We start from the raw sequence: 113,964 nt of genomic DNA, 5'->3' as shown, positions 1-113,964 counted from the left end.
ACCGTCACCTGCGCGTTCGCCCGGGCATAGGCGGGAGCGGACGTGAAGGCGGCGGTGGTGCCGAGGGCGATCAGCGTGACCGCCCCGGCCGCGACCGCACGTCGGGGACTCAGGATGCGCATCGGTTCTCCTCCAGCAGATCTCCGTGAATGCGTACGCCCGGTCCTTCGTTTCGCCCCCGCCCGGTGGATGCAGCGAAATCCGGACGCATCCAACCACCCCCTCGGCTCCGAACACCTCCTGAACCCCTGCGCGGAAGGAGGTCGATGAACTCCGACGACGAGCTCGCCGAGCGGTTACGCGACGGCGACGAGAAAGCTTTACGGACGGCGTACGAACGGCACGGTGCCGCGGTGCTCTATCTGGCGCAGCGCCTGCTCGGCAACCGGGCCGACGCCGAGGACGTCACCCAGGTGACGTTCGTCGCCGCGTGGACCGGGCGCGACGGTTTCGACCCGCAGCGCGGCACGATGCTGGGCTGGCTGCTCGGGATCGCCCGGCGCAAGGCCGTCGACCGCCTGCGCTCGGCCGCCCGCGACACCCGGGTGACCGAGTCCGTACGGGCCCAGCTCGCCCCGCCCGACGGGCTCGAGACCCCGGAACGGGTCGTCGACCGGCTGGTCGTGGCCGACGAGCTGGGCCGGCTGCCCGAGGAGCAACGGCGCACCCTCGAACTGGCATTCTTCGACGACCTGACCCACCACCAGATAGCGACCGTGACCGGCTTGCCCCTGGGCACGGTCAAGAGCCATATCCGGCGTGGAATGGCGAACCTGCGACGTCGATGGGAGGTGGACGGTGCGGCATCTGGATCCCGATCGGCTGGTCCTACTCGCGCTCTCTGACGAACCGCGGGACCCGGGGGAGTCGGAGCACCTCGCGGGCTGCGCCGACTGCCGGCACGAGCTCGACGCGTTCCGCGGCGTCGCCGGCCTCGGCAGCGAGGCCCAGGATCTGCGCGACCTGCCTCCGCCGCCGGAGCACGTGTGGCGGGCCATCGAGGCCGGCATCGTCTCTCCGGTCCGCGCCCGCACCCGTCGGCGCCGTCCCCGCTGGGTCACCACGGCGGTCATCGCCGCGGCGGCGGCGGTGGTCGCGGTCGCGGGCACGGTCGTCGTGGAACGGGTCGTCGACCGGTCCGCGGCCGAGCAGGTCACGGCCCGGGCCACCCTGAAGCCCCTGGCCACGGTTCCGGCCGACGCCGGGGGCAGCGTCCGGGTGCTGGCCGATGGGAAGATGAGCATCGACGTGCGCAACCTGCCGCTGACCACCGGCTTCCACGAGGTGTGGCTCATCGACCCGGACGACCTCAGCCGGATGGTGGCCCTGGGCAGCCTCACCGACCGGCCCGACGCGGTGCTGCCGGTGCCACCCGGCACCGACCTCAACCGCTACCGGCTGGTGGACATCAGCGACGAGCCGCACGACGGCGACGCCGCGCATTCGGGCCGCAGCCTGCTGCGCGGAACCCTGACGTCCTGAGTGCATCCACGGCATCGACGACGGGCGAAGGACGGGGTGATGGCAGTGCCGCCATCACCCCGTACGGGAAAGGAATTCAGACCATGAGGATCACCCGAGCCGCCGCCGTCGTCAGTGCCGCCCTGGTCGCCTGCACCCTGAGCGCCTCGCCGGCCGCCGCCCACGGCAAACCCAAGCCGCTGGGCACGAAGTCGCTGGCCGCGGTGCTGACCGCCGACAAGAGCGGCTTCGACCGCAACGGCAACGACTACGACATCCTGACCGCCGCGGTTCTCGCCGTGCTCAAGGCCAAGCCGTCCAGCCCGGTCAAGGTGCTGACCGACGGCAAGGTCGCGCTGACCGCGTTCGTGCCGAACGACCGCGCCTTCCAGATCCTGGTGGCCGACCTGCAGCGGAGCAAGCGGCTGCCGGGCGAGAAGGCCGCGTTCACCGCCGTCGCCGGGCTCGGCATCGGCACGGTCGAGGGCATTCTGCTGTACCACGTGGTGCCGGGCGCCACGATCGACCGGAAGGCGGCGCTGAAGTCGGACGGCGCTCGCCTGAAGACGGCTGCGGGCGCCGCCGTGAAGGTGGACGTCTCCGGCGTGTGCTGGAAGCGGGTCAAGCTGATCGACGCCGACCGCAACGACCGCGACCCGCGCGTGGTCCGTTTCGATCTGAACAAGGGCAACCGTCAGATCGCGCATGGCATCGACCGGGTGCTGCGGCCGGCCGACCTGCCCTGAGCAGCCCGTTTTCCCCTCCCGGCCGGTCCCGCTCTTGACCGTCCGGGAGGGCGGGGGCACGATGGTGGCAATCGATTGCCACGACGTACGGAGGGCGCCATGCCCCGGATCAGTTATGTCGACCCCGCCTCGATCACCGACCCCGAGCTGGCCGGCTATCTGGAGGACTCCCGGCGCTACGGCACGCCGCGGCTGGAGAGCCAGGCCATCCGCGCGCACGTCCCGGCCGTGTTGCGCACCTTCAACCGCTCGTGGCAGGAGGTGTTCCGCGAGGGCGTGCTCGACCACAACATCAAGGAACTGGCCCGGGTGTTCGTCGCCAAGTCGCTGGACTGCGGATACTGCGCGGGGCAGCGGTCACACCTCACCGACCTGACCGAGCGCGAGTTCGACGACGTGATCGAGTTCCGCCGGTCCGAGCGCTTCTCCGGCCGCGAGAAGGCAGCGCTGCTGCTGGCCGAGGCGATCGCCTGGGAACCGTCGATGGCCGACGACGCCGTCTGGGAACAGCTGCACGAACACTTCACCGAGCCCGAGATCGTCGAGCTCGGCTATTTCATCGGTCTCACGATGGGGCAGCAGAAGTTCCTCAAGACCCTGGGGATCCGCCACGGCGAGCTCGGCCGGGACAACACCGCCGGGCTGGCCCCGGAGGTCGCCGAGTCGATGACGGCGTCATGAGGGCGACCACCGACGCCGGGTTCGCGACCGAGGTTCTGGCCGGCGGCACCGTGCTGGTCGACTTCCGGGCCGACTGGTGCGGCCCGTGTCGGCAGCTCGCCCCGGTCCTCGAAGCGCTGGAGGCCGAGTTGGCGAGCCGCCTCACCGTCCTCGCGGTCGACGTGGACGACAACCCGGCGACGGCCCGCCGCTACGAGGTGTCCGGCCTGCCGGCGCTGATCCTGTTCGTCGACGGCGAGCCGGTGCACCGCATGCTCGGGGTCAGGCCGAAGAGCGTGCTGCGGGCCGAGCTGGAGCCGTGGATTCCCTGACCACCAGCTCGGTGGTGACCGAGACGTGCTCGACGGCGGCCGCGGGGTCGGCGATGCGGTCCACGATCAGCCGGGCCGCCTGCCGGCCCAGTTCCGCCTGGTCGATGGCGACCGTCGTCAACGCCGGCCGCAGCCACTCGGCCAGCGGCATGTCGTTGATGCCGACCAGCGACACGTCCTGCGGGCAGCGCAGGCCGCGCTCGGCGATCGCGGCGTAGCAGCCGACCGCGATCAGGTCGTTGCCCGCCAGCACCGCCGTCACCTCGCCCCGGTCCAGCAGCTTGTGGCAGGCGAGCCGGCCGGCGGCCGCGGTGTACTGCCCGGCGCGCACGACCCACGACCGCCGCGGCGTGATCCCGGCGCCGCGCAGGGCCGCCCGGTAGGCCTGCTCCCGCACCGCGGTGACCGAGACGGCGGTCGGCCCGGCCAGGTGCCCGATCGCGGTGTGCCCGAGCCCGCGCAGATGGTCCACGGCCTGGCCGATCCCGCGGGCGTCGTCGCTGGTCACGCTGGGCGCGGTGGCCTCGGTCAGCCGGTTCACCAGCACCACCGGCACGCCCTCGCCGACCAGCGCCGCGACCGGGGCGTCCGGTCGTCCGGCCGAGGCGATCACATAGCCGTCGCACCGCCGGGCGCGGAAGACCTCGAGCAGATCAGATTCCCGCCGTACGTCGTTGTCCGTGCTGGCCAGCAGGGCCTCGAGACCGTGGTCGCGAAGCACGTCCTGCACGCCCCGCACGACCGGCGGATAGAACGGGTTGAGCAGGTCGGGCACCAGCACGCCGACGGTGCCCGAGCGGCGGCTGCGCAGCGACCGGCCGACCGGGTCGACCACATAGCCGAGTTCGGTCGCCGCCTGTACGACGCGTGCCGTCGTCTCCGCGCTGATCCGGCCGGGCAGCAGCGGGTTGAGCGCCCGCGAGGCCGTCGCCGGATGCACCCCGGCCGCCCGCGCCACGTCCTTGATGGTGAGCCGGTCCACGCCGCCCACCCTAGGCCCCCGGCCCCCTAGGTTCCCGGCCTCCTGGGCTTCCGGCCCCTCGGCTCCCGGCCTCTTGGGCTTCCGGCCCCTCGGCTCCCGGCCTCCTGGGCTTCCGGCCCCCAAGTCCTTACGGACCGGTGACGTGACCGCCGCGCGTCGATCGGCCGGGCCCTCGGTCGCCGTACCCGACTTCGCCAGCCGGCGCCGCGACGGGCCGGGCATCGCGAACGAGGAGAAACCATGAGGACGCTGAGGACACGCCGGTGGCGGCCGCCGTCATCGAAGGCGAGGACCGTACGGCTGGCGCTGGCCGCGGCCGTGCTGGCGGCGACCGGGGCGTTGACCGTCACCTTCGTCTCCAGCGGCGGCAAGGGCACGGCGGACGCCGCGACCCGGCTGTCGGACTACGTCCCGATCCAGGACGTCCGGCCCAACGTCGCGGCGCCGAAACCCGGCCCCGGCGCCGCCACCGGCCGGTTCACCGTGGACTGCGGGGTCAACCGGAACGGCAAGTTCAGCCCCGACAACCCGGTCGCCCAGCCGGGGATCCGCAACGGCGCCGAGCACCTGCACGACTTCGTCGGCAACCTCGCCATCACCGCCGACTCCTCCGACGCCGACCTGGCCGCGGCCGGCACCACCTGCCGCAACGGCGACCGGTCGTCCTACTTCTGGCCGGTGGTGCGCATCGACCGCTCGGTGCGGGGCGAAGGTGACGTCCAGCGGGCCCTCGCCGCCACCTCGGGCTCGGTGGTCTGCCCGTCGGTCCGCTCGAAGCTGCCCGCCGTGCCGGCCTCGGTGAAGACCGCCGTCGACGCGCGGCTGGCCGACCTCGACCGCGCCGAGGTCGCGGCCAACCGGCGGGTGCTGACCGTCCGGGGCGTGAACCCGGCGGTGAACCGTGAGGTGCTGCAAGGACTGAGCGCCGGTCGTACGGCCGCCCTGGCCGACATCAGCGAGATGATCCGGTCCGCCGGTGGACGGCGCCCGGCCGGCCTGGTCTCGCTGACCGACTGCGACGTCAGCTACGACGCCATCCACGCGAGCCTGCACGGTGGCCGGGGCGACGCCGGGCGGGCCAACCCGATCGTGCGGTGCCCGAACGTCCGGGACCGGCTCCCCGGCGTGCCGCGCCGGGCGTTGGCCGATGTCGACCGGGCGCTGGCCGACCTCGACCGGCAGGTCTCGCGGGCCAACCAGCAGCTGATCACCGGCCGCGGCGACGTTCTGGGGCCGCTGCGGGCGGAACGGGCCGCCGCGCTCAACCGGATCGCCGCTGCCATCGGACGCTATGCCGCCCGGCCGGACGGGCTCGGCACGCTCGCCGGCTGCTCGCTCGACCAACGCGGCGGCCACCAGGGCACGCCCGCGCCTGGTGGCAGCGCGAACCCGCCCGGTGGCGCCAGCCCGTCGGCCCCGCCTGCTGGTGGTGCTAACCCGCCTGCTGGTGGCGCGACCTCGCTGCCCGACCCCCAGGGCCCGAACCGTGAGCTGCCCGGCAACACCGGCACGATCGTGCGGCCGGCTTCGGTGCTCATCGAGTACCGCGGCAACCCGACCGGACAGGTCGTCGCGATGCCCCGGTTCCTGCGCGCGCTGACCGGCGACGCCAAGCCCTCCAGCCGGGGCCCGGCCAACGCCCGCGCCACCTGGACGTGTTCCGGATTCGCGGACCGGCTGTCCGACCGCTATCCGGTCTGCCCGGCCGGGAGCCAGGTTCAGCGGCTGCAGGACTTCCCGGGCTGCTGGGACGGCCGCAACACCGACAGCGCCAACCACCGGGACCACGTCGCGTTCGCCGACCGCACCACCGGGGCCTGCCCGGAGGGCTTCGTGGCCGTGCCCCAGCTGCGGATCACCATCTCGTACGACATTCCCCAGGACGTGCAGACCAAGGGCCAGTACGCCCTCGACTCGTTCCCGGAGGAGGACCACAACCCGTTCTCCGACCACAACGACTTCGTCAACGTGAACTCGTCCCGCACCATGAACCGCATCGTGGCCTGCCTCAACCGCGGCGCCACCTGCCGCTGACCGGCCGTTCCCACCCCCGAGCCGCACCCGGAGTTCCCGCGTTCCGGTTCGGGGGTGCCGCCCCGGGTCTCGATCGCCGACGACGGCGTGGCGGAGGGGCCGTAGCTCACGGCCCTTCCGCCCGGCGCGGACGGTCAGGGTGTCTTCCACCGCCGCCACCACTCGGTGTCGGGCAGTTCGCCGGTGAGTTCCACGAGCGCGTTGAGGGTCGCGGCCAGACCGAGCGGCCGGGTCAGCGACAACTCGGTGATCATCTCGGCCAGGGCCGTGCGCCGGCGCCGCATCACCTCACCCACCAGCTCGCGGCCGCCGTCGGTGAGCACGATCCAGGCCGCGCGCCGGTCGTCGGGGCGTTCCTGCCGGGCGACCAGTTCCTTGCGGGCGAGGCGGTTGCACATGCGGGTCGCCGTGGACGACGTGACACCCAGCTCGTGGGCCAGATCGACGATGCGCTGCGGTCCGTGTGAGACGAGGAAGACCAGCGTGCGGTACTGCGGGAGGGTGACCTCCTCGTCGAGGTCGGCCAGTGACCGGGCAGCCAGGCCGACGAAGGCCCGGCTGAGCGCCAGCAGGGCACCGACCACCTCTTCCTCGCCCGGCGAGAGCGTCGGCTCCTCGCCCGGGGAGAGCGTCGGCCCCTCACCGGGGGAAAGCGTCGGCTCCTCGCCCGGGGAGAGCGTCGGCTCCTCGCCTGGGGAGAGCGTCGGCTGCGAAGTCACCCGGACACTGTGGCACGTGCTGATCACCCGCGTGCGCGCACCATCCGCATCACGGTCACCCCGGCCACGCCCAGCATGACCACCAGCACACCCACCAGAACGGTGGTGCTGACCGGCGGGGTAAGACCGGCGTTGGCCTCGGCGATCGCGAGCGCGGAGAGGTCCTGGGCCGGCGGGAGGGCGGCCGGGGGCAGACGTTCGTACTGGACCAGGCCGGTGCTCTCCAGCATCTTCATGTGGTTCATCACGAAGATGTTGGCGTCGTCGGCCAGCTTGCGGACGATCGGGTCGCGAGTGGAGGCGCGGACCGCCCCGATCACCGGGAAGATCTTGCCGTGAGCGGCCCGCAGGCGGGTCACGAAGATCTGGTCGAACTGGCGGCCCTTGGCGTTCTGCATCTCGCCGAGCCAGCCCTGCTGCTCCGCGGTCGGAGTGGAGGGAATGCTCGCGCCGAGCTTGTTGGCGGCGTCGACGACCAGCTGATCGAGCTTCACGTGCTGCTCGGCGATCATCGTGCCGACCTGTCCCACTTTCGTGTTGCCGCGCTGGGCGGCCATCTGACCGGCCGGGATCTCCCACAGGCCGGCCTGCCGTACGCCGTTGAGCAGCAACATGTCGGCCGCGTTGAGCTGGGTCGGCAGTCCCGGGTCGGCGACGGCCGCGCCGGGTGTCGTCGCCAGCGCCGCCACGACGGCGGCCACGGCCACCGCAGCTCGGCGGGCAAGGTTCGGGCGAAGCATCGGTCTACCTCCACGGCGTCAGCGGTCGTCGCCAGGAAGTACGGCCATGGTCAGAGAAAGGTTCACTAATGCACGTGTTTTTGGACGGCCGACCCACAAACCGGTATCGACTGTGCTGCGCGACCGTCTCGCGCTCCGGCGCGCGGCGATGGCGCGGACGGGTCGGGTTACGCCTCGGCGTTCGGGCGCGGGCGACGGGGGCTCACGCCTGGGCGTTCAACGGCGGTGCTGACCTGTCTCCTCATGCCTCGCGTTCGGCGGCGGTGTGGACAGGCCAGTTCACGCTCGTTGTCCGGTGACGGACGGGCGCGCGGACTGCGTCCCGTGTTCCGGCGCGGTGCGGACGGGGTCGGCTCACGTCTCGGCGTCCCTGCATCTGGCGGCGCGGAGGGGGCTGTCGCGTGCCCGGCGTTCGGCGGTGGTGAGGACGGGCCGGGCTCACGTCCAGGCGGTTGTCGACGGGCGGACCTGCCTGCTCACGCCTCGGTGTCCGGCGGCGGGGTGGACAGGTCGGCGGTGGCGGCGACGCTGGGGTGCGTCGGGCCCGCCTCGCCGGGGCCGGCCGGGGCCTGGTGGGCGATGACCGCGCCGAGCAGGGTCACGGCCGCGGCCACGCACGCTGCCGCCAGCACCTGGGGCCGGGTCACCGGCTTGGGTCGACGCTGCGGGTAGCGCCCGGCGGCGAACTCGCGCAGCACCCGGGCCGCCTCGGTGGCAGTGGGGCGCCGGCTCGGCCGGGATGACAGAAGCAGCTGGTGGAGGTCGACGACGGCGGCCGGGAAGGCGTGCTGGTCGGGGAACGTGGGCATCGGACGGAGGTGGCGGTCGATGAGGATCTGTTCGGGGGTCGCCCCCTGCCACGGCGGTGCGCCAGTGAGGCATTCGTGCAGCAGGACACCCAACGCGTAGACGTCGGCGGGGGGATGGGACTGCTGGCCCTGCAACTGCTCCGGCGCGGAGTAGGCGGGTGTGCCCCAGACCCGTCCGCCGGCGTCGACCGGCTTCTCGCCGACCGGGGCCGCCACGCCGAAGTCGACCAGCTTGGCGCCGGTCGGACCGAGCATGACGTTCTTCGGTTTGATGTCACGATGCACGATTCCCCGGGCGTGGGCGGCGGCCAGGGCGGCGGCGACGTCGGCGGCGATCGCGGCCGCCTCGGCCGGTGGCATCGGGCCGTCCCCCTTCAGCCGGTCGGCCAGGGTGCCGCCGGGCACGTATTCCATGACCAGGAAGGGCGCACCCGTCACGGCTTCGCCGAAGTCGAGGACGCGAGCCACGTTGGGGTGGTTGAGCAGCGCGGCGGCGCGAGCCTCGTCCAGCGGTGTGGCCAGCCCGGACGCGGCCGACCCGTGGATCATCTTGATCGCCACCGGCCGTCGCAGTGAGCGGTCGAAGCCGCGGTGCACGGCGGATGTCCCGCCGTGACCGATCTGGGCCCCGACGCGGTAGCGGCCGGCTAGCAACGGCATGGATTCACCCTCCGGACGGCACGTCTCTTTTGCGTATCATGTCCGCCCGGCATGGAAGGGTTGCCGCAGGTCGATGACGGTTCCATGACTAATCCCGCCGAGCGGGGGTCACCGCCGGCGGACGGACACCGTCGCGGCGGTGCCGGCCAGCGCGATCAGCAGAGCGGGCAGGGCGGGAAGGTCGAAGACGACCGTGACCACCGGCAGGGCCAGCCAGAGCACGATCAGCGCGGCGAAGACGACCGGGCCGGCACCGGTTCGTCGGGCGGCGAGTGTCGATCCCGCGCGGGAACGCCGGTTCCGCCACCGTTCACGTGTCGAGGGGCGCAGACCGGCGACGATCTCGTCGAAGCCGTCACCCCGTGGCGCGGCCGCGCCGGGCGGCACCACGAGGGTGTTGCACACGTCCTGGGCACCCGGCAGCGAGCGGACCACCTCGGCGGCGGTGGTGCGGGCGCTCCAGGAACGGACGGCGCCGGCCAGGAGGACCACGTCGTTCTGCGCGCTGACCCGGATCGGCTCGTGCCGGGTCCGGTCGTCGCCGGCCAGTCCCAGGACGGCGGCCAGAACGAGCCGGGTCTCCCGCGACACGGTCACCGGATCCCGGCGGCGCTGCGCCGCGAGGAACTCGTCGTCCGGCAGCGGTTGCACGTCCGTCCTCCCTCCGCCGCGACCGGTGCCATGGTGGGCAGCCGAGTTGGCGGGCGTCCCTCGGAAACATGACAGTCCCGTGACTCCCGCCGGCCAACCGGCCCGGAGAGGAAGCGATCCCGGCTGCTGGCCGGGCCGTGGAGCGGGCTCGGGCGCTGGTCAGGTGGTGACGGTTGGGGTTGGCGCTGGTGGCTGCGCGTGCTGGGTGGGCGCGCCACAGGCTCAGCGTCGCGAACGGCGCTACCGCGACGGCCACGGGTGGTCAGGAGGCGGAACCGGCCCGGTGACGGGTGAGCGGTTGCGGGCGGCCGGGCAGGCGTACGACGAAGCGGCAACCGTCGCCGGTGTTGCCCACGCCGACCTGGCCGCCGTGTGCCTCGACCAAGCCGCGGACGATGGCCAGGCCCAGGCCGCCGCCGGCCGTGCCCGTGGGCTCGGGGCTGCGGGAACGCTCGCCGCGGAAGGCCACGTCGAAGACCCGGGGCAGGTCGGCCTCGGGGATGCCGCCGCACGTGTCGGTGACCGCCAGCCACGCGTCCTGGTCGTCGTGGCCGGCCTCGATGCGTACGGTGCCTTCCGGTGGGGTGTAACGCACGGAGTTGACCAGCAGGTTGGTCACCACCCGGCCCAGCTCGGGCTCGCTGCCGAGCACGACCGGCCAGCCGGACTCGGCGGCGACCAGCTGGATGCGGCGGTGGGCGGCCAGCGGCGCGGTGGCGGCGATGGCCTCGGAGACCACGTCGCCGAGCGGAACCTGGGCGACGGCCAGGTGCAGCGCGCCCGCGTTGATGCGGGACAGTTCGAACAGGTCGTCGACCAGGTGGGTCATCCGGTCGGTCTCGATGCGGATCCGGTGGTGGTATTCGGCGACCGCGGCCGGGTCGGCGACCACTCTGTCCTCCAGGGCCTCGGCCATGGCGCGCAGCCCGGCGAGGGGAGTGCGCAGGTCGTGCGAGACCCACGCGACCAGCTCGCGGCGCCCGGCCTCGAGGCGGCGTTCCTGGGCGCGGGCCTGCGCCGACCACATGGCGGCCGCGGCCAGCCGGCGGCCGAAGGTGAAGCCCACGGCCAGGCTGACCAGGGCCGCGGCCAGCACGGTGAGCAGCACCACCTGCAGGTCGTGGGCGGACAGGAACATGGCCTGGGCGACCGTGGCGACGCCGGCCACGACGGCGGTGACGGTGACGACCAGCAGCACGCCGATGTGCACGGCGATCGAGCGTCCGGTCAGCCGGCGCAGCACCAGCATCCCGCCCAGGCCCACGGCGGTGCCCGCGCCCAGCGCGTACAGGGCGATGAGCAGCAGGTCAGTCATGGGTGGGCTCGTAGCGGTAGCCGACGCCCCAGGCGGTCACGATGCGGCGGGGCGACGCCGGATCCTGTTCGATCTTCTCGCGCAGTCGTCGCACGTGCACGGTGACCGTCGACTGGTCACCGAACTGCCAGCCCCACACCTGATCGAGCAGTTCGGCCCGCGACCAGGCCCGGGCCGGGTGGCGCAGCAGGAAGACGAGCAGGTCGAACTCGCGGACGGTCAGCGCCAGCGGCCGGTCGCCGAGCCGGGCGATGCGGCGGCCGGTGTCGGCGGTCAGTTCGCCGTCGCGGAGCAGGGCCGTGCCGGTCGCGGGCGGGCTGCGGCGCAGCACCGAGCGCACCCGCAGCACGAGTTCGCGCGGCGAGAACGGCTTGGTGACGTAGTCGTCGGCGCCGACCTCGAGGCCGGCCACGCGGTCGGCCTCGTCGCCGAGCGCGGTCAGCATCACCACCGGCAGCTCGGGCCGGCGGTGCCGCAGCCGCCGGCACACCTCGAGCCCGTCCAGGCCGGGCATCATCAGGTCGAGGACGACCAGGTCGGGCTGCTCGGCCTCGACCGCGCTGAGGGCGGCCAGGCCGTCGGGGGCCAGGCGTACGCGGCAGCCGTCCTGTTCGAGGTAACGGCGGACCACGTCGCTGACGGTCGGATCGTCGTCGACGACGAGCACGTGGGGCACGACCTCACGCTACCCAGCCCGCCGCCGATCGGGGACCGGCGAGTTCTTTCGAGGTTCTTACGTCGGCCGGCGGCGAGGCCCGGTCACCAGGTCGTCAGCAGCAGGTGGTTGACCAGCAGCGCGACCGTGGCCCGGACGGCGAGCCAGAACCGGCGGCCGGGCGCGGGGATGAGGGCAGCGCCGGCCATCAGCCAGACCGCGAACGGCAGCCAGATCCGCTCCACCTCGGCCTTGCTGTAGCCGGACACGTCGGCGGCCAGCACGGCCAGCAGCGCCCCGACCGGCAGCAGCACCACAGGATGAAGCCGGCTCAGGGCGACGACCGCCGGGTGCGGCCGGGCCAGGGCGACGACCGCCCGGCGCAGGATCACCGCGGCGGCCGGTCCGGCGCAGACGGCCAGCAGGGCGAGATCGGCCCAGACCCAGTACGCGTACGGCCGCACGCTGGCGATGCCCTGGTAATACCGGATGCCGACCAGGTGATAGCCGTCCAGCCACCAGAACCCGGCGAACGTGAACACCGCCACCACCGCGGCCGCCGCCCCGAGCGCCACGCCCAGATGCAGCGCGGGCTGGGGCCGTACGCGGGAAGCGAGAAACACCACGACGAGCGCGGGCAGGGCCAGGAGCACCAGCCCGTACGACAGATAGAGGCACCCGCCGAGCAGCAGTCCCGCCCCGGCCGCGGCCACCACGTTCCGCCCGGTCAGCGCGACGGCCAGCAACGCCAGCCCGCTCGCGGCGACCCCGGCGAACAGCCCGTCGGCCGACGCCCCGATCCACACCGCCCCCGGGAACAGCACCAGGAAGGGAACCGTGGCCCGGGCCGCGCCCTCGTCGCCCAGCGCCCGCACCGTGACCGGCACGGCCACCGCGCACAGGGCTCCGCCCGCGACACAGGCCAGCGCGGCCCAGCCGCCGCCACCGAGGCCGATCCGGTCGAGACCGACGAAGACCAGCAGCGCGCCCGGCGGATGACCGGAGACGTGGGTGCTCCACGAGTCCGGCTGGAAGTCGACGATGCGGGCGGCGAATCCGCGCAGCATGGCGGCCACATCGGTGACGCCGCCGACCTCGCTGAGATATTCGTGGCGGGTGGTGAGCCGGCCCGCGAGGCCGCGCTGCCAGCCGTCCACCAGCGCCAGGGACAGGATCCAGGCCACGGCCGCGAGGTAGGCGACCGCGAGCAGCCGCCGCCAGGGCAGGGCCGCCGCCATCCGCGGCCCATGAACCGCGACCAGCGCGGCCGTCGCGAGCGCGAGCGGAGTGCCCGGTCCGAGGTGCGGCCACCAGCGACCGGTGAACGGGGCCGACGTGGCGTGCACCGGATGACCGGCCGCATAGAGGACCGCGGCGGCGGCCCCGGCCAGCACGACGAGCAGCAGGGCGCCACCAGCCGCGACCAGGTCGGCGCGTTCCCACCGGCGATCGGTCAGCGCAGGGCGGCGTGTGCGAATTCGGCCACCCCCGTACGCAGGCCGGTCGTGGCCGTGAAGCCCAGTTCGGCCGTGGCCCGGGCCGGCGATGCCACGATGTGCCGCACGTCGCCCAGGCGGAACTCCCCGGTCACCACCGGGCCGGGGCCGCCGACCGCATCGGCCAGTGCCTCGGCCATCTCGCCGACCGTGGCCGGAGCGCCGGAGGCGACGTTGAACGGCCGGAAGCCGGTCAGGTCGGCCGCCGTCGCGTCGAGGGCGGCCAGGTTGGCCCGGGCCACATCGGACACATGCACGAAGTCGCGCCGCTGGCCCCCGTCCTCGAACACCCGGGGGGCGCGACCGGCCTCCAGCGCCGAGCGAAAGATGGCCGCGACCCCGCTGTACGGCGTGTCCCGGGGCATGCCCGGGCCGTACACGTTGTGGTAGCGCAGCGCCGCCACCGATCCGCCGGTCTGCCGGGCCCAGGCCGCGCTCAGGTGTTCCTGCGCCAGCTTGGTAGCGGCGTAGACGCTGCGCGGGTCGAGTACGGCGTCCTCGTCGACCAGTTCCGGCCGCAGCTCCCGCCCGCAGGCCGGGCAGACCGGTTCGAAGCGTTCCGCGGCCAGGGCGGCGACCTCGCGGGCGGCGGGCCGGACGGGGCCGTCGGCCGGGCAGCGGTAGGCGCCCTCGCCGTAGACGACCATGGAACTGGCCAGCACCAGCCGGTGCACGCCGAGCCGGGCCATCTCGGCCAGCAGCACGGCCGTCCCGAGGTCGTTGGCGCCGACGTAGTCGGGCAGATCGTCCAGGTCGACGCCCATCCCGACCATCGCGGCCTGATGCACGACCACGTCGATGCCCGGCAGCACACCGGCCACAGTGGAGCGGTCGCGGACGTCGCCGCGTACCAGCGGGGCGCCGTGGATGTCGCGGGGGAGCGGGCCGCGGTGGGCGGCCGGATGGGCGGAGTCGAGCACCCGCACCTCGTGCCCGGCCTCGAGCAGGGCCGCGGTCACGTGGGTGCCGATGAAACCGGCGCCGCCGGTCACGAGAACATGGGTCACGGGAGACGACCGTAGACCCCGTCGCGGCCGGGCGCAGGGCCTCTGAGCAGCACGTCAGCGGTTCGTAAGAACTGCCGGGGACGTAAGGAAGCGGTAAGGCGGATCCGGCGTCGCGGCCCCTTCGGCGGGGCTAACTTCGGCGTCCATGACCGACGTAGTTCTGCCCTGTCTCAACGAGGCCCCCGCGCTGCCCCGGCTGCTGAGCCGGCTGCCCGGCGGCTACCGGGCGATCGTGGCCGACAACGGTTCGACCGACGGCACCGCCGATGTGGCGCGGGCCTTCGGCGCCACCGTCGTCACCGTTCCCGAGCCCGGCTACGGCGCGGCCGTGCACGCCGGGATCCTCGCCGCCGCACCGGCCGACGGCGTGGTCTGCGTGATGGACGCCGACGGCTCCTTCGACCCGGCCGAGCTGCCGTTGGTGGCCGACCCGGTGCGGGCCGGCCGGGCCCGGCTCGTGGTCGCCCGGCGCCGTCCGGTCACGCGCCGGGCATGGCCGCCGCACGCCCGGATCGGCAACGCCGTGCTGGCCCACCGGGTGCGCCGGAGCACCGGCCTCGACGTGCACGACATCGGCCCGATGCGGGCGGCCCGGCGTGACGACCTGCTCGCGCTCGACCTGCGCGACCGGCGCTTCGGCTACCCGCTCGAGCTTCTCGTGGCGGCCGGCCGGGCCGGGTGGACGGTCACCGAGGTCGACGTCGCCTACCATCCCCGCGCCGCCGGAACCCGATCGAAGGTCACCGGCACGGTCCGCGGCACGGTGCGCGCTATCCGGGACATGAGCGCGGTGCTGGCCCGATGAGCGCGCAGATCCTGGTGATGGCCAAGACCCCGGTTCCGGGCCGGGTCAAGACGCGGCTGTGCCCGCCCTGCACGCCGGCCCGGGCGGCCCGGATCGCCGCCGCCGCGCTCGCCGACACCGTCGACGCTGTCACGGCCACCCGCGCCGACGCCCGGATCCTGGTCGTGGACGGCGACCAGCCGGCCCCGGCGGGCTGGGGCCGTGCGGCCCAGCGTGGCGACGACCTCGGCGAGCGGCTGGCCCACGCCTACACCGACACCGCCGGACCCGGCCGGGCCGCCCTGCTGATCGGCATGGACACCCCACAGGCGGATCCGTGGTTGCTCGCCGGCGCCCTGGCCACGCTGCTGACCGACGGCGTCGACGCGGTGCTGGGCCCGGCCTCCGACGGCGGCTGGTGGGCGCTCGGCCTGCGCGATCCGGCCCACGCCCAGGTTCTGCGTGACATACCCACGTCGACCGCGACCACCGGCGCGCTCACCCTGGCCGCGCTCACCGGTCGCGGGCTGCGGGTCGCGGCCCTGCCCACGCTCACCGACGTCGACACGATGGACGACGCGTACGCGGTCGCCGCGCTGTGTCGCCCGCAGAGCCGCTTCGCCATGGAGGTGGCCGCATGACCGCGACCTCGACCCGGCTGCTCCCCGCCCTGACCGTCTTCGACGCCGCCCTGTCGCGGGCCGGCGCCGGTGCGACGAGTGTCCTCACCGTCCGCAACAACCGTGGGGCCGAGCAGCAGGTCGACGCCACGTCCTGGCGCCGCCCGTGGCTGCCCGGCGACGACCGTCTGCTCGACCGTTGCGGCGGCCCGGTGCTCGACATCGGCTGCGGTCCCGGCCGCCTCACCTACGCCCTCAGCCGGCGCGGGCACGCCGCGCTGGGAGTCGACGTCAGCGCCGCCGCCGTCCAGCTGGCCCGCGCCCGCGGGGCGATCGCGCTGCGCCGCGACGTCTTCGGCGCCCTGCCCGGCGAGGGCCGGTGGCGGCACCTGCTGCTCGCCGACGGCAACATCGGCATCGGCGGCGACCCGGCCCGGCTGCTGCGCCGCGGCCGGGAACTGCTGGCTCCGGACGGCCGCTTACACGTCGAACTGGCCCCGCCCGGCACCCCCAGCTGGGCCGGTGAGGCCCGGATCAGCGCCGGGGGCGGCCCGGCGAGCGAACCGTTCCGGTGGGCCGTGCTGGCCGCCGGGGACCTGCCGGAGCCGGCCGTGGCGAGCGGCCTGAGGATCCTGGCCACCTGGACGGAGGCGGGCCGATGGTTCGCGACCCTGAGCCCCGCGTGAAGACCTCCCTGCGGGCCTGGCTCTTCCAGCCGCTCCCGCCACCACCGGCCGCCCTGCGCCGCGGGCCGCTGCGCCCCGGCGCGTTCGACTCCCGGTCGCGGTCGGCCCGGCTCACCAGCCTGCTCGGCATCGCCCTCGCGGTCGCCTTCACGGTCTGCTTCGTGACCGGCCTGATCAGCCACTTCATCCAGCACCCGCCGTGGTGGTTCGGCTGGCCGTCCCGGCCGGTCGGCCTCTATCGGGTCACCCAGGGCGTGCACGTGGCGACCGGCCTGGCCTCGGTCCCGCTGCTCGGCGCGAAACTGTGGTCGGTCTACCCGCGACTGTTCGCCTGGCCTCCCGTACGCGACCCGGTCCACGCGATCGAGCGGGCCGGGATCGCCGCGCTCGTCGCCGCCGCCCTCTTCCAGCTGATCAGCGGCATCCTGAACATCGCGCACTGGTACGAGCCGATGCCGTTCTTCTTCACCGCCGGTCACTACTGGTCGGCCTGGCTGGCGATCGGCGCGCTGCTGGCCCACATCGGCGTCAAGCTCCCGATCGTCCGGTCGGCCCTGCGCCACCGTACGCCGGAGCGCGCCCCCGCCGGGTCGATCAGCCGCCGTGGATTGCTCGGCACGGTCGGCGCCGCGGCCGGAATCATCACCCTGGCCACCGCCGGGCAGACCGTGGCCCCGCTGGCCCCGATCGCCGTCCTCGCCCCGCGCCGGCCCGGCACCGGCCCGCAACACCTTCCGGTCAACAAGACCGCGGGCGGCGCCGGGGTCCGCGACGCCATCTTCGCCCCCGGCTACCGGCTGACACTGACCGGCCCCGGCCGTACGCGGAACCTCGCCCTGGCCGACCTCGCCGCGCTGCCCCAGCACACCGTCGTGCTGCCGATCAGCTGCGTCGAGGGGTGGAGCTCGACCGGCACCTGGACCGGGGTCCGGCTGCGCGACCTAGTCGAGCTGGCCGGAGTGGACCCGGAGGACGCCGAGGCCTTCGTCGAGTCGCTGGAGACCCGCGGGCGCTACCGGGCCACCACCGTGCCGCCGCCGCACGTGCGCGACCCCTTCACGCTGATCGCGCTGCGGCTCGGCGGCGAACCGCTGCACCCCGACCACGGCTATCCGGCCCGGCTGATCGCTCCCAACCGCCCCGGCGTGCTCCAGACCAAATGGGTCGGGCGAATCACCGTACGGGGAATGCAATGAGAACCGCACGGTGGGCACTCATCGGCGCCGGCGGTCTCGTGATGGTGTACGCGATCGCCGGCGCGCTCACCGACCCCGACGTGAAGGGCGGCGCCCTGCTTTTCCTGATCGGCGTGCTGGTCGCGCACGACGGCGTGTTGCTGCCGCTCACGATCGGCGCCGGCGCGCTCGCCGGCCGGCTCGTCCCGATGCCGGTCCGCACCCTGGTCCGCGCGGCCCTGCTCGTCAGCCTGGCCGTGACGGTCGTGGCGCTGCCGCTGGTGCTGGGCCGGGGCCGGGCCGTCGACAACCCGTCATTGCTTCCCCTTCCGTACGGGCGGGGCCAGCTCGAGACATACGCGGTCATCTGGGCGGCGACCGGCGTGGCCGCACTCGTGGCCGCCCGGCGCCGGCGATCCGCGGGGCCGGCGGACGACTCCCGTGCGGGCCGCCGGTCCCGTCAGCCGCGCTCGCACAAACCGCCGTCCCCGAACGGATAGGACTCCGCCGTCGGTCAGCCGTGCTCGCGCAGTCCGTGCCCGCGCAGTCCGTGCCCGCGCAGTCCGTGCCCGCGCAGTCCGTGCCCGCGCAGTCCGCGCCCGCGCAGACCGTGCCTGCGCAGACCGTGTCAGGTGCGCTCGTGCAGACCGTCGCGGTCGAGCAGATAGGACTCCGCGAGAGCCGTTCCGGGAGTGGCGGCCAGGACGACGATGTGGGCGCCGACCGTGGCCGGGTCCGGGGCCGCGCTGACCCGGGCCCGGAACTCGTCCTCGGTGATCCCGGCGGCTTGCGCGTACGACCGGATCGCCGTTTCTCCCACTCCCGTGCCGGGCGTGATGCCGGGCAGCACGGTCGTCATGGCGATGCCGAGATCGCGCGCCGGCGCCGCCGCATAACCCGTGATCAGCCGTACGGTGGCCTTGGCACCCGCATAGCCGCCACTGAGCGGGGAACCCCGCAGCTCGGCCGCGCTGCCGAACACGACCACGCGTGAACCGGGGCTGAGCGGCAGCCGCAACGCCGCCCGCAACCAGACGAAGGCGATCCGTACGTCGGCGTGCCAGTTGGCCGAGAAGCTCTCCCAGGTCTGCTCGGTGAGCGGCCGCATCGGCGGAGCGGTTCCGGCCGTGACCACCAGCAGGCCGGGCCGGATCGCGGCCAGCACCTTGTCGGCGAACGCCTCGTCGGTGGCGTCACCGGCCTCACCGTCGAGGCCTGCGGCGCCGGCGAGCAAGGCGTTGATGCTCGGGGCGTCGGCGAGCGAGGCGCCAGTGCTCGGCGCATCGGCCATCTGGTCGCCGGTGGCGGGGGAGTCATTGATCCGGGAATCGGTAAGCGGGGAATCGGTGATGGGGAAGAGGTCGCGGGCCACCACCGTCACCCGGGCCCCGGCGTCACGGACGGCCCGGGCCACCCCGAGTCCCAGGCCGCGGCTGCCGCCGACGACCACTGCTGACTGCCCTGCCATCGCTGTCACGTGTCCTCCTGGAGTGTTCGTGTCAGCTGTTCCGATCCCGGCCGCCGGGCAGAATCACCGGCCCGCCGAAAGCCGGGAGCAGTTCAGGCTGCAGAAAGATGTGGATGTGCCGGACCCCGTCCGCTCAGCCGTTCCGATCCCGGCTGCCGGGCAGAGTCACCGGCCCGCCGAAAGCCGGCAGCAGATCCGGCTGCAGAAAGATGTGGATGTGCCGGACCCTGTCCGCGGCGACGTCGAGGATCTGCAGGGCGTGCGCGGTGAACCCGCCGTCCGGCTCGCGGGCGTACATCGCGTACGTGGGCTGGCCGTTGGCCGTCATCGGCGACGCGAGCATGGCGAAGCGGCCGGGTTCGCGCAGCACGTGGGTGCCGAGGAAGCCGAGCACGGCGGCGCGGCCGGCGAACCAGGTGGCGTGCGGCGGCATCTCGAGGGTGACGTCCTCGCGCAGCAGCGCAGCCAGCGCACCGACATCGGCCTCCTCGAAGGCCCCGACGTAGCGGCGCAACCGGGTGCGCAGTTCACCGTCGCCGGGTTCGCTCATCGTCTCGGGGTCGGGCGCGGTGCGGGCAAGCCGGTCCCGGGCCCGCCGTAACGCGCTGTTGACCGCGATCGTCGTCGTGCCGAGCGCCACCGCGACCTCGTCGGCCGGCAGGTCCGCGACGTCGCGCAGCAGCAGAACGGCCCGCTGCGAGGCCGGCAGGTGCTGAAGCGCCGCGACGAACGCCAGCCGCACCTGCTGCCGGGCACCGGCCGCCTCGGCCGGATCGACGGGCAGGGGAGCCAGCCACGCGGTCCGTTCCGGCGCCGCCCGGGCCGGCCGGTGCCAGTCCTCCTCCGGACCGCCCAGATCGGACGGGAGGGCTCGCCGGGCCCGCTGTTCCAGCTGACGCAGGCAGACGTTGGTGGCGATCCGGTGCAGCCACGTGCGGGCCGAGGCCCGTCCCTCGAACCCTTCGAAACCGCGCCAGGCCCGCAGGAACGTCTCCTGCACCGCGTCTTCGGCGTCGGCCGCCGAACCGAGCATCCGGTAGCAGTGCCCGAGAATTTCCCGCCTGAGCGGCCCGGTCACCTCGGTGAACCTCGCCTCGTCGGCCACGATCCCGACCTTACGCACCACGGGCGCACCTCCTTCACCCGTACGGATCCGGGCCGGCGCCGGAATTCACCGGGCCGGGGCCGCCGGGTTTCGTGGTGCTAGTCCCCGGGCAACCATCATCGCGTCGGTCGTCGCCACCATGAGGAGAGACACTGTGAAGATCGTCAAGCTGGCCGCCGGGCTCGCCATCGGTTACGTGCTGGGCAGCCGGGCCGGCCGGGAGACGTACGAGAAGATCGCGACCAACGCGCGGCAGCTGCGTGACCATCCGACCGTGCGCCAGACGCAGGAGAAGGCCACCGCGATGCTTTCCAACGGCACCGACGCGGCGACGGCCAAGCTGCACGACAAGGCCACCAGCATCGAAGCGTCGACCACGAAGCCGCAGGTGAAGGCCGTCACCGAGGCGTCGACCACGAAGCCGCAGGTGAAGCCGACGACCGACGCAGCGACGACCAAGCCGCAGGTGAAGGCCACCGAGGCGTCGATGTCCACGCCGCACGAGAAGGCAGCCGCCGCCCCGCGTACCCCGGCCGCCGTCAAGCCGCGACCGACGCCGAAGCCGGTGGAGCCGGTCAACGGTCAGCCTCTGCTCTGACAAGTACGAAGGCGCGGGTCGGTGGCACAGGCCACGACCCGCGCGTTCGCGTGTCCGGAGGCGGGAGGTCCGATAATGACGGACGTGACGCCGATCGGACGACTGCATCACCTGATCTTCGACTGCCCCGACCCGATCACCTCGGCCGAGTTCTGGAGTGCCGTGCTCGGGTGGCCGGTCACGTTCGACGACGGCGACTTCGTGGTGGTCTCCGTCGACTCCACCACCTCGGGACTCGCGTTCCAGCGAGCGCCCGGGAACCCGCCGTCCACATGGCCCGATCCGGCCGTTCCACAGCAGTTGCACCATGACGTCATGGTCGACGACCTGGCTGCCGCGACCGATCAGGTGCTGGCCCTCGGCGCCACCCGGCGTCCTGGCGACCACGTCTTCGCCGACCCGGCCGGGCACCCGTTCTGCCTCATCCCGAGGCCCGGGTGGGCCGAGCCGGTAGCCGGCCGGACCTGACCCCCGGGCGGCCCCGGACGACCTGGCCCCGGCCGGCCGGACTCCGGGCGGCTTGGCCGCGGGCCGACCGGGCCGCGGGCGGTCAGTGGGTGAACGGCTCCAGGCAGCCGAACTCGGCCGCCGCGCCCGTCACCTCGACCAGGACACGCTCCGGGCGGACGTCGCCGATCACGCAACCGGCCTCGGGGAACGTCACCGCGAAGACCGTGCCCGGTGGCGTCCGCATCTCGTTGACCTGGACGTCTTCCGTGGCCAGACCCAGCGCCAGCAACACCCGCCGGGTCGACGCGGGCGCGAAGTCGCCGGAAGCGCGCAGTCCGGTGAGCGCGGGCCGGATGCGAGCAGCGAGCGCGTCCCCGGCCCGCTGCTCCTCGGCGGTCAGTTCGTGCCGTTGCTTCCACCCGTTGTTCTCGGCCTGGTGGGGCGCGCCGTCACCGGGCGGCGGGGCCTGATCTCCCGCACCGTCCGTCGGCACCGAAGCCGGCGGCACTGAAGATGGCTGCGACACGGTCGACGGAAGCGTCGCCGCGTCGCCGTCCCCCGCTCCCGGCCGGGCGCACCCGAGCGCCACCAGCCCGAGCGCCACCGCCGTCACCGTCCGGCCCGCATTCCACTTCGGCATCGCCGCCGCCCCCGTTCGCCGCGGCCCGCATCGTAGCCAGGGCCCGCCACCGGCGAAGACGGTCTTTCTGCCGACTGTTTACCGTCGAAATTGATCTCATTAGCGTCGATTTTCGGCGGGTGCCCACCGCCCGCCGGAAAGGGACGTGACCGATGACGTTGTCCATGAACCGCCGGACGTTGCTGGCCGGCGCGGCCGGAACCTTGGCCGCGACCGCCGTTCCGGCCGCAGCCGAAGCCGCGGCCAAATCCGGGACCGCCGCAGCCAAAGCCGAAGCCGGAGTCGCGCGCAAACCGCGCAACTGGCCCGACCCCGAGCCGTACGGAATGGCCGACGCCCGCCCCGAGCTGTGGCCCCGCGACGACAACTCGTTCGTCCTGCCGCTCGAGCTGCGACCCCGCGACGAGGCACTGGGCCGGGTGTGGATGCGCGACACCTACGTCAACTGCTTCACCGTCGGCGGCCGGCCGCTCTACGTGGCGACCGGAACCAGCCGGGTTCCGGGGCTCGAGGCCGCCTCACCCTGGAACGACGGGCTCTTCGTGTGGACGTCGCGCTCGATGCGCGGGCCGTGGCGGCTGGCTGACACCACCCGCTTCCGGCCGGACGCCGAACGGGGCAAGGTCTGGTCACCCGAGTTCGTCGGGGAGAACCGGCCCGGCCGTACGGTGGTGGCGCCGTGGCAGGAGTACTGGACCGACACCCAGTTCGGCAAGCGGGGTCAGGTGTGGGCGCCCGAGGTGCACTACTTCCGCGGGAAGTGGTACATCGTCGCCTGCATGGGGGACCACTCGCAGAAGGTCGGCTCGTTCCTGCTCGTCAGCGACGGCGGCGTCGAGGGCCCGTACCGCCTGGCCGAGGGCAACGCGACCAAACCGTTCGGCGACCCGTTGCCCACCGGGCCCGCGGTCGTGCGGCCGGGCGCCTACCACCACATCGACGGCAGCATGTACACCGAGGGCAGCAATGCCTGGCTGGTGCTGCACAACAACCTATACGCACGGTTCCGCGACGACATGGAGGACATCGTCCCGGCGACCGCCCTGCCCGCGTTCCAGCAGATGCCGTACAGCCCCGAGCCGTACCTGGAGGGCGCCTACGTCTTCAAGCACAAGGGCAAGTACTTCCTGCTGCACGCGGCCTGGGACCGCACCTCGATCAACGCCGACGGCACGACCCGGTACGCGTACGACACCCCGGCCGCCGGACGGGTGCAGTTCCAGTACGACGCGATCGTGGCCGTCTCCGACCACTTCGAGGGTCCCTACTCCGAGCGCTGGACCGCGGGCGTCGGCGCCGGGCACAACAACTTCTTCGCCGACCACACCGGGCAGTTGTGGGCGACGTTCTTCCGCAACCCGAATTTCGGCTACTGGTCGAATCCGGCGCGCCTCGCCGACTCGGCCGTTGCCGGCGTGGTCCGCCTGGAATGGACCGGAGAACGCCTGTACGTCGAGCGCTAATTGCAGGAATTCATTCCTCGAAACGATTGCTCGATCGCGCCGTAAATGCTTTTCAAGGCTTGACATGCCATTGACGGATACGCATCATTCTCGGCATGACGGCGCCGGAAAACGCACATTCATTCCCTAAAAGAATGAAAGCGTGGGCACTGGCGGAGGTCCTCCGGAAGGAGATCGCCGGCGGTGTGTGGCCGGTCGGCGGGCGACTGCCGACCGAGCCCGACCTCGCCCGCCGCCACGACATCGCCATCAACACGGTGCGCCGGGCGGTCGGGCTGCTCGTGGACGAGGGTCTGGTCGACCGGCGTCAGGGCTCCGGCACCTACGTGCGGGTCCGGCCCGACCAGACCCCGGGCGAGGCGGCCCGGGTTGTCGGCGTGTTGGTGCCGTCGACGTCGTACTTCTATCCCCGCATCATCACCGGCATCGAGCGGGTCCTCAGCGCCAACGGCGTCAACGTGATGCTGGCCAGCTCCGACTACCGGCCCGACCGGGAAGCGGCCCACCTGCGCCGCTTCCTCGACTCCGCGGTCGACGGTCTCATCCTGGTGCCCAACCTGCACCTGATGACGGACCCCCAGGCGTACGTGGAAAGCCTGCGATCGCTGCCCGTCCCGTACGTCCTGACCGAACGCCGCCCGCCTGCCCCGGCCCCGGACGACCCGACCAACTATGTCGTGACCGACCACGCCGCCGGCGTCCACACGGCGATCAACCACCTGGTGAAGCTGGGGCACCGCCGCATCGGCTGTCTGGGCCGGGTCCGCACCGGCAGCTCGGCGGCGGTCTCGGAGGGCTTCCGCCAGACCTGCGCCCGGCTCGACCTGCCCGTGGTGCCCGAGGCCGTCGTCTGTCACGAGGTGTGGACCACCGAGCAGATCGCGGACTTCGCCCGGCGCTGCCGGGACCACGAGGTCACCGCGGTCTTCTGCCACGGCGACCGGGACGCCGCTTCGCTGCTGGCCCGCGCGCAGGCGCTCGGGCTCCGGGTGCCGCACGACCTCGCCCTGGTCACCTACGACGACGAGGTGGCCGACATCGGCAACCCGCCGCTGACCGCCGTCGCCCCGCCCAAGCAGGCGGTCGGGGCCGCCTCGGCCGAACTTCTCCTCAAACTCATGGCCGACGAGGCCGCACCCGTGCACCGGATGGAGCTGCAGCCGCAGCTGGTCCTGCGCGACTCCTGCGGCGCACGCGAGCCGGCGGTCGCCGCCTCGCCCTGAATCCCCCCGAACCGAGAGGGCGAGGCAGCGCACGCGGGCCAGCGTCAGCCGCCTCGCTCTGAATACCCCGAACTGAGAGGGTGCCGCGCTTCCGCGGTCGCCCTGACCCCGCATGCCCAGAGCAGGTACGGCAAGGAGTAACAGTGCCCACCACCGGAAAGCCATTGAGGATCGGACTGATCGGCGCCGGCGCCGTCGGGATCCGGCACGTGCAGGCCGCCCGCGACAACCCGGAGGTCTCGCTGCGGGCCGTCTGCGACCTCGACCCCCGGACCGCGTCCGCCGCCGCTCGTCAGGTCGGCGCCGACATCTACACCGACTACCGGGACATGCTGGCCGGCGCCGACCTGGACGCGGTCATCATCACCTCACCGCACTCCCTGCACGCCGACATGACCGTGGCCGCGGCCGCCACCGGCGCGCACGTGCTTGTCGAGAAGCCGATGGCGACCTCCCTCGAGGACTGCGACCGCATGATCGACGCCTGCGCCCGGGCCGGCGTGGTGCTCGCGGTCGGGCACGTGTCCCGCTTCGACCCGTCCATCGCCGAGGCCGGCCGCATCCTCGGGGCCGGCACGCTGGGCCCGGTCCGCGGCATCACCCACCGGCGCTCGGCGCACTACCAGCCAGGCAGCCGCCCGGGCTGGTTCTTCGATCCGGTGCTGGCCGGTGGCGGCATCGTCATCAACGTCGGCACCCACGGTCTGGACCGCATCCAGATGCTCGGCGGCGGCATGGCGACCCGGGTGACCGCGCAGACCCTGCACCGCGACGGCCTGGAGATCGAGACCGACTGCTTCGGCCTGCTCGAACTCGACAGCGGCGTCAAGGCCGGCTTCGTGTTCACCAGCGCCGCCCTGTCCTACGTGGACGAGACGCTCATTCTGTGTCAGGACGGTTCGCTGCGGTGGTCGGCCACCGACGGACTCTGGATGTCGCGCACCGGACGGCCCGAGGAGCGCACCGGCCGGCCCGAGGAGCGCACCGGCCGGCCCGAGGAGCGCACCGGCCGGCCCGAGGAGCGGGTCGGTGCCCCCAGCAGCAGCCCCCGCGAGGCCTTCGCGGCGCAGCTGGCCGACTTCGTGACGGCCTGCCGCACCGGGGGCCGCCCCTTCATCGACGGCCCGTACGGGCGGGCCGTGCTCGCCACCGTCCTGGCCGTCTATGAGTCGTCGGCCACCGGCGAGCCCGCGCTCGTCCGGTCCGCGCAGGTGCAGAGGCTCGCATGACGACGCCGGCCTTCAGCTTCCTGGGCTGCCACTGGCCGGCCTCGGCTATCGCGGCTGGCTGTCGCTGGAGTGGGAGGCCGCCTGGTATCCCGACGCGTCGCCTACCGACCCCTGATGCGGAGCCCCGTTGAAATCTCTGGCTGAACTGGAAGAGGACCTGTCCCGCCCGGGCCCGGAAGTGGTGGCGTCCCTGGCCGCCGGCGACGGTGACATCATGCTGCTCGGCGTCGCCGGCAAGGTGGGCCCCGATCTCGCCGTGATGGCCCGCCGCGCGCTCGACGAGGCGGGCCGCCCGGCCACCGTCTACGGGGTCGCCCGGAACCCCGACGAGCCGACCCGCGAGCGGCTGGAGAAGGCCGGTGTCCGGCTGCTTCGGGCCGACCTGCTCGACGACGCCGCCCTGCGCGGGCTGCCCGACTGCCCGCGCATCGTCTATCTGGCCGGCCGCAAGTTCGGCACCAGCGGCGACGCCGGCACCACCTGGGCCCTCAACACCTATCTGCCCGGCAAGGTCTTCGAACGCTTCCCGAGCTCGCGGATCGTGGCCTTCTCGACCGGCAACGTCTATCCGCTCACGCCGGTCACGAGCGGCGGCGCCGACGAGGACACCGAGCCGGGACCGGTCGGGGAGTATGCGCAGTCCTGCCTCGGCCGGGAGCGGGTCATCGAGCACTTCTCCCGCGTCAACGGCACCGAGGCCGCGATCGTGCGGCTCAACTACGCGGTCGAGATGCGCTACGGCGTGATCCTCGAGCTGGCCCGGGCCGTCGCCGAGGGGAGGCCGGTCGACCTTGCCACCGGCAACGTCAACGTGATCTGGCAGGGCGACGTCAACGCGGTCACCCTGCGGCTGTTCGAGCACTGCGCCACCCCGCCGTACGTGCTCAACCTGACCGGCCCCGAGACCGCGTCGGTGCGCTGGCTGTGCGAGCAGCTGGGCCGGCGCCTCGGTGCCGAGCCGGTCTTCACCGGCACCGAGGAACCGACGTCGCTGCTGTCCAACTCGGCCAAGCAGGTCGCCACGTTCGGCTATCCCCGGGTGCCGCTGGGCCGGGTGCTCGACCTGACCGCCGCATGGGTGCGCTCCGGCGGTGCCGTGCACGGCAAGGCCACCCACTTCCAGCAGCGGGAGGGCCGGTTCTGATGCGCGCCGAAGCCGAGCGCACCCTGATGCGCGGCACCGTCATCCCGGCCCACCCGCTGGTCATCACGCCCGACGGCTCGCTCGACGAGCGCCGGCAGACCGCGCTGACCCGCTACTACCTCGACGCCGGAGCCGGTGGACTGGCCGTCGGGGTGCACACGACCCAGTTCGCCGTACGGGAGGCCGGGTTGCTCCCCGCCGTGCTGGCGCTCGCCGCCGACACCGCCCGGGAACGCAAGCCCTTGATGGTGGCCGGGGTTGCCGGCTCCACAAGAGACGCCGTCGACGAAGCCGAGTTGGCCGAGCTGCTCGGTTACGACATGGCGCTGGTCATCCTGCGCGGGCTCGACAACTGGGACGAGACCCGGCTGCTCGAACACTGCCGGGCGATCGGCGAGGTGCTGCCGCTGTGCGGTTTCTACCTGCAACCGGCCGTCGGCGGGCGGGCCCTGAGCGTGGACTTCTGGCGCTCGCTGGCCGAGCTCCCGGCACTGCGGGCGGTCAAGATCGCGCCGTTCGACCGCTATCGGACCCTCGACGTCGTACGGGGAATCTGTCAGTCGGGCCGGGAATCCGAGGTGGCCCTCTACACCGGCAACGACGACAACATCGTGGCCGACCTGCTCACCACGTTCGAGGTCGACGTCGGCGGCGCCAAGGTGCGCAAGCGGATCGTGGGCGGGCTCCTCGGGCAGACCGCGGTCTGGACCCGTACGGCGGTAGCCCTCCACGACCGCATCCGGCAGGCCCTCGAGACCGGCCGGATCGACGCCGAGCTGCTGACCCTCGGCGCCCAGCTGACCGACGCCAACGCGGCCGTCTTCGACGTCGCCGGCCACTTCGCCGGCTCGGTCGCCGGGATCCACGAGGTCCTGCGCCGCCAGGGTCTGCTCGACGAGGTCCGGCTGCTCGACCCGCTCGAAACCCTGTCGCCGGGCCAGTCCGGCGAGCTCGACCGGGTCATGGCCGCCTATCCCCACCTGACCGACGACGCCTTCGTCGCCGAGCACCGGGCCCGCTGGCTGCGCGGCCGCCCGGTGGAAGGAGCGCACCTGTGACCCGCCTGACCGCCCTTCTCTCCCCCCTGCTGAGCTCGGTCGTCGTCTTCGCGCCGGCCGCTCCCGCAACCGCCGCGGACGGGGTCAACCTGGTGCCCAACCCGGGTTTCGAGGTGGCCTCGCCGCCCGCCGAGAACTGCCTGATCCCCAGCTGGTGCACGCCGTATCAGAGCGAGACCTACGCCGTGGACACCGAGACGAAGGCGAGCGGTGCCCGCTCGATGCGCATCGACGGCTCGGCCACCAGGAAGATCGGCGGCTTCGTCACCGTGCCCCTCGCGCAGGCCACGCTGCCGGTGGTGCGCATCTCGGCCAAGGTGAAACTCGACCGGGTCACGCTGGCCGACTACACCGATTTCCCGGGCGGGGCGCGGGTCTCCCTGAGCTTCTCGTACGTCAACGCGGGGCAGACGGTCTACACGGGTTCCGGTGTGCTCGGCGGCATCATGACCGGAACCCGGGACTGGACAACGGTTTCCGGCACGTTCCGGGTGCCGCCGCTCACCACCCGGGTGCAGATCATCAACTCGGTGCAGACCTCGACCGGCACGATGTGGGTGGACGACGTGGAGGTGGTCGGCGCGTCGAACTGGGTCACCCCGGACGACATGACCAAGACTGTGGCCGCGGGCGGATCGGCGACCTATCTGCTCGCCGTGACCAACCGCCGTACCGTGGCCGATTCCCTTGCCCTGACGGCAGACGGGGACACCACCGTCGAGCCGGCCACGACACCGGTGCTCCAGCCAGGCGCGTCGGCCACGGTCAAGGTGACCGTACGGGCCCAGGACGCCGCCACCGTGACCAACGTGCGCATCACCCCGACCGGCGACGCGGCCCTGACCCAGGTGGCCCGGCTGACCACGAAGGTCGCCGAGCCCGCGGCCGGACCGCAGGAACCGCACGTCTACAACACCGTGGCGCAGCTGCAGGCCCTGCGTACGAGAATCGGCGGTCAGGCCTGGGCCCGCAACGCGTTCACCACCGTGGTCAAGGCGGAGGCCGACGCCTGGCTCGACCGGCCGCTCGACAAGACGGTGTTCCATGGCGGCTGGAGCGGCAACTTCAAGTGCCCCGGCACCAACACGATGCTCACCTTCGACTACAACAGCCCGGGCAGTCACGTCTGCCCGATCGACGGCAAGCGGTACAGCGGGGAGCCGTACGACAGCGCCTGGACTGAGATCTGGCACAACAACGCCGCCCAGGCCGCGTCCGACCTCGCGCTGACCTACCAGATGCTGCCAGCCTCCGACCCGGACCGGCCCAAGTATGCGGCCAAGGCGCGGGACATCCTGCGCTACTACGCCGTCTGGTATCTGTCGGTGCCGCTCAACGGGCTCTACGGCCGGGTCCACTACCAGTCTCTGGACGAGGCGGTGGCGGCGATCGGCCTGATCGACGCGTACGACCTGATCCGCTCGACCCTGACGGCGGCCGACCGGGTCGACATCGAGAACAACCTGCTGCGGGTGCTGGCCGAAACGGTCGCCGGCAACCCCATGGCGACCTCGAACTTCCAGGCCTGGCACGACGCCGCCATCTATGGCGTGGGTGCGGCCGTCGACGACAGCGGACTGCGCGCCGCCGCCCTCGACGACACCAACTGGCTGCTCGACCACGCCGTGCTGAAGGACGGCTGGTGGTGGGAGGGCGCGGCCAGCTATCACCTCTACGCCATGCAGGCGCTGACCCAGGTGGTGATCGCCGCCCGCAACCAGCCCGGCGGGCCCGACCTGACCGGGGATCCGCGGTTCAAGCGCATGCAGACCGCGATCCTGCCCTACCTCTACCCGGACACCACCGTTCCGGCGTCGGGTGACGGCGGCACCTGGGGGCGCAAGTTCGGCCCCAACTTCGCGCAGTTCGCCGAGTGGGCCTACGCCGAGTACCGCGACCCGCAGTTCGCGGTGGGACTGGCCTACTCGTACCAGAACCTCAAGAACCCGCGGGTCGACCGCTTCGCCCTGCGGTACGGGGCTGACACGATTCCAGCCTCGACGGGTGTCCGGCAGCCGAGCACCACGCTGCCCGGGCTGGGCGAGACCGTGCTGCGCTCGGGTGCGCCCGACAACCTGCTGCGCTACGGCAACGTCGCCGTGCTGCCTCGCGAAGGGGCGGCCACGCTGCGGCTGACCGCCATGGTCAAGGGAAGCGGCAAGCTCACGCTCACCTTCACCGACAACCACGGCCGTATGGTCGGCAGCAAGTCGGTTCCGGCCGGGCCGACCAGCGGGTGGGCCGCCAGCGACACCCGCGTCGACGTCCCCGCGACCGCGACCCGGGTTCGCCTGCGAGTGGACAGGACGCTGGAGGCCGACCAGCTCGATCTGTGGTCGGAGAATCTGCTCGACGACGGCGGTTTCGAAGGCCGCGCCGCGGGCTGGACCGCCGCCGGCCAGGCCGACCGGGTGCCTACGGCCTATCGGGGTGAGCGGGCCGCCCGCCTGCGTTCCGGCAGTTGGAGCCAGCTGGTGCCGGTGAACGGCACCACCGGCAGGCTCACGTTGCAGGCCCGCGTGCGGTCGCTGGGAGCGTCGGCCACAGCCCGATTCGAACTCGAGTTCCGCCAGGCCGACGGCTCGGCCATCGCCACCCGCGTGGTCAAGCTGGAGGTCCGGCCCGGATTCGTGCTGCGCAGCCTCGCGGCCGACGTGCCCAAGGACGCCGCCGCCGTGCAGGTCACGCTGGCCGCCGCCGATCTGGTCGGCAGCGCGGTGTTCGACGACGTGACGCTGACCGCGGACGCCGCCCTCGACCCGTTCCAGGTCGACGCGGTGCGCCTCGACCACGGCGTTCCCGGCGGCACCCACGGCCACGCCGACAAGCTGCACCTCGACGTCGTCGGCGGCGGGGGACTGCCCTCCACCGACCTGAGCCAGGTCTACGGCGCCGACAACGCCGACCTGACCGACAACTGGTACCGCGAGTCGGTCTCGCACAACACGGTGGTGGTCGACGGCCGCAGCCAGGACCGCAAGGCCCGCGGCCGGTTGCTGGCCTTCGGCGAGACGCCGGGACTGCGGGTGGCCGACGCCGACACCACCACCGCGTACGCCGATGTCAGCCTGCGCCGCTCGGTTCTCATGGCCGACGGGTACGCGCTCGACGTGGTCGACGCGTCGAGCCCGGCCCCGCACACGTATGACCAGTCGTGGCACGGCGATGGCGCGCTCGAGGTCGGCGGCGTCACCATGGGGGCGCCGGCGTGCGGGGAACCGGGGTGCGCGCTCGACCCGGAGAACCGGGACAACGGTTATCACCGGCTGGCGATGACGGCCCAGGGCAACGCGGCCGACGGGTTGTGGCGGGCGACGTGGAAGTCACCGACGACCGTGCTGGAGATGCGGGCGCTGCAACCGGGATCGACCACGCTGCTGCAGAGCCAGGCCCCGGGCGTGGCCACCACCGGGCAGCCGATCCCGTTCCTGCTGGCCCGGCGGGAGGCCGTACGGGACGCGCGGTTCACCACGCTGCTGGAGACCCGGTCGGTGACCGAGGGGCCGGTCGTGAAGCAGGCGACCCGGATCTCCGACGACCACGTGCGGGTCGACCGCACCGACGGCGGGCGTGACGACCTGCTGTTCCGCAGCCCGGCCGGCGGCGGTGGATACGCGCTGGTGCGGGACGGGCGGGACGTGTCGCTGGTCAGGAGCACCGGAGTGGCCCTCGACGGAACGACCCTGGTGACCGCTTCGCGGCGCCTCGACTCGGCCACGATCGAGCGGGCCGGCGGGGACCTGACGGTGACGGCCTCGGCGGCCGCCGGACCGGTGACGCTGCGCGTGTTCGCGCCCGGGGTGCGGACGGTGACGCTCAACGGCGAGCGGACCACCTTCCGGCGGGACGGCAACTACGCCGTCGTGACCCTCAACTGACCGCCCCTTTCCGGGAGCCTGACATGAGCGCCACGGTCCGACAGTTCCACCCGGTCGACATGGCCGGCGTCTACCGGGTTTGTGCCCGCGTCGACGGCGCCGGCCGGCCCGCGCCGCTCCCGCACGCCAACGACGACTTCCCGGGGCACCTTTACGCCGGCCCGTACGCCACGGCCGACCCCGGGCTGGCCTTCGTCCTGGTCGACGCGGACGGCGTCGGCGGCTACATCGTGGCGACGGCCGACGCCGCGGCGTTCCGGGTGTGGGCCGAGACGTTCTGGTGGCCGCCGCTGCGGTCGCAGTACCCGCCGGACGGGTCCGACCCCGTGGCCGTGTTCCACCGCGGGTTCTTTCCGGTCGGCCCGGAGTTGGCCCGGCACCCGGCTCAGCTGCACATGAAGATCGACCCTCGGTTCCAGGGCCGGGGGTGGGGGCGCGCGCTGATCGAGCGCTGCACCGCCGAACTGCGACGCCGTGACGTTCCCGGCGTGCACCTGATGGTGGCCGGGCAGAACCGGCACGCCATCGGCTTCTACCGACGTCTCGGATTCACCGAGGCCGTCCGCCACCCATCGGGGCGGACGTTCGTGCTCGACCTGTCACGGGGGTCTCCCTAACGATCGGAGCAACGCATGAAAAGGTTCCACGCCCTCTGGGTGGCGGTCCTGCTGATCCTGCTCACGCCGGGCCGCGCCTCCGCCGCCGTCACCTATCAGGGATTCGAGAACGGCGTCTCCCTGCAGCCCTATCCGCGCTCGGCCTGGGCCGCCGCCGGCTGGAACGCCGACTGGGATCTCGGGATGAGCAACCGCACCTGGGTCGACGGCGTCAATTTCCGTCACTCCGGAACGAAGGCGCTGCGCGTCTATTATCCGGCCGGTCAGATCGGACCGGAGAACTCCGGGGCCCAGGCTCGTTTCAAACTGGCCCCGAAACGCGAGTACCACCTCTCGTTCTGGGCCCGTTTCAGCAGCGATTTCAGCTGGGGCGGCACGCAGTTCGGCGGCAAACTCGGCCTCGGGCTCACCGGCAATGCGACACCGTGTTCCGGTGGCGTTCCCTGCACCGGTTACAACGGATTCAGTTCGCGGTTCGTCTGGGGCCGGGACGGCAAGGCGTCGGTCTACTACTACTCGATGGGCCACGAGGGCGTCTACGGCGACGCCCGGGTCCTGAAGTGGACCGACGGCAGCGACGTCTACTACCCGCGCGGGGAGTGGTTCCACGTCGCGATGAAGGTGCGGGCCAACACGGTGACCGGGGGACAGGCCAACGCCGACGGCGAGATCCGGGCCTGGTTCAACCGCCGGCCCGCCGCGACCGTCACCGGCCTGCGGTTCGTACGCAACGGCGACCTCGTCGACGCCGCGTACTTCTCGTCGTTCTTCGGCGGGGCCACCACGGACTTCGCGCCCACGCGCCCGTCCTACATCTGGTACGACACCGTGAAGGTGGCGACCAGCCAGGCCGAGATCTGCGAACTGAACAACGCCTGCTGACAATCAAAAGCCGGGTCCTTCCCGTACGGGGGTGAGGACCCGGCCCATTTCCGCCTTGTCTTCCGTCAATGGGTCGTCGGCATTTTCCGGTCGCCCACTCCGTTCCCGTCACCGGCCGATGACGCGTGGTGATAAACGAACACTGCTCGCATTCATTCGATTCGATCTTCCTTGACGATAATGTTGTCAAACGCGGCCCGTCCGCTGTGTACGGTGCAGATCACAGGCATGGACAACTCCCAGTGATAGGTGGCCGGCGAAGTGGCTGCGAGTCCTTTGCGTCCCGGTGATCCGCGGCGTCTCGGCCCCTATCGGATCGTCGCCCGGCTGGGCGAGGGCGGCATGGGCTCCGTCTACCTCGCCGAGTCGCCCACCGGCGCCCGGGTCGCGGTCAAGGTCGTACGCCCGGAACTGGCCTGTGACGACGCCTTCCGGGCCCGGTTCCGGGGCGAGGTCCGGCAGGTGCGGCGGGTCCCGCCGTTCTGCACGGCCGAAGTGCTCGACGCGGCGGCCGACCACGACCCGCCCTATCTGGTCGTCGAATACATCGACGGGCCGAGCCTGGCCGAGGTCATCCGCGAGAACGGGCCGCTGACCGGCAGCCGGCTGCACGGCCTGGCCATCGGCGTCACGACCGCCCTCGCCGCCATCCACGACGCCGGCATCGTGCACCGCGACCTCAAGCCGGGCAACGTGCTGCTCTCGCCCGTGGGCGGCCCCAAGGTCATCGACTTCGGCGTGGCCAAGTCGCTCGGCACGACCAGTCACCACACCTCGCCCGGCCAGTTCTTCGGCACCGTCGCCTACATGGGTCCCGAACGCTTCCGGCCCGACGCGCACCGCCACGTCGACACGTCGGCCGACATCTTCGCCTGGGGCGCGGTGGTCACCTACGCCGCGACGGGTCAGACGCCGTACGTGTCCGAAACCGTCGTCGCCGCGGCGGCCGGTGTGCCGCTTCCCGCGCCCGAGCTCTCCGCGCTGCCCGAGCTGCTGCGGGGTCTGGTTGCGCGGGCGCTGGAGGCCGATCCGGCCCACCGTCCGACCGCCCACCAGCTGCTCGAGGAGCTTCTGAGCGCCGGTGACGCCAGCGTCCGGACCAGCCTGCGGACACAGCCGGACGTCCGGCGAGCGGCGGCGGCCGTACGGCGTACGGAAGCTTTTGTCCCGGTGGCCGAGACCGGGCTCGCCACGCTCGAACAGCCGCTCCGGGCCGGCCGTCGCCGATTGCCGTCCCGGTCGGTGATGACAGTGGCCGCCGCGGCCCTCGCGGCCGGGTTCCTCGCCTATCCCGCCACCAGCCACGTGGTCGACCGCTCGGCCACCCCCGCGGCGTCGCCCACCGGAGTGCTGCCGGCGGTGATCGGCCGCGCTGCCGACGACAAGGCCAGCCGGGCCGAGCGCAAGGACCTGTGCGCGCTCGGCGGGCCGCTGGAGGCGACACCGCGCGATCCGCACGCGTACGAGTGCCCGGCCGTGGTCGCCGCCGGCGATCAGGTCATCAACGCCGAGTTCACCCTCGCCGCCACCCCGGCCTGCGCCGCTGTCTGGACACACGTGACCGGCACCGGCTCGCACCGGGTCGCCGCCTGCCCCGACCGGCTCACCATCGTGCAGGAGAGGGGCCGCCGGCTGCGGACCGTCGCCACCTGGCCGCTCGACCACCGGCTGCTTCCCGGTGACCCCCACCACCTGCTGATCGCCACCGTCGGAGCCCGCCTCACCGTCTCGCTCGACGACCGCTCCCTGCTCACCACCAGAATCCCGCCGCCCGAGGGCAGCCCGGGCGCGGTCGTCTTCGGCGCGGTCGGCGACACCGGTGGCGCCGTCACCTTCCGCGACGTGTCCGTGGCCAGGCCGTAGGCTCCCTCTTCGGGGGTGAGAATCTTGGACGGCCGCCGCACCTGGCAGCCGCCCCGGCCGGTGGGTCGAGGGCGCGCCGACCACACCGCGATCGTGGGCTGCGAGCTGATCGTGGACGGGGTCGCCGTCGAGCGCCCCGGACCGGCCGCCGACCTGGCCCGGCTCTATGCGCAGGCCCGGGAGCGCGAGGGTGCGTACGTGTGGCTCGGTCTGCACGAACCGACCGAGGCCGCGTTGAGCCGGGTCGCCGAGGTGTTCGGGCTGCACCCGCTGGCGGTCGAGGACATCCTTCACCGCGAGCAGCGGGTGAAGATCGAACGGTACGAGGAGGTCGTGTTCCTGGTCGTGCGGGCCGCCCAGTACGTCGAGCACGAGCGGGTCACCGCCACCAGCGAGATCGTGAGCACCGGTTTTGTCCGGCTGTTCGTGGGGCCGCACTTCGTCATCACCGTACGGCAGGGAACCGTCATGGAACTCAGCTCGCTGCGCGCCGACCTGAGCTCCGACGCGAAGACGCTGGCCCACGGCCCGTGGTCGGTGGTGCACGCGATCCTGGACCGCCTCGTGGACGTCTACGTCGACATCGCGGCCGCCATGCAGACCGACATCGAACTGACCGAGGCGGCCGTGTTCGCGCCCGGCACCCCGGTCACGGTCGAACAGGTCTACCAGCTCAAACGGCAGCTGATGAAGTTCAAGGCGGCCGTGCTGCCGCTGCAGCGCCCGCTGACCGCGCTGGCGGGCAAGCAGTTCCTCGAGCTGCCCAAGGAGGTCCGGCGCTACTTCAGCGACGTCGCCGACCACCACACCGCCGCGGTCGAGCAGGTGGTCGCGTTCGACGATGTGCTCAACGCGCTGCTGCAGGCCCGTCTGGCCCAGCTGACGGTGGAGCAGAACAACGACATGCGCAAGATCGCGTCATGGGCCGCGATCGCCGCGCTGCCGACCGCGATCGCCGGCATCTACGGCATGAACTTCGTCCACATGCCCGAGCTCACCACCCGGTACGGCTACCCGATCGTCATGCTGCTGCTCGTGGTCAGTGCTGCGGTGCTGCATCGGCTGCTGCGTCGCGCGGGCTGGCTGTGACGTCCTCGCCCAGGCGCACCGGCACCACGCACAGCACGGCCAGCCAGGCCGTGACCGCAACGACCGCCATCGCCGTGGTGAGCGTGGTGGCCTCGGCGATCAGGCCGATGACGGGCGGCCCGGCCAGCAACCCGGTCGTGCCCATGGTGGCGGCCATGGTGAGCGCGGTCGAACCCTCGCGGGCCGCCGCCACATAGAGGCACGGGCTCACTGCCGCCATGCCCAGCCCGACGCAGGCGAACCCGGCCAGCGCCGGAACCACCCCACCGGCCGCCAGTGCCAGCCCGAGCCCGGCCCCGGCCACGGCCCCGCCGATCAGAACGACCCGCTTGTCGCCCCAGCGGGCCCGCCAGCCGTCGGCGAACAGCCGCGCGGTCACCATCATGGCCGAGGTCACCGCGATGCCCAGCGGCAGCACCTGCGGGGCGGCGTGCGCGACCCGTTCCAGATAGAGGGCGGACCAGTCGGTCATCGCGCCCTCGGTGATCGTGGTCAGCGCCATGGCCGCGCCGAGCCACAGCCCCACCTTCGACGGCAGCGACCAGCGGCGGCCCTCGGCCTTGGGCGGGGCCGGCAGATCCTGCTCCAGCAGGGCCGGCCGGGCCACGAGGACGAGCAGCACCAGCAGCGCGCCGGCGATGCCGAAGTGCACGGCCAGCGAGCCGGTGAGGGCGGTGACCCCCGAGGCGAGCAGGGCCGCGGTGAAGATGCCGCCGCTGAACAACGCGTGCAGGCGGGCCATGGTGTTGCGTTCGTACGCCGCCTCGAGCGCCGCTCCCTGCGCGTTCATGGCCACGTTGAGGCAGCCGACCGCGACGCCGTCCACGAGCAGCACGGCCAGCGCCACCGGGTAGTTGGGGGCGGCGCCGATCCCGGCCAGGGCCGCGATCAGGGTGAGCCCGGCGGCGATCGACAGCCGCCGCGACCCGAGCACCGCCATCAGCTTCGCCACGATCGGGAACGACACGGCGGCGCCGACCCCGGCCGCCAGCAGCAGCACGCCGACCTCGGCCGCGGTCAGGTGCAGCCGGTCGGTGAGGGCCGGGATGCGGGCCGCCCACGTCGAGTACTGGAAGCCGAGCAGGCAGAACAGCGCGCCGACCGAGAGCTGGGCGCGGCGGAAGGCGCTCATGCGATCACCCGGGACATGTAGACGGCGCCGGGGCCGTAGCCGGGCGGCAGCGGGACTTCGGGATGCTCGTGGAAGCCGCGGGCCGCCCAGAAACCGGCCTTCCCGCCCACGGCGACCAGCGAGATCCGTTCGTACGGCGTCGTTTCCGTCAGGTGCCGCACCAGGCGCCGGGCCCAGCCGCGGCCGCGTAGGCCCTCGCCGACGACGATGTCGTGCAGGTGCAGGTTGGCCGAGCGGTGCCGGACGGTCTCGGCGCGGTGCGGGTCGGGAAACTCGTCCGGGGGATAGGGAAGGGCCAGCAGATAACCGCCGACGCCGTCCTCGGTCTCCAGCACGAACGAGGTGGCCGGCGAGATCCGGCCCCGGGATTCGAGCACCGCGCGCTCCTCGGAGATGCCGCTCGCGGCGTACGCCTCCTTCTCCAGCAGCGCGATCGCGTCCCAGTCGTGGTCGCCGATCGGGCGGATCCGCTCGGCGCGCACGGCCACGCAGCTCAGCGGGGCATAACCGTTGAAGCCCTGGGTGGTGTAGCTGGTCGCGTAGGCGCCGGCCGAACGGATCCACACCGGGTCGCCGGAAACCAGATCGGCCGGTACGGGGGCCGGGGCGCCGCCCAGGGTGTCGTCGCTGTCGCAGGTGGGGCCGGCGACGACGGCGGGCACGAGCGGGCCGCCTTCGCGGGTCGGGAACTCCAGGCGGTAGCGCAGCTGGTCGGCCTCGTACAGGCCGTTGAAGCGCCCGCAGCTCAGATAGAGCCACGGCTCGCGGCGCACGGTGAGCCGGGCGACGTGGGCGCGGATCGTGCCGTGGTCGGCGACCAGATAGCGCCCCGGTTCGACGACGAAGCGCAGGTCGTCGCCCAGCCGCCGCATGCCGGCCCGGATCGCGGCGAAGATCTCGGCGGTGGGCGGGGTCATCGGCCGCCCACCGGAGTCCAGGTATCCCTCGGCGGGCAGGCCGCCGCCCAGGTTGACGTGGTCGAGCCGGATACCGTGGGACTCCAGCGCTTCCCGGACCTCGCACAGGCGGTCGAAGGCGCGTTCCCACCCGCCGACGGTCATCTGCTGTGATCCGACGTGGACGGAGACGCCCGCGGGGACCAGTCCGAGCTCCTGGGCCTCCACGAGCACGGCCACCGCGTCGTCGGCCCCGCATTTGCCGGTGAGCCCCCACAGCGCGCCCTCGCCGGTGGTGGCGACCCGGCAGAAGACGCGCGCGCCGGGTGCGTTCACGGCGATGGCCCGTACGTCCTCAGCACAGTCGGTGGCGAACGTCGTGATACCCAGCCCGTGGGCGTCGGCGATGTCGGCATCGGACTTGACCGTGTTGCCGTAGTGCACGTCGAGCGGCGAGACGCCCGTGGCCAGCGCCTGCCGGATCTCGCCCGGGCTGGCCGCGTCGAAACCGGCCCCCCGATCGGCCAGCGACGTCAGCACCTCGGGCACCGGGCAGGCCTTCATGGCGAAGCGGACGAGCACCCCGGGCAGCTCGCGCCGCAGCGTGTCGTACTGCTCGTCGATGCCGGTGAGGTCATAGACGAGCAGGTCACGCTTGGCGCCGGCGAGGGCCGACCGTACGTGGGGCCGGTCCGTCATGAGGACAGACTCGTGGCGCGGGCGGCCTCGACCAGCGAACTCCACGCGTCGATGAGCAGCGCGAAGTCGTCCATGTCGCGGCGCGCCTCGACCAGCAGGCGTTGCCGGTCCTCCCGGATCCGGTCGGCGACATGCACGAACCGTCCGCCGAGCCGCCGGTAGGCGAGCTCCATGGCGTCGGCCTTGGCCTCGTTCGTCTCGCGGGGCTGCCAGGTGCTCATCCGTACGATGGCGGCGATCGTGGCCGGGTCGTCGCTGGTCATCCGCTCGTACACGAAGTGCAGGTACGCCATCGACAGAATGAACTTGGCGAACCGCATCTGATAGGCCAGGAAACCGGTGTCGGTCTTCCGTTCGGCCGTGTGGAAGTTGACGATGTGCCGGTTGTGCAGCACTCCCGGCAGGCCGGCCTTGTCGGCGACGTGAATGAGAAAATAGTCGCTGCCGATGGTGTCGGTGGCGGGCGGCAGCGGAATGCGTTCGTGCAGCCCGTGAAAGGCGATGTTGTGCATGTCCACGCGCATCGGGTCGACCACCGAAAGCGTCGACCGGTCGCCGTCGAAAGGCGCGCTGCCGGTGAACGAGTCGTCGACCAGCTCCCGCTTCTCGGCGTCGGTGGTGCCGTCGGCCGCCCAGAGGCTGACCAGGTCGTAATAGGCGTCGTGGTCGCGGACCTCACCCAGGTCGACCGACATCTCCCCGACGAACGACGCGCCCACCATCTCGACGGTCGCGTCCCGCAGCGCCGGATCGAGGCGGTCCTCGGTGGTCACGGCCTCCCGCGCCGGCTTCCCGAGCGACAACAGCTCGGCGTGGATCGGGAAGATCTTTTCGTTCCCGTACGTCTGGAAGAAGCTGTCGGAATCCCGCCGGTGCACCGATTCGCAGCCCAGGGCGGCCGCGATCAGGAAGGCCCGGTTGGTGCAGGCGCCGTAGGAGAGCCGGTCCGGCAGCATGAGGTCGAGCATCAGATCGGGCTTGCCGACCCCCGACCGCCCGATCACCCGCCGCAGGAAGTCGCGCTGGGCCGCCTCGTCCAGATGCGACACGTGCGCCGCGCCGCGCAGCACTTCGGCGTGCTCCGCGAAGTGTTCCGACGAGTCGAGCACGAGCAGATGCACCTCGACGTCGAAGTGCCCCGCCGCATACTCGGCTTCGGCCACCACCTCGGCCAGCGTGGCGGTGCACTCCCGATTGGTGGGCACGGTCAGGCAGACACGGCGCACGTATTCCTCCCGCAATGAATTCGCGCAGTCTCGGATTCAGGGCAGGACTTCGGCGCCGTTCCCCGCATTCACGGCGGCGAATTTAGCATGATCGGTCACCTTCCGGGCAAGCCGCAAAGCCCCGACCGCGCTTTCGCGACCGTCTAATCAGGCTGGTCAGAAGCGACTCTCGGGCGATCGCCGGACGTCGATGTGACATCGACCACCGTGATAATGGTAATTGCTATTTATGCAGGTCGCATGCGTGGTGGAGCGAAGGAGTCATGGCCCGGTAACGGCAAGTGTGGGCGCTATTCGCAGACGCAACGTCATCGCCCTCTGCGGGGCCGCGGATTCACCCGGGTGTCTGAGCGAGCAGGGAGCGGGCCTCGGCCAGCGCGGGGCCGTAGCGGCCCGGCCACTGCCCGATCAGGGCCTCGTAGTGGCGCACGGCCTCGTCCAGCATCGTCGACGAGTCGGCCGAGCCAGGCTCCAGGCGAGCTTGGTTGACCAGTGACGCGGCCAGGTCGGGAAGGAAAGCGTCCGGGAGTCCGGCTCGGAGCCGGCGCAGAATGCCGACAGCCTCCGCTGCGGTCTCGGATGCGCCGGCACGGTCACCGGCGCTGTCCAGGAGGACGGCGCGGTTGTTCAGGCAGGACGCCAGTTCGGGCTGAAAGGCGCCCTCGCCCGAAGCCGTGAGCCGGCGATAGATGCCGACCGCCTCGGTCGAAGACGCCAGCGCCCGCGCGACGTACCCCAGCACAGCGAGTCCGTTGGCGAGGTTGTTGAGGGTCCGGGCCAGGTCGTGCAGGTACGAATCGGGATTGGTGGCCGCGAGCTGACGGTAGATCTGTACCGCCTCGTCGACCGCCACCAGACTCTGCCCGTGCCGGCTCAGGGCGGCGAGATGGACGGCCAGGTTGGTCAGGGCAGCGGCTAGTTCGGAGCGGTGCCTGTCGTCCTGAGCCGCCAGCTCGCGCCAGATGCGTACCGACGCCCGCCCGGCTTCGAGCGCCTCCGAGGCCGCCCCCACGTCGGCCAGGCGTACCGAGAGGTTGCTGTAGGACCGGGCGAGCTGCGGCCGGCCGTCGGGATCGATATCTACCTCGGCCTGCAAGCCGAGGTAGATGTCGTGTGCCTCGCGGATGGCGGCCAGCGCGTCTGTGCGCCGGCCCAGGGCGCCCAACCAGACCGCGAGGTTGCTGAGCGAATCGGCGAGCTTCGACTGCTGATCGTCGATCAGGCCGTCGGCCATGGCCCGCCGGCCGTCGACGGCATCGCTCGCGGTGCGAACCGCCGCCTCGTACCGGCCGAGCCGACCGGACCAGACGGACAGGGTGTCGTACGCCGAAACCAGGCCGATCAGGGTGTCTACGTCGTCGGCCAACCGACCGGTGTAGTCGTCGACCACCCTCTGCGCCGCGTGGACGCCGACCTCAGCCAGTACGGTGCTGCCGACCGGGATGCGTTGGAGGACATCGACCTGCCCTTCGACGCCGGTCGAGTCCAAAATTCGGAACAGTGCGGCGATCAACGGGGCCGCCGCCTCGGTGAAGGGCGCTACGTCGATCATGGCTTGGGTCAGGTCGTCCCGGTGACGGATGCACATCTCGGTCAGCGTCTCACCGAGCGTGGCGTCAGCCGCCGGGTGAGCCACCGCCCGGGAGTAGACGGTGAGTAGCCGGGCCCGTTGCGTGTTGCCGGCGACCGGTATCAGGCCGGCGATCAGGGCGGCGTCGTTTGCCATTCGCCGTCCGACGAAGCGTTCAACCAGCCGGTCGGGCTGCATACTTCCCCATATCCGGTCGTCGGTGCCCGGATAGAGATGGCTGATCCAATCACGGAGCGCGGCCCGGCGGTCGTACGGATGCCCCTCCATCCGGTCGAGGCGCTCCAGCAGGGCGTCGGCCTGGCGACGATCGGCGGCGCCGAATGCCATCGCGGCGACCAGGGCATCCTCCATGGCCTGGTCGCCGATCGTGTCCAGCTCGCGGACGCCCCGGGCAGTACGTCGCCAGTAGCGTCGTTCGTGGTGGAGCAGGCGGTCCTCGACGGGCGCTGCTCCGGATACCGGAGATTCCAGCTCGCTCGTGGTCGCGGCGTCGAGCAGGTCGGCCAGCGCCGTCATGTGGATCGTGAGTGCGGTGTCGTCTCGCAGCGACGCGTTGCCCCGGGAACTCAGGCGGGTGGAGATCGTCAGCCAATCGGTGCCCGGCATGGCTTTGGCGAGCACGGTCGCGTAATCCTTGACGGCCGCGCCGTAGGCCGCGGACCGTCCGGCCGGATCCTTCTCCAGCTCGGAGAGGAATGTCGTCCGGGTGCCGTCGAGCATCGACTCCGCGTCGTCGCTCAGATCCTCCCACCAGGGGCCCATCGCCCGGGCGATCAGCAGTATCCGCAACGGTTCCCGCCCATTGTGCCGGGAGGCGGCCCGTAACAGGGCGACGACTTGGTCCTTACGCGACTCGGCGTAGTCCACGACGACGATCATTGGCACCGCGCTGTGCGCGACGGCGGCGAAGGAGTCGGCGGCTGCGTCGTTGCGGAGCCAGAGCGTCGCCCACCTCAGCGAGGTCAGGCGGCTGCACAGCTCCTGGGCGACCCTCGTCTTGCCCTGGCCGCCCGGGCCGTGCACCAGGTGTACCGGCCGACCCGGACGGACGCACCAGCCCCGCAGGCTCTCCATCAGTTCGTCGCGGCCGCGGAAGCGCACAACCTCGGCCCGCGCCCTGAGCAGGGATGCAGCCGAACCGGCCGGCAGTACCTCGATCTCGGCGGCCTCCTGAAGCTCGACCGGCTCCAGGATGGCTGTGCCCACGTGATGGGCGGCGAGCATGTCGAGGAAGCCAGGATCGCGGCAGAATGCGTACACCGGTACGGCTGCGAGGTGACCGTGCTGGGCCCCGGGCGGATCCCAGGCGATCACCCCGGTGAGCAGATCGCCGCAGAACAGGGCGGCTCCGGAGAGGCCGGCCCACGGCGATGAACCGTCGGCCGGTGACGCCGGGGGAACACCGGTCAACGTCAGGTAGTACCGGTCCCCGACGTGGCCGCTGCCGGGATTGAGGCGGCCCTCGGAATGCCAGAGCTCCCCACGTCCCTCGAACGTCCGGGCCCAGACGGGGAACCCGGCGGTCTCGCACGCGGTTCCCGGACGGCCGGTCGCTACCCGTCCCCATCGCGTCGGCACCGGATATTCCGGCCAATCGGCGTCGTCGATCTCCACAAGGGCCACGTCGTCGCGACCACCGGCAGAGCCCCGCCATCGCACAGATCCGGCATAGGTCGCCTCGTTGTCCGCCGTGATCACCTCGATCGGGGCGTCTACCACCGATGCCACGTGCGCCGAGGTCAGGACGAGGCGGGAGCCGATCAGGTAGCCCGAGCCGACCAGTTCCTCCGCGTGGATGCCGACGACCCGGTCGATGTGCACGCGGTGTCTCGAGCAGGCGTCAGCGACCGAGGCGGTCGGAGTGCTGGGCTGGACCGGAGGCCGGAGGTCGGCCCGCAACCAGCCAGCCGCCGCCGTCGGGACGCTGCGGGGTCAGCGTGACCTTGACTTTCTGGGTCGTGCCGCGGTTTACACCGGCGGCGACCTCGCCGGTGACCACCCAGGCCTTGAACCCCGCTTTGGCTCGCGCGTCGGCGCGCAGCTCCACGGCGAATTCGAGCTCGATGGGACCGACCACGAAGGAGACGTCCTGATCGATGCCGTTCTCAGCGGCGAGCAGGAGCTCCGACCGCAGCGCGGCGACCGCATCACCCAGTTCGATGTCCAAAGAGACTCCTGACGCTGGATGTCATTGATCTCGATCATCTGTCCGAAGTGCGTACGGTACTCAATCGCGGTCAGACGGTTCAAGCGCCGGAAGGCTGATTCATGTCCGTCCGCTTGACCTCGTCGCATGGCCGTTGTTCACTCCTCCTACGCCGTTGCCGAGGGGCCGGCTGCGGCCCGCGACCGCACAGATCACGACCGGAGTGCTGTTGGGTTTGCAGGACGAGTCGCGAAAGCGGCACGAGGAGCTGGCGGCCGCTCTGACCGGCGCTGTCGACATCGAACGAGGGATCGCCGGAGTCCGCGCGCTGCCCGGGGCGACCCCGGCGCTGAGCGTCATGGCTGCCGGCGTGGTCGCGGCTCTGCTCAGCCGCCCGCGCGGCGACCGGGCCCGGCCTGAACTGGCCGAACTCATCTCATTGGCCGACGTCGGCACCGATCATGCGGAGGGCTGGGAGCTGCTGCGCGCCGTCGCCGTCGGCAACCTCGACGAGGTCGAGCTGGACGGTCCCATGGCCGAGGCGGTGGAGACGTTGATCGACATGGCCGTCGACGCGGCGATGATGAACGCCTTGGCCGACGACTCCGACGGGCCTCCCGGCGGCAGCACACCCGTCCCACCGCTCCGGCTGCAGTACCTGACCTCTGACCGCCTTGCCACGAGCTCCGCTCAGGACCTTGCGAGCTTTGCCACGCGAGCCGGGCCGGCAAGTGCCGAACCCGAGGTGGTGACGCCCGCCGAAGTCCTCGATCAGGGCTTCGCCGGCCTCTACGACACCTATGACGCGGCTGTGGAGGCGGCACCGGACGACCGGGCGTCGACCGCTGTCCAGCTGATGGCGGCCACCTCGCGGCTGAACCAGGCCCATCAGCACGGCGGCGACCTCAGCGCGGAGCTCACCGAGGTGCGGCGGATCGTGGAGCGGCTGCCCGCCGATGATGAGCTGCGGACAACCGTGGAAAACCTGATCTCCATGACGGACCGCATGGCGGGTGAGGCCGAGTTCCCGATCTCGGATGAGGACCTGGATCAGATGGTGGCGCTGGCCGACCGCACCGAACGTCCCGACCTGCGGGCGATGGCGTACATGCAGGCGGGTATGACCGCGCTGGCACACGGACAGGAGCGGGACCTGGCCCGGGTCGACGCCGGGATCGACCTGCTTCGCCGAGCGGTCGAGGCGAGCGGACCCTCCGAACCCGACCACGTCTTCATGCTCGCAAGTCTTGCCCTCGGGTTGTTCCGGCGGAGCGAGCTCACCGGCCGGACCTCCGAGTGGGACGAGGCACGGTCTCTTCTCGCATCCGCCCGTGCCCTGGCTGGTGGGCCGCATCACCCGGTCTGGTCGATGATCCAGGACATGCTGGCCGCGCTACCCGCGACCCGCAGCGCAGGGGAGACGCAGGCCGCGTCGATGGCAGGCCTCCGGAAATATCTGGGTGAATTGCTGGTCCGGGCAGACCCCGCTGTCGTCGAAGCAGCGACACGCGACGCGACCGCCATCGCCCGGCAGTGTCTGCGGAGCAACGACCCCGCGGGGGCTATGGCGGCTCTCGACGCCGGACGCGGAATCGCGCTGTTCGCGGCGCTCGTGGCACCCGAGCCGGCCGATCGGCTCGCCTTGGCCGGCCGGCGTGACCTGTCCGAGGCATGGCGGGCCACCGACGCGGCTCGACCGACGCGGCAGCTGCGGCAGGAGACGTTGGATGCTTTGGCGGACGGCGACCCGATCGCGACGCTGCTCGACCCGCCGTCCTACAGCGAGATTCAGCGGACACTGAGGTCTGTCGATGCTGATGCCCTGGTCTATCTGGTTCCGGGAGACGACTCGGCGCCGGGCTATGCCATCGTCGCCCCGTCGGCGGGGCCTGCCACTTACCTGGCGCTGCCCGCTCTCCGTCCGGACGACAACCCGGAGATGTACCTCTACCTCGCCGACGCGACCAGCCGGGACTTGGGCCCCGCGACCGGGCGGACACTGCTGCAGACCGACGCCGATCCGAAGTTCGCCGGCAGCCTTGGTGCGCTGTGCGACTGGGCCTGGCGGTCCACCATCGGGCCGTTGATCGAGCGCTGCCTGCCCCGGCTCGAGCCGACAAGCTCTCGCGAGGTGCCCCGACTGGTGCTGGCGCCCGTGGGCGACCTCGCCCGGGTGCCGTGGCACGCCGCTCGCCGAAGTGACGGCGTGTACGCCGTCGAGCTGGTCTCGCTCTCGCAGACGGTCTCCGCCGGTCTGCTCGGCCGGTCCGCGGCAATTCCGCGGACGTCGGCCGGGCCCACGGGTCTGGTAGTGGGCGACCCGGACACAGGCGGCCTGAACGCGCCCATGCCGGGAGCGCGCATCGAGGCCTACGCGGTCCGACAGTCCTTCTATCGGGGCAGCCGTTACCTGGGCTTGCGCCCGAACGGATCGGTCAGCCCGTCCGGCGCCGCCACCGCCGCAGAGGTACGGTCCTGGCTGGCCGGGACCGGGCCGGCCCGTGGCTCGATGGTGCACCTGGCCTGCCGGGTGACGTCCTACTCGAAGCTGCGGGGTCGACCCTCGCACCTGCTCCTCGCGGGCGGCGAACAACTGACCGCCGGCGAGGTCGCTGTGCTCCTGGGCGCCGGCGATCCTGGTGTTGATCTCGTAGTGCTGTCCGGGGCAGGTGACGGCTTGCCCACCGGTGGCCACGACGAGGCCTACAGTCTTGGCTCGGCCTTCCTGGCCGGTGGCGCGAGATCGGTGCTGGCCACGCAGTGGGCCGTACCGGACGGGCCAACCGCGGTGCTGTTGTACATGGTGCACCACTACCGGCAGGTCGTCGGGCAGCCGGTCTGGGAGGCTCTGCGGTCGGCTCAGCTCTGGATGCTCGATCCGGGGCGGGTTTTTCCGGACGGAATGCCCGCGGACCTCCGTGACCAGTGCCAGACGGCCGTCCTCGATCAGGTGTTCTTGTGGGCCAACTGCACCCACTGGGGAGCGTGACCGGATGACCACGGCCGGATCCGGGTCTGCGGCCGACGAGAAAGCCGCAGCGCTGCGTACGCGGCTCACTCGTCTGAGCGGCCCTGCACGGACTCGTGCTCTCCTCGAGCTGGGTAGCCATCTGGCCGACCGTTACTGGCGTGAAAGACCTGGCAGTGCGTCCGGGCTCCCGTTCCTGAACGAAGCGGTGGATGTTGTTGAGGAGGCTCATGGCTACCTGTCACCCGGTGACACGCTGTGGAGCCAGGTCGGAAGCCAGCTCGGATGGTTGATCGGCACTCGGCACATGGCCCACGGCGGCACCGACATCGATCGCGACCGCGGTATCGACCTCCTCGAGGAATCACTTCCTGACACCGCGTTGCCGGCGACGCTCCGCAACTCCGGGCGCATCATGGTCGGCCAGCTGCTGCTGGGCCGGGCAACGCGGGGCCTCCAGGGCGATCCGTCTCTTCTCCGTCGCTCGGCGGCCGTCTTCCTCGCGGATGCCGACCGAGCCGTGGAATGCTTCAACGAGGTCGAGGCGACGGCCACCAATCCCGCGCTCGTCGACGCCGCGCGGACTTTGCTCAAGGTCGCCCAGGCCATGCGGACTTTCCTCGCTTCGTTCGGCGCCGGTGGCAGCGGGTTCGATTTCAACGCGCTCGTACAGATGACGACGGCGCTTCAGTCGGTGCAGGGAGAACACGCGGCGCATCGTGGTGCCATTGCCCAAATGTTGATCTACGAGGGATCCGGACATCGGTCCGGCCCGGGTGACCGGCGCAAGGACCAGGCGGCTCCACCGGCGGCGGAGACCCTGCGGGCCGCGTTCGGTGACCGGATCGGCGAAGGCGAACCGCTTCCCGCGTTGGCGCGACTGCTGGGACCGCCGTTCCGAGTGCCTGCCGTCGATGTCGTCGACGAACTGGTCGCACTCGCGGTCACCCTTGACGGTGAACAAGACGCCCGTCCCGTCGACCAGCTGCTGCTCGCGGCCGCGCTGTTCCTGCGGAGCCGGATCGACAGCGGCGGGTGGACCGTGGATGACGACGGAGGGGACGACCGCGCCGCAGCCTCCACCGCGTTGCTCGCCGCAGCGGAGGCGTTGCCCGAGGCCGGGACGGCCGCCGTGGTCGTCGCGCTCCGGCTGGCAGCACTCCTCGATCAGAAGAACCCGACCGAAGAGCTGAGCGCGAAAATCACCGCGACGATCCTCGACCGGCTCGAGGGCTGAAGCGCCCGTGTCCGTTCAGAGGTCGAGCACCACGGGCCCACGGGGCAGGGCCGAGCAGATCAGCACGTTGCCGTCGGCCGGTGGGTCGACGGGCTCGGTGGTGTAGGTGACCTCGCCCGCCAGCAGGCCGCTTTCGCAGGTGTGGCAGACACCGATCCGGCACGACCAGCGCACCGGCACGTCGCACGCCTCGGCCAGCGCGAGCAGGCTCTCGCCCTCGTCGGGCCACGGCACGGCCAGACCGCTGCGCGCGAACGACACCTCGGGGCCGCGCCCCGGTTCGCCGGTGGGAACGTGCGGGGGACGGGCCGGTGCCGCGGAGATGCCCGGGGTCAGCCCGGAGAGCGCGCCGAAAACCTCGGTATGGATGCGGTTCGCGGAGACGCCGGCCTCGACCAGCGCCGTGGTGACGTCCGTGAGGAAGCCGGCCGGGCCGCAGAGGTAGGCGTCGGCGTCCGGCGGGAGGCCAAGTGCCTCCAAGGCGGTCAGCCGGCCCGCACTGTCGTAGTCGCGGCCGGGCCGGTCGCCGGCGCCGGGGCGGCTGAACCAGATGTGCGAACGGGCGTGCGGCAGCTCGGCCAGCAGCGTGGCCGCCTCGGTCGCGAACGGACGGTCGGCGCCGTCGCGGGCGGCCTGCAGCCACCACACCTCGCGGTCGGACCGCTGCGTGGCGAGCGCGTGCAGCATCGACAGCACGGGGGTCGCCCCGACGCCGCCGCTGACCAGCAGGACCGGCGTCGGGGCGGGGCGCAGCACGAAGGTCCCCCGGGGCGCGGCCACGTCGAGCAGGTCGCCGGGGTGCAGGCCGGTGTGCAGAAAAGTGCTGGCCGCGCCGTGCGGTTCCTGCTTCACGCTGATGCGGTAACCGGTGCCGTCCGGCGGCCCGGACAGCGAGTAGCTGCGGACGAGACCGGGCCTCACCCGTACGGTCAGGAATTGGCCTGGAAGCGGCGCCGGCACGGGACCGGCCAACCGGATCGAGGTGATCGTGTTGCTCTCCGGCTCGACCGCGGTCACCCGCAGCGGGCGGAAACCGGACCACGCCGGTGGGGGAGCGGCCTCGACCAGACCCGCGTTGCCGTTGGCCGGACCGCTCACCATGGCCCGGAACGAACCCTGCCACCCCGGGCTGAGGGCGGGGATGCGCAGCGCCCGCTCGATCCGGTCGCGCGGATGACCGGGCAGGTAGAGCAGGCCGTCGACCTCGGCCACGGTCATCCGTTCCGGGCCGTCGGCGACCTTGACGATCTCGTCGCCGGCCTCGACCTCGCCTTCCTCGAGCACGCGGAAGTAGAAGCCGGGCCGGTGATGCTGCACGAGCAGCGCCGGCATCCGGGGCTCGGCTGTCCGGATGCCGACCCGGTAGCAGGTCACCCGCGGCTGAGTCACCTCGAACAGGGCCGTCCCGATCCGGTAGCGGTCGCCGACGCACACCTCGTCGTCGGGCAGGCCCTCGACCGTGAAGTTCTCGCCGAACTGCCCGTACGAGAAATCGTCGCGGCCCAGAAACCGCTGCCAATGCTCGTACGAGCCGAGCTGGTAGACGAACACCGCCCGCATCTCACCGCCGTGGCCGCCGAGGTCGCCCTGCCCGTCGCCGTCGAGGTTGAGGCGGCGGACCACGGCCGGGCCGTCGACCGGAAGTTTCCAGATGCCGGTGTGGACGGTGCGGCCCTGCCACCGCACATCCCTGGGCATCCCGACGTTGACCGACCGCAACACCGCCACCCCAGCATCCTCCGCCGATCAGGAAGCGGCGTCGAGGCTTTCCCGTACGGCCGTGTCGAGCTTGACGTCACGGGCGGCCATCACCTCGTCGAGGCGCTGCGGGGTGCTCGCGCCGACGATCGGGAACACCTCGGGGTCGCCGCCGAGCAGCCACGCCAGCACGACCTGGTTCTGGGTGACGCCGAGCGAACGGGCCGTCTCGACCAGCGTGGCCAGGCGGCGGGTGGTTCCCGGATGGTCGTACGCCGCCTCCAGCGGACGGTCGGGCCGCCCGTACGCGCCGTTGATGAGCGGCGAGTACGCCCACAGATCCAGGCCGCTCGTCGCCCGTACGTAATCCAGGGTCTCGGGAAACACCTGACGATGGGACCAGGACTCCAGCGCCGCGCCGGGGCGGGGTTGCGCGTACGAGTGCCGCAGCTGAAGCGCCGACCAGCCGGCGCCGAGACCGCGGGCCTGTTCGACCCGCCAGGCCGGTGTGTTCGAGGCCCCCGTACGCCGCGCGAGCCCCGCCGCGCGCACCTCCTCGAACACACCGGCCGTCTCGGCGAGCGGCACCGACCGGTCCTCGACGTGCGCCCAGTACATGTCCACGTGATCGACACCGAGCCGCTGCAGGCTGCCGGTCAGCGCTGCTCGGACCGTCTTCGCCGACAGCCCCTCCATCGCCGCGAGCCCGAGCCGCGGATCGGTCGGCTCGGCCCCCACCTTGGTGCTGATCAGCACCCGCTCACGCATGCCGGGCCGCGCCGCCAGCCACCGGCCGATCACCAGTTCGCTGTGCCCGCCGAGCCCCGACGGGTGCTCCCAGAACGCGTAGTTGTCGGCCGTGTCGATCCACCGCCCACCCAGTTCCACAAACCGATCGAGCAGCGCGAACGACTCCCGCTCGCCGATCCTGGTCCCGAACAGCATGGCCCCCAGCACGATTTCGCTCATGCCCCGCATGCTGGTCCTTCGAGTGCTCTCGAAGTCAACCTCGGTTCCCGTACGGCGTCAGGCCAGCTCCGCCTCCACGAACTCGCGCAGCTTCTTCTGCGTCCAGATGCGGTTGTAGTAGCTGGCGTACTCGCGCCCGCAGGCACCGACCGTGGCCTGGTAGACCCCGACCTGCACGGGCTGACCAGCGGCGTCGCGGGCGATCAGCGGACCGCCGCTGTCTCCCTTCGCCGGGTGCCCGGCCACACTCCGGACCTTGGCCGTGTTGCGGTAGACACCGACCGAAACCGCCGTGTCGACGATGCGCAGGTCGGCCGAGCGCAACTCCGCCGACGGGATCTGAGGCGATCCCGGGCACTGGTCGACGATGCTGCCCCAGCCCAGACCGGTCAGCGTCTTGCCGCCCGACCAGAGCCCGCTGTCGCCCGGCCCCGCCAGCCGCACCGGTGCGATCGTGGTGACCGGCCGGTCGAGCCGCATGACCAGGATCGACGCCCCCGGCGTCCAGGTGTCACCGAGGTCGCTGGTGCCGGTCACGGTGCGAACCTCACCGCCGTCGCGGTGGGCGTTGAGTTCGCCGAAGGTGACCGTGGATCCGGTCGCGCCCGCGCAGTGCGCCGCGGTCAAGGCCACGGTCGGCGCGACCAGCGAGGCCGTGCAGCCGATGCTCATCCGGCCGACGAAGCCGTACGGGTTGGTGGCCGGCACCGGGTCGCCCTGCCAGCCGCCGGGGACCACGTCACCGTCGACGATCGCGTGGGCCGGCGCGGCCCCGAGAGCAACGGCGCACGCGGCGGCCAGCACCGACGAGGCAAAAAGAGAGCGGATTTTCATGAGGTTCCTCCGTGGTGACGGTGTGGCTTTCACCGCCACCACGGGGCGCACGCCGGCCCGGTTCACGGTTTCCTTCGGGCAACCGTGGAGGTGTCTTGCTGGTGCCCGCAGAGTCACAACATGCACCAGGCGCCGTTGAACTCGACCAAGTGGCCTGGTTCTCGCCGGTCGTGAGTCCCTTGACGACAGGGGATCACCATTTTCTCGGCCCTGGTCAGGCGGCACTTCTGTTTCGGTCGGCTTGGCCGGGCCGACCTCGGTCAGCGTTGTCCTGGACCGGTCGTAGCGGCGCCCGGCAGGCTGGTTTCGTAGTCGATGAGGGTCGGGTACGGCGCGTAGGTGCTCCGGGTGAGCCGTTGCGTCGGAGTCCAGCCCATCTTCTCGTAGAACCGGCGCGCCCGATGGTTCTGTTCGAAGACACGGAGCCATGCCGTTGGTCGGCCGCTACGCGCCAGGCGTTGGACCAGCTCGCTGTGGATGGTGGTGGCGAACCCGGTGCCCCAGGTGTCGACGGCGGTGCCGAAGTGCAGAAGTTCGTTGACCCGCACTGCCGCGAAGCCCTCTATCGTGGGTTCTCGCCTTACCGCGACGTAGACCTCGACCTCCGGGTCTGCCAACTCCGAAGCCCAGCGGCCCCGGATCGCGGCGCGTGGGAACGGATGGACGTCCTGGGGGAAGACGTGGGCGAGGGCGATCCGGGCACCGGCTTCCTGGACGTCAACGAGTTCCGGCAGGTCCGCCGTCGTAGCGTTGCGCAACAGCATGCGAGCAGCATGATGCGGGTTGCGCCCGGGCGACGAGTCATTTCTCCGCTCGAGCTTTGGTCGACGCGTGTATGCCGTTATGAAGCCGAAGGATGTCGAATCCTGCGCGGCCGTGCATCTGCTCGGCAGCGATGGCCGGTTCCGGGCGGCGGTCACGAAGGGAGCGCCCGCTGTTCGGTGTCGTGGTGCGCGTTTCGCGTGTCCGGCGTTGGCGTTGTGTCAGGCCGGAAGATCCGCGGCGGGCACTGGAGTGCGGCGTAGGCCGTGGACGGCGATGACCGCCGCGATCAGGGGGCTTGTCACTAGGAACGCGGCTCGCAGGCCGGTGTGTCCGGCGATCGCGGCCAGGGCCGTGGGGGCGGCGAGGATGGCGGTTCCGGAGGCGACGGTGCTCAGCGACACGGCGTGGTGGCGGGCCAGGCCGGGCGTGTCGACGAGGGCGGCGACGGTGACCGGATAGAGCGTCGCGACGCCGATTCCGGCCACGACCAGGGCGGTGGTCACGATGGCGCGGTTCTGGCTCGCGGCCACGACCAGGGCGGCGGCGCAGGTGATGGCCCCGCCGATGGGCACGGCGGGGATCCGCGGCAGGAGCGGGGCCGCCACCAGACGGCCGATGGCCATTCCGGCCGGGAAAGAGGTGCCGAGCAGGGCCGCCACGGTGGGGGAGACCCCGGTCTCGCGCAGGCGCGCTACGGCCCAGACGGTGAAGCAGAACTCGACCGACACCGCGAGGACGATGCCGCTCCACCGCCGCGCCGCGCTGCCCACCCGCGGGCGGCCCGGGCGCGGCTCGGCCCCGCGCGCATGGGTGGGGCGTGCGGTGATGGAGCGGGCGGAAGCTGGGCTGGTGACGGCTGTGTGGGCGGCAGCGGAGCTGGTGGCGGCCGGGCGTGGTTCGGTTGGGTGGGGTTCGGTCGAGGGCGCGGCGGTCGGTTGGGGCTCAGATGAGTGCGCAGGACGGCTGAACGCCAGTGCCAGCAACGGAACGACGAGCGGCAACAGGATGAGGCGTCCGGTGACACCGGTGGCATCGAGCGCGCCGATCGCGAGCGGCGCCAGCAGAGCGCAAGCGCTGCCCACGGCGATCACCCGCGTGAACCGCACCGCCATGTCCTCGCCCGTCACCAGAGCCGGGGTCACCATGATCAGGGCGGCCCCGCCCGCACCCAGCAGCAGCACCCCGGCGATCGCCACCAGCAAAGTCGGAGCGAGCGCGAAGACCACGCACCCCGCAGCCATCGCGACCGCCCCGGCGCGGAGAGAAGGATGCGGACCCCGGCGCAGCAGCCATGGCCCGGCCGCGCCGACCGCCAGCAGGCCGACTCCCACCCCGGCCGACATGCCGGCCAGGCGTTCCACGGGGATGTCCAGGTCACGCGCGGTCAGAACCAGGAGGGCACCCAACCCGGTCAGCACGACACCGATCGCGGCCTGGGCCACCGCCGCCTGCACATCCGAACCGCGCATGAGGCCTCCAATAAGCTCTACTAGAGAGCATAAAGGGGAAGCGTCACCGGGCGGCCGCCTCGTACGCGGCGAACTGCTCGATCAGACTCTGCGGCGCCCGGTCGTCGAAGCAGAGCGCGAGGTTGCGGGCAGCCTCCTCGGCCGCCTCCTGGCTGCGGGGGAACAGCGCTTCCTCGTACGCGTCGAGACCGCCCTCGAAGTCGTCCGGGTGCGCGGCCAGCGCCTCACCGAGCCGGGCACCGTCGTACATCGCAAGATTGGCCCCCTCGCCGGCGAACGGGGACATGAGGTGGGCCGCGTCGCCGAGCAGCGTGACGCCCGCAACCCGCGCCCAGCGATGGTCGGCGGGCAGAGCGTTGATGGTGCGCGGGACCAGCGCGGAGTCGGCCTCGGTGATCAGCGCGCGGAGTTCGGGCGCCCAGTCGCGGAACTCGTCGAGCAGCACCGCCTTGCCCCGTGCGGTGTCGGCCCAGTCGACCGCGTCGATCCAGTCGGCGGGCTTGGTGAGGGCGATGTAGAGGTGCAGGCTGCCGTCGGTCTCGAGGTGGCCGAGAAAACCCTGGCCGGCCCCGAGGGCGAACAGCATGCCGCTCCCGGCGGTGCGGGCCGCGGCGGGATGCCGTACGGCCGCGTCGTGCAGGTCGGTCTCGATGAAAGACATTCCCGTGTACGCGGGGAGGGCGCTCGACACCAGCGGGCGGACCCGCGACCAGGCGCCGTCGGCCCCGACGAGCAGGCCGGAGGTGACCGTCGACCCGTCGGCGAAGGTGAGCTCGTGCCCGCCACCACCCAGGTCGCGCACCGCCGTGAGCTTGCGGCCCCACCGGACCGTACCGTCGGGAAGCGAGTCGAGCAGCATCCGGCGCAGGTCGCCCCGGTCGACCTCGGGCCGGCCACCGCCACCGTCGTCCGGATCGTCGGCGTGCACGGTGCCGTGCTGGTCGAGGATCCGCATCGCCTCGCCGCCGGGGTGGATGATCGCCTGGAACTTCTCGAACAGCCCGGCCGACCGGATCGCGAGCTGGCCGTTGTAGTCGTGGATGTCGAGCATGCCGCCCTGGGTCCGCGCCTCGGGCGAGGCCTCCAGCTCGTAAACGGTCGACGGGATGCCGTGCACGTGCAGCACGCGGGCCAGCGTCAGGCCGCCCAGCCCGCCGCCGACGATCGTGATCGGGTCAGTCATGGTCATCTCCAGTGATCGGGGTGGACGCGATGCCGCTGATCAGGGCGTCGAACATCCAGGCCAGGCGCTGCGGCCCGGTGCCCGAGAACAGCTCCTCGCGGGCCCGGGCGATGTTCGGATGGTCATGGGCGGCCGCCTCGCGCACGGCCTCGGTCAGCGCGAACTGCTCACTCGCGGCCCCGGCGGTCTCGTCGCGGGTGCCCTGCTCGGCCGCCGTCGCGGTGCCGTGCTGCAGCAGCAGGTCGACACCCCAGGCGGCCTGCGCGACCGGCACGCCGCCTTCGTGCAGCAGCCCGAGCAGGGTGTCGATCAGCCGGACATAGTTCGGGCCCGACGGCCGCAACGTCACCAGTGAGCGCGCGAGACCCGGATGGGCGAAGAGCATTTCCGTGTACGCGGTGAGTAAGGCGACCAGATCCGCGCGCCACCGGTCGCCCCTCGCCGGCAGCGGAAGGCCGGCCAGCAGCTCGTCGAAGATCGCGCCATGCAGTTCGGCCACGTTCGCGACGTAGACGTAGAGCGAGGCTGGCCCGGTGTCGAGCTCGGTCGCGAGCCGGCGCATCGTCACCCGCTCCAGCCCTTCCTCCTGCATGATCCGCAGCGCCACGGCCACGGCGCCGGCCCGGCTGAGCGGCGCTTTGGCGGGCCGGTCACGCCGGCCGACAGGTTCACGTCGAGGACTCACGAACACGATCGTAACGAACATGTTCGTCAGCGACAACCGCTACCGTCATGTCATGACGGCGGTGAATGTGCGGGACGTCAAGGAGATCGGTTCCGGCTACGACCCCGACCCGGCCCGGTCGATGTCCCTGCGTGCGGCGGCCTACACCGATCCGAAGTGGCTCGACGCCGACCTGAGGGCGGTCCTCGCCCGTACGTGGCAATGGGTCTGCCATGTCGAGAAACTGCGTGCCCCCGGTGCCTACGTCGCGGTGACCGTGGCGGGCATGCCGGTCGCGGTGGTGCGTGACCGGGCGGGGGAGTTGCGGGCGTTCTACAACGTCTGCAAGCACCGCGCCCACGAGCTGCTGACCGGCGCCGGAACCACCGGGACGATCGTCTGCCCGTACCACGCCTGGGTCTACGACCTCGACGGCTCACTGCGCAACGCCCGGCACACCGCGACCATGCCCGATTTTGACAAGTCGGCCATCTGTCTCGACCGCGTCCGGGTCGAGGAGTTCGGCGGCTTCGTCTACGTCAACCTCGATCCCGCCGCCGAGCCGCTGATCGCGCAGGCGCCCGACCTGGCGGCCGACATCGCCCGCTGGGCGCCCGACGTGGCCGAGCTGACTTTCGCCAAGCGCCTGACCTACGACATCCGCTCCAACTGGAAGAACGTCGTCGACAATTTCCTGGAGTGCTACCACTGCCACATCGCCCACCGCGAGTTCGTGGCCCTGGTCGACATGGACACGTACGAGGTGCGCACGCACGGCATCTGGTCCAGCCATTTCGCCGAGGCGGGCCAGGGCGACAATTCCGCGTACCACGTCTCGGGCGCGTCGGTCACCCAGCACGCCGTGTGGTGGCTGTGGCCGAATACGTGTCTGCTGCGCTATCCCGGACGCGGCAATTTCATGGTCCTGCAGATCGTGCCGGCCGGTGTCGACCGTACGTTGGAGACCTGGGACTTCTTCTTCGAGACGCCCCATCTGGAGGAGCCCGAACGCGAGGCGGTCCGCTACATCGACGAGGTGCTGCAGCAGCAGGACATCACGATCGTCGAAAGCGTCCAGCGCGGCATGTCCACACCCGCCTTCGATCAGGGCCGCATCGTCTACGACTCACACGGCCCGGGCCTTTCCGAGCACGGCGTCCACCATTTCCACGGCCTGATCCTCACCGCGTACGAGAACCTGGTCGTTGATCGTCAATCGAGCCGGTAGAGAATGGCGCCGTTGATGTCCTCGCGGGTGATGCCGAGGCCGTCGACCGGGCGGTTGGGCACGCCCTCCCACGCGGTTCCGCTGAGCCATTCCGGCAGGACGACGACCGACTTGATGCCCTCCGCCCGCAACGACGAAATGCTCGCCGGGTCGGGGAAGCTCGCGCTGCTCGTGCGGATCCGTTCCTGGCTGGTCGGGGTGAAGGTGACGATGCCGTTGGGAATGCGCGGGAATCCGTTGGTGGACCACAGCATGATGGGCATTTCGAGGCTGCCGCCGCTGGGCAGCACCAGGATCGGCTCGTGGGCGGCCCCCATCGCGGCCGGATAGCGCAGCATCTCCGGATGCTCGGTCCGGTTCACCCCCTCGACGACCACCAGCGCGAGCGGGATCGTCAGGGCCAGCCGCAACGCGACGAACTTCGCGCGCGCCACACCCCCGGGCCCCCAGGGCGCGACGGCCCGGGCCCGGATCGCCAGGGAGCTGATGGCGCCGGCGGCCAGGACGGCCAGCACCAGCGTCGTCCAGATCATGATCCGCCCCGACGTGCGCAGGGCCGCCCAGCCGGGCAGATGCTTCGAGAGGGTCAGGTAGCCCGGGTCGCCGTGCCAGGGGAGGGTCGCGCCGAGCGTCAGCAGCACGGCCAGCGCCAGCCCGAGGGTCAGCAGGATGCGGTGGCGCACCCGGAAGACCGAGATGAAGATGCCCGCCGCGGCGAAGGCGATCAGCACCACGCCGGGCAGCAGCGCCATCTCCGGCGCCCAGAACAGCTGTTCGCGGACCGTGGCGTGCCGGTCACCCCACAGCCAGGATCCCTCGGGCGCGATGAACAGGCCCCGCCACGCCGGCGAGTACATCTCGGTCCAGGACAGCGCCCGGTCGGCCTGCGGGTTGAGATCCACGACCCGTTGGAAGGCGAGACCCATGTACGCCGTGGCGACCGCGAAGACCACCCCGCCGATCAGGTTGGCGACCACCAGCCGCCGCCCGAACGGTGGCCGCCCGCGCCGCCACCACGACCACCCGTAGAACGCCGCGACCACCAGGCAGAGAGCGATCATGAAATACGCGAAGACGAGCCCGATGGCCAGACCGAGCGTGATCTGCCAGGCCGCGACCAGCCAGCCGCCCAGCACCCACCACGTGCTGTGCCGTTCCGGCCGGTGGCCGCGGCGCAACGACCAGCCGTGCCCGCGGGCGAGCATGGCCAGGCTGAGCGCGATGCCGCCGGTCGAGATGACGTTCAGATGCCCGGCGTGCGCGAGCCGCCACGGCGCGAACGCCCAGGCCACGCCGGCCACCGCCGCCCCGAGCGGATGGGCGCCCAACTGCCGGGTCAGCGCGTACGCCCCCACGAAGGCGAGCGCGTGCAGCAGGACGTACACGATGTTGTATCTCAGGAGCGCCGCTTCCATGCCCGAGCCGACCATGCCGAGCGGCGTGTAGCCCAGCACGGTGTCGGTGAAGGCCAACGAGTGCGGCTCCGGATAGAACGTGTTCGAGTCCCAGAAGTGCAGCGGGTTGTGCAGCAGCGCGTGCCCGCCCCAGGCGATCTGCCAGGCGAACAGGGCCGGGTCGCCGATGTCACCCGGGACGGTGTGCCGTGGGTCGCGCAGCGTGGGCCAGGTCAGCGCGGCAGCGAGGGCGAGCCCACCTAGTACGACCAGTAGCCACTCGCGCCGGGCCCACAGCCGTTTCAGCGTGCCTCTTGGCTTCTGGGTGGTCCCATCGGCGTCTTGTTCCCCGCGAACGGCCGCGGCCGTCCCGATTCCGCTCACCCAAGCCCCCGGCTTTCCCTGGGTCGGGTCTCGAGCCACCCCGACGCGGCGCATAGTGCAGCACATTGTCACACATCGATTTCGTGCAGTCGCCGATCAGGCTCATCGATCCGGCGGCGGCGTCCTCCTTGGCCGAGCCGGGCTCCCCATTGATCCTCCGGGGCCCGCTCATGACTGACGGCTCCTCCCGGACTGACCCGAGCCTGCTGGCTCCTCCGAGGCTGGCCCGGCCCGACGCGGAACGGCTCCGCCGATCATCCCTTCTCCGCCGCCGATCGTCCGGCACGCCTTCCCTGTTCCGGGGCCACGCGCTCACAGTGTCAGGCATGGATCCCCGGCAGCCGGCCGTGACCGTGCACTCCGACGCTCCGGGTCGGCCCACGCCGCCGCCGAGGCCGTGGCGTCGTACGGTCCGCCTCCTGATCGAGATCCTGGCCAGCGCGATCGTCGGTCTGCTCGTGGGCACGCTGGGGGAGATCGTCTCGGGCGGCCCGGCCGGCGGCTGACCCTGCCCTTGCTCATCTCCCGAGGCTGACCTCGGCTCTTCGGCATCTCCGGGCGGCTGGCCTCGGTCCCTCGTACGTCTCCAGCGGCTCGTCCTGGCCCCGCAAGCGTGCCGGGTGCGATCGTCCCCAGCGGCTCGCCCGGGCCCCGCCCGCGCGCCGGGTGCGGTCGTGTCCACCAGCTCGCCGTGGCCCTCGCGGGCGCGCCGGGTGCGGTCGTCTCCGGCGGCTCATCTCGGTCCGTACGAAAAACCGACCGCGCGGTATGTACATACCGGCCGGTTGGTTTTATGCTCGGTTCATGGCGGAGAGCAGAAGCGAACGGGCACCGGCCACGGCCAAGGGCGAGGCGACACGGGCGCACCTGCTGCGCACGGCCGGCCGCATCTTCGCCGAACGCGGCTATGCGGCCGCGACCCAGAGCGATCTGATCGCCGCGTCCGGGCTGACCAAGGGCGCGTTCTACTTCTACTTCCCGAGCAAGGCCGACCTCGCGCTGGCCGTGCTGCGCGAGCAGAAGGGGCGGTGGCTCAGCCAGGTCGGGCAACGCGTCCTGGCTGAGCCGACCGCCGCCGAACAGTTGCGCGCGCTGGTGCCGGCCATGCTCGACCTGCACGAGCGCGAACCGGCGGCCTGGAGCATCACCCGACTGACCCGCGAGCTGGCGGCCGACCCCGCGCTGGCCTCCGAGGTCGCCAAGACGCCGGCCGAGTGGGTCGCCCTGATCGCCGACATCATCCGCCGCGGCCAGGCCGACGGTGACCTGCGCACCGGCCTCGACCCCGACCAGCTCGCCGCGGTGCTCGTCGGCTCGTTCGACGGCATCAAAGACCTGACCGACGTTCTCGAACCCGGCGCGCGGGGCGGTCCCGCCTTCGCCGCCCGCATCCGCACCTGCCAGTCCCTGGTCGAACTGGCGTTGTTCCTGCCCCGCTGACCACGTTTCTCGAGGAGATCACCATGCGGTTCACCGGTCAAACTGCCCTGATCACGGGCGCGTCCAGCGGCATCGGCGTCGCGTACGGGAAAGAATTTGCCGCTCGAGGCGCCGACCTCGTGCTCGTGGCCCGCGGCGAGGAGCCCATGCAGCGCCTCGCCGACGAGATCCGCTCGCAGTACGGGCGCAAGGTGGAGGTGATTCCCGCCGACCTGGGCGTCCCCGGCGCCGTCGAACGGCTTGCGGCCCAGATCGCGGAACGCGGTCTCACCATCGACGTGCTGGTCAACAACGCCGGCTTCGGGCTGCACGGCGACCTGGTCGAGGCCGACCCGACCCGGCTGACCGCCATGGTCCAGCTCAACTGTGTGGCGCTGGTCGACCTGACCCGGCGTTTCCTGCCCGGCATGGTGTCCCGCCGCCGGGGCGCCGTGGTCAACGTGGCCAGCACGGCGGCATACCAGCCCGTACCGCACCTGGCCGTCTACGCGGCCACCAAAGCCTTCGTCCTGTCCTTCACCGAGGCCCTGCACGCCGAGGTGAAGCAGTCCGGCGTGCGCGTCCTGGCCATCAGCCCCGGGGCCACCGAGACCCAGTTCTTCGAGGTCGCCGGTGAGAAGGCCGCGTTCGGCCGCCGCCGGAACGTGCGGCAGGTGGTCGCCAGCACCATGCAGGCGCTCAGCCGCAACCGCCCCAGCCGCATCGACGGCCTGGTCAACGCGGTCGTCGCCAACACCATCCGGTTCACCCCGCGGCGGATGGTCCTGGCGATGGGCAACCGCACCTTCGGCGGCTGAACCCCTACGGTCGTTTGCGGGCCAGGCCGACGAGGTTGTCCAGCCGTCGTTCCGGCTTCGGGTCGCCGGCGTCGGGACGCCACTCGGTGACGTCGACCAGGCCCGGTTCCACGAATTCGAGACCGTCGAAGTAACTGGCGATCTCTTCCGGGCTGCGCATCGCGTACGGGGGATTGGCCGTGGCGTTCCAGATCTCCATGACCTGGTTGAGCACCGGGTTGGTGTTCGCCCCGTCGACGACCAGCAGGTAGCTGCCCGCGGCCAGTCCCGCCATCGTCCGCTGGACGATCGCCTGGGCCTCCTGGGCGGTGGGCATGTGGGCCAGGATCCCGGACAGCATCAGGGCCACCGGTTTGCTCAGATCGAGGGTGCGGGCCGCCTCGCGAAGGATCGTCTCGGTGTCGCGCAGGTCGGCGTCGACATAGTCGGTGGCGCCGAGGGGACCGCTGGACAGCAACGCCCGGGCGTGCACCAGCACCAGCGGGTCGTAGTCCACATAGACGATCCGTGATTCCGGGGCCGCCAGCTGGGCCACCTCGTGCGTGTTGTTGGTGGTCGGCAGCCCCGTGCCGATGTCGAGGAACTGCGTCACACCGGCCTCACTGGCCAGCCACCGCACCGCCCGGTTGAGCACGGCCCGGTCAGCGCGGGCGATCTCCACGATGATCGGGTATTCCTGGGCGATCTGGTCGCCGAGGGCACGATCGACGGCGTAGTTGTCCTTGCCGCCCAGCCAGTAGTTCCAGACCCGCGCCGTCTGCGGAACCGAGGAATCAATCTTCGGGGCGGCGCCCTTTTCCCCGGACAGCTCAGTCATGAGGACTCCTTCAGTCGGCAATGGACGGTCGGCTGCTGAGGCTACCGCTGACGGTCACGCCGCCCGCTCGAGGTCGGCCAGAATCCGGTCCAGAATCTCCGGGGTCTGTTGCGGAGTCGCCGCCTCTTCCGACAGCCGGTTCATGACGTCGAAGTAGCAGTCGACGTCGGCCGGCTTGTCCAGATAGAGCGCGCTGGTCAGCTGCTCCACATAGACGAGGTCGCGCATCTCCTTCTGCGGGAACCGCAGGATGGTGAACGAGGTGCCGGCTCCCGCGTGCCCGCCCGCTGCCAGCGGCATCACCTGGATCATCACCTTCGGGTTCTTGCTCTCCCGAGCCACCAGAGCCTCGATCTGGTCCCGCATCACGCGCGGCCCGCCGACCGGTCGCCGCAGAGCCGCCTCGTCGATCACCGCCCAGAGCGTCGGCGGGTCCGGCTGACTGAGCACCTGCTGACGTTCCAGCCGCAGACGAACCCGCCGGGCCACATCATCATCGCGCTGGGTGTAGGTGCCGAGCCGGATCATCGCTTCGGCGTACGCCTCGGTCTGCAGCAACCCAGGCAACCACTGAGCCTCGTACGTACGAATAACGGAAGCGGTCGCCTCCAACCCCAGATAGCGCTGCAGCCAGTTCGGCGTGACATCGCTGTACGGATGCCACCAGCACTGCGTGTTGGCCTCACGCACCCGGGCGAGAAAGGCCGCACGTTCCCGCCTGTCGTTCACCCCATAGAGCGAGAGCAGAACCGACACGTTGGCCACTTTCAACGCGACCCGGCCCAGCTCCATCCGGCTGATGGTCGAGTCCGCAGTGCCAAGCGCTTCGGCCGCTTCGGCCCGGGCCACGCCGCGCTCTTCCCGAAGGCGGCGCAGTTGAGAGCCCAGCAGAATGCGCGCAACGGCCGGGCCGTCACCGTCCCCGCTCACCACTCGTCTCCAAGCCCATCCACGGACTCAGAATGTCATCACGGCAACACCACGACCAGCCATCGAACGCGCCAACCTCCGCCGATTGTGGACAGCAGATCTCTCGCTTGCGGCGACGCTCTGAAGGGCGTCGACGAAACTGCCGGTGGCCGGGCCCAAGGTGCATGCCTCGCGGACGGATGGCCGGCTGTCCACGCCGCGCTTGCGCGGCGTCCAAGGGCCAGTTGCGGAACGTCTCGACCTTGGCATCCAAGCACCTGGACATCTCCGAGGCCTGACTTTCGACAACGACTTGATCCCCAGTTGCTCCACCAGCGTTTCCACGCGCCGGGTCGAGACCCCGAGCGGATACGACGTGGCCATGGCCGAGACCAGGCCTGCTCGGCGCGGCGACGGTGCTGCAACACCCTGTCCGGGAAGGGCGAGCCCTGTCATAGCGTCGGGACGGACAACTCGACGGTGCCGGCGCGGGTGCCCCAGTCGCGGTAGCCCGTTACGGGATTTGACCCGTTCGTGGCCGTGTTCGCCGTATTCGGCGCCGCAGACCTCGCCGGCCTCAGCTGACATCAGCGTCTCAGCGAAGGGTTTGTACCGTGGCCCGCGTTAGATCAGGGCTCGCCGATCGAAGCTGCTCGCGCAGCGGCTCAGCGACGTTCAAACTCGGCTCTGAAGGCACCGCAGGGCCGCGGCCGGGGGCGCAGACAGTCGTCCAGGGCGGGGGAGTCTCCTTCGTGACCTGGACAATCCTAAGGATCTGCGATGGCCGCTTACGTCTGCTGGGAAAGATCAGGTCTACACCACTTCGACGGACGTGGCCGCGAAGGGGTGCGCAAGCTTCCCGCATTTCGCTGAACAGCAAGAATGCCTGGCGAGCTCATCCGGGCGGCTGCTGTTCGGCGTGCGCTGTCTGATCTTTATGAGGGCAGCGAGGCTACCCGTCGCGCGGGCCCTGCCCGAGCAGGCTGGGTGACCAGAGGAATACGCTCCACCGTTTGCCGGCGGCCGCCCACCCTGCTTGCCTCCGGCGAGTGATAGGTATCCGGGGCATCCTCGAGTGCGGGGTGCGGGGCGGAGCCCCAGGCGTTACGTTGTGCGCCGAGGTTCTGGGCATCCAGCGCGACTACGCGCGAGCGACACCGCAACCGACCTGCTACCTAGCTAGCAGCCCTGATGTCTTCTCCTGTCTAGTGCCGTTGGCTATGGTTGGGTGGTAAGCAGGTGGAAAGCAGCGGACCGAGCCGGCGGACGCGGGGAGCGTATGTTCAATCTTGAGCCAGTCAGGCAGTACAAGTTGCTAAGGCCGCCGTTGGCGCAGGCGCTGGCCCAGGTGCGCTTTCCGATCATGGCTCGCCTACACACGCTTGAAGGCATTGCTGGACTCCAAGAGGTTCTCGCTCCGGACTTTCCATACATGGATCGAGTCACCGAGATGGCCATAGCTGTCGGGCCGACACTCGGCCTGGAAGCACAACCCGAGCAAGCAGTGGTGTGGCACTTTACGAACGACCACGGGCACCTCCTGATCGTTGGATCGAACGTCGTTACCCTGTCTGTCGCCGATCAGTACGCCGGTATTGGCAACTTTTCGGCCATGTTCGAGCGGGTTCTTACCGCCATCAAGCAGACACTTAACCCACGCCGATGTGACCGGGTAGCCGTACGTTTCCTCGACGTCGTTGATGACGCTGAGGGTGGATGGAAAGACTGGTTTAACCAGGACTTGGTTGGTTGGTCGTCAAGCGAGACCGTTCGCGGCGACACTCAGTTGGTCGCGTCTGTGTCGCAGATTCAGCTGGCATCGCCTCCAGTCGACCAGCTCGCAACGTGCCACGGCGATGTGCAAGCAGTGGTTCGGCATGGTGTCGCCAACAGCAACTCGGTGATACCTGGACTTCCCCCAGTAACCCTGCAGACGCGCTCCTTCTTCCTAGACATGGACCTGTTTGTGGCTGTCTCGCAGCCGTTCGATTCCACCCCCCTCGTGGGCCAGTTCAGGGCGATGCATTCCCAGATTGATCGGTTTTTCCGTTGGACCCTGACCCCCGCCGGCGAAAAACGGTTCGGCCTAGAGGAGCGTTGATGAGCACATTTGCCATCGATGGAACCGTTCGTCACGTCTTGGAGCCTGCTGGCACAGAGCTTGCTGACCGTCTCGAGCCCAGCGGCAGAGACACGGTCCTGAATCCAGGTTCGACCTGGATCATCCTGGCCCCATACATTTCCCGGGATGCCGCCCCGCTGACGAAGATCGTGAATGCTCTAATCCAGAAAACCGGTTGGTCGCAGCGTCGCTTGGCGCAGATCGTCGGCACTACACACCCCACCATCGGATCAATCACGCGTGGGAGAGAACCAGAACGCGTACCAGGGCTACCTGAGGCCCTGACTAAGACAGCTGACGTCGTGTCCCGGATGTCGGATCTCGTTGGGGGTGACCAACGCCGCCTCAACCTGGTTTTGACCGCTGTAGGCAACACCGGCGAGACGCCACTTCGACTTCTCTCCGCAGGTAAGTACGGTCAGGCGCTCCTCCTGGTGATGGACTCGGTCGCTGGGGCGACTGATGCTCAGTCAGGCCAGTTGCTCAAACCGACACAATTGCGTGATCCGAGCAAAGATGTGATTTCCCTTTTGGACGATGATGACGACTGAAACCCTCTACTCGCTAGGATGGCGACAGGGTTCTGTCTTCGGCGCACAGCTGTCGGTAGGATTCTGGGGATGGGATCACAAGGCGCGATCTTTGAAGGAGGGCGTCGCAGTCGGCGATACTTGGATCATCGCGACGCAGGACTGCAACTTGTTTCGGGCGCGGGTGAATGACAATGCTCCAAAGGTTGAGCTGAGGCAAGTCCTGAAAGACAGTCCACCTGATAAGTGGGGTATCAGGGCGCGGAAGCTGCTCGTCGATGACGAGCACGGCCACTACATCGTCGACGACAAGCCGTCTGCTTTCATCTCCCCGCGAGCCCTTGCCGAAGGGGTTGGTGTCGAGCGACTGTACTCATTGCGCCCTGACCGGGTTCTGGCACTTAAGACCTGGCTCGGGAACCGGTATAGCCGGCCAGCCGTCCCAGACAACTTGGTGCCTCTTGCGACCGCAATCGCTCAAGCAGTTGGCAACGAAAATCGCCGAGCGATCGGAGTGAACGTTCGCGACGTCTTGATGGAGTTCTCGCCGTCCGATGACCCGAGACGATTCACCTTGGTTGCGGTAATCACGGACACCGCAGACGCTGGTGCTGTACGAGAGTGGCTGGCGGACGCAGTATTGGAGATTCCTCAGGAGTTAGGGACTCCGTCGTCTATTCGAGCTTTGCGAGCGGATGAAGTGACCTTCGCCTTCGTAGAGTCGGCGTATGCCGCTGATCTCAGCCAACTTAGCTGGGGTGACGACGGATCGGTCATCGGCGCGTTGTAGAAGGTCTCGCCGCCTCGTTGTACTCGCCTTCCTGGACTGGAATTAGCAACCCCCGCCTGTTCTCGAGTTCGAGAACGCGGGGGTCTTCGTCGTGCTCAGTATCGAAGCGCCAGGCGGCCGATGGGCCCACGCCGGGAGCGAAGCGGCAAGGCGCTGCCCGGTCGGGCATGCCCCTACGGCTACCAGGTAGAACCCCAGATTCAGAAGCTGGTCCGGTACCCATTTGAAGCGCCGATCGCCGACGAACTCAACCAACGCGGCATCGCCAACCGCCTCGGCAAGACGTGGTTCGGCATGACCATCGGCCGCATCCTCGAAAACCCGCCTATACCGGTGATGTCGTCTACAACGACGTCCATGTCACAGATGCCACGAGCTCTCATCGACCGCGAGACCTGGCGCCGCGTCCGCGACATGGCCGACACCCGCACCGACGCCCACAACCAGCGAGCCATGAACGATTCCGACTACCACCTCACCGGCCTGATCATCTGCCCCGACTGCGGGAACATGTACACCTGCACCTCGGCCAAGGCCGTAGCCGCTTCTACCGGTACTGCACTTGCTATCTACCGCGACGCCGACCGGCTCATCGCCGACGCCATCACACGAGCCCGGTACCAAACACCGCACCGCCAACGCCGACCGGCGCGGCGAACTCGACGCATCGAAACCGCCATCACCGCTATAACCACAGCTCGCGACCGCTACCGGGCAGCATTCGAGAAGGGGACCATGGACGAAGCCGACGCTGGTCAACGACTACGCGAACTGCGTACCGAAATCGACACGCTCGCCGCCCACCCGGGACGAGATCGCCGATGCCATCGAAGACGAACCCGCAGCACCATCGCCCGCTACGCTCGACCGGATCCGGGAATATCTGGCACACGTCGTCGCCGAGGTTAGCTCGGCCGAGCGCAAGGCGCCCATAGAACAGCTCATCGCCGAAATCCGGATCAGCGACGACGAGAAGGTCATCCCGGTCTTCCGGTCGCCCGAACCGATGAGGCGGTTCGCGCAACGCCTAGCTTGGTAGGCCGGATGAGACTCGAACCTGCACGGATGCCATTGCGGTCGAAGGCTACCCGCGCTGCCGAACGCCATCGCCGACGCTACTGGTCGTTCCCCGCCGAACTGCTGACACGAACACTGCCGGTGGGCCCGGATGTCAGGCGGCGTCGGGGTCCTGCGCCGCCAACTGGGCCTTTATCCGCGCGGTGGCGTCGAGCAAAGACTCGTTGCTCGCGGCCGCCCCCGCCTCGCTGTCATGGCTGCGAGCGGCCTCCACCAGACTCTGCTGGTAACGCCACAACGAATCGTCACCCGGAACATCAAGGGCCGCCTGAGCGCCCACGATCTTGTATGCCCGGCAATGCTCCCAGAGCGACCGAATCGTATCGACCAGAACCGGATTGCCGGCGGCTCGGTAGAGGATCGTCAACAGAGCCTCGTCGTGGTCCAAATAGGCCACCACCCGATGCTCAGCAATGGCCGTGCGCATAAGGTCCAGCTCCGTCTGCATCGCGGCCACCTCGGCCGGCGACATCTGGGCACTGCCCAGTCGGGCGGCCTCCACCTCGAGCAACCGCCGCACATCGTAGACGTGCGCCAGCTCCGCCAACGTCAGCCCTTTGACCACCGCCCCCTTGTGCGGGACGCTTTCGGCCAGGCCGGCCTCCTCTAACCGGCGTATCGCCTCGCGCACCGGCATGACGCTTGTGCCGACCTGGGCGGCCAGGTCTCGGATGCGCAGGCGGCTGCCGGGTGGCAGGTCGCCGCTCATGATGGCTTCGCGGAGGGCGCTGTAGACCTGGTCGGTCAGCAGCGACGGTTCCGCGCGCTTCGGGATGGCCACCGTCAAAGTATAAAAGGCCTGGCCGTGGGTGCTCGCCAGCCTCGGGCCAGCGCCACCACGCGGACTGCGAAGATCATCACCACAACCCCTGCGAAAGCCCACGGCGTACGGATGTTCAGCTCCCAGAAGGCGGCCACGATCAGGGTGCCGGCCACGGCGGGTACGGCGTACAGCTCCGCGTCGGGACGTACCAGCGCGGGGATGTCGCGGGCGATGACGTCACGCAGAACGCCGCCGCCGACGCCCGTGAGCACTCCGAGCGCGGCGGCCGGGAGCGGGCTCAGGCCGTACTCGAGCGCCTTGATGGTCCCTAGCACGCAGAACAAGCCGAGGCCGGCCGCGTCGAAGACGAGCACCGCTGTATTGAGGCGCTCGAACGCGGGGTGGGCGAAGAACGTGACCGCCGCCGCGACTACCGGTGTCACGAAATAGCCCAGGTGGGAGAACGCGGCCGGCGGGGTGGCCCCGATGAGCACATCGCGAGCCACTCCGCCGCCCAGCGCCGTGATCCCGGCCAGCAGCACGATGCCGACTACGTCGAACTGCCGGCGGATCGCCGTGAGCGCGCCCGAGACCGCGAAGGCGAAGATGCCGGTCAGCTCCAGGGCGATCACAGTGCCGCGGCCAGCTTGATGATGAGGTCGGCCTCGGTTTCGGTCAGTGCGGCCACGGGAGCGCGGGGCGGGCCGACGGGGAAACCGGCTGCGGTCAGTGCCGCCTTGACGGCGGGGATGAACGGCCGGGCCATGATCGCGTCGATCAGCGGGTAGACCTTCGACCACTCGTTCCGGGCCAGGTCGAGATCCCCCTTCCGTACGGCGTCATGGACCGCCACCAGCCGTGCGGGAACGATGTTGGCCGTTCCGGCCATCACGCCGGCCGCGCCCTCGACCAGGGCCGCCAGCAGCAGGCTGTCCCAGCCGACGAAGGTCGCGATGACCTCGCCGTGGTTGTGGATCAGCTGCGCCGACTGGGCCATGTCGGTCGTGGTGTTCTTGATGTAGTTGATGTTCGGGACCTCGCGGGCCAGCGCGCCGACCACGTCGGGGGCGAGGTCGACGCCGGTCGCCATCGGCAGGTTGTAGATCATCACGGGGATGTCGACCGCAGCGGCGACAGCCCGCAGATAGGTCAGCGTCTCGGCGACCGACAGCGGCTCGTAGTACGGCGCGACCGGCATGACCACGTCGACCCCGGCCGCCTGCGCATGCCGGGACAGCCGGATGGCCTCGGACGTGCTGGTGGCGCCGGTCTGGGCGACCACCGGCACCCGGCCCGCCGCCTGGTCGACGACGACCTCGGTCGCGTACCGGCGCTCGTCGCTGCTCAGGGTGCTGAACTCGCCGGTCGAGCCGCACACCACGACGCCGTGCACGCCGCCGTCGATCGAGCGGTCGACCAGGGCCCGCAAGCGGGTCTCGTCGAGCGTGCCGTCGGGCCGGAAGGGGGTGGCGAGCGCGGTCAGGATCCCGCGGAGTGGCCGGGTCATCGGGCTGTCTCCTTCAGTGTGGCGAGCTGGCTCGCGACCTCCTGGGCGGCCGCGAATCCGGTCTGGATGGCCGTCTCGGTGTAGAGCGTGCCGAGGTAGTCGCCGGCCAGCAGCACGCGGCTGCCCCGGCGCATCAGGGCCGGCTGCAAAGCGCCGCGGCCCGGGAAGCAGTAGGGGGCGCCGGTCTCCCAGCGCTGCACCTGAGCCTCGGCCACCGAAGCGCCGAAGCCGGAGCCGAGCACCTGGTCGAGGTCGCGGGTGTAGATGTCGACGATCTCCTCGTCGCTACGCGCGAGCAGCTTGCGGGCCAGGCTGGCGGGCGAGAACGTCATGATGCTTCCGCCGGGCTGCCGCGCGGTCTCACTTCCCCGTACGAGGCTGGCCTGGTTGAGCACGATGTTGAAGGACCGCTTGGGGGTGGCGATCGCATACGCCTTGTCCCACGGCCGCGGGGCAGTCTCGTCCGTGAGGAACGCCGCGCTCACATACGGCCCATAGACAATCTTTCCCAGAGCTTCCCGTACGTCGTGAGGAAGGTCGACCGCGACGCGGTGACTGACGGTGGCCGGAGTGGCCAGGACGACGTACCGGGCCTCGATCTCTTCGTCCGCGCCGTCCCGCCGGTACCGCACCACCACCGAGTCGCGCTTGTGCACGATCTCGACGACCTCGGCCCCGAGCTCGACGCGGTCGCCCAGCGCGGCCGCGATGCCCTCGGTCAGCGTGGACGGGCCACCGACGATGCCCCGGTTCAGGCCCTGGCCGATGTTCCAGACCAGGCTGAAGTAGCCGATGCCGGCGCCGGCCGAGAGCTCGTGCGGATCGGCCGCCGACCGGGTCACCGTAGGCCGGAACAGCGCTTCCGCGTCTTCGGGGAGGTCGCCCACGAAGTCGGCGAAGCTGCGCCCGTTCTCGAAGTCGTAGATCCGCTGCTGCCGGGCCGCCGGGTGCTCGCCGGGACGCTGGCGCACGATGCTCGCGTACCGCAGGACCTGACGCCCGACCTTGAGACCGGCCTTGATCAGGGCGAGGCGCGACGACATCGGCATGGGGATGCGGAACGGGTACGACTCGATGCGGCCGTCCAGCAGCAGCCGGCCGTTCATCGACAGCCCGGCCAGGAAGCCCGGCACCTGGGCGGCGGTGATGCCCACCTCGGAGAGCAGGGCGTCGGTCGACGATCCCGATCCCGCGAAGACGTGCCCGCCCCAGTTCAGCCAGTACTGACCGCGTCGTTCCGAGCGGATCCGGCCCCCGGCCCGGTGACCGGATTCGAGCAGCACGGTGTCGTGGTGCCGCAGTCGCCACGCGGCGGACAGCCCGGCCAGCCCACCGCCGACCACGATGACGTCCCTCATGAGTGCCTTCCCTTCACAGTGGTGACGCGCAGGCTTCCCCGTACGGGGGAAGTGGTGTTGGTCAATGCCGCGCTCTCGGCGAGGGTCATGCCGCGGGTCTCCGGCGCCCAGGCCAGCGAGACGAGCAGGCCGGCCAGCGTGACGGCGCCGCCGATGAGCATCGTGGTGCCGATGCCGAGTCCGGTGAGGGCGAGCGGGACGAGGTAGGTGCCGACGGCGGCGCCGATCCGGCTCAGCGACGAGGCGAGCCCGACCGCCGACCCGCGGATCTCGGTCGGGAACAGCTCGTTCGGATAGACCCACTGCAGGATCTGCGTGCCCCCGATGAGGACGGCGTACGCGGCGAACAGCGCCATGATCAGCCACGGGCTCGCGCCGGTGGCCAGGCCGAGGCCGACGAGCGCGACAGCGCTCCACCCGAAGCTGTGCAGGATCAGCCGGCGCCGCCCGATCCGGTCGACCAGGAACACGGCGACGACACAGCCGACGAGGAACAGGACGGTGATGACGGCCGAGCCGATGTGGGCCAGGTCGCCGCCGAGGTCGAGGGCCTCGAGGATGGCCGGCCCGAACGCGTACACGGCGAACAGCGGGATGATCGAACAGGTCCAGAACAGGGTGATGAAGGCCATCCGTTTGCCGTAGCCGGAGCGCAGCATCGCACCCACGCCGACGTTGCGGCCGGTTTCCTCGCCCAGGTCGGCGACGGTGACACCGGGGCCGTAGACCTTGGTCAGCACCGCGTTGGCCTCGTCGGTGCGGCCCCGCTTGGCCAGCCAGCGCGGCGACTCAGGGGTGCCCATCCGCAGCAGGATGATGACCAGGCCGGGCAGGGCGGCGCTGGCCAGCATCCAGCGCCAGCCCCCGTCGACGGTCAGCAGGAACTGCCCCGCGACGTACGCGGCGGCGGCGCCCACGAACCACATGCAGACGTACGCGCCGAGCAGTTTGCCCCGCCAGCGGCGTGGGGTGAACTCGGCCAGCAGCGAGGTGGCGATCGGATAGTCGGCGCCCACGGCGATGCCGATGAGCAGGCGCAGCCCGATCAGCCACCAGACGTCGTTGACGAAGGCCTGGGCCACGGAACAGGCGACGAGCGCGACGAGATCGATGGTGAAGAGCAGATGCCGGCCGAACCGGTCGGTCAGCCACCCGCCGAGGAAGGCGCCGAAGAAGATGCCGATCAGGGCGACCGCGCTGACCAGCCCCTGTTCGTTGGTGGTGAGGCCGAGGTCGGGGGTCAGCTGGATCATGGCCACGCCGATGATGCTGAGGATGTAGCCGTCGAGGAACGGGCCCCCGGACGAGAGCAGGGCGAGTCGTTTGTGGAAGGGCGTCAGGGCGGCGTCGTCGAGTGTGTGTGACATGCGTTGTCCATCCGATACGGGAGGGTTCCGAGGACAAGCGTTTCCGGAGCGCTACACCCAAGCTAAGATGTGATCACAGATCACACAAGCGGGAATGTGCCAAATCTGCACCCTGGCTGCAACCCAGGCGGCCACAGTCGGGGCGGAGGGCTGCCGATCATGTGGTCGTGGGCTATCTGCGTGCGGCCGTCTGGGGGTCGGGGGTTCTGCTCGGGGCGATCCTCGTCCAGTACCTCACCGGCTGGGGCAGTGACGCCCAGGCGAAGATGCTCAACGACTTCGCCTATCTGCCGGTCACCCTGCTGACCGCGGCGCTGGGCTGGCGGGTGGTGCGCAAGAGCGACCTGGACCGGCGGGAGCGCCGCGCCTGGCTGCTGTTCGAGGCCTCGTTCGCGGTGCAGGTGGTGGCGCACTCGGTCTCGCTGGCGCAGAACTTCGTCCTGGAGATGCCGTCCTATCCCGCCGTTTCCGACTACCTCTACGCGGCGGCCATCCCGCTCGTCGTCGCGGGGCTCCTGGTGTTCCCGGTCGCGCGGCGGAGCCGGGCCGAGCGGTTCAAGATGCTCATCGACTCGCTGATCGTCGTGGCCGGCGCCTGCATGATGCTCTGGTACCTGGAGATCGGGCCGATCGCGCAGACGCCCGGGGCCGACCCCGAGGTGATCATCTTCTCGACCGCGGTGCCGGTGCTCGACCTGCTGCTCGTGTTCGCACTCATCACGCTTCTGCTGCGCCGCCCCGAGGACGCCGCGGTGGGGCTGCTGGGTGGGTCGATGGCGCTCAAAGTGGTCGCCGACAGCACCTACACCATCGCGTACGTGCAATTCGGGGTGGCCTTCGAGCCGGGCACCTGGCCGTTCGTGCTGTGGGCGGCCGGCGCCTTCCTGTCGCTGCTCGCCGTGCACCGCCGGCTCGTCCAGAACGACCGGGCCGAGCCCGCGAGCCGGGGCCGTCGCGGCCGGCTGGGCTGGCTGCCGTACGTGGCGGTCGCGCTCGCGTACGGGCTGCTCGCCTTTGCCGCCCGGAGGGAGTCGCTCTATCCGATGGGCGGCATGATCCTCGGTGCCGTCGCGCTGACCTCGCTGGTGATCGCCCGGCAGATGTACGCGCAGCGCGAGAACCGCCGCCTCGCCGTCACCGACCCGCTCACCGGCCTGTCCAACCGGGCGCTGATCGCCGAACGCCTGGACGAGCTGACCCGGCAGCCCCTCCGCGAGGGCCGGCACGGCGCGATCCTGCTGATCGACCTCGACCGCTTCAAACCGATCAACGACGCGTACGGGCACGAGGCCGGTGACGCCGTGCTCAAGGCGGTCGCGACCGCGCTGCGTACGGTGATCCGGTCCGGCGACACGGCGGGCCGGCTGGGCGGGGACGAGTTCGCCATCGTGCTGCCCGCGCTGCCGAGCCGGGCCGCCGCCGACGGCATCGCGCAGCGGCTGGTCGACGCGCTGCACACGCCGGTCATCTTCGGCGACGTCGTGCTGAGCGTGGAGGCCAGCATCGGCGTCGCGTTCCGGGACGAGACCGTCGCCGACACCGTGCAGCTCATGGCGCACGCCGACGCCGCCATGTACGCGGTGAAGCGTTCCGGCCGGGGCAGCTACCGCGTCTACTCACCCGAGCTGGACACCAACGCCCGCGACGCCGAGCTGCGGCGGGCCGTGGAGAACGACGAGCTGGTCGTGCATTTCCAGCCGGTCGTGGGGCTGGCCGGCGGCGACAGCCTGTCGGTCGAGGCCCTGGTGCGCTGGAACCACCCGACCCGGGGCCTGCTCATGCCGGGCGCGTTTATCGAGCTGGCCGAGGAGACCGGCGCGGTGATCCCGATCGGCGAATGGGTGCTGCGCGACGCGTGCCGGCAGGCGGCCGCGTGGCGGGCGGAGATTCCCGAGGCCGAGCCCGTACGGCTGAGCGTCAACCTGTCGGCCCGACAGGTCATGCAGGCCGACCTCGTCGAGACCATCCGCGGGATCCTGGACGAGACCGGTTTCCCGGCCGACCGTCTCGTGCTGGAGCTGACCGAGAGTGTGGTCCTCGAGCCCGACGAGCTGACCGTGTCCCGCCTGCGCGCTCTGCGTGACATGGGCATCGGCCTGTCGATCGACGACTTCGGCACCGGCTACGCGGCGTTGAGCTATCTGCGTACGCTGCCGGTCAGCACCCTGAAGATGGACCGCTCGTTCGTCACCGACATCGACACCGACCCCGACGCGTACGCGGTGGCCGAGGCCGTGGTCCGCCTGGCTCAGGCGTTCCGGCTGCACGTGGTGGCCGAGGGCATCGAGACCGCCGATCAGGCCCGCTGCCTGGCCGACATGGGCTGCCGTTACGGGCAGGGCTACCACTTCGCCCGCCCGATGCCCGGCGACGCCCTCGCCGCGTGGCTGACCGCGCAACGTCAGGAATCGGTCTCCTTCACCAGGTAGTGCGGGCGGCGCTTGGTCTCGTGGTAGATCCGGCCCACGTACTCGCCGATCAGCCCGAGCAGCACCGCCTGGAAGCCGCCCATGCCGATCACGGCCACGATGATCGTGGCGTACCCGGGGACGTCCACCCCGTACATCAGCGTGTTGCCGACCACCCAGATCGAGTAGACCAGCGCGACGAAGCTGGCCAGCAGACCCCCGTACACCGCAAGCCGCAGTGGTTTGTCGTTGAACGACAGCAGCCCGTCCAGCGCGTAATTGATCAGCCGGCCGGCCGTCCACGTGCTCGTGCCGGCCGCGCGCAGCTCGTTGCGGTAGGGCAGCACGACGGTGGGGAAGCCGATCCACGAGAACAGCCCCTTGGCGAACCGGTTCGACTCGGGCAGCGCCAGGATCGCGTCGACGGCCCGGCGGGAGAGCAGCCGGAAGTCACCCGCGCCGTCGTCCAGCCGGACGTCGGTCCAGCGGTTCACGGCGCGATAGAACAGACGAGCGGACGTACGCCGTACGAAGGTCTCGCCGTTGCGGTCCCGGCGGGCCACCACCTGATCGAAGCCCTGCTCGGCGAGCCCGATCATCCGCGGGATCAGCGCCGGCGGGTGCTGCAGGTCGGCGTCGAGGATGACCACCGCCTGTCCGGTCGCGCGGCGCATCCCGGCCAGCATCGCCGCCTCCTTGCCGAAGTTGCGGCTGAACGAGGTGAACCGGACGTCCGGATCCTTGGCGGCCAGCCCGCGCAGTTCGTTGAGGGTGCCGTCGGTGCTGCCGTCGTCCACGAAGATGATCTCGGCCCCGAGGAACCGCAACGCCTCGTACAGCGGCCCGACCGAGGCCTCCTCGTTGAAGCAGGGCACCACGATCGACAGGTGCGGGCGGTCAGGAGATCCGGTAGACGAGGCCATCGCCGTGCTCCTCCCGCGTGATGCCCAGCCCGTCGACCGGCCGATCGGGTACGCCCTCCCAGGCCGTGCCGCCGAGCCGGTCGGGCAGCACCACCACCGACCGGATGCCGGTCTCGCGCAACAGGGCCACGCTCGCCGCGTCCGGAAAGGCGGTGGTGCTCTGGCGCAGACGGGCCTGGCTGTCCGGCTCGAACGAGGCCAGCCCGTTGGCGACCTGAGGGAAGCCGTCGGTGGTCCACAGCATCACGTTCAGCTCGAGCAGCCCGTCGCTCGGCAGCACCAGGAACGGCCCGGTGGCGGCCCGGACCGCCGCCGGCGCGACCGGAACCTCGGGGTGCGGCGTGCGGTTCACGCCCTCGGCCAGCACCAGGGCCAGCGGCAGCACGATCAGCGCCCGCCACCGTCCGCGCAACCGGCCCAGCAACCCGGCGGCCAGCACGGCCAGCAGCAGGCTGATCCAGATCATCAGGCGGCCCGGCGTGCGCAGCGCGTCCCAGCCCGGCAAGACTCGCGACAACGTCAGATAACCCGGGTCGGTGCCCAGCCCGAGCAGGCCGGTGAGCCAGACTCCGGCCAGCAGCAACAGTCGATATCGCCACCGGAACACCGACCAGAACACACCGAGCATGCCAAGGACGATCAGGGCCGCGCCCGGCATCAGCGCCATCTCCGGCGGCCAGTCCAGGCTCTCCCGGGCGGCGGTGAAATGGTCGCCCCACAGCCACGAATCGGCCGGCGCCACGAGGTATCCGCGCAGCGGCGGCGCGAACATCTCGGTCCACTCCAGTCCGCGCCGGGCCTGCGGATTGAGCTCGACGACCCGCAGATAGAGCCGGCCCAGCAGCACACAGGTCAGCGCGAAGACGGCCCCGCCGGCCAGGTCGGCCGCGAGCAACCGCCGATCGCGCAGGCGCCACACCGGCCACGCGAGAACCAGGCAACCCAGCACCAGCCCGTACGCGAGAGGGAGGCCGATGCCGAAACCGAGGCTCACCTGCCAGGCCGCGACCAGCCAACCGGCCAAGACGGTCCAAGGCTTACGCCGTACGTGTCCCCGCAGCAGCAGCGCCAGGCACAACGCGATCCCGCCGATCGACAACACGTTGAGGTGACCGCTGTGGGCCAGCCGCCACGGCGCGAACGCCCAGCCGATGCCCGCCACCGCCGCTGCGGCCGGCCCCACCCCGAGCTGCCGGGTGAGCACGTACGCGCCGAAGGCCGCCAGCGCGTAGGCACCGACGTACAGCAGGTTGTAGCGCACCAGGGCCGCCTCGACCCCGTCGCCGAACCACCCCGCCGGCGCGTAGCCGAGGAGCATGTCGCTGTAGACGAACGAGTACGGCGCCGGGAAGAACGTGTTGGAATCCCACCAGTGCAGCGAGTTTCCGGCCCACGCAACCTGCCACGCTTGCAGCGTCGGATCGCCCAGGTCACCCGGGATGGTCGTGGCCGGATGCCGCAGGGCGGGCCAGGTCAACGCAGCGGCCAGCACCACCGCGGCAAGCGCCGCCAGCCCGCACTCGACCCGCACTTTGATCGTCATGCGGCCCTAGACGGGCTCTGGCGGGTGGCGCTATGCCCAGCGGTGATCTATGTCACTTGAGGCATAGCAGCCGCCCCGCAACCACGTCTTCCTGGCGTGGACAACGAGGCTGAGCAGCAGTTCCGGCAGTTCGTGGCAGCACGGACCCCGGCCCTGATGCGCACCGCCTACCTGCTCACCGGCAACCAGCACGACGCCGAGGACCTGCTGCAGAGCGCCCTGACCAGGTCGGCGATGCGCCTGCGAACCATCCACATCACCGACCTGGAGGCCTACGTGCGCCGGGCCATGTACCACCACCAGGTCGACTTCTGGCGCTTGCGCTTCCGCCGCCGCGAAACCTTGGCCGACCCCCACGGCGGCCTGTTGGACACGTCGATAGCCGACAGCAGCGCCCGCACGGCAACAAAGCTGCTGGTCCGAGACGCATTACAACGCCTGACAGCCAAACAGCGCGCGGTGGTGGTGTTGCGCTACTTCGAGGACCTGCCTGAGCGCGAGATAGCGGGCCAGCTCGGCTGGTCGGTGGGAACCGTCCGAAGCACCATGCACAAGGCGATGACCCGCTTACGGTCGTTCGCCCCCGACCTCACAGCAATGGCGGAGGAGACACAGTGAACCCCAACTTGCTCCGCGCCGGCATGCAGGAACTCGCGGACGAGGCGGCCCCCACGCCGCTGGCCGATCGCGCACTGCGCGGAGCCCGCCGTCGCCGCCAGACCCAGGCGGCCGTGGGGGCGCTCGCCGTCGCGGGGGTGTTGGCCGCGGTGCCGTTCCTGCTGTCGGGCTCCGCGTCGGCGCCTGAACTGCCGCCGGCAGCGCCTGGGCCTACTTCAGTGGTGCCTTCGGTGGCCCCGACAACCGCGCCGACGGCGTCGATCCCGTCCAGCCCGTCGTCCACCGAGTCGCCCCTGAACACGCCATCCAGCAGCACTAGCGTGCCGCCATCCGCGCCGACGAGCGCCTCAGCAACAACCCCAACGGGAATCGCGACATCGCCGGGCTGACTCTCTCGCAGCCGTAGGCCAGCGTCGGACCACTCTCCGGCTACGGCCTAGGCGGTTCGAGGGCGTCGAGTTAGCGGCACCGACGGTGTGGTGGTCGTCGACAAGTGTTCGCACGGCTGGGCAGTTGGTGCGCTGAACTACGACCCCCGCGCCCGACCTCCGAGCGTGGGGTCACGCTGCTAATGGCCGCCCGGATACCGCCGGTCCGTCGACGAAGGCCACAGACGCCCGCCAGCGACGGTGTCGCCTGAGCCACGCTACTCATCTCGCCCGCTGCGGGACGGTGCAGACCAGGCCTTCGTCCGCGGTCGGGGTTGAGGTCTCTTCTTTTAACGCTCATGGTTCATGAAAAAGAACCATCCCGCGATACTCGTTGCGCTTCCTACGCCCGCGATGGTGGCCTGAAGCCACGAGTTTGGCCAGAATATCTGAACAATGACGACCGGGATGGCGACAGCCGCCGTGATAACACCCAAGGTTCGCATTGTCAGGGAGGCAGACAGCATGCGCCGCCTTGCAGATTTTACATGTGGGCTGTCCGTCAATCGGCGGTATTTGTAGTCACGGTCTTCAATAAGATTGTGTACGAGGTCGTCAACGCCATAGGTAGGCGCTTTCAAAAGCTCAAAAGTCCATACGTCCGTGTGTGCCTGGGGCAAGATAAGCGCAACAGCGTCCACTAGAAGATTCTTCTTGAGCGCGGTTACATCGAACAGAGCGGTGCTGCCCTTTGCGAAAGACTTGAGGGTATCTCCCAAGTCGGCCCACCGGACGCCAAGAGATGAGATTTTTACAAATCTGAGGCGATCTAGGCAACGCTGGTAAACGGCCGCGCCCTCGTGGCTGATAGCTTCCGTTTGTTCGTGATTTAGGTAGTTCCCGGCGGCCAGTCTTTCCAGCAGGTCTTGAGTTGCGCCCGCAATTGCAGCGGCTCGCCGATCTCCGCCCTCATCTTTGTAATCATGTTCTACTATGCTGATAAAGTGGATTTGTCTTAGTTCAAACCTTTGGGTCGCGTGAACGATGATGTTGACATATGGGTCAGCGCGAGGGTGAAGTAGCGAAAATATAGAGTTCATTCTCCTTGGCTGTCATCGAAGCTCCCCGGCTCGCAAACCAGCTGCGCTTTACCTTGCAACTTCGCTCTCCGAAGGTTTAATATCGCGCGGCTCGCGGTAAGTCCTACGCCGACACTAAGTGACTGTCCGCAGATCTCTTCGTATGTTGAGCGCGTACGTTCTATGTCGCTGAGCGCAATCATCCCGTGGCGCCATTTTACGAATATGTCATCGCCGCCTGCAAGTATCACTATTAATGATGGTATGTTTTGCAAATTTCGACGTGTCTGAGTCAATGCCGCATCAACGGAAGCGCTGTATTGTGCTGCTCCGCCTACGTTGTCGTCGAGCAGTAGAAGCTCTAGCCGGCTTCCGATGTTGTCGCCGTCAAAATAGGCGTAAACGTCCACCTTGAATTCGCTTCCAGTGTGTGGATCGGGGATGGGTTCGTTCCGCGATGTGCTTGCTGGCACCACGACGTGCATCGGTATCGTTCGCGCGAAGATAGCGAATCCCCGCTGCCGAGACAAGCCGACGCTCAGGCTCTGCGTGGGCCAACGGCCAGTGACCGACTGTCTACTGTTGTTCTCAACCCGTTGCTTTGGGGGGCTTGTCGCGTGCGGAGGCCGGTTCGTGGTCGACGGCCTGCCGGACTGAATGTGAAAGCAGGTCCGGCTTTCGCGGTCTGGGTCCGGCGTCCGCTGTCGAGCATCTATCGAACGCCAGGACCCAGCAGGCAGAACCAGGCCTGAAGCTGGGGCTTGGCCGCGTCGCTGTCGGCGTCTAGGTCTCGATGTTCGCCGCGCTCGGTGCTGCCCTGATTAGAGCTTGATTGACCTCGACCGGGCTTGAGGTTGCACGCTTCTCGCGACGGCGAACGACGGGGGCATGCGCATGCGAGTAGTCTGGGTGGTCCGATTCGGTGGTCCTGAGGCTCTGGTGCTGGGACAGGCGCCGGATCCTGTGGCCGGGCCGGGGCAAGCCGTGGTTGATGTGGCGGTGGCCGGCATCTCGTTTGTCGAGACGCAGATTCGGCGGGGCGTCGACAAGTGGCATGAGCGGCCGCGGCTGCCGTACGTGCCGGGCGGTCTGGTGGCCGGGCAGGTCAGCGCGGTTGGCGCCGACGTTGATTCGGCCTGGCTGGGGCGTCGCGTCGTGGCCGGCACGGGGGAGACCGGCGGTTTCGCCGAGCGGGCGGTGGCGCAGGCCGACGCGCTGTTCCCGGTCCCGGACGACCTCGGGCTGCAGGAGGCCGTCGCCCTCTTTAGCGACGGCAGCACGGCACTGGGCCTGGTCGAAACGGCCAAGGTCAGCCCCGATGAATGGGTTCTGGTCGAAGCGGCAGCGGGCGGAGTAGGCAGCCTGCTGGTGCAGCTGGCCCGAGCGGCGGGAGCCCGGGTCGTCGGAACCGCGCGAGGTGGTCGGAAGCTCGATCTGATCCGGACGCTGGGTGCCGATGCGGTGGTCGACTACTCCGAACCGGACTGGACGGACCGGGTGCTCGACGCCACCGGCGGGGCCGGCCCGGATGTGGTGTTCGACGGTGTAGGCGGCGAGATCGGCCGGGCCGCGTTCGAAGCAACGGCCCGCGGCGGCCGGTTCTCGGTTCATGGCGCCGCCAGCGGTGAAGTCACGGCCGTCGACCCGGCGAGGGCGAGCATGAAGGACGTGACGGTGATCGGCATTGAACAGCTCTTCGACTTCGGACCGCAAGTGGCCCAGTGGGCGCAGCGGATGATGGAGCTTGCAGCCGAGGGCGTTGTCCGGCCGTTCATCGGGCAGACCTTCCCACTGGAAAGGGCCGCCGAAGCCCACGCCGCGATCGAGAAACGCACCGCCGTGGGGAAGACCTTGCTGCTGATGTGAACGGTCAGGTCGTGGCGGCGAACCGCTGCACCAGCTCGGTGCGACCGGCGACCACGAGCTCGGCGTGTTCGGGGATGACGGTTTCCGGTGCTGCGTACTGAAAATCGGTTCCTGACGTCTTGACCCCGACAACCGTGATGCCGTGCTTTGTGCGTAGCGCCAAGTCGGCGAGCGTGCGGCCGGCCGCCTGGCGTGGGGCTCGGGTCTTGGCGATCGCGAAACCGTCGTCGAACTCGATGAAGTCGAGCATGCGGCTGGCGATCAGGTGGGCTACCCGTTCGCCCATGGTGGCCTCGGGATAGATGACGTGGTGGGCGCCGACCGAGCGGAGAATGCGGCCGTGCTTGGCTGATACCGCCTTGGCCCAGATCTCGCGGATGCCCAGCTCGCTGAGTGTCAGCACGGTGAGCACGCTGGCCTCGATGTCGCTGCCGATGCCGACCACGGCCCGGGAGAACTCCTTGATGCCGACCTGCAGCAGCGCGTCCTCGTCGGTGGCGTCGGCCTGTACGACGTGGGTCAGCTTGTCGGACCACTGCTGCACCAGGTGCGCGCTTTCGTCGACGCCCAGCACCTCGTGGCCCAGCTGCAGCAGGGAATCGGCTACCTGGCCGCCGAACCGGCCCAGCCCGATGACGGCGACGTTCTCGTCGCGTGCGATGTCCTTCTCAGCCAACGATCGGTCGCTCCTCCGGGTACCGGTACAGCCGGTGACGGGTGTTCAGGGCCAGCGCGGACGCCACGGCGACCGTTCCGACCCGGCCGATGAACATCATCGCACTCAGGATCAGCTGCCCGGGCGGGCCCAGCTCGGCGGTCAGGCCGGTGGTCAGGCCGGACGTGCTGAAGGCCGACATCACCTCGAACAGGCCCCGGTCGAACGGCACGTCGGCGGTGATAGCGAGCAGCACCAGGGTTCCGGTGGCGACCGTCGCCACGCCGAGCAGGGCGACCGCGGTGGCCTGGCGCTGAGTCGACTCGGCGATGCGCCGCCGACCGATCACCACGTCACGTTCGCCGCGCACTTCGGTCCAGATGACGTACGCGAGGAGGAAGAACGTGGTCACTTTGATGCCGCCCGCGGTGCTCGCGCTGCCGCCGCCGATGAACATCAGTACCACCATGATGGCGGAGGTGTCCTCGTTCATCGCGCCGTAGTCGACCGTGTTGAAGCCGCCCGAGCGGGGGATCGTGCCGTGGACGAACGCGGCCAGGATCTTTCCCGGTACGCCGAGCGGGCCCAGCGTGCCGTCGTTGCCCCATTCGAGCACCAGCACGGCGGCGAACCCGAACACGAGCAGCACCAGTGTGCCGCCGACGGTGAGCCGGGTGTGCGTCGACCACGCGGCGGGGCGGCGGGCCTGCCGGCCGATCTCGTAGAGCACGGGCACGCCGATGCCGCCGACGACCACGCCGAGGGTCAGCGGGACGCAGATCCACCAGTCGCTGATGAAACCGGTCAGGCCGTCGCTGCGCAGCGAGAAGCTGCAGTTGTTGAAGGCCTGGACGGCATTGAAAACGCCCTCCCAGGCGGCTTGACCCAACGGCACGTCGTACGCCGTCCACAGCCGTGTGGTGAAGATGGCGGCGATGACGGCCTCGCCGGCGAACATGACGACCGCGGCCAGAACAACCACCTGCCGTACGTCGCCGTGGGCCAGCCCGGTGTTGGTCTCGACGCCGGTCATCATTCGGCCGCGCAGACCCAGCCGCTGCGACACGAGCAGCCCGGCCAGCGTGGCGAGGGTGGTGATGCCGAAGCCGCCGGCCTGGGTCATCACGGCGAGCAGCACGTGGCCGAAGTCCGACCAGTACGTCGCGGTGTCGACCGTCGACATGCCCGACGTGGTGATGGCGGAGGTGGCGGTGAAGAACGCGACCAGCAGCGACGCCGAACCCGGGTCGGCGCGCGAGACGGGCAGCAGCAGGAGGGCGGTGCCGACCACGATCGCGCCCAGGAAGGCCACCGTCACGGTCCGCGCCGGATGCGGACGGGTCGGGCGCATCAGGCAGTTATACCGCAAGCCTGATCTTGAAGCGGCCCGCGCCGCCGCGGCGCGGGCCCTGGTACAGCGGTTACTCGGCCCGCAGCGGCTTGGCCAGAACCTCGTGGTTCGTCGAGGCCGGGACAACCTCGGCCCGCAGCGGTTTGGCGTTCAGCGCGGCCACCGCGGCGCCGATGCCTCCGGTGGTCACCACCAGCGCGCCGGTCACGGCCAGCGCGCTCAGGGTGCGGTGCAGCGTCGATTTCATGTGGAGCCCCCGTTTCGTCGTTCCGGACGATGAGCCGGACCTTATCGGGAGGTCCACATGATCGGGGGCAGGCCTTCCTCGATCTACCCCACCTGCGGAAACTCCTCGGATAAGCCGTGCCAATCATTTGCGCACGTCAACGCGTCTCTTGACTAGTAGTCACACGCCGGTCCATGCTGTCCACCGGCGCTGATGGTCGGCGCGGATGGAGGAGTCATGACCGACGGAGCGTCCTCCGCGCCCGTCCGTGATGTCGAAGGCTCGTGCGCGGCGCGAAGGAGAGGCATGAACGACGTTCTCGAGCAATCGGAGCCGGGCCGCGAGATCGCGCGCCGCAACCGGGAGCAGGGCCTGGAACAGGGGCTCGAGCAGGGTCGCGTCGAAGTGATGCGGGCGCTTCTGCGGGCAAGATATGGCGATCTCGCCGACCTGGACAACCTCGCCCGGCGACTGGCCGGCTCCGATTACGGCTACTACGTCGACCGCATCGTCGCCGGTGCGACCTCGGGGGAGCTGTGGGCCCTGAGCTGTGCCCAGATCGCGCGGGCAACACCCATCATCCTCCGCGTGGTGGAGTAACCCGGCTGCTCGGCACCACGCTTCGTGACTGGGATACGTGACATCCCCCGTACGGTGGGAAGGGTGTTTCTCATCTTTGGACTGCGCAGCAAGGACACCATCGTCGGGTCGCGGCTGGGGGTTTGTGAGGTCTGCGGGGCGACGGCGGCGCAGACCATGGTTCGGCGTACGACGAAGTTCAGTCTCTTCTTCGTGCCGCTGTTCCCGGTCCGCGCCGCCCGTTACTTCGTGACCTGTACCAACTGCGGGCGCTCCCGTGGGGCCGCCCGGGAGGAACTGGCCGCGGTCTGAGTCACAGGCCCTCGGCCAGCAGTCGTTCGCCCAAGCGGTGCAAGGCGTTGCGCAGGCGCCACTTGGCGGTGCCCTCGGGGATGTTGAGCGCCTGCGCGACCTCGCGGTAGGTCAGGCCGTCGTAATAGGCCAGCAGCACCGCCTCCCGGTGGGTGTCCGGCAGGTCCGCGACCGCCCGCCGCACCTGCCGGTGGGTCGTGGAATTGAGCACAACATCCTCGGGGGTGGCCTCGGCCGCGGCGATCTGGACCGTCACTCGTGTGCGGTGGCGGCGCACCCAGTCGATGCCGCGGCGGCGCGCGATCATGCACAGCCAGCCGCGCAGTGGGGCGCGGTGCGGATCGAAGCGTTCGGGCCGCCGCCACAGGTCGACGAAGACCTCCTGGGTGATGTCCTCGGCGGCGCCACGGTCACGCGTCATCTGCAGAGCCATGCCGAACACGTACGGGCTGAACGTGTCGTACACCTCGGCCAGCGCCTGCTCGGAACCCGCGATCAACCCTTCGCGCAGGCGTACGTCGTCCGTGATCGGAAGCGTCCCCACGTCAGTCACATCCCATCGTGGCCGCCACGGTCAGGAAGGTGTGGGCCGCAACCGGGTCCCCGGCCACGACGGCGCCGGCCGTGTCCGCGGTCAGCCGGCCGGCCAGCAGACGGCAGAAACGCTCGGCCGGAAGCGTGACCTCGGCCGCCGGTGCGCCCGGACCGGCCAGGTGGGTGCCGCCGCCGTCGCCGGTCAGCACCAGACTCACCGCCCGGGGGAGAGCCGCCGACAGCAGCGGCAGGGCGAAACCGACGATGCCGGCGGCTTGAGCGGCGTCGGGCCGTTGCGGGGGCAGACCCATCACGGCCCGTACGTCCTCAGCGTGGATCCACGTCTCGAAACCGCGCTGGATCAGCGCCTCCCGCAGCGGGCGGCGCATCTCTCGGCGCCCGGCCAGGCGGACCGGGCGGTCGAGCAGGCCCGTGCCGCCGCGGTCGACCGCCACCAGGATGGCGTCGGCCTGAACCCGCCAGCGCCGACGTACGTCTTCGACCGGCGCCAGCTCGACGCCCGCGGCGGCCGCCACCGACCCGTCGTTGCTGGTCAGGTGCCCGATCATGGTCCGGACCGTCGGGTGCGGCCGCGAGGGCTGCTGCCACAAAACGGGCGGTAGGTCGGCGAGTAGCCGGTCGAGCTCGGCGACCTGGGAGCGATAGGCGGCGGTTGGGTGGGCGACGGCAGGGTGGGCGGCGGCTGGATGGGCGGCGGCGGGGCGGGCGGCGAGCGCGGCGGCCAAGACCCGGGAGCGCAACCCGGGGGAGGGCGGCCGAGCCGCGGTCACCCCGATCCAGTCGGCCGTGCGGGACAGGCTGTCGATCTCGGCCGCGCAGGCGGCACACGTGCTGACGTGCGCGGCCACGGCCACCGTCTCGGTCGGCGAGCAGGCGCCGACGGCGTACGGCCCGGCGAGATCTCCGACGTGCGGGCTCTCGGTCATGGGCGCAGGTTGGCACCTCCGGTGCAGCTTCCGTGTCGCCTACCCGAAGCTGTCATAACCGCGACTACGGCTGGCCCCGGCCGGATCCGAGCCGGGGAGAGCAACGGGAATGGCGGAATTAAGCATCGGCACGCCCCGGCCGATGGTGAACTTGTGCAGGTCGGTGACGCGGTGGGTGTGCTGGCGCCGTTCGTCGGCGGCATCTACTACGGCAGCCTGATCGCCGGGGTGAGCACCGCCGCGCAGCAGCGTGGCCACCGGCTCATCGCCGTGCAGACCTCGAGCGCGGCCGCCGACCTGGCCGTCAGCGGCGGCGACCCGGCCTTCGACGCGCCCGTCGGGTGGGACCACATCGGCGGTTTTGTCGTCTTCGCCGACGCTGTCGACCGGAGCCACCTGGAACGCGCGATGCGCACGGGACGACCGGTGGTGCTGGTGGGGCACAGCATCGCCGGGCTTGAGACCTCGACCGTGCTGGCCGACAACGCCGCCGGTATGCGGGCCGCGGTGGAACACCTGATCACCGAGCACGGTTGCCGCCGCCTTGCCTTCACCGGTTTCCTCGAAGCCTCCGACATCCGGGAGCGGTACGACGCCTACCGGGCGGCCCTGGACGCTCACGGCCTCGAACCGGGCCCGCTGCTGCCGACCGCCAACAACGTCGAATCCGGCATCACCTGGACCGCCGACGATTTCACCCGGGGCGAGCCGGACGCCCTGGTCGCGGCGACCGACCTCAACGGCATCGGCGCCCAGCGGCTGCTCGCCCGGGCCGGGCTGCGCTGCCCCGAGGACTACCTGCTCACCGGGTTCGACAACATCGATCTGGCGAGCTTCGTACGGCCCGAGGTCGCCAGCGTCGAGCAGCCGCTGGACGCCATGAGCCGCTACGCCGTCGACCTCGTGCTGCGGCAGATGCGGGGCGAGAAGCTGCCGCCGGTCGTGCACCGGCTCCCGGCCCGGTTCGTGGCCCGTACGTCCTGCGGCTGCACCGGTTTCGCCGAGAAGTTGCAGGCCCTGGACGTGGAGGACGAGCGGCAGCGCCTCGGCCGGCGGCTGGGCACGGTGGCCCCGCTCGAGTCGAGCCGCAGCGGCTGGGTCACCGAGACGGTCAACCGGGCGACGACCACGACCGCGGACGGGCTGCTGGCCGTGGCGGCGGGGGACAGCTCCGGCGTCATGCCCGCGGTCGAGGCGCTGCGGGCGCTGCTCGAGGCGAACCTGAACCAGGAGACCCTGCGGGTGATCTGCCGCTCGGTGCAGGAATACGCCGGCGCGCTGGGGACCGGCGACCCCGATTCCGTACGGCGGGTGGACCGTGCCGTGCTCGACATCGTGATGATGCTGGGCCGCGCCAACAACCACGCCCAGCTCGGCAACCAGCTGCACCTGAGGTCGCTGATCAGCTCCAGTTACGCCCTGAGCGCCGCGCTGCTGCACCGCCGCGACGCCGACCCGCGCGACCCGTCCTGGCTGGCCCTGACCCCGGCCATGGCCGGCTCGATCGCCTTACGCGGCCCCGACGGGCAGCTGCGGCGCACCCCCGGCTGGCGGCGCCGGCCCGGACCACCCATCCCCGAGGGCCCGACCACCATCGAGGCGTTCCCGCCGCCCGAGGTGCTGAACGCGGCCGGTCTGGAGCACACCACCTTCGTCGTACGGGCGAAGGTCGGCGACAGTGACCGGGGCTGGCTGGCCCTGGTCGACCGGGTCGAGAACCGGGTCGAGGACGGCCGCGAGCTGGTCAACCAGTGCGCGGCGCTGCTGACCATCGCCCTCGACCTGCGCGACCAGGAGGAACACCTGCGCCGGGCGGCCCACTCGGACCTGCTCACCGGCCTGCCCAACCGCTCGTCGTTCGCGGTGTCGGTGCGGGCCGCCATCGAGCGCAGCCAGGCCAGCGGCCACCCGTTCGTCGTGCTCTTCCTCGACCTGGACGGCTTCAAACGGGTCAACGACAGCCTCGGGCACCACATCGGTGACGAGCTGCTGGCCCACGTCGCCGACCGGATCCGTCACTGCCTGCGCCACGTCGACGTGGCCGCCCGGTTCGGTGGCGACGAGTTCCTGGTGCTGCTCGACGGCGTCACCCAGGGCCCCGAGCTGGACGAGCTGATCGAACGGATCCGGGCCGCCATCTCGCGGCCCTACCTGCTGTCCGGCCGCACCGCCCGGGTCGGCGTCAGCATCGGCTGGGCCGAGGGCGGCGCCACCGCCACCCTGGAGCGCCTGCTGCAGGACGCCGACGCGGCAATGTACCGGGTCAAGGCGGCCGGCCGAGCCCCCGTCCAAGCAGCTGGATAAGGGCGGGAAGACGGACCGGCAGGCGGCCGGATAGCGACCGGCGCGGATGGTTAAGATCCCTCGGCACAACCATGGGGGATCATGAACGACTTGAACGACACCCGGCGTCTGCGCCCGCCGCAGAAACCGGTCTTCGTGGACTGGCGTGGTTCACGCCGCCGCATCGTCATCGCCGTGGGAACGGCCGTGGGCGTCTTCCTCGCCGGCTGGCTCGGCCTCATCATCGGCAGCGTCATGCTGGCGATGGCCTGACCTGGGGTGCCCCGGCACCGCAACGCCGGTCGCCCCCGGGCGCACTGGTCCATCTTCGTGCTGGCCCTGGCCGCGCTGGTGGCGACGCTGTTCCTCGACGACTTCGCGCAGGAGACCGGCGGCGGCACGGTCCCGCCGGGCGAGACCGAGATCGTGGAGCGTGGGTCGGCCGTGTCCGGGCCGGTCATCCACGCGACGGGCGGCACTGTGGTGGCCGAGCGGCTTCCACCCCGTACGGTCGCACTGACCTTTGACGACGGCCCCGATCCGCGGTGGACGCCGCGGATCCTCGACGTGCTGCGGCGGCACAGCGCCACCGCGACCTTCTTCGTGGTCGGCTCGCAGGTCAACAAGTATCCCGACCTGACCCGCCGGATCGTCGCCGACGGCCACCAGCTCGGCCTGCACTCGTTCACCCACCGCGACCTGGCCGGTATGTCCGGGCCGCGCCGGCGGATCGAGTTCGAGCTGACCCGCAACGCGGTCGCCCACGCCACCGGCCAGGACGTGAAGCTGTTCCGGCCGCCCTATCTGGCCTCACCGGCCAAGGTGGACCGGGCCGCGCTCGACCTGATCGAGGACGCGGGTCGCAGCGGGTTCACGACGGTGCTGGCCGACCGCGACACCACCGACTGGCGCCGGCCGACCGCCAAGACCATCGCCAACCGGGCCATGCCGGTCAGCTCGGCCGGTGCGATCGTGTTGATGCACGACGGGGGCGGGGACCGCTCGAACACGGTGGAGGCGCTCGACCTGCTGCTGCCCCGCCTGGCCGCGCAGAACCGCCGCGTGGTGACGGTCTCGGCGGCGCTGCCCAGTGCGCCGGTCGCCGCTGAGGCCTCGGCGCGCGCGAAACTGCAGGGCGGCGCGTTCGCGGTGGCTCAGACGGGCGCAGGCTGGACCCGTACGGGAATGTTCTGGTTGATGATTTTCGCCACCGCCCTCGCCGGGTCGCGGATGGCGATCCAGGCCTGGTGTGCGTGGCGGCACTCCCGGCGGCGGCGGAGACAACCGCTTGCGGCGTACGGGGATCCGGTGTCCGTCATCGTGCCCGCGTTCAACGAGGCGGCCAACATCGTCGCGACCGTCCGTTCCCTGCTGGCCAGCGACCATCCCGAGGTCGAGATCATCGTGGTCGACGACGGTTCGACCGATGGCACCGCCGACCTCGTCGACGGGCACTTCCCCGTACGGGTGTTGCGCCGCCCCAACGGAGGCAAGGCGTCCGCGCTGCGGGCCGGAGTCGCCGCCGCCCGTCACGACATCCTGGTGCTGATCGACGGCGACACCATCGTCGAGCCCGACACCATCGGCATGCTGGTCCGCTCGTTCGCCGACCCGGCCGTCGGCGCGGTGGCCGGCAACGCCAAGGTGGCCAACCGCCGCGGCGTGATCGGCCGCTGGCAGCACCTCGAATACGTGGTCGCGTTCAACCTCGACCGGCGCGTGTTCGAGATGGGCGACTGCATGACGACCGTGCCCGGGGCGCTCGGCGGCTTCCGGCGGGCCGCGCTCGAGGCGGCCGGTGGCGTGCGCAGCGACACCCTGGCCGAGGACACCGACCTGACCATGGCCGTCGTCCGGGCCGGCTGGCGGGTGGTCTACGACGACATGGCCTGCGCGTGGACCGAGGCCCCGGGCACCTGGAAAGGCTTGTGGCGGCAGCGTTACCGCTGGTGCTACGGGACGATGCAGGCGATGTGGAAGCATCGCGCGGCCCTGCGCGAGCGGGGTCCGGCCGGTCGGTTCGGCCGCCGCGGCCTCGGCTATGTCGCCCTGTTCCAGATCCTGCAGCCGCTGCTGGCGCCGATCATCGACATCTACCTGATCTATGCGCTGCTGTTCCGGCCGCCCGGGCTGGAAGCGGTGTTCTGGCTCGGCATCCACGTCGCCCAGTTCGCCGTCGCCGCCTACGCTTTCCGGCTCGACAAGGAACCGGCCGGGCCGCTCTGGTCGCTGCCGCTGCTGCAGATCGGCTACCGCCAGCTGATCTATCTGGTGACCATCCAGTCGGCGGTGACGGCGCTGGCCGGCGGTGGGCTGCGGTGGCACGTCTCGATCCGTACGGGCCGGGCGGCGGCGCTGGTCGCCTCGCTCGATGAGAAGGCGGCGCGGACCCAGTTGCTGGTCCGGCAGATCCGGCTCGGGCTCTACCGGGACCCGCGCTGGGCCCGCTACAGCGTGCGGGCCGGCCTGGCGCTGATCGTGCTCAGCGGCGGCGCGGTGGCCGGCGGCACGTTGCTGACCGACCGCTATGCCAACGCGGTGTCCCGCGAGGACCTGCTCGGCGAGGCGGCTTCCTATCACGCCGCGCCGGACGACTGGGACCTCGACCGCGCGCTCAACATCCTGATGATCGGGGTGGACTGGCGTAAGGGGCAGACCGGCATGATCCGTTCCGACACGGTGATGGTCCTGCACGTGCCGAAATCCAAGGACCGCGCTTTCCTGTTCTCGCTGCCCCGCGACACCATCGTCGACATCCCGCCCTTGGCGGCCACCGGTTTCCGAGGGGGACGGGACAGACTCAACAGTTCCTTCGCGTACGGGGCGGGGATCGAACAGAACCGAGCGCAGGGTGGCCGCCTGCTGGCCGCCACCGTACGGAAGCTCACCGGTCTGCCCGGTCTCGACGCGGCGGTGCTGGTCGACTTCTACGGCTTCTCCGACGTGGTCAAGGCGCTCGGCGGCATGAACGTGTGTGTCGACGCCGACGTCCGCTCGATCCACACGCAGCGGCTGTTCCGGGCCGGCTGCCGAACCATGACCGGCGAGGAGGCCATCGACTATCTGCGCCAGCGCAAGAAGGTCAAGGGCAGCGACTACGGCCGCCAGCACCACCAGCAGCAGTTCATCGGGTCGATCGCGGCCGAGGCGAAACGGCAGAACCTGGCGGCCAACCCGGTCAAGCTCGACTCCCTGCTGCGCGCGGCCGGCCAGGCGATGACCGTGACCACCGGCCCGGTCGAGCCGATCGACTGGGCGTTCGCGCTGCGCGGCATCAACCCCGACCGCATCACCATGCTGCAGACCCCGGGCAGCGGCCGCCACGACGCCGCCGGCAACTATCTCGGCGAGGCCCTCGACCCGGCCGCGTACGCGATGTTCCGGGCGCTGCGCGAGGAGAAGCTGCCGCAGTTCGTGACGGCCCACCCCGAGATGGTGGGCCGCCCACTGGCCTAGGGTCCCCGGGCCCACGACAGCACGCCGGTCACGTCCTCGCCCGCCCTGTGGTGCAGTGCAGGTCGATGCCGGCGCTCCGGGGCGTGGCCCCGGCGAAGTCGATGAGCGAGCAGAAAATTTTCGGCGAGGGACTTGGCAGTCCCGCCGGAGGAGTGCTAAAAAATTCTTAGTCGCTGCTGGTCAATCGCGGTGATGCACCTCGAATGACCGCGCAGCGCTCTCGGCAGAACTGATTGTCGGCCGAGCGCCACGCGTCCGCCGGAAAGCCCGGCGGACGGTCTCGAGGAGGTGTCCGTGGTGCTGACTTTCGATCCTTTCCGCGAACTTGACCGGCTGGCCGGGCAGATGCTCGGTTCGAACATCGCCGACTCGGCGATGCCGATGGACCTCTACCGCACCGGTGACCACTTCGTGCTGCACTTCGACCTGGCCGGCGCCGACCCCGGTTCGGTCCAGGCCAGCGTCGACAACCGTGTGCTCACCATCAGCGCCGAGCGGTCCCCGCGCACCGACGACGACGTGCAGTGGATCCGCCGCGAGCGCCGGACCGGCCACTTCGAGCGCCGCCTGAGCCTCGGCGACGGTCTCGACCTCGACCGCGTGGCCGCGACCTGGCAGGACGGCGTGCTCACCGTGACGATTCCGGTGGCCGAGACGGTCAAACCGCGCCGCATCGAGATCACGACCGACAGCCGCCCGGCCGTCTCCGCCTCTGCCGACTGATCCCACCGCGGCCGTTGAGGGCCTGGGCGAGGTTGCTCACCCAGGCCCTCATGACGTCCTCAGGCGGAGATGCCGGCGTAGGCCAGCCAGCGCTCGCGGGGCGACAGGCGCAAGCGGATGTGGCTCGGGTCGACGCGGCCCAGGGCGGGCAGGCGCTCGCGGATGCGCAGCTGGGCGGCCTCGGTGGCGTCGGTCAGCAGGCGCTGGACGGCGGCGTGGTCGCGGTGTTCCTGCGAGAGCATGACGATCAGCTTGGCCCGGCCCCGGATCACGTCGCCGCGGCACAGGCGGGACTGGGCATAGGCGATCTCGCAGCGGCGGGTGTGCGGCTGCAGGGCGGACTGGACCACCGACAGCAGCGTCGGCGTGTCCACTGTGCGGTGCGGGATCTGCCACCAGAGCCAGATCGGGTAGGGGACACGGCCGGTGATGGTGGCGCCGGTCTGCTGGCTCGACGGTGGGTAGGAGCAGCGCATCGCGGGGCTCACCGCCACCTTCCAGTCGGTGATCAGGGACTGGTCGGTGTCGTCGGGCGGGGTGCCGGGGGCCAGCCGGGACAACGCCTCGGGCCAGCCGCCCGACCACTGCGGCATGGTCTCCTTGGCGGCGACCGGCAGCACCAGGTTGATGAACGTCGTGCGGCGCATGCTCGAGATGGAGGCGGCCAGCACCCCGACGCCGCGCGCCCGCAACGCGCCGACCACCGCCTCCGTTGTTCCCGCGCGGGACGGGCCGACGACGCTGACCAGGAAGGCCCGCCGCGGGGTCAGCACCGGCGCCTCGGGGAACAGGCGGCTGCGGGCCTGACGATAACGCTCCCGGTCGAAACCCCGGATCGTGAACCATTCCCCGCGTACGCGGTTGAGCCGCTGATCGTCCAGTTTGAGGCCGAACCCGTACTCCTCGGCGAGCGCCGCCAACTCCGTCTCGAAGTCGAGCCGCGTCTCGGCCCGGCCGGGGTCGACCCCGATCGAGAACCGCAGGCACGGCCCGATCGCGTCGCGCAGCCGCTCGTTGGAGCCGTCGCCCCGCTCGACCTTGTTGGTCAGCGGCACCGGGGCGACCGGGGTGTGCAGGTGCAGCACCGGCGCGTCCCGCTCGGCGGCGAGGCCGGTGAGCTTCTCGATGACCAGCGCCTGCATCAGCGCCTCGCGGTAGGTGGGCGACCAGTGGGTGTTGCCCAGGGTGATGAGCACCTCGACCTTGCGGGTGGACCGGTTGAGGAAACCCGGATTCGGCACGGCGTGACCGAAGTAGGTGTACGAGTCACGCAGGCCGGCGTCTTCCCCCGGCCCGATCTGCACGCGGCCGGTGAACGCCGACATGGTCGACGGCCACGTCGACGTCGACACCGACAGCCCGGCCACCGAGAACAGGCAGAAATCGGTCGGCCACCCGCCGGCGTCTTCCTTGTCGGGGGCGGGTGACACCGTCACCGGTGGTTCGAGGTGGCCGTTCACCGACCCGTGGGTGAGTGTGAACCGCACCGACGAGAAGTACGTCCCGGCCGCTTCGGCCGCGATCCGGGCCAGCTCCGAGGATTTCGTCGAGGACGTCATCTCACACTTCACCCCGCGCGTCGAAGAAGTCGTCCGGTTCGACCGTGCGGGCCGGGGCCCGCCGGGCATCGCGCAACCACCGCGGCACCCGCACCGACCGCGGCACCGAACTGGCGCGATGGGACCGCCGGGCCGCGAACTCGCACAGGCAGCAGATCAGGATCGCGATCAGCACCACCAGGGCGAGCTGGAACATCCGGGTCATCTCGCGGGCGTCGCGCACCGTGCCGACCACGATCGCCAGCGCCGTCGTCACCACGACCGACGCCGCCGCCAGCGTCCGCTGGAACTTGTGCAGCTGGCCCAGCACCGACTTGGTGCTCGGCAGGTCGAGCCGCGCCAGCAGCAGGCCCGGAACCAGCAGCAGCACCGCCACGACGGCGTCGGCCTGCCGGGGCACGAAGTCGGCGCCGATCTCGCCCGAGTAGAGCCATTGCAGCCCGCCCGACAGCAGCGTCCCGATGCCCAGCACCACCAGGGCCAGCCCGGCCACCATCCGGGTGATGCTCTCGATCAGGGCCGGCGCCTCGTCGGCCAGCGCCATGAACGCGGACACCCGCACCGGTTCGGTGGACTGCGGGCTGAGCTCCACCGACGGCCGCCGCCAGTGCGCGTGGGCGCCGTGCTCCCGGGGGTCGTTGTCGGTCGTCACGTCCCGGCCCACCTGCGCCGCCCGCAGCCCGGCGGCGATGTTCAGCAGGGCCGGCCCAGGCAGCTCGCTCTTGGCCAGGTGCTGCATGCCGTCGGCGGCGTAGTGCGCGCAGAACGCCGCCAGCACGTGCAACGAGCAGTCCCCGGCGGTCAGCGCGGCGATCACCTCGTCGGCGGTCAGGCGGCGGGGCGGCGGCGCCGATCCGGGGCCGACCGGGATCGGCAGCCGGGCCAGGTAGGCCTCGTAGCCGGCCAGGTCGACCAGCCGCCGCCGGCCCGAGCTCGGCCAGCCGGGAGGCGATCCCCTGCATCTCCAGTTCGAGCAGCTTGTGGTGGATGCCGAGCCGGTCCGCGCGCCGGGCCACCGATTCCAGGTCCTGGGCCAGCACCTCGACGAACTCGTCGTCGACGTCGCTGGACATCAGGAACCGGCGGACGCTGATCTCCTGCCGGACCTCCAGCGTCAGGTGGTACGCCTTGACCGAGCGCGGGATCTCGGTCTCGTACTCCACGACGAACTCGCGGTTGACCGGCAGCACATTCTTGGCCAGGTTCTGCAGCGGCGCCGGGCGGTGCTGGGCCGGCAGCAGCGGCGCCTCCCAGGTCAGGAACCGCCGGGGCCGGTCCACGCCGAGCTGGGCGACGAGGATGTACTGCCGGGCCGCCAGTTGCAGCAACCGGGCGAACGGCACCGGCCCCTGCTCCCGGCCTTCCGCGGGGAAGAGCGCGTCCAGAGCCGACAGAGCCAGGTCCCGTACGGAATGGGAACCGCCCCTCGAGGAATCGGAGAGCGCGGCGTGGTCGAGGGGCGTGTGCAACCGCTGCCCGGCCGGCGCGCCGACCATGATCAGCTCGGTCACCGCGGCCTCGATCAGCCACCGCGACCGCTGGTGGGTGTGGCGCAGCTGGTGGATCGGGCTGGCCGGCGCGGACACGTCCTCGTGGGCGTTGATCAGCATCGAGAGCAGCTTGACGAGGGCGGCCGCGGTGAACCGGTCGGCGTCGCGGTGCGAGAGCCGCGGCACGACCTCGCCGTGCGAGTCGTGGATGGCCACCGGCGCCAGGTCGCGGCGGCTGTAGCGCGACACCGGCACCCACAGCGCCGCGTCACCGGGCACCACCAGCGTCTCGCGCAGCCGCCCCGAGATCAGCTCGAGGTCGACATCGACCCGGATCGTGCGGCTCATGTGCCCGCGGTCCACCAGCGTCAGGTGCTCGGAGAGCCCCGGCATGTGGTCGAGCCGGAACGACAGGTCCATCAGGGCCAGGCCGAGCGCGGCCTCCCGGCTGGGGAACGTCACCGGCGCGGTCGGCACCGGAAGCGCCCGGATCATCGTGCGCAGCGGGTCGAGCGGCCCGTCGCCCGGCCGGTCGGCGACCGTGGCAGGCCCCCGCAGATGGACGGTCATGCTTCATCATCCTGGCCGCCGCACCCGGGACCGGAGGTTGATCTGTCGCCATGACGACTGGCCCTTGTCTGAGAACCGGCTGAGGCGCCACTGGTACCTGGGTACCAGGCGGCGCTCGCAGGTGTGCCCCGCGGTACCAGGGCGACGCCCGGGCGTCTCCGTAGCTTGGGTTCTGGCAGCTCAGAGCTAGGGGAGGGTCCGGATGATCGAGGTACTCGAGGTCACCAAACGGTACGGGGAGAAGGTGGCCGTCGACCGGCTCAGCTTCGTGGCCCGGCCCGGGCAGGTCACCGGTTTTCTCGGGCCCAACGGCGCGGGCAAGTCGACGACGATGCGGATGATCGTCGGACTGGACCGGCCGACCAGCGGGTCGGTGCTGGTCAACGGGCGCCCGTACGCCGAACACGCGGCCCCGCTGCAGGAGATCGGGGTGCTGCTGGAGGCGAAGGCCGTGCACCCGGGCCGGACCGCCGTCAGCCACCTGCTCGGGCTGGCGCGCACCCACGGCATTCCGCGCCGGCGGGTCGACGAGGTGATCGACCTGGCCGGTCTGGGCGCGGTGGCCGGCAAGCGGGTCGGCGGGTTCTCGCTCGGCATGGGCCAGCGGCTCGGCATCGCGGCCGCCCTGCTTGGCGACCCGGCCGTGGTGATGCTGGACGAGCCGGTCAACGGGCTCGACCCGGAGGGCGTGCTCTGGGTGCGCAATCTGCTCGCCGGTCTCGCGGCCGAGGGCCGTACGGTGATGCTCTCCTCGCACCTGATGAGCGAGACCGCCCTGATCGCCGAGCATCTGGTCGTGGTCGGCCGGGGCCGGCTGCTGGCCGACACCACCGTGGCCGGCCTGATCGCGCAGACCGCGGGCGGCGGCGTGCAGGTCGCCACCTCCCAGCCCGGCCTGCTGCGTGACCTGTTGTCGGGCCCGGGCGTCACCGTCACCTCCACGGCGTCCGAACAACTGCGCGTCGACGGCCTGACCAGCCGGGAGGTCGGCGCGGTGGCCGCCGGTCACGGCATCCCGCTCTACGAACTCGTCGAGCACCGCGTCTCGCTGGAGGAGGCCTTCATGGACCTGACCCGCGACGCCGTCGAATACGCCGCCACACCCGTGCTGCAGGAGGCCATCCGATGACTACTACGTCCGTACGCCCGGTCTACCGCCTCACCGCACGCGGCGTGCTCGCCGGGGAGTGGACCAAGTTCTGGTCGCTGCGCTCGAGCGGGATCACGCTCGCCGTCTCGGTCGTCCTGCTGGTGCTGGTCGGGATGATCGCCTCGGCCTCGTACGACCCGTCGGGCGGAGGCGGTGGCCCCGGCGGCCCCGGCGGCGGCGCTTCCGACGCCGTCGGCCTGGTCCTGAGCGGATCCACCTTCGCGTCGCTGGCCGTGGGCGTGCTCGGCGTGCTGCTGGCGGCCGGGGAGTACAGCACCGGCATGATCCGCTCGACCCTGAGCGCGGTGCCGACCCGGCTGCCGGTCCTGTGGTCGAAGGCGCTGATCGCCGGTGGCCTGGCCGCCGTCACGATGACCGTCGGCGCGGTCGTGTCGTTCCTGATCGGTTCGCCGCTGCTGCCCGACGCCGTGAGCGGATTGGGCCTCGGCGACGACGGCGTGCTGCGGTCGCTGCTCGGGGCCGGGCTCTACCTGGGTCTGGTCGCCGTGCTCGGGGTGGCGCTGGGTGCCCTGGTCCGGTCGAGCGCCGGCGGCATCGCGATCCTGGCCGGTGGGCTGCTCATCGTGCCCGGGCTGATCTCACTGCTGCCCGCATCGTGGTCCGACACGATCAGCCCGTATCTGCCCAGCAACGCCGGCGGCGCCATCATGTCGGTGCAGACCGCGGACGGTTCGCTCGCCCCGTGGGCGGGCCTGGCCGTCTTCGCCGCCTACGTCGCGGTCGTGCTGGCCGCAGCCGCCTGGCGCCTCACCAAGACCGATGCCTGACCAGCGAGCCACCCCGCCGAGCGCGGCGCGCGCCGAGCGTGGCGGCTCGCCGGGTGCGGCGCATGCGGAGCCCGGCGGCGCGCGGGGAGTGTTGCTTGACCGGCTTGGCGGCTTGCCTGGTTTGGCGCGTGGTGGGTGTGGCGGCTCGCGGGGAGTGTTAGCCGGCCGGCGTGGTGGGCGCGGCCGCGCGCGGCGGGTGTTGCTTGGCCGGCGTGGCGGCTCGCCGGGCGTGGCGGTTTGCGGGGAGCGTTGCCTGACCGGTGTGGCGGCTCGCGGGGCGATGCCGGGCCGGCGCGGCGGAAGAATGATCTGATGGACGGCGTGAGCGCACCGCCTGAGCCGGATCCGTTTCTGCGGCATCCGGTCGGGCGCTGGCTGCTCGGGCGGCGCGATCAGATGCGGCGACTCGATCAGCGGCGGCCGTGGCTGTTCGACGTCGGCCCGGCGGTGCTGATCTTTCTGTTCAGCCTGCCCCAGGTGCTGACCGGCGGCCCCGACCACGACGCGCCGCCCCAGCCGGTGGCGTTGCGGCTGGCGGCGGCGGTGGTGCTGCTCGCGCCGCTGTGGTGGCGCCGGCGGGCGCCGCTGGTGGCGTTCACGGCGGTCGCGGTCATCATGCTGGCCTACTGGTTCGCCGGCCTCTGGATCAGCACCGCCATGGTGATGCTGATCGTGCTCTACGGCGTCGCCGCCCGCTCGTCGATGCGGGTGCTGGTGTGGGTGGCGGTGGCCACGGCCGCCGAGTTCACGTTCGGGCTGCTGGTGCTGGCCCCGCTCGGCGACTTCCGGTTCACGGTCTGGCTGCTGGTGCTGGGCACCTGCTCGGCCGCCATCGCGGTCGGACTGGCCGCCCGCACCTCCCGCGCCTATCTGGCCGCCCTGGGTGACCGGGCCGCCTGGCTCGAGACCGACCGTGAACGGCAGGCCCGGCTGGCCGTGGCCGAGGAACGGACCCGGGTCGCGCGCGAGATGCACGACATCGTCGGCCACCACGTCTCGATCATCATCGGACTGGCCGACGGCGGCGCCACCATGGCCGCCAACCGGCAGGAGAAGGCGGCCGAACCGTTGCGGCTGATCGGCGAGACCGGCCGACAGGCGCTGGACGAGCTCCGGCGGGTGCTCGGCGTGCTGCGGGCGGAAGCGGCGCAGGCGCAGCTCAACCCCCAGCCCGGGCTGGCCGACGTGGAGCGGATGCTGGCCGGGGTGCGTACGGCCGGGCTCAGCGTCTCGTACGAGACCCGTGGCGACCTGCCGAGTCTCAGTCAGGGGCTGCAACTGGCCGTGTACCGGATCGTGCAGGAGGCCCTGACCAACACACTCAAGCACGCTGGCCGGGGCGCAAGCGCCGAGGTCGCGGTGACCGTAGGCGGCAACGAGGTCAACGTGCGCGTCACCGACAGATCCCCAGCCGGGCGGCCCGCCCCCTCGTCCGGCGGTCAGGGGATCGTCGGCATCCGCGAGCGTGCAGGCCTCTACGGCGGCGTCGTCACCGCGGGCCCCGACGGCGAAGGCTGGACCGTCGACGTCGTCATGACCACCGGCCGGGCGTCGTGATGGCCGAGTCCAGAGTGACGGTGATCGCGGGGACGGCGTACGTGGGGGCCGCGACCGTGGGGACGCCAAGCGTGGGGGCGGCGTCCGTGGGGATGGCAAGCGTGGGGGCGGCGTCCGTGGGGGTCGCGACCGTGGGGATGGCAAGCGTGGGGGGCGGCGTCCGTGGGGGTCGCGAGCGTGGGGACGGCGTCCGTAGGGGCGCGGCCGGGGTGAGGGGAGCAGGATGATCACTGTGCTGATTGCTGATGATCAGCCGTTGCAGCGGTTCGGGTTTCGGATGCTGTTGGAAGGCACGCCGGAGACCGAGGTGGTCGGTGAGGCCGGCAACGGCGCTGATGCCGTACGGCTGGTTGAGCAGTTGCGCCCCGACGTTGTGCTGATGGACATCCGGATGCCGGGCATGGACGGCATTGAGGCCACGCGCCGGATCACGGCGGCCGGGGCGCGGACGCGGGTGCTGATTCTGACTACGTTCGGACTCGACGAGTACGTCTACAGCGGACTGCGCGCCGGCGCGTCCGGTTTTCTGCTCAAGGATGCCCGGCCCGAGGAGCTGATCGCGGGGATCCGGGCCGTCGCTACGGGGGACTCGGTGGTCGCTCCGAGCCTGACCCGTCAGTTGATGGACGCCTACACCGATGCCGCCCGTCCGGTTCCGGCTCGGGCCGAGGACAGGCGGCTCGCCGCGCTGAGCGACCGGGAGCGCGAGGTGCTGATCGCGGTCGCCCAGGGCATGTCCAACACCGAGATCGCGGAGCATCTGACGCTCACCGAGTCCACGGTCAAGAAACACGTCGGGCGGATGCTGGCGAAGATCGAGGCGCGCGACCGGGTCCAGGCGGTGATCTTCGCGTACGACGAGGGCCTGGCGAACCCTAGGCGTTCGTCTTGAACGGGTCGTGCTCGTTGAGCAGCTTGTCGATCCGGGCCTGGTCGACGCGCCGGACGACCGAGCCCGACTCCTGCGCGTCGCGGATGGTCTTGGCGAGGGTGAACGCGGACGTGATCACGTAGGCCAGTCCGACCCCGAGGAAGGCCCGGATCCATCCGCCCACCGGCAGATAGAAGATCCCGGCGGCGAGGGCGACGGTGGCTATGGCGAACGAGGCGGCCGCCTGGATGTAGAACGCGGCGGTGACCTTGGGAGCGGCGGGAATGTCCATGGCGCTCATCGTTGCCGGGCGGTCACCGCCGCGCCTGAGTCCCGATACTCATCAACCCGACCAGCACCCGGCAGAACCGGGGCCAGGGCGGGTAGCGCCGTCAGGGGGCCGCGTCCCGGCAGAACCGGGCCAGGGCGGGTAGCGCCGTCAGGGGGCCGCGTCCCGGCCGAACCGGGCCAGGGTTGGGCAGCGCCGTCAGGGGGCCGCGTCCCGGCCGAACCGGGCCAGGGTGGGCAGCGCCGCCAGGGTGGCCGCGGCCCGGTGGTCGCGATCCGGCCGAACCGGTCACTCGGCGTGTGCGGGGGACGAACCGGGCCGGCGGGCGCGAACTACAGGTCTGTACTTCGCTTGGTCATCTTGCCCCTGAGCTGCGGGAACCGGATCGTGGTAGGGGCCGGGATGCTCGGCCGGCGGCAGCCATGCGGCGTAACTGGATAGCCATCCGCACCCACCGCCGAGCACCCCGGGAACACCCTCGGTCAGTGTGCGAGGGTGCGGTAGCGGAGGTGGACGACCCCGTTGGGGAACCGCCGCTCGTCGATGAGCTCGAAGTCGGCGCGCATGCCGGTCGGCAGCCCGGGCTTGCCCCCGCCGACGACGACCGGGAAGAAGAACAGGCGGCACTCGTCGACCAGCCCGGCCCGGAAAGCCTCCGACGCGAGGCCGGCGCCGCCCACGATGACGTCGCGGTCGGCCGTGGCCTTCAGTTGACGGACGGCGGCGGGGTCGAAACGGCGTTCGATGCGGGTGCCGGCCGTCGGTGCCGCGTCCAGCGTTGTGGAATACACGACCTTGCTCGCCGCCTTCCAGACGTTCGCGAAGGCGGCCATGAGGTCGGACTTCGCGGCCAGAGCGGGGTCGGTCTCCCAGACGGACATCGCCTCGTACAGTCGTCGCCCGTAGAGGAAGGTGCCCGCCGACCGCAGGAGGTCGGTGTGGAACGCGAACAGCTCGTCGTCGACGGGGAGCCAGTCGAACCGGCCTTGTTCGTCCTCGATGTAGCCGTCCAGCGACACGTTGGTCGCGTAGATGAACTTGGCCATGCCATACCTCTCGATGGTCGATCGAACCAGGTGAGGGACGTCGCGCGACGACCCTCACCTGGTCTACGAACGACCGGCCGCGGATCCGACCCGTGGTGGTCCTCCTTTCGGCCGATGACCGCGCCCGGGGAAACCGGTCCGGTGGCCGAGGCGTGCCCTGCCCATGATCGATCAGGCTGCGAGGCCGGAAATCGTTCATGGGGGATTGATGGTTACTCGTCGTGCTCTGCTGCGTGGGGCCCTGCTGACCACGGGTGGCGCCGCCACGGCGTTCGCCGGGTCCGGCCACGTGAAGCACTGGCTCGGCTGGGACCGGCCGCCGCTCGGGGGCGGCTACGCCTCGGCCGCCGACGACCTGGGCGCGGTCGCGAGCGGTGGCGTACGGATCCACTACTTCCGGCCGACCACCGGCAAGCTGGTGGCGCTCACCTTCGACGACGGGCCGATGCCGGACTACACACCCCAGTTCCTCGACGTGCTCGACCGTGCGCAGGTGCCGGCCACCTTCTTCTTCGTCGGCCGCAATCTGGAACGGCACGCCGGGCTGGTGCGCGGGCGCCTTGACGGCCACGAGGTCGGCAACCACTCCTGGTCGCACGACGACCTGGCCACCCTCGACCTGGCCGGCGCCCGCCGCGAGCTCGAGCGCGCCCACGACGCCATCCAGCGGCACACCGGCCGGACGCCGACACTGCTGCGACCCCCGTACGGGCATCTGGGCGGCTCGACCGTGCTGGCGGCCGACGCGATGGGCTACGACATCGCGCTCTGGTCGCACCAGATGCGCGAGCGCAAGTACGCCGACCGCCCGGCCGCCCAGGCCCGCGACCTGATCGACAGCATGCGCCCGGGCTCGATCGTGCTGGCCCACGACGCGGGCGACAAGCGCCGGCTGGTCGCGCTGAAGGCCCTGCCCGCGCTGATCGGCGGCCTGCGCGACCAGGGCTACCGCTTCGTCACCCTGGCCGAGCTGCTGCGGTCCTGAGCCGGCGCGTCACACCGTGCTCAGCGCCTCGGTCGGGGCCAGGCGTGAGGCCCGCGCCGCCGGATAGAGGCCGGCCACCGCGCCCAGCGTGATCGAGGCCGCGGTGCTGCTGAGGATGGCGGTCACCGGCAGCACCAGCGGCCACCCCTGCACCCGGGCGTAGACGATCGCCACCGCCAGCCCGACCAGGGCGCCCGCCACCCCGCCCAGCGCCGACAACGCGACCGCCTCGGTCAGGAACTGGGTACGGATCTGACGCCGCCGCGCGCCCAGGGCCCGCCGCAACCCGATCTCCTGCCGCCGCTCCAGCACCGCGATGATCATCGTGTTGGCCACCCCGATGCCGCCGACCAGCAGCGAGACCGCGGCCAGCCCGATGAGCAGGCTCCCGAACGTGTTGCGGGCCGCGAGCTGGGCCGTCAGGGCGTCCGACGGCCGGCTCACCTGCACGCTCGTCGGGTCCTGCGGGTTGACCGTGGACGCGAGCACTTCCCGTACGGCGTTGACCCGCTCCTCGGCCGATCGCGTGTAGATCTTCGTCGGGTGCCCGTCGAACCCGAGCCGCGACTTGGCCACGTCCCACCCGACCAGGGCCGCCATGTCGATCTCGGGCGCCAGTTCGAGCGGCTCGAGCACGCCGGTCACGGTGAACCACTGGCCGCCGATGAACACCTGCCGCCCCGGGCCGTCGACGCCGAGCAGTTCCGCGGCCCGGGCGCCGAGGACGACGGCCGGATAGCGGGCGGTGGCCTGGTTGAGCCAGCGGCCCGCGGCCGGCTTGCCGCCGAGCGCGTCGGGCAGGTCGAGCCGGGCCGCCAGCACGCTGATCCCGCGGGACTCGCGGGGATCGATGCGGTCGGTACGCCGTACGGTGGCCCCGGGAACCGACCCCGTCGCGCTCACCGACTGGATGCCCGGGATCCGGCCCACCATGTCGACCGCGGTGTCGGGCAGCTTGGCGTCGCCGTCGAAGACCAGGCTCTGGCCCGGCGCGACGGTCAGCAGGTTGGTGCCCAGGCGCGCGATCCGGTCGAGCAGCCCGGCCTGACCGGCGGCGCCGATGCCGAGCACGGCGACCATGGTGGCGATCCCGATGGCGATGCCGAGCGCCGACAGCACCGCCCGCAGCGGCCGGCTGCGCAGCCCGGTCAGCCCGACCATCACCACCTCGGCCAGGCCCAGCCGCGAGGTCCGCGGGATCACGACACCACCGCCCCGTCGAGGATCTCGACCTGGCGGTCGAACGCGGCCGCGATCTGCTTGTCGTGGGTGATCACCGTGATCGTGGTGCCCTCGCGGTTCAGCTCCCGCAGCAGCTCGATGATCGTCTCACCGGTCCGCGAGTCGAGGGCGCCGGTCGGCTCGTCGGCCAGCACGATCGCGGGCCGGGCGACGAGCGCGCGGGCGATCGCCACCCGTTGCCGTTCACCGCCCGAGAGCTCGTGCGGGCGGTGGTCCAGCCGGTGCCCCAGCCCCACCCGGTGCAGCGCCTCGACCGCCTGCTGCCGCCGGGCCCGGCGCGCGATGCCGTGGTAGAACAGCCCGTTGGCGACGTTCTGGACGGCGCTCAGGTGCCCGGTGAGGAAGAACTGCTGGAACACGAAGCCGATCCAGTGGGCGCGCACGGCCGACAGCTGGGCGTCGCCGAGCGTGGCCACGTCGTGGCCCATCACCCGCACCACACCCCCGGTGGGCCGGTCGAGCGTGCCCATCAGCTGCAGCATCGTCGACTTGCCGGAGCCGGACGGGCCGACGACGGCGGTCAGTTCGCCCGGCTCGATGCGCAGCGACGTGTCCCGCAGGGCGTGCACGCCGCCGGGGTAGGTCTTGCTGACCCGGTCGAGTTCGATGACGGTCATGACCGCGGCACCGTCACGGTCAGGCCTTCGGTCACGCCGGCGCCGGTGACGGCGACCCGGCCGTTCGCGAAGACGCCCAGTTCCACCGGGACGAGCCGGGTGGCGCCGCCGGTCTCCAGCACCTGGACGGCGTAGTGGCCGTCGGCCGTGGCCAGCAACGCGTCGACCGGCACGGTCAGCACGCCTTTGTGCTTGGGCCCGCTCAGGTGCACCGTGACCGGGGCGCCGTCGAGCGCTCCGGCCTTGGCCGGGTCGTCGAGCGTGATCGTGACCGGGATGGTGACCTTGCCGTCGGTCGCCGTGGCGGTGGTGCCGACGGTGGTGATCCGCCCGCCTGCCATGCCCCCGCCGGGCAGGCCGACGGTGACTTTCGCTCCCTTGACCCCGTACGCCGATTGGGCCGCGGGAAGGTCGACCACGACCTGCTTGGTCGTGCCCGTGCTGGTGAGCAGGTCACCGGAGGCGGGCGAGCCGGTCTGGGCCTTGACCTCGGCCACTCGCACCGCCCCGGGCCGCACGATCGCGTCGCCCGCCGCGACCCGCCCGGTGCGGCGCTGGCCCAGCTTCTTCTGCCACCGCCGCACGGCCGCCGCGGTGGCCGCCGTGAAGTGGTCGTCGACGGTGATGGAGTCGCCGAAGCCGAGCTCCTTCAGGTTGCGTTCCAGGATCTCCACGTCGGGGCCGTCGCCGACCCCGGTACCCAGCTCACGCCAGAACGGCAGGCCCCCGTAGAGCAGGGGGATCCGGCGGTTGTCGACGCCGTAGACCCGCTCGCCCCGCTGGATGACGTCGCCCGGCTTCGGCAGCCAGGTGAGCGTCCCGCTTCCGCCGCCCCGGATCGTGCCCGTGCCCGCGTATCCGAGGGTGCCGTCGACCTGGCGGGTCTCGACCAGGTCGGTCTTCGTAACCTTGGTGGTCGCGCCCGGGCCACCCGCGGGCGGGGCCGGTTCCTCGCCGTCGCACCCGGCCAGCAGCACGACCGCCAGGCCGCCCGCGATGAGAGCCTTCCTCACTTGGCGCCCCGGATCTTCGTCGAGCACTCGTCGAGCGCCTTCATCGTCTCGGGCGACATCTCAGGCACGCTGAACTGCTGGTCGCCGGACGGGTCGGCCCAGTCGATGCCTTTCTCCCGCATGCATTTGGCCAGTTTCAGCTGGTATTCGACGCGCTCCTGATCGCTGCCCTCGGCGCCGGTCTTCCCCGACGTCTGCGGCTCGTACTGCTTGCACTTGGCCAACGCCGCTTCCAGCACCGGGCTGTCGCTGGGCAGGGTCAGCGGGTTGCCCTCGGGGTCCTGGTCCTTGACGTCGACACCGTTGTCGCGCAGGCATTTCGTCCACTGCGAGCCGGTGTCGCCGACCGTCTTCGTCGCCTCGGGTTCGGCGCCGCCGTCGCCGCATCCGGCGAGAGCGCCGCCCACGACCAAAAGCAGACCGATTCCGTACGCCGCAATTCGCATGTTCTTGCCTCTCGAGTGGTGCGTTGGTGACGAGAGGATTTCTACGGAAGCGGGTGTTTCGTGGGCGTTCCAGCGGTTGTTATGCCGGTGAAACACCGCGGGAGCTAGCGTCGGCAGCCGGACACCTACCGAGCGGGAGGCGCTGTGCGGGTTCTGGTCGCCGAGGACGAGCCGGTTCTCGCCGGGTACATCGCCGAGGGGCTGCGGCTGCAGGCGATGTCGGTCGACGTCGCGTACGACGGCGGCACGGCGCTGGAGAAGGCGACCACCGAGACGTACGACGTCGTGGTGCTCGACCGTGACCTGCCCGGTGTGCACGGCGACGAGGTCTGCCGGCGGCTGCTGCAGCAGGGCGGCCACACACGTGTGCTGATGCTGACCGCGCTGGCCGAGGTCGGTGACCGGGTGACCGGGCTGCGCCTGGGCGCCGACGACTACCTCGGCAAGCCGTTCGACTTCGACGAGCTGGTGGCCCGGCTCGAGGCGCTGGGACGGCGTGCCCGGCCCGCCCTGCCCCCGGTGCTGCAGCGGGCCGGCATCGAACTCGACACCGCGCACCGGCGGGCCACCCGCCACGGCCGGCTGCTGGTGCTGTCGAACAAGGAGTTCGGGGTGCTGGCCGCCCTGCTGGCCGCGGAGGGGGCGGTGGTGAGCGCCGAGGAGCTGCTGCGCCAGGCGTGGGACGAGAATGCGGACCCGTTCACCAACGCCGTACGGGTGACGATGAGCCGCCTGCGGGCCAAGCTCGGCGAACCGGCCGTCATCGAGACCCTGCCCGGCGTGGGATACCGGCTCGGATGCTGAGCCGTCTGACGCTGCGGTGGCGGCTGACCCTGCTGCACACCGGGGTGTTCCTGGTCGCCGGGGCGGTCGTGCTGGCCGTGGTCTATTACCAGAACCGCCGGGCCGTGTTGAAGATCAGCATGGACGTCGACCCGGAGTTCGCCCCGCCCGGAACCGCGATCGCCCTGCAGAAGTCGGAGGCGGTCAGCACCATCCTCGTCCAGTGGGCGGCGGCCCTCGTCGCGATGACCGCGATCGCCGGGATCCTGGCCTGGTGGGTGACCGGACGGGTGCTCGACCGGGTGCACGGGATGACCGTGCAGGCCCGCCGCATCTCGACCGCCAACCTGCACGAGCGGATCGCCGTGCGGGGGCCGGACGACGAGATCAAGGAGCTCTCCGACACCTTCGACGACCTGCTCGGACGGCTCGAGGACGCGTTCAGCGCCCAGGCCCGGTTCATCGCCAACGCCTCCCACGAGTTACGCACCCCGCTGGCCGTGGCCCGCACGACGATCCAGGTCGGGCTGGCCACCCGGGATCCGGAGCGGACGGAACGCGTACGGCGGGAACTGCTCGCCAACAACGACCGCTGCATCGCGCTCATCAACGGGCTGCTGACGCTGGCGCGCGGCGAACAGTCCACGCGCCGCGACCCGGTCTCGCTGGCGGCCGTGGTCGACGAGGTGACCGGGGCGTTTCCCGGCGTGCGGACGGCCGTCGAAGGTGACCGTACGGTGCTCGGCGATCCGGTTCTGCTGACCCAGCTCGTACGGAACCTGGTCGACAACGCCGTGCGCTACAACGTGCCGGACGGGTCGGTGCTGGTGTCGCTGAGCCCCGACGGCCCGCTCACCGTCGAGAACACCGGACCGGTGATCGAACCGGGCGAGGTCGAGCGGCTGTTCGAGCCGTTCCAGCGGGGCGCCGGGCGCACCGGGCACACCGACGGCGCCGGGCTGGGCCTGTCCATCGTGCGGGCCGTCGCCACCGCCACCGGCGGCGAGGTGACCGCGCGCCCGCGTGACGGCGGGGGACTGGTGGTCGACGTCAGAGTAGGTTGACCCCCGAGATGGGGACACCAGAGCACCGATCCGCTCGGCTCGTCGGCCGCCACGACGAGCTGCGCCGCATCGACGACCTGACCGGTCAGGGCGGCGCCCCCGTCCCGCGCGGCGGTGCCCCGGTTTTGCGCGGCGGTGCCCCCGTCCTGCGCGGCACGGCCGATAGCGCCCCCGTTTTGCCGAGCGAGGCCGGAACTGCCCTCGTCCTTCGGGGCGCGGCGGGAATCGGCAAGAGCGCGCTGCTCGACCACGCGGCCGGGGCGACCGGGGTGCGGATTCTGCGGGCCGGCGGGTCGGAGTTCGAGCAGGAGCTTCCGTACGCCGCCCTGCACCAGCTGTGCCTGCCATTGCTCGACCGGGACGCGGTTCCGGAGCCGTTGCGGGTCGCATTCGGTCTCGCCGCGGGCACGCCCGACCCGTTCCGCGTCGGTCTGGCCGCCCTCGACCTGTTCACCGGCGGGGACCGGCCGGTGGTGGGGTTGATCGACGATGCGCAGTGGCTCGACGCGCCCTCCGCCCTCGCCCTGGCCTTCCTCGCCCGCCGGTCCGTCACCCTGCTCTTCGCCGTGCGCACCCCGCATGCGGACGGGCCGCTGGCGAGCCTGCCCGCGCTCGAGGTCGGCGGGCTGACCGTCGAGCAGGCCCGCGAACTGCTGGCCGCCCACCACCCGTTCCCGCTCGACGAACGGGTGCGCGACCGGCTGATCGCCGAGGCCGGCGGCAACCCGCGGGCGCTGCTGCAACTGCCCGGCGCGGGCGGCTTCCAGATCGCCGGGCCGTTGCGTGATGTCTCCGGGCCGTTCCGCGACACCTCCGGGCCGTTCCGCGATGTCTCCGACCCGTCCCGCGACACCTCTGGGCCGTTCCGCGATGTCTCCGGGCCGTCCCGCGTCGCCTCCGTGCCGTTGCGCGATGTCTCCGGGTCGTTCCGCGATGTCTCCGGGCTGTACCGCGACTTCTCCGGCCCGTTCCGCGACGGTGTGGAGTTCGAGGCGCGCACGGCCGATCTCAAGCCGGACACCGCCCTGCTGCTCACCCTGGCCAGCGCCGACCCGACCGGCGACCCCGGCCTGCTGTGGCCCGCCGCCGAACGGCTCGGCCTCGACACCGCCCGCACCAGCGCCGAGGCCGCCGCCACCGGCCTGGCCGAGTTCGGCGCCCATATCCGGTTCTGCCACCCGCTCGCCCGCTCGGCGGCCTATCGGGCCGCCCACCCCGACGACCGCCGCTCGGCCCACCGGGCGCTGGCCGCGGTGACCGACCCCGAACGCGCCCCCGACCGCCGGGCCTGGCACCTCGCGCAGGCCACCACCGGCCCCGACGACGACCTCGCGGCCGAGCTCGAGCGGTGCGCCGAGCGGGCCCAGACCCGTGGGGGCGTCGCCGCGGCCGCCGCCTTCCTCGACCGCTCGGCGGCGCTGTCGCTCGACCCCACGTCGCGCTTCGAACGGGCCCTGGCCGCCGCCCAGGCCCACATCCGGGCCGGCGACAGCTCCCGCGCGGCCGAACTGCTCTCGGCCGTCGACCCGGGGCCGCTCGACGTGGTCGACCCGGGCCCGCTCGACGTGGAGCGGCGGGCGCGTCTCGACCTCGTACGGGGTCAGGTCGCCTTCACCCGCCCCGGCGACGGCACCGGGCCCGCGCTGATGATCGCGGCCGCTCGCCGGCTGTCCGCAGTGGACCGCCCGAGGGCCCGGGAGTGCTTGCTGGATGCCGTCGAGATGAGCCTGGCCGTCGGCCGCGCCGGTGGTGTCCTCGACGAACTGCTGGCCGCGGCCCGCGAGCCCGAGCTGGCGCCGACCGCCCCCGACGCCCTCGACGCCCTGGTCACGCTGGCCGCCGAGGGGCACCGGGCCGCCGCCGGAATGCTGCGGGAAGCCATCTCGGGCGGGGGCGGCCCGGCCTGGAGCCGGCGCCCGGCCCTGGCCACCATGATGGCGGCCGAACTGTGGGACCCGGCCGTGCACACCACGATCGCCGAGTGGCTGGTCGAGGCCGGCCGCGGAAGCGGCTCGCCGATGCTGCTGCGCCTCGGCCTCGCCCAGCGGGCGACCGACGCCATCCTGAAGGGCGACATCGGACGCGCCATCGCCGCGACCGCCGAGGAGACCGCGATCGGCGACGTCTCCGGTCAGCCGCCCCTGCTCTATCACCGGCTGCACCTGGCCGCGATCCGCGGCCACGGCGACGAGACCCGTCAGTTGCTGGAGCTGGCCGGCGGCGCGGGCGGGCGGGTGACCAACACGCTCTGGGCCACCGCCCTGCTCGGCAACGGGCTGGCCGACTATCCCTCGGCGCTGGCCGCCGGCCGCACGGCGATCGAGCAGGGCGACCTGTTCCTCTCCGGCGTGATCCTGCCCGAGCTGGTCGAGGCGGCCGTGCGGTGCCACGAGCCCGCGGTCGCCGAGCGGGCCCTGGCGGCGCTGACCGAGCACACGCAGGCCACCGCGACGGTGCCGGGCCTCGGGGTCGCCGCCTACGCCCGCGGTCTGGTGACCGGGAACGAGGACCACTACCGGGAAGCCGTCGACCTGCTGGCGCGGACCCCGATGCGGCCCTATCTGGGGCGGGCCCACCTGCTCTATGGCGAGTGGCTGCGCCGCGCGGGCCGCCGGTCGGACAGCCGCGTCCAGTTGCGGACCGCGTACGAGATGCTGGCCGCCTCCGGAGCCGAGGGGTTCGCGCGCCGGGCCGCCGACGAGCTGCGCGCCACCGGCGAACGGGTCCCGCGCGCGGCCGGCACCTCCTACGAGAAGCTCACCATGCAGGAGTCCGCGGTGGCGCGCCTGGTGGCCGCGGGCGGCACGTCGAACGAGGTCGCGACCCGGCTCTTCGTCAGCAAACGCACGGTCGACGCGCACCTGCGCAACATCTTCCGCAAGCTCGGCGTGACCTCGCGTCGGCAACTCAAGGACCTCATGTAGGCATCGGGTGCCGACGCGGGCCGGCCGGTCCGCGGCCGATCGTGGTGCGATGTACGGAACCCTGCTCCTGATCGACATGACGGTCGCCGTCCTGACGCTGATCGCCGCGCCCGTCGGCGGTATCCAGGCGACCCGCCGCTGGATGGTCGTGCTGGCCGTGCTGGCCGCCGCCCGCCTGGTGCTCGCCCTCCTCCTGCTGACCGGTGGCGTGCTGCTGGCCGACACCCGCCTGCTGATCCAGGTGCCGCTGGCCCTGTTCCCGGCCGCGTGGGCGGTGTGGAAGCCGAGCCGGACGGCCGCCCACGTGAGCGCGGCCGGTGGGGTGCTGTCGGTCTGGTGGTTGCTCGCGCCGACCGCCCCGCAGGACGCGCCCTTCGTGCTCGCCGGTTCCGCCGTGGCCCTGGCGCTGGTCGCCGCGTTCGGCCGCCGGCGCCTGCTCTGGCTGGCGGTGACCGTGCTGCTGGTTCCGGGCGTGACGCTGACGCTCAACGACCGGGCCAACGCGGCCGCGACCGGGCACCAGCACTCCGGCATCAGGCAGTTGCACGTCGACCAGCTCACCGGGCCGAAGAACCAGACGCCCGACGTACGGGTCACTCTGGTCGCCGCCCGGGGCAGGGTGACCCTGGATTCGGGCCGTACGGTCGACGCGCTCACGTTCAACGGGCAGTCGCCCGGCCCCGAGATCCGCGCCCGCAAGGGACAGCTGGTCGAGGTCACGCTGGTCAACGAGAACGTCAGCGAGGGGGTCACCGCGCACTGGCACGGTGTCGACGTGCCCAACGCCGAGGACGGTGTGCCCGGCGTGACCCAGGACGCCGTGATGCCAGGCGCCCGGCACGTCTATCGGTTCATCCCCACCCGTACGGGAACCTTCTGGTACCACACGCATCGCGACGGCCGGCTCAACGTGCGCAAGGGCTTGTTCGGCGCCCTGATCGTCGAGGAGCCCACGCCGTACGAGGGCTACGAGCGTACGGTCTTCACCCACGCCTGGCCCGAGCCCGGCGCCCTGGCCCTCGACCGCGCCGACCGCCCCGCCCGCGAGGCCGTCGCCGCGGGCCGCAACGTGTTGCTCCGCCTGGTCAACAGCTCCGAGGAGCCACAGCGGGTGCAGCTGGCCGGCACCGAGTTCCGGGTGGCCGCGATCGACGGCAACGCGGTGCAGGCCCCCACGCCGTTGAAGGCGGGAACCGGGCTCGTGCTCGCCGCGGGCGGCCGCTACGACGTCACGTTCACCATGCCGGCCGGCCCGGTCACGCTCGCCGGGGCCGCGGACGCCTCGCTGGCGTTCAGCCCCGACGGTGCCGCGGCCGCGCTCCCGTCCACCGGCGGCGACACCTTCGACCCGCTCACGTACGGATCCGGCCCCGCTCCGGCCGGCGGCCCCTACCAGCGCACGTTCGATCTGCGGCTGGACGACGGTTTCGGGTTCAGCGAGGGCCGGATCGGTTTTGTGAGCAGCTCGATCAACGGCCGCCTCTATCCGGCCGTGCCGTCGCTGGAGGTCGACCGCGGCGACCGGGTTCGGGTGCGGATCGCCAGCCGAAGCACCGTCGACCACCCGTTCCACCTGCATGGCCACCGGGTGCGGGTGCTGGCCCGCAACGGCGCCCCGGCCACCGGAAGTCCCTGGTGGACGGACACGCTCAACGTCGGCTCGGGCGAGGTCTACGAGATCGAGTTCGTGGCCGACAACCCCGGCATCTGGATGGACCACTGCCACAACTTCATGCACGCCTCGAACGGCATGGTCATGCACCTCGCCTACACCGGCGTCACCACCCCCTTCTCGGAAGAGAGAATTCCCGAGTAGCCGTGATTCAGGACGTCAGCTTCGCCGACACGGAGGCGGGAGCGGGCTCGATCATCAACGAGAAGACCAGGAAGTTGCGCTTGAACTCGGCCTGCTCGGCACTGTCGGCCAGTCTGACGCGGCGGTCCCGATAGGTGAGTGCGGCCGGCGGGAGGTCGTCGCAAGGATTCTCGTAGGCGACGTAGATACCGGTGCGCAGGAAAGGTGCGCCGGGCGCGGGCCGCACGGCGAACACCGGGTTCGACGACCACACCTGGTCGGAGTCGTTCTTGCCGAACGCCTCGATGAGTCCATCGGCGACACTCGTGGCCAGTTCGAGATAGGGCACGCCCTTGAGGACGTCGATCAGCTGCCGCCCGGTCTCGGGACTGATGGCGTCCTTGACCTTCTTGTAGTAAGCGCTGGCGTCCTTGTCGAGCTCGATGAGCTGCAGTCCGATGACCAGCCGGTTCCTGAGAAGGACATTGGTGAAGCCGAGCGCGAAGTCGATGGATGCCCGGTTCCGGTCGGGGACCCGGAAGTTGAAGTCGACGGCCGTGTCCACCCGCAGATTCGGGTCTTCGCCGGCCCGGGTCTGTCCGCTCAGCTTGAAGAGAACCTCGTTCGATCCGAAGTCGGGCAGATCCTCGATCCACAGGGAGAGGACCTGGAACGTCACCGCGTAGAGCCCGGTGGTGGCGTCGCAGCCCGGCCCGATCGGGAGGCCGCTCAAGCTGGCGTCCGTCGCGTCGAGCACAGGGTAGTCGTGGCCGGTGTTCGGGCCGACGTTGTTGTCCAGCTTCACGTAACCGAAGGAAAGGGAGACCTCTGTCATCGCGCACTCCATCCGTGCGGTGGATCGTCCAGTGGGCTCCTATTGCTAGCGGCTGCTCGTGATCGACTCAAGCCGGGTGTCGCTGGGCCGACTGTGACCGTCGGCGGACAGTGCTAAGCAGGGGCATGGCCCGCACGATCGTGATCTGCTGCGACGGCACCGGCAACACCTTCGACGGCGAACCCACCAACGTGACCCGGCTGATCCGGTTCCTCGACCTGAGCGACCCGGAGCGGCAGGTTGCCGTGTACGCGCAAGGCGTCGGCACCAACGGCACCCGCATCTCCGCGGTCGGCGCCGACCGGCCGGCGCTGCAGGTGTTCACGCCCCGGGAATCGTGGCTGGAGGCGCACACCGCCATGCTCCGGGTTCTGGGGCTCGGCTTCGGCTATGGGCTCAAGCCGCTCATCCGGGAGATGTATCTGAGGCTGGCCGCGCTGCACACCGATCCCGGCGACCGGATCTATCTGTTCGGGTTCAGCCGGGGCGCCTTCGCGGTGCGGGCGCTGGCCGGGCTGATCTACCGCTGCGGGCTTCCGGAACGCGCCGACCGCCGCACCTTCGACCGGGCCTGGCGGCAGTTCAAGCCGATGCAGCCGCCGGCTGTCACCGCCAACCGTGTCCCCGAGATCGAGTTTCTGGGGGTCTGGGACACCGTGAAGTCGTACGGCGGTCTGGTTCCGACCAAGCTGCCGCATCTGCGCCACAACCCGATCGTCCGGCACGTGGCCCACGCCCTCGCCGTGCACGAGCGGCGGGCCTGGTTCAAGGCCACCACCTGGGGCCAGCTCGACATGGACAAGGCCGAGGGCAAGGCGATGGACCGCGTACGGGATTCCGACCGCCCCCGCTACGCCCGCCAGACCATCG

105 protein-coding genes (2 of these 105 running past the window's edge) are annotated in these 113,964 nt (G+C 71.1%); 53 read left to right on the top strand and 52 right to left on the bottom strand.

Annotated elements, in window-relative coordinates; all coding sequences use genetic code 11:
* Positions 1-122: the beginning of a DUF4397 domain-containing protein gene (locus tag JIG36_RS05925; protein ID WP_203374930.1), read on the bottom strand. The gene continues 703 nt to the left of window position 1, outside the view; 122 of the gene's 825 nt are visible here — the first part of the coding sequence; the start codon lies at positions 120-122; the stop codon falls past the left edge of the window.
* Positions 123-266: 144 nt separating this feature from the next.
* On the opposite strand from JIG36_RS05925, the gene JIG36_RS05920 reads away from it, so the two are divergent.
* The 5 genes from JIG36_RS05920 to JIG36_RS05900 all read left to right on the top strand — a co-directional run bounded on the left by JIG36_RS05920 (position 267) and on the right by JIG36_RS05900 (position 3,199).
* Entirely contained in the window at positions 267-845 is a 579-nt protein-coding gene (locus JIG36_RS05920; protein WP_203374929.1) for an RNA polymerase sigma factor, read from the top strand.
* A complete protein-coding gene (locus JIG36_RS05915) occupies positions 799-1,482 on the top strand; it encodes an anti-sigma factor (RefSeq protein WP_203374928.1) in 684 nt (227 codons plus the stop codon). The genes JIG36_RS05920 and JIG36_RS05915 overlap by 47 nt, the downstream gene beginning before the upstream one ends.
* A gap of 83 nt (positions 1,483-1,565) precedes the next feature.
* Positions 1,566-2,207, top strand: a complete 642-nt coding sequence (locus JIG36_RS05910) for a fasciclin domain-containing protein (protein WP_203374927.1) — start codon at positions 1,566-1,568, stop codon at positions 2,205-2,207.
* A 99-nt stretch (positions 2,208-2,306) separates the two neighbouring features.
* Positions 2,307-2,888, top strand: a complete 582-nt coding sequence (locus JIG36_RS05905) for a carboxymuconolactone decarboxylase family protein (protein ID WP_203374926.1) — start codon at positions 2,307-2,309, stop codon at positions 2,886-2,888.
* The gene (locus JIG36_RS05900) at positions 2,885-3,199 is read left to right on the top strand and encodes a thioredoxin family protein (RefSeq protein WP_203374925.1); all 315 of its coding nucleotides are present in this window, start codon (positions 2,885-2,887) and stop codon (positions 3,197-3,199) included. Before JIG36_RS05905 ends, JIG36_RS05900 begins: the two co-directional genes overlap by 4 nt.
* Here JIG36_RS05900 and JIG36_RS05895 read toward each other — a convergent pair.
* Entirely contained in the window at positions 3,150-4,181 is a 1,032-nt protein-coding gene (locus tag JIG36_RS05895; protein ID WP_203374924.1) for a LacI family DNA-binding transcriptional regulator, read from the bottom strand. The genes JIG36_RS05900 and JIG36_RS05895 overlap by 50 nt on opposite strands.
* Before the next feature lie 240 nt (positions 4,182-4,421).
* On the opposite strand from JIG36_RS05895, the gene JIG36_RS05890 reads away from it, so the two are divergent.
* Positions 4,422-6,215 (top strand): DUF1996 domain-containing protein, encoded by a 1,794-nt coding sequence (locus tag JIG36_RS05890; protein WP_203374923.1) that lies wholly within the window; start codon positions 4,422-4,424, stop codon positions 6,213-6,215.
* Between the two features lie 134 nt (positions 6,216-6,349).
* On the opposite strand, the gene JIG36_RS51605 is transcribed toward JIG36_RS05890, so the two are convergent.
* The 8 genes from JIG36_RS51605 to JIG36_RS05850 form a co-directional block, all read right to left on the bottom strand.
* On the bottom strand, positions 6,350-6,934 hold the full coding sequence (locus JIG36_RS51605; protein ID WP_203374922.1) for a MarR family transcriptional regulator: 585 nt from the start codon (positions 6,932-6,934) through the stop codon (positions 6,350-6,352).
* A 23-nt stretch (positions 6,935-6,957) separates the two neighbouring features.
* Positions 6,958-7,674 (bottom strand): DUF4142 domain-containing protein, encoded by a 717-nt coding sequence (locus JIG36_RS05880; RefSeq protein WP_203374921.1) that lies wholly within the window; start codon positions 7,672-7,674, stop codon positions 6,958-6,960.
* 476 nt (positions 7,675-8,150) lie between these two features.
* Positions 8,151-9,143, bottom strand: coding sequence for a serine/threonine-protein kinase (locus JIG36_RS05875; protein WP_203374920.1), 993 nt, complete (start codon positions 9,141-9,143; stop codon positions 8,151-8,153).
* A 108-nt stretch (positions 9,144-9,251) separates the two neighbouring features.
* Positions 9,252-9,794 carry a BON domain-containing protein gene (locus JIG36_RS05870; RefSeq protein ID WP_203374919.1) on the bottom strand — a complete coding sequence of 181 codons (543 nt, stop codon included), beginning with the start codon at positions 9,792-9,794 and terminating at the stop codon, positions 9,252-9,254.
* A 262-nt stretch (positions 9,795-10,056) separates the two neighbouring features.
* Positions 10,057-11,109 carry a sensor histidine kinase gene (locus JIG36_RS05865; RefSeq protein ID WP_203374918.1) on the bottom strand — a complete coding sequence of 351 codons (1,053 nt, stop codon included), beginning with the start codon at positions 11,107-11,109 and terminating at the stop codon, positions 10,057-10,059.
* A complete protein-coding gene (locus JIG36_RS05860) occupies positions 11,102-11,785 on the bottom strand; it encodes a response regulator transcription factor (protein WP_203374917.1) in 684 nt (227 codons plus the stop codon). Before JIG36_RS05860 ends, JIG36_RS05865 begins: the two co-directional genes overlap by 8 nt.
* An 83-nt stretch (positions 11,786-11,868) precedes the next feature.
* Entirely contained in the window at positions 11,869-13,242 is a 1,374-nt protein-coding gene (locus JIG36_RS05855) for a hypothetical protein (protein WP_438870699.1), read from the bottom strand.
* Positions 13,218-14,267: an NAD-dependent epimerase/dehydratase family protein gene (locus JIG36_RS05850; protein ID WP_307872583.1), complete on the bottom strand. Its 1,050-nt coding sequence runs from the start codon at positions 14,265-14,267 to the stop codon at positions 13,218-13,220. Before JIG36_RS05850 ends, JIG36_RS05855 begins: the two co-directional genes overlap by 25 nt.
* A 145-nt stretch (positions 14,268-14,412) precedes the next feature.
* On the opposite strand from JIG36_RS05850, the gene JIG36_RS05845 reads away from it, so the two are divergent.
* Genes JIG36_RS05845 through JIG36_RS05825 form a run of 5 tightly spaced genes read left to right on the top strand, consistent with a single transcriptional unit; the run spans position 14,413 to position 18,032 of the window.
* Positions 14,413-15,072, top strand: coding sequence for a glycosyltransferase family 2 protein (locus tag JIG36_RS05845; RefSeq protein ID WP_203374916.1), 660 nt, complete (start codon positions 14,413-14,415; stop codon positions 15,070-15,072).
* Complete coding sequence (locus tag JIG36_RS05840) at positions 15,069-15,692, top strand: TIGR04282 family arsenosugar biosynthesis glycosyltransferase (RefSeq protein WP_203374915.1); 624 nt, start codon at positions 15,069-15,071, stop codon at positions 15,690-15,692. The genes JIG36_RS05845 and JIG36_RS05840 overlap by 4 nt, the downstream gene beginning before the upstream one ends.
* A complete protein-coding gene (locus tag JIG36_RS05835) occupies positions 15,689-16,357 on the top strand; it encodes a class I SAM-dependent methyltransferase (protein ID WP_203374914.1) in 669 nt (222 codons plus the stop codon). The genes JIG36_RS05840 and JIG36_RS05835 overlap by 4 nt, the downstream gene beginning before the upstream one ends.
* Positions 16,354-17,553 (top strand): molybdopterin-dependent oxidoreductase, encoded by a 1,200-nt coding sequence (locus tag JIG36_RS05830; RefSeq protein ID WP_307872582.1) that lies wholly within the window; start codon positions 16,354-16,356, stop codon positions 17,551-17,553. Before JIG36_RS05835 ends, JIG36_RS05830 begins: the two co-directional genes overlap by 4 nt.
* Positions 17,550-18,032: a hypothetical protein gene (locus tag JIG36_RS05825; protein ID WP_203374912.1), complete on the top strand. Its 483-nt coding sequence runs from the start codon at positions 17,550-17,552 to the stop codon at positions 18,030-18,032. Before JIG36_RS05830 ends, JIG36_RS05825 begins: the two co-directional genes overlap by 4 nt.
* Positions 18,033-18,160: 128 nt before the next feature.
* Here JIG36_RS05825 and JIG36_RS05820 read toward each other — a convergent pair whose 3' ends face one another.
* Both JIG36_RS05820 and JIG36_RS05815 read right to left on the bottom strand, forming a co-directional pair.
* Positions 18,161-19,000: an SDR family oxidoreductase gene (locus tag JIG36_RS05820; protein WP_236045947.1), complete on the bottom strand. Its 840-nt coding sequence runs from the start codon at positions 18,998-19,000 to the stop codon at positions 18,161-18,163.
* A gap of 133 nt (positions 19,001-19,133) precedes the next feature.
* Positions 19,134-20,126 (bottom strand): RNA polymerase subunit sigma-70, encoded by a 993-nt coding sequence (locus JIG36_RS05815; protein WP_307872581.1) that lies wholly within the window; start codon positions 20,124-20,126, stop codon positions 19,134-19,136.
* A gap of 133 nt (positions 20,127-20,259) precedes the next feature.
* Between JIG36_RS05815 and JIG36_RS05810 the strand changes: the two genes are divergently transcribed.
* Together JIG36_RS05810 and JIG36_RS05805 are read left to right on the top strand one after the other, a co-directional pair.
* Complete coding sequence (locus tag JIG36_RS05810; protein ID WP_203374910.1) at positions 20,260-20,703, top strand: hypothetical protein; 444 nt, start codon at positions 20,260-20,262, stop codon at positions 20,701-20,703.
* 75 nt (positions 20,704-20,778) lie between these two features.
* Complete coding sequence (locus JIG36_RS05805) at positions 20,779-21,171, top strand: VOC family protein (RefSeq protein WP_203374909.1); 393 nt, start codon at positions 20,779-20,781, stop codon at positions 21,169-21,171.
* Positions 21,172-21,253: 82 nt separating this feature from the next.
* On the opposite strand, the gene JIG36_RS05800 is transcribed toward JIG36_RS05805, so the two are convergent.
* Entirely contained in the window at positions 21,254-21,793 is a 540-nt protein-coding gene (locus JIG36_RS05800; protein ID WP_203374908.1) for a hypothetical protein, read from the bottom strand.
* Between the two features lie 152 nt (positions 21,794-21,945).
* Between JIG36_RS05800 and JIG36_RS05795 the strand changes: the two genes are divergently transcribed.
* The 10 genes from JIG36_RS05795 to JIG36_RS05750 all read left to right on the top strand — a co-directional run bounded on the left by JIG36_RS05795 (position 21,946) and on the right by JIG36_RS05750 (position 36,239).
* Positions 21,946-23,256, top strand: a complete 1,311-nt coding sequence (locus JIG36_RS05795) for a family 43 glycosylhydrolase (RefSeq protein ID WP_203374907.1) — start codon at positions 21,946-21,948, stop codon at positions 23,254-23,256.
* Positions 23,257-23,390: 134 nt separating this feature from the next.
* Positions 23,391-24,479: a GntR family transcriptional regulator gene (locus JIG36_RS05790; RefSeq protein WP_203374906.1), complete on the top strand. Its 1,089-nt coding sequence runs from the start codon at positions 23,391-23,393 to the stop codon at positions 24,477-24,479.
* A 143-nt stretch (positions 24,480-24,622) separates the two neighbouring features.
* A complete protein-coding gene (locus JIG36_RS05785) occupies positions 24,623-25,708 on the top strand; it encodes a Gfo/Idh/MocA family protein (RefSeq protein ID WP_203374905.1) in 1,086 nt (361 codons plus the stop codon).
* Positions 25,709-25,835: 127 nt separating this feature from the next.
* Positions 25,836-26,852, top strand: coding sequence for an NAD-dependent epimerase/dehydratase family protein (locus tag JIG36_RS05780; protein ID WP_203374904.1), 1,017 nt, complete (start codon positions 25,836-25,838; stop codon positions 26,850-26,852).
* The gene (locus JIG36_RS05775; protein WP_203374903.1) at positions 26,852-27,910 is read left to right on the top strand and encodes a dihydrodipicolinate synthase family protein; all 1,059 of its coding nucleotides are present in this window, start codon (positions 26,852-26,854) and stop codon (positions 27,908-27,910) included. The genes JIG36_RS05780 and JIG36_RS05775 overlap by 1 nt, the downstream gene beginning before the upstream one ends.
* A complete protein-coding gene (locus tag JIG36_RS05770) occupies positions 27,907-31,788 on the top strand; it encodes a heparinase II/III domain-containing protein (RefSeq protein WP_203374902.1) in 3,882 nt (1,293 codons plus the stop codon). The genes JIG36_RS05775 and JIG36_RS05770 overlap by 4 nt, the downstream gene beginning before the upstream one ends.
* A gap of 23 nt (positions 31,789-31,811) precedes the next feature.
* Positions 31,812-32,405, top strand: coding sequence for a GNAT family N-acetyltransferase (locus tag JIG36_RS05765; RefSeq protein ID WP_203374901.1), 594 nt, complete (start codon positions 31,812-31,814; stop codon positions 32,403-32,405).
* A gap of 15 nt (positions 32,406-32,420) precedes the next feature.
* On the top strand, positions 32,421-33,287 hold the full coding sequence (locus JIG36_RS05760) for a polysaccharide lyase (protein WP_203374900.1): 867 nt from the start codon (positions 32,421-32,423) through the stop codon (positions 33,285-33,287).
* Between the two features lie 261 nt (positions 33,288-33,548).
* Positions 33,549-35,150, top strand: coding sequence for a serine/threonine-protein kinase (locus tag JIG36_RS05755; protein WP_307872580.1), 1,602 nt, complete (start codon positions 33,549-33,551; stop codon positions 35,148-35,150).
* Positions 35,151-35,165: 15 nt separating this feature from the next.
* Positions 35,166-36,239 (top strand): CorA family divalent cation transporter, encoded by a 1,074-nt coding sequence (locus JIG36_RS05750; protein ID WP_307872579.1) that lies wholly within the window; start codon positions 35,166-35,168, stop codon positions 36,237-36,239.
* Here JIG36_RS05750 and JIG36_RS05745 read toward each other — a convergent pair.
* The 5 genes from JIG36_RS05745 to JIG36_RS05725 form a co-directional block, all read right to left on the bottom strand.
* Positions 36,190-37,371 (bottom strand): MFS transporter, encoded by a 1,182-nt coding sequence (locus tag JIG36_RS05745; RefSeq protein WP_203374899.1) that lies wholly within the window; start codon positions 37,369-37,371, stop codon positions 36,190-36,192. The two genes, JIG36_RS05750 and JIG36_RS05745, sit on opposite strands and share 50 nt — an antisense overlap.
* A complete protein-coding gene (locus JIG36_RS05740; RefSeq protein WP_203374898.1) occupies positions 37,368-38,966 on the bottom strand; it encodes a GNAT family N-acetyltransferase in 1,599 nt (532 codons plus the stop codon). Before JIG36_RS05740 ends, JIG36_RS05745 begins: the two co-directional genes overlap by 4 nt.
* The gene (locus JIG36_RS05735) at positions 38,963-40,192 is read right to left on the bottom strand and encodes a DUF6271 family protein (protein WP_203374897.1); all 1,230 of its coding nucleotides are present in this window, start codon (positions 40,190-40,192) and stop codon (positions 38,963-38,965) included. Before JIG36_RS05735 ends, JIG36_RS05740 begins: the two co-directional genes overlap by 4 nt.
* A gap of 334 nt (positions 40,193-40,526) precedes the next feature.
* Positions 40,527-43,604: a tetratricopeptide repeat protein gene (locus JIG36_RS53910; protein WP_203374896.1), complete on the bottom strand. Its 3,078-nt coding sequence runs from the start codon at positions 43,602-43,604 to the stop codon at positions 40,527-40,529.
* A 19-nt stretch (positions 43,605-43,623) separates the two neighbouring features.
* Positions 43,624-43,950: a trypco2 family protein gene (locus JIG36_RS05725; RefSeq protein ID WP_203374895.1), complete on the bottom strand. Its 327-nt coding sequence runs from the start codon at positions 43,948-43,950 to the stop codon at positions 43,624-43,626.
* A 208-nt stretch (positions 43,951-44,158) separates the two neighbouring features.
* Here JIG36_RS05725 and JIG36_RS05720 point away from each other — a divergent pair, with 208 nt between their 5' ends.
* Both JIG36_RS05720 and JIG36_RS05715 read left to right on the top strand, forming a co-directional pair.
* Positions 44,159-46,918 carry a CHAT domain-containing protein gene (locus JIG36_RS05720; protein WP_236045538.1) on the top strand — a complete coding sequence of 920 codons (2,760 nt, stop codon included), beginning with the start codon at positions 44,159-44,161 and terminating at the stop codon, positions 46,916-46,918.
* A gap of 4 nt (positions 46,919-46,922) precedes the next feature.
* A complete protein-coding gene (locus JIG36_RS05715; RefSeq protein ID WP_203374893.1) occupies positions 46,923-48,134 on the top strand; it encodes a hypothetical protein in 1,212 nt (403 codons plus the stop codon).
* Between the two features lie 15 nt (positions 48,135-48,149).
* Here JIG36_RS05715 and JIG36_RS05710 read toward each other — a convergent pair whose 3' ends face one another.
* From JIG36_RS05710 to JIG36_RS05680, 7 genes are all read right to left on the bottom strand, one after another.
* Entirely contained in the window at positions 48,150-49,862 is a 1,713-nt protein-coding gene (locus JIG36_RS05710; RefSeq protein ID WP_203374892.1) for an MOSC and FAD-binding oxidoreductase domain-containing protein, read from the bottom strand.
* An 18-nt stretch (positions 49,863-49,880) separates the two neighbouring features.
* Positions 49,881-50,801, bottom strand: coding sequence for an aldo/keto reductase (locus JIG36_RS05705; RefSeq protein ID WP_203374891.1), 921 nt, complete (start codon positions 50,799-50,801; stop codon positions 49,881-49,883).
* Between the two features lie 57 nt (positions 50,802-50,858).
* A complete protein-coding gene (locus JIG36_RS05700) occupies positions 50,859-51,635 on the bottom strand; it encodes a S1 family peptidase (protein WP_203374890.1) in 777 nt (258 codons plus the stop codon).
* A gap of 260 nt (positions 51,636-51,895) precedes the next feature.
* The gene (locus tag JIG36_RS05695) at positions 51,896-52,399 is read right to left on the bottom strand and encodes a GNAT family N-acetyltransferase (RefSeq protein ID WP_203374889.1); all 504 of its coding nucleotides are present in this window, start codon (positions 52,397-52,399) and stop codon (positions 51,896-51,898) included.
* A 219-nt stretch (positions 52,400-52,618) separates the two neighbouring features.
* The gene (locus JIG36_RS05690) at positions 52,619-53,869 is read right to left on the bottom strand and encodes an MFS transporter (RefSeq protein WP_203374888.1); all 1,251 of its coding nucleotides are present in this window, start codon (positions 53,867-53,869) and stop codon (positions 52,619-52,621) included.
* A 43-nt stretch (positions 53,870-53,912) separates the two neighbouring features.
* Complete coding sequence (locus JIG36_RS05685) at positions 53,913-55,052, bottom strand: FAD-dependent oxidoreductase (RefSeq protein ID WP_203374887.1); 1,140 nt, start codon at positions 55,050-55,052, stop codon at positions 53,913-53,915.
* Complete coding sequence (locus JIG36_RS05680; RefSeq protein WP_203374886.1) at positions 55,045-55,737, bottom strand: TetR/AcrR family transcriptional regulator; 693 nt, start codon at positions 55,735-55,737, stop codon at positions 55,045-55,047. The genes JIG36_RS05685 and JIG36_RS05680 overlap by 8 nt, the downstream gene beginning before the upstream one ends.
* Positions 55,738-55,789: 52 nt before the next feature.
* Between JIG36_RS05680 and JIG36_RS05675 the strand changes: the two genes are divergently transcribed.
* Positions 55,790-56,944: an aromatic ring-hydroxylating oxygenase subunit alpha gene (locus JIG36_RS05675; protein ID WP_203374885.1), complete on the top strand. Its 1,155-nt coding sequence runs from the start codon at positions 55,790-55,792 to the stop codon at positions 56,942-56,944.
* Here JIG36_RS05675 and JIG36_RS05670 read toward each other — a convergent pair.
* Positions 56,929-58,788 (bottom strand): hypothetical protein, encoded by a 1,860-nt coding sequence (locus JIG36_RS05670; RefSeq protein WP_438870698.1) that lies wholly within the window; start codon positions 58,786-58,788, stop codon positions 56,929-56,931. The two genes, JIG36_RS05675 and JIG36_RS05670, sit on opposite strands and share 16 nt — an antisense overlap.
* Positions 58,789-59,048: 260 nt before the next feature.
* Here JIG36_RS05670 and JIG36_RS05665 point away from each other — a divergent pair, with 260 nt between their 5' ends.
* The 3 genes from JIG36_RS05665 (at position 59,049) to JIG36_RS05655 (ending at position 60,959) form a co-directional block, all read left to right on the top strand.
* Positions 59,049-59,228 (top strand): hypothetical protein, encoded by a 180-nt coding sequence (locus tag JIG36_RS05665; RefSeq protein ID WP_203374883.1) that lies wholly within the window; start codon positions 59,049-59,051, stop codon positions 59,226-59,228.
* Between the two features lie 298 nt (positions 59,229-59,526).
* On the top strand, positions 59,527-60,162 hold the full coding sequence (locus JIG36_RS05660) for a TetR family transcriptional regulator (RefSeq protein ID WP_203374882.1): 636 nt from the start codon (positions 59,527-59,529) through the stop codon (positions 60,160-60,162).
* Positions 60,163-60,185: 23 nt separating this feature from the next.
* Positions 60,186-60,959: an SDR family NAD(P)-dependent oxidoreductase gene (locus JIG36_RS05655; protein WP_203374881.1), complete on the top strand. Its 774-nt coding sequence runs from the start codon at positions 60,186-60,188 to the stop codon at positions 60,957-60,959.
* A gap of 4 nt (positions 60,960-60,963) precedes the next feature.
* On the opposite strand, the gene JIG36_RS05650 is transcribed toward JIG36_RS05655, so the two are convergent.
* The 3 genes from JIG36_RS05650 to JIG36_RS54770 are packed head-to-tail and all read right to left on the bottom strand — an operon-like array spanning position 60,964 to position 63,273.
* Positions 60,964-61,776: an SAM-dependent methyltransferase gene (locus JIG36_RS05650; RefSeq protein WP_203374880.1), complete on the bottom strand. Its 813-nt coding sequence runs from the start codon at positions 61,774-61,776 to the stop codon at positions 60,964-60,966.
* A gap of 54 nt (positions 61,777-61,830) precedes the next feature.
* The gene (locus JIG36_RS05645) at positions 61,831-62,706 is read right to left on the bottom strand and encodes a Sco1979 family transcriptional regulator (RefSeq protein WP_307872578.1); all 876 of its coding nucleotides are present in this window, start codon (positions 62,704-62,706) and stop codon (positions 61,831-61,833) included.
* Between the two features lie 27 nt (positions 62,707-62,733).
* Positions 62,734-63,273 (bottom strand): transposase, encoded by a 540-nt coding sequence (locus tag JIG36_RS54770; protein WP_203374879.1) that lies wholly within the window; start codon positions 63,271-63,273, stop codon positions 62,734-62,736.
* Between the two features lie 691 nt (positions 63,274-63,964).
* Between JIG36_RS54770 and JIG36_RS05635 the strand changes: the two genes are divergently transcribed.
* From JIG36_RS05635 to JIG36_RS05620, 4 genes are all read left to right on the top strand, one after another.
* The gene (locus tag JIG36_RS05635; protein ID WP_203374878.1) at positions 63,965-64,786 is read left to right on the top strand and encodes a TIGR04255 family protein; all 822 of its coding nucleotides are present in this window, start codon (positions 63,965-63,967) and stop codon (positions 64,784-64,786) included.
* On the top strand, positions 64,786-65,358 hold the full coding sequence (locus tag JIG36_RS05630; protein ID WP_203374877.1) for a hypothetical protein: 573 nt from the start codon (positions 64,786-64,788) through the stop codon (positions 65,356-65,358). Before JIG36_RS05635 ends, JIG36_RS05630 begins: the two co-directional genes overlap by 1 nt.
* Positions 65,345-66,127 carry a hypothetical protein gene (locus JIG36_RS05625; RefSeq protein WP_203374876.1) on the top strand — a complete coding sequence of 261 codons (783 nt, stop codon included), beginning with the start codon at positions 65,345-65,347 and terminating at the stop codon, positions 66,125-66,127. Before JIG36_RS05630 ends, JIG36_RS05625 begins: the two co-directional genes overlap by 14 nt.
* Before the next feature lie 120 nt (positions 66,128-66,247).
* The gene (locus JIG36_RS05620; protein ID WP_203374875.1) at positions 66,248-67,036 is read left to right on the top strand and encodes a hypothetical protein; all 789 of its coding nucleotides are present in this window, start codon (positions 66,248-66,250) and stop codon (positions 67,034-67,036) included.
* 262 nt (positions 67,037-67,298) lie between these two features.
* On the opposite strand, the gene JIG36_RS05615 is transcribed toward JIG36_RS05620, so the two are convergent.
* Genes JIG36_RS05615 through JIG36_RS05595 form a run of 5 tightly spaced genes read right to left on the bottom strand, consistent with a single transcriptional unit; the run spans position 67,299 to position 72,199 of the window.
* Positions 67,299-67,985, bottom strand: coding sequence for a GntR family transcriptional regulator (locus JIG36_RS05615; RefSeq protein WP_203374874.1), 687 nt, complete (start codon positions 67,983-67,985; stop codon positions 67,299-67,301).
* 2 nt (positions 67,986-67,987) lie between these two features.
* On the bottom strand, positions 67,988-68,599 hold the full coding sequence (locus tag JIG36_RS05610) for a trimeric intracellular cation channel family protein (protein WP_203374873.1): 612 nt from the start codon (positions 68,597-68,599) through the stop codon (positions 67,988-67,990).
* Entirely contained in the window at positions 68,596-69,474 is an 879-nt protein-coding gene (locus JIG36_RS05605; protein WP_203374872.1) for a dihydrodipicolinate synthase family protein, read from the bottom strand. The genes JIG36_RS05610 and JIG36_RS05605 overlap by 4 nt, the downstream gene beginning before the upstream one ends.
* The gene (locus JIG36_RS05600; protein WP_203374871.1) at positions 69,471-70,832 is read right to left on the bottom strand and encodes a protoporphyrinogen/coproporphyrinogen oxidase; all 1,362 of its coding nucleotides are present in this window, start codon (positions 70,830-70,832) and stop codon (positions 69,471-69,473) included. The genes JIG36_RS05605 and JIG36_RS05600 overlap by 4 nt, the downstream gene beginning before the upstream one ends.
* Positions 70,829-72,199 carry an MFS transporter gene (locus tag JIG36_RS05595; protein ID WP_203374870.1) on the bottom strand — a complete coding sequence of 457 codons (1,371 nt, stop codon included), beginning with the start codon at positions 72,197-72,199 and terminating at the stop codon, positions 70,829-70,831. The genes JIG36_RS05600 and JIG36_RS05595 overlap by 4 nt, the downstream gene beginning before the upstream one ends.
* A 167-nt stretch (positions 72,200-72,366) precedes the next feature.
* Between JIG36_RS05595 and JIG36_RS05590 the strand changes: the two genes are divergently transcribed.
* On the top strand, positions 72,367-74,628 hold the full coding sequence (locus JIG36_RS05590; protein ID WP_307872577.1) for a putative bifunctional diguanylate cyclase/phosphodiesterase: 2,262 nt from the start codon (positions 72,367-72,369) through the stop codon (positions 74,626-74,628).
* Here JIG36_RS05590 and JIG36_RS05585 read toward each other — a convergent pair.
* Together JIG36_RS05585 and JIG36_RS05580 are read right to left on the bottom strand one after the other, a co-directional pair.
* On the bottom strand, positions 74,601-75,530 hold the full coding sequence (locus JIG36_RS05585; protein WP_203374869.1) for a glycosyltransferase family 2 protein: 930 nt from the start codon (positions 75,528-75,530) through the stop codon (positions 74,601-74,603). The two genes, JIG36_RS05590 and JIG36_RS05585, sit on opposite strands and share 28 nt — an antisense overlap.
* Positions 75,505-77,073: a hypothetical protein gene (locus tag JIG36_RS05580; protein WP_203374868.1), complete on the bottom strand. Its 1,569-nt coding sequence runs from the start codon at positions 77,071-77,073 to the stop codon at positions 75,505-75,507. Before JIG36_RS05580 ends, JIG36_RS05585 begins: the two co-directional genes overlap by 26 nt.
* A 96-nt stretch (positions 77,074-77,169) precedes the next feature.
* Here JIG36_RS05580 and JIG36_RS05575 point away from each other — a divergent pair, with 96 nt between their 5' ends.
* Entirely contained in the window at positions 77,170-77,691 is a 522-nt protein-coding gene (locus JIG36_RS05575; RefSeq protein ID WP_203374867.1) for a SigE family RNA polymerase sigma factor, read from the top strand.
* Between the two features lie 718 nt (positions 77,692-78,409).
* On the opposite strand, the gene JIG36_RS05570 is transcribed toward JIG36_RS05575, so the two are convergent.
* Both JIG36_RS05570 and JIG36_RS05565 read right to left on the bottom strand, forming a co-directional pair.
* Entirely contained in the window at positions 78,410-79,159 is a 750-nt protein-coding gene (locus tag JIG36_RS05570; RefSeq protein ID WP_203374866.1) for a hypothetical protein, read from the bottom strand.
* Positions 79,156-79,623: a hypothetical protein gene (locus tag JIG36_RS05565; RefSeq protein ID WP_203374865.1), complete on the bottom strand. Its 468-nt coding sequence runs from the start codon at positions 79,621-79,623 to the stop codon at positions 79,156-79,158. The genes JIG36_RS05570 and JIG36_RS05565 overlap by 4 nt, the downstream gene beginning before the upstream one ends.
* Before the next feature lie 424 nt (positions 79,624-80,047).
* Here JIG36_RS05565 and JIG36_RS05560 point away from each other — a divergent pair, with 424 nt between their 5' ends.
* Entirely contained in the window at positions 80,048-81,004 is a 957-nt protein-coding gene (locus JIG36_RS05560; protein WP_438870697.1) for a zinc-binding dehydrogenase, read from the top strand.
* Between the two features lie 4 nt (positions 81,005-81,008).
* On the opposite strand, the gene JIG36_RS05555 is transcribed toward JIG36_RS05560, so the two are convergent.
* The 3 genes from JIG36_RS05555 to JIG36_RS05545 form a co-directional block, all read right to left on the bottom strand.
* Complete coding sequence (locus JIG36_RS05555; RefSeq protein ID WP_236045537.1) at positions 81,009-81,680, bottom strand: potassium channel family protein; 672 nt, start codon at positions 81,678-81,680, stop codon at positions 81,009-81,011.
* Entirely contained in the window at positions 81,673-83,010 is a 1,338-nt protein-coding gene (locus JIG36_RS05550; RefSeq protein WP_203374864.1) for a TrkH family potassium uptake protein, read from the bottom strand. Before JIG36_RS05550 ends, JIG36_RS05555 begins: the two co-directional genes overlap by 8 nt.
* 70 nt (positions 83,011-83,080) lie before the next feature.
* Positions 83,081-83,257 carry a hypothetical protein gene (locus JIG36_RS05545; protein ID WP_203374863.1) on the bottom strand — a complete coding sequence of 59 codons (177 nt, stop codon included), beginning with the start codon at positions 83,255-83,257 and terminating at the stop codon, positions 83,081-83,083.
* Positions 83,258-83,542: 285 nt separating this feature from the next.
* On the opposite strand from JIG36_RS05545, the gene JIG36_RS05540 reads away from it, so the two are divergent.
* Together JIG36_RS05540 and JIG36_RS05535 are read left to right on the top strand one after the other, a co-directional pair.
* Positions 83,543-83,836, top strand: a complete 294-nt coding sequence (locus tag JIG36_RS05540) for a hypothetical protein (RefSeq protein WP_203374862.1) — start codon at positions 83,543-83,545, stop codon at positions 83,834-83,836.
* 63 nt (positions 83,837-83,899) lie between these two features.
* The gene (locus tag JIG36_RS05535; RefSeq protein ID WP_203374861.1) at positions 83,900-84,127 is read left to right on the top strand and encodes a zinc-ribbon domain-containing protein; all 228 of its coding nucleotides are present in this window, start codon (positions 83,900-83,902) and stop codon (positions 84,125-84,127) included.
* 1 nt (position 84,128) lies between these two features.
* Here JIG36_RS05535 and JIG36_RS05530 read toward each other — a convergent pair whose 3' ends face one another.
* The gene (locus JIG36_RS05530; RefSeq protein WP_203374860.1) at positions 84,129-84,671 is read right to left on the bottom strand and encodes an RNA polymerase sigma factor; all 543 of its coding nucleotides are present in this window, start codon (positions 84,669-84,671) and stop codon (positions 84,129-84,131) included.
* 1 nt (position 84,672) lies between these two features.
* Entirely contained in the window at positions 84,673-85,608 is a 936-nt protein-coding gene (locus tag JIG36_RS05525; RefSeq protein ID WP_203374859.1) for a maleylpyruvate isomerase family mycothiol-dependent enzyme, read from the bottom strand.
* A 153-nt stretch (positions 85,609-85,761) separates the two neighbouring features.
* On the opposite strand from JIG36_RS05525, the gene JIG36_RS05520 reads away from it, so the two are divergent.
* The 4 genes from JIG36_RS05520 (at position 85,762) to JIG36_RS05505 (ending at position 92,070) form a co-directional block, all read left to right on the top strand.
* Positions 85,762-87,912: a substrate-binding and GGDEF domain-containing protein gene (locus tag JIG36_RS05520; protein ID WP_203374858.1), complete on the top strand. Its 2,151-nt coding sequence runs from the start codon at positions 85,762-85,764 to the stop codon at positions 87,910-87,912.
* Between the two features lie 81 nt (positions 87,913-87,993).
* Positions 87,994-88,164: a hypothetical protein gene (locus JIG36_RS05515; protein ID WP_203374857.1), complete on the top strand. Its 171-nt coding sequence runs from the start codon at positions 87,994-87,996 to the stop codon at positions 88,162-88,164.
* A gap of 6 nt (positions 88,165-88,170) precedes the next feature.
* On the top strand, positions 88,171-91,347 hold the full coding sequence (locus JIG36_RS05510) for an LCP family glycopolymer transferase (protein WP_203374856.1): 3,177 nt from the start codon (positions 88,171-88,173) through the stop codon (positions 91,345-91,347).
* Positions 91,348-91,641: 294 nt separating this feature from the next.
* The gene (locus JIG36_RS05505; protein WP_203374855.1) at positions 91,642-92,070 is read left to right on the top strand and encodes an Hsp20/alpha crystallin family protein; all 429 of its coding nucleotides are present in this window, start codon (positions 91,642-91,644) and stop codon (positions 92,068-92,070) included.
* Positions 92,071-92,129: 59 nt separating this feature from the next.
* On the opposite strand, the gene JIG36_RS05500 is transcribed toward JIG36_RS05505, so the two are convergent.
* On the bottom strand, positions 92,130-93,629 hold the full coding sequence (locus JIG36_RS05500) for a hypothetical protein (protein WP_203374854.1): 1,500 nt from the start codon (positions 93,627-93,629) through the stop codon (positions 92,130-92,132).
* A 1-nt stretch (position 93,630) separates the two neighbouring features.
* Positions 93,631-94,446: a hypothetical protein gene (locus JIG36_RS05495; protein ID WP_203374853.1), complete on the bottom strand. Its 816-nt coding sequence runs from the start codon at positions 94,444-94,446 to the stop codon at positions 93,631-93,633.
* 166 nt (positions 94,447-94,612) lie between these two features.
* Here JIG36_RS05495 and JIG36_RS05490 point away from each other — a divergent pair, with 166 nt between their 5' ends.
* The 5 genes from JIG36_RS05490 (at position 94,613) to JIG36_RS05470 (ending at position 100,076) form a co-directional block, all read left to right on the top strand.
* Positions 94,613-95,743 (top strand): hypothetical protein, encoded by a 1,131-nt coding sequence (locus JIG36_RS05490; RefSeq protein WP_203374852.1) that lies wholly within the window; start codon positions 94,613-94,615, stop codon positions 95,741-95,743.
* A 148-nt stretch (positions 95,744-95,891) separates the two neighbouring features.
* Positions 95,892-96,818: an ABC transporter ATP-binding protein gene (locus tag JIG36_RS05485; RefSeq protein WP_203374851.1), complete on the top strand. Its 927-nt coding sequence runs from the start codon at positions 95,892-95,894 to the stop codon at positions 96,816-96,818.
* The gene (locus JIG36_RS05480) at positions 96,815-97,627 is read left to right on the top strand and encodes an ABC transporter permease (RefSeq protein WP_203374850.1); all 813 of its coding nucleotides are present in this window, start codon (positions 96,815-96,817) and stop codon (positions 97,625-97,627) included. Before JIG36_RS05485 ends, JIG36_RS05480 begins: the two co-directional genes overlap by 4 nt.
* 321 nt (positions 97,628-97,948) lie before the next feature.
* Positions 97,949-99,184 carry a sensor histidine kinase gene (locus JIG36_RS05475; protein WP_307872576.1) on the top strand — a complete coding sequence of 412 codons (1,236 nt, stop codon included), beginning with the start codon at positions 97,949-97,951 and terminating at the stop codon, positions 99,182-99,184.
* A 223-nt stretch (positions 99,185-99,407) separates the two neighbouring features.
* Positions 99,408-100,076 (top strand): response regulator, encoded by a 669-nt coding sequence (locus JIG36_RS05470; protein WP_203374848.1) that lies wholly within the window; start codon positions 99,408-99,410, stop codon positions 100,074-100,076.
* On the opposite strand, the gene JIG36_RS05465 is transcribed toward JIG36_RS05470, so the two are convergent.
* Positions 100,060-100,347: a YiaA/YiaB family inner membrane protein gene (locus JIG36_RS05465; protein WP_203374847.1), complete on the bottom strand. Its 288-nt coding sequence runs from the start codon at positions 100,345-100,347 to the stop codon at positions 100,060-100,062. The genes JIG36_RS05470 and JIG36_RS05465 overlap by 17 nt on opposite strands.
* A 479-nt stretch (positions 100,348-100,826) precedes the next feature.
* Positions 100,827-101,390 (bottom strand): dihydrofolate reductase family protein, encoded by a 564-nt coding sequence (locus JIG36_RS05460; RefSeq protein ID WP_203374846.1) that lies wholly within the window; start codon positions 101,388-101,390, stop codon positions 100,827-100,829.
* A 208-nt stretch (positions 101,391-101,598) separates the two neighbouring features.
* On the opposite strand from JIG36_RS05460, the gene JIG36_RS05455 reads away from it, so the two are divergent.
* On the top strand, positions 101,599-102,375 hold the full coding sequence (locus tag JIG36_RS05455) for a polysaccharide deacetylase family protein (protein ID WP_203374845.1): 777 nt from the start codon (positions 101,599-101,601) through the stop codon (positions 102,373-102,375).
* A 9-nt stretch (positions 102,376-102,384) separates the two neighbouring features.
* On the opposite strand, the gene JIG36_RS05450 is transcribed toward JIG36_RS05455, so the two are convergent.
* The 4 genes from JIG36_RS05450 to JIG36_RS05435 are packed head-to-tail and all read right to left on the bottom strand — an operon-like array spanning position 102,385 to position 105,693.
* Positions 102,385-103,536, bottom strand: a complete 1,152-nt coding sequence (locus JIG36_RS05450) for an ABC transporter permease (protein ID WP_203375035.1) — start codon at positions 103,534-103,536, stop codon at positions 102,385-102,387.
* A 38-nt stretch (positions 103,537-103,574) separates the two neighbouring features.
* The gene (locus tag JIG36_RS05445; protein ID WP_203374844.1) at positions 103,575-104,234 is read right to left on the bottom strand and encodes an ABC transporter ATP-binding protein; all 660 of its coding nucleotides are present in this window, start codon (positions 104,232-104,234) and stop codon (positions 103,575-103,577) included.
* Positions 104,231-105,247 (bottom strand): peptidoglycan-binding domain-containing protein, encoded by a 1,017-nt coding sequence (locus JIG36_RS51595; protein WP_203374843.1) that lies wholly within the window; start codon positions 105,245-105,247, stop codon positions 104,231-104,233. The genes JIG36_RS05445 and JIG36_RS51595 overlap by 4 nt, the downstream gene beginning before the upstream one ends.
* The gene (locus JIG36_RS05435) at positions 105,244-105,693 is read right to left on the bottom strand and encodes a hypothetical protein (RefSeq protein WP_203374842.1); all 450 of its coding nucleotides are present in this window, start codon (positions 105,691-105,693) and stop codon (positions 105,244-105,246) included. Before JIG36_RS05435 ends, JIG36_RS51595 begins: the two co-directional genes overlap by 4 nt.
* A gap of 144 nt (positions 105,694-105,837) precedes the next feature.
* Between JIG36_RS05435 and JIG36_RS05430 the strand changes: the two genes are divergently transcribed.
* The 4 genes from JIG36_RS05430 to JIG36_RS05415 are packed head-to-tail and all read left to right on the top strand — an operon-like array spanning position 105,838 to position 112,280.
* Positions 105,838-106,497 carry a response regulator transcription factor gene (locus JIG36_RS05430; protein WP_203374841.1) on the top strand — a complete coding sequence of 220 codons (660 nt, stop codon included), beginning with the start codon at positions 105,838-105,840 and terminating at the stop codon, positions 106,495-106,497.
* Entirely contained in the window at positions 106,491-107,540 is a 1,050-nt protein-coding gene (locus tag JIG36_RS05425; RefSeq protein WP_203374840.1) for a sensor histidine kinase, read from the top strand. Before JIG36_RS05430 ends, JIG36_RS05425 begins: the two co-directional genes overlap by 7 nt.
* Positions 107,541-107,548: 8 nt before the next feature.
* On the top strand, positions 107,549-110,464 hold the full coding sequence (locus JIG36_RS05420) for a LuxR C-terminal-related transcriptional regulator (RefSeq protein ID WP_203374839.1): 2,916 nt from the start codon (positions 107,549-107,551) through the stop codon (positions 110,462-110,464).
* 49 nt (positions 110,465-110,513) lie between these two features.
* Positions 110,514-112,280: a multicopper oxidase family protein gene (locus JIG36_RS05415; RefSeq protein WP_203374838.1), complete on the top strand. Its 1,767-nt coding sequence runs from the start codon at positions 110,514-110,516 to the stop codon at positions 112,278-112,280.
* Between the two features lie 7 nt (positions 112,281-112,287).
* Here JIG36_RS05415 and JIG36_RS05410 read toward each other — a convergent pair whose 3' ends face one another.
* Positions 112,288-113,094, bottom strand: a complete 807-nt coding sequence (locus JIG36_RS05410) for a hypothetical protein (protein WP_203374837.1) — start codon at positions 113,092-113,094, stop codon at positions 112,288-112,290.
* A gap of 125 nt (positions 113,095-113,219) precedes the next feature.
* Here JIG36_RS05410 and JIG36_RS05405 point away from each other — a divergent pair, with 125 nt between their 5' ends.
* On the top strand, positions 113,220-113,964 hold the 5' portion of the coding sequence (locus tag JIG36_RS05405; RefSeq protein WP_203374836.1) for a T6SS phospholipase effector Tle1-like catalytic domain-containing protein. It continues 383 nt past the right edge of the window; only the first 745 of its 1,128 coding nucleotides appear in the window; its start codon is at positions 113,220-113,222; its stop codon lies off the right edge, out of view.

Source organism: Paractinoplanes ovalisporus (genome assembly GCF_016834655.1).
Classification (GTDB): domain Bacteria; phylum Actinomycetota; class Actinomycetes; order Mycobacteriales; family Micromonosporaceae; genus Actinoplanes; species Actinoplanes ovalisporus.
This window is presented reverse-complemented; position numbering and strand designations above follow the sequence as displayed.

Coding starts and splice junctions, on each gene's coding strand:
- JIG36_RS05920 (WP_203374929.1), top strand. CDS start 267: ATGAACTCCGACGACGAGCTCGCCGAGCGGTTACGCGACGGCGACGAG.
- JIG36_RS05910 (WP_203374927.1), top strand. CDS start 1,566: ATGAGGATCACCCGAGCCGCCGCCGTCGTCAGTGCCGCCCTGGTCGCC.
- JIG36_RS05905 (WP_203374926.1), top strand. CDS start 2,307: ATGCCCCGGATCAGTTATGTCGACCCCGCCTCGATCACCGACCCCGAG.
- JIG36_RS05900 (WP_203374925.1), top strand. CDS start 2,885: ATGAGGGCGACCACCGACGCCGGGTTCGCGACCGAGGTTCTGGCCGGC.
- JIG36_RS05890 (WP_203374923.1), top strand. CDS start 4,422: ATGAGGACGCTGAGGACACGCCGGTGGCGGCCGCCGTCATCGAAGGCG.
- JIG36_RS05880 (WP_203374921.1), bottom strand. CDS start 7,674: ATGCTTCGCCCGAACCTTGCCCGCCGAGCTGCGGTGGCCGTGGCCGCC.
- JIG36_RS05875 (WP_203374920.1), bottom strand. CDS start 9,143: ATGCCGTTGCTAGCCGGCCGCTACCGCGTCGGGGCCCAGATCGGTCAC.
- JIG36_RS05865 (WP_203374918.1), bottom strand. CDS start 11,109: ATGACTGACCTGCTGCTCATCGCCCTGTACGCGCTGGGCGCGGGCACC.
- JIG36_RS05845 (WP_203374916.1), top strand. CDS start 14,413: ATGACCGACGTAGTTCTGCCCTGTCTCAACGAGGCCCCCGCGCTGCCC.
- JIG36_RS05840 (WP_203374915.1), top strand. CDS start 15,069: ATGAGCGCGCAGATCCTGGTGATGGCCAAGACCCCGGTTCCGGGCCGG.
- JIG36_RS05835 (WP_203374914.1), top strand. CDS start 15,689: ATGACCGCGACCTCGACCCGGCTGCTCCCCGCCCTGACCGTCTTCGAC.
- JIG36_RS05825 (WP_203374912.1), top strand. CDS start 17,550: ATGAGAACCGCACGGTGGGCACTCATCGGCGCCGGCGGTCTCGTGATG.
- JIG36_RS05820 (WP_236045947.1), bottom strand. CDS start 19,000: ATGGCAGGGCAGTCAGCAGTGGTCGTCGGCGGCAGCCGCGGCCTGGGA.
- JIG36_RS05805 (WP_203374909.1), top strand. CDS start 20,779: ATGACGGACGTGACGCCGATCGGACGACTGCATCACCTGATCTTCGAC.
- JIG36_RS05800 (WP_203374908.1), bottom strand. CDS start 21,793: ATGCCGAAGTGGAATGCGGGCCGGACGGTGACGGCGGTGGCGCTCGGG.
- JIG36_RS05795 (WP_203374907.1), top strand. CDS start 21,946: ATGACGTTGTCCATGAACCGCCGGACGTTGCTGGCCGGCGCGGCCGGA.
- JIG36_RS05790 (WP_203374906.1), top strand. CDS start 23,391: ATGAAAGCGTGGGCACTGGCGGAGGTCCTCCGGAAGGAGATCGCCGGC.
- JIG36_RS05775 (WP_203374903.1), top strand. CDS start 26,852: ATGCGCGCCGAAGCCGAGCGCACCCTGATGCGCGGCACCGTCATCCCG.
- JIG36_RS05765 (WP_203374901.1), top strand. CDS start 31,812: ATGAGCGCCACGGTCCGACAGTTCCACCCGGTCGACATGGCCGGCGTC.
- JIG36_RS05760 (WP_203374900.1), top strand. CDS start 32,421: ATGAAAAGGTTCCACGCCCTCTGGGTGGCGGTCCTGCTGATCCTGCTC.
- JIG36_RS05745 (WP_203374899.1), bottom strand. CDS start 37,371: ATGAGCGCCTTCCGCCGCGCCCAGCTCTCGGTCGGCGCGCTGTTCTGC.
- JIG36_RS05740 (WP_203374898.1), bottom strand. CDS start 38,966: ATGACGGACCGGCCCCACGTACGGTCGGCCCTCGCCGGCGCCAAGCGT.
- JIG36_RS05715 (WP_203374893.1), top strand. CDS start 46,923: ATGACCACGGCCGGATCCGGGTCTGCGGCCGACGAGAAAGCCGCAGCG.
- JIG36_RS05705 (WP_203374891.1), bottom strand. CDS start 50,801: ATGAGCGAAATCGTGCTGGGGGCCATGCTGTTCGGGACCAGGATCGGC.
- JIG36_RS05700 (WP_203374890.1), bottom strand. CDS start 51,635: ATGAAAATCCGCTCTCTTTTTGCCTCGTCGGTGCTGGCCGCCGCGTGC.
- JIG36_RS05695 (WP_203374889.1), bottom strand. CDS start 52,399: ATGCTGTTGCGCAACGCTACGACGGCGGACCTGCCGGAACTCGTTGAC.
- JIG36_RS05690 (WP_203374888.1), bottom strand. CDS start 53,869: ATGCGCGGTTCGGATGTGCAGGCGGCGGTGGCCCAGGCCGCGATCGGT.
- JIG36_RS05685 (WP_203374887.1), bottom strand. CDS start 55,052: ATGACTGACCCGATCACGATCGTCGGCGGCGGGCTGGGCGGCCTGACG.
- JIG36_RS05675 (WP_203374885.1), top strand. CDS start 55,790: ATGACGGCGGTGAATGTGCGGGACGTCAAGGAGATCGGTTCCGGCTAC.
- JIG36_RS05670 (WP_438870698.1), bottom strand. CDS start 58,788: ATGTGCTGCACTATGCGCCGCGTCGGGGTGGCTCGAGACCCGACCCAG.
- JIG36_RS05665 (WP_203374883.1), top strand. CDS start 59,049: ATGGATCCCCGGCAGCCGGCCGTGACCGTGCACTCCGACGCTCCGGGT.
- JIG36_RS05660 (WP_203374882.1), top strand. CDS start 59,527: ATGGCGGAGAGCAGAAGCGAACGGGCACCGGCCACGGCCAAGGGCGAG.
- JIG36_RS05655 (WP_203374881.1), top strand. CDS start 60,186: ATGCGGTTCACCGGTCAAACTGCCCTGATCACGGGCGCGTCCAGCGGC.
- JIG36_RS05650 (WP_203374880.1), bottom strand. CDS start 61,776: ATGACTGAGCTGTCCGGGGAAAAGGGCGCCGCCCCGAAGATTGATTCC.
- JIG36_RS54770 (WP_203374879.1), bottom strand. CDS start 63,273: ATGTCAGCTGAGGCCGGCGAGGTCTGCGGCGCCGAATACGGCGAACAC.
- JIG36_RS05635 (WP_203374878.1), top strand. CDS start 63,965: ATGTTCAATCTTGAGCCAGTCAGGCAGTACAAGTTGCTAAGGCCGCCG.
- JIG36_RS05630 (WP_203374877.1), top strand. CDS start 64,786: ATGAGCACATTTGCCATCGATGGAACCGTTCGTCACGTCTTGGAGCCT.
- JIG36_RS05625 (WP_203374876.1), top strand. CDS start 65,345: ATGATGACGACTGAAACCCTCTACTCGCTAGGATGGCGACAGGGTTCT.
- JIG36_RS05620 (WP_203374875.1), top strand. CDS start 66,248: ATGGGCCCACGCCGGGAGCGAAGCGGCAAGGCGCTGCCCGGTCGGGCA.
- JIG36_RS05605 (WP_203374872.1), bottom strand. CDS start 69,474: ATGACCCGGCCACTCCGCGGGATCCTGACCGCGCTCGCCACCCCCTTC.
- JIG36_RS05600 (WP_203374871.1), bottom strand. CDS start 70,832: ATGAGGGACGTCATCGTGGTCGGCGGTGGGCTGGCCGGGCTGTCCGCC.
- JIG36_RS05595 (WP_203374870.1), bottom strand. CDS start 72,199: ATGTCACACACACTCGACGACGCCGCCCTGACGCCCTTCCACAAACGA.
- JIG36_RS05585 (WP_203374869.1), bottom strand. CDS start 75,530: ATGGCCTCGTCTACCGGATCTCCTGACCGCCCGCACCTGTCGATCGTG.
- JIG36_RS05580 (WP_203374868.1), bottom strand. CDS start 77,073: ATGACGATCAAAGTGCGGGTCGAGTGCGGGCTGGCGGCGCTTGCCGCG.
- JIG36_RS05570 (WP_203374866.1), bottom strand. CDS start 79,159: ATGAACTCTATATTTTCGCTACTTCACCCTCGCGCTGACCCATATGTC.
- JIG36_RS05565 (WP_203374865.1), bottom strand. CDS start 79,623: ATGCACGTCGTGGTGCCAGCAAGCACATCGCGGAACGAACCCATCCCC.
- JIG36_RS05550 (WP_203374864.1), bottom strand. CDS start 83,010: ATGCGCCCGACCCGTCCGCATCCGGCGCGGACCGTGACGGTGGCCTTC.
- JIG36_RS05545 (WP_203374863.1), bottom strand. CDS start 83,257: ATGAAATCGACGCTGCACCGCACCCTGAGCGCGCTGGCCGTGACCGGC.
- JIG36_RS05540 (WP_203374862.1), top strand. CDS start 83,543: ATGAACGACGTTCTCGAGCAATCGGAGCCGGGCCGCGAGATCGCGCGC.
- JIG36_RS05525 (WP_203374859.1), bottom strand. CDS start 85,608: ATGACCGAGAGCCCGCACGTCGGAGATCTCGCCGGGCCGTACGCCGTC.
- JIG36_RS05515 (WP_203374857.1), top strand. CDS start 87,994: ATGAACGACTTGAACGACACCCGGCGTCTGCGCCCGCCGCAGAAACCG.
- JIG36_RS05500 (WP_203374854.1), bottom strand. CDS start 93,629: ATGACGTCCTCGACGAAATCCTCGGAGCTGGCCCGGATCGCGGCCGAA.
- JIG36_RS05485 (WP_203374851.1), top strand. CDS start 95,892: ATGATCGAGGTACTCGAGGTCACCAAACGGTACGGGGAGAAGGTGGCC.
- JIG36_RS05480 (WP_203374850.1), top strand. CDS start 96,815: ATGACTACTACGTCCGTACGCCCGGTCTACCGCCTCACCGCACGCGGC.
- JIG36_RS05470 (WP_203374848.1), top strand. CDS start 99,408: ATGATCACTGTGCTGATTGCTGATGATCAGCCGTTGCAGCGGTTCGGG.
- JIG36_RS05465 (WP_203374847.1), bottom strand. CDS start 100,347: ATGGACATTCCCGCCGCTCCCAAGGTCACCGCCGCGTTCTACATCCAG.
- JIG36_RS05460 (WP_203374846.1), bottom strand. CDS start 101,390: ATGGCCAAGTTCATCTACGCGACCAACGTGTCGCTGGACGGCTACATC.
- JIG36_RS05455 (WP_203374845.1), top strand. CDS start 101,599: ATGGTTACTCGTCGTGCTCTGCTGCGTGGGGCCCTGCTGACCACGGGT.
- JIG36_RS05450 (WP_203375035.1), bottom strand. CDS start 103,536: ATGGTCGGGCTGACCGGGCTGCGCAGCCGGCCGCTGCGGGCGGTGCTG.
- JIG36_RS05445 (WP_203374844.1), bottom strand. CDS start 104,234: ATGACCGTCATCGAACTCGACCGGGTCAGCAAGACCTACCCCGGCGGC.
- JIG36_RS05435 (WP_203374842.1), bottom strand. CDS start 105,693: ATGCGAATTGCGGCGTACGGAATCGGTCTGCTTTTGGTCGTGGGCGGC.
- JIG36_RS05425 (WP_203374840.1), top strand. CDS start 106,491: ATGCTGAGCCGTCTGACGCTGCGGTGGCGGCTGACCCTGCTGCACACC.
- JIG36_RS05420 (WP_203374839.1), top strand. CDS start 107,549: ATGGGGACACCAGAGCACCGATCCGCTCGGCTCGTCGGCCGCCACGAC.
- JIG36_RS05415 (WP_203374838.1), top strand. CDS start 110,514: ATGTACGGAACCCTGCTCCTGATCGACATGACGGTCGCCGTCCTGACG.
- JIG36_RS05410 (WP_203374837.1), bottom strand. CDS start 113,094: ATGACAGAGGTCTCCCTTTCCTTCGGTTACGTGAAGCTGGACAACAAC.